The sequence below is a fragment of the Rathayibacter sp. PhB127 genome, assembly GCF_003751665.1.
In the GTDB taxonomy this organism is placed as follows: domain Bacteria; phylum Actinomycetota; class Actinomycetes; order Actinomycetales; family Microbacteriaceae; genus Rathayibacter; species Rathayibacter festucae.
Genome location: NZ_RKHW01000002.1, coordinates 338,363 through 453,705, shown reverse-complemented (window position 1 = coordinate 453,705; position 115,343 = coordinate 338,363). Strand labels below are relative to the sequence as shown.

The window sequence follows — 115,343 nt, the reverse complement described above, 5'->3', positions numbered from 1 at the left end:
AGGACGCCGACGACGAGCGCCACCGCGGCGGCGCAGAGCAGGGCGGCGGCGTCCGGCAGCACCCAGCGGGGGAGGCCCGCGGCGTCGAGCGGCGGCGCGGAGACGACCAGCGCGTGCAGCAGGACACCGCCCCACGGGCTGAGCGCGGCGATCACCCCGGCGACCGCGAGGCCGTCGACGGCCACCGCGCCGATCCGCTGCAGGGGCGTCGCGCCGCGCTCGCGCAGCCGCTCGATCTCCTCGCGGCGCGCCTCGGCGAGCAGCCCGGTGACGGCGCGGGCGCAGACGATCAGCACGACGGCCAGCAGCAGCGCGACGACCAGGGCCGCGGCGCGGGAGCCGGCGAGGCCGTCAGCCACGTCGTCGAGGGCGGCGGGCAGCTCGGTGTCGACGAACAGCGAGCCGTTCTGATGCGGGACGGCGCGGGCGATCTCGAGGTCCGCGTCCCCGGCGGCGGCGCGCAGCTCGGCGAGGCCCTCGACTCCGGTGCTCGGGAACTCCGGGCTCTCGACCGCCTCCAGCTGGGCGGCGACGAGGCCGGAGGCGTCCAGTCCGCCCGGCGCGGTGATCAGCGGACCGACGGCGTGGACGGGGTTGTAGAAGGAGCGGTTCGGCTCGGGGAAGTCCTGCGCGTCGCCCTGGGCGAGCAGCGGGTCGTTCTCCCAGTACGTCGCGGAGTCGCGCGACGCGGAGTAGAGGCCGTCGATCCGGAGGGGGGCTTCGTCGCCGAGGGTGATCGTGTCGCCGACGGTGAGACCCAGGGAGCGGGCGGCGATCTCGGGAAGGGCGACGCCGGGGGCGGCCGTCGGCCAGGCGCCCGCGGTGAGGACGGCGTCGGTGGCCGGGTCGTCGAGCTCGACGAGATAGGAGTAGACGCCCTCCGCGGTCGTCGCCCACTCGGAGCTCGCCCAGCCGCTGCTCGTCCAGGCGACGCCGCCGCCGTAGGCCTCGCGGGTCGCGGTGTCGGCGGCCGCCCGCGCATCCGCGACGGTGCCGCCCGGGCCGAGGACGCGGACGGTGACGTCGACCCGCTCCGAGCCGAGAGAGGTCAGCGCTCCGCTGACGCCGGCCTGCTCGGAGGAGCGGACGAGCAGGAGCGCGCCGCAGAGCACGGAGCCGGCGAGGACCGCGACGGCGAGGACGAGCGCGAAGAGCCGCGAGTGGCTCCGCCAGCGGCGCGCAGCGAGCGACCCCGCCCAGGCGGGCAGCGAGCCGGACGCGGTGACGACCGTGCACCTCCATCGGTGAAGCTGCGGACAGGACCGCGTGCCGAGTCTAGGGCGGCGGTTCGGCCGCGGGGGAGCGCGGGGCCCGTCGTTCTGCGGCGCCGAGCGCGGCGTGCGCCGGGGCGACCTCCGGCTCGCGGAACGCCGTCCGGCTCGCGGAATCGCGGGAGTTCGGCGTGCCGGGGGTGTTCTCGCGTGCCGGAGGTGTGCGGGTCGGAGCTTCGGCTCGCGGAACGGCCTCGGCCTCGTCGTTTCGCAGCGTTTCGGCGTGCCGGAGGTTCTTCTGCGTGCCGGAGGCGGCGGCCCGGAGGTCCGGCTCGCGGAACGGAGTCAGGCTCGCGGAATCGCGCGGATCCTGCGTGCCGGAGGTGCTTCCGCGTGCCGGAGGTGGGCGGTGGGCCGGGGAGCGGGGGAGCGGCGTTGGGCGGGATGGTAGGCGCTCGGCAGCGGGATGGCCAGCACCTCGCCAGCGGAGCGGGGGCGGACCGACGATGGAGGGGCAGGCGGGACGCGCACCGGCGCACGACCGGCGCGACGGCTCGCCCCATCAGCACCGCTCCGCATCACCGCGGGCACCGACGAGAGGACGGACGATGGGCTTCTGGGGACAGGACGACGACGAATCGCGCGGCACGCGCCCGATCGACGAGCCACTGGGCGAGCTGGAGCTCGTGCACGAGTTCACCGAGGGCCCGATGCCGACGGGTGTGAGCGTGTCGCACACCGGCCGGATCTTCGTGAACTTCCCGAAGTGGGGCGACGAGGTGCCGGCGACGGTCGTGGAGCTGCGGGACGGCGTCGCGGTGCCGTTCCCGGACGAGGCGTGGAACTCGCCCGACGGAGACGACGACGCGGAGGCGCTGGTCTCGGTGCAGAGCATCGTGGTCGATCCGGCCGACCGGCTGTGGATCCTGGACACGGGCAGCCCGCTGTTCCAGCCGACGAAGCGCGGCGGGCCGAAGCTCGTCTGCGTCGACCTGGCGACGGACACGGTCGAGAAGGTGATCGTCCTCGAGTCGGACGTCGCGCTGCCGACGACCTACCTGAACGACATCCGCTTCGATCTGCGGCGCGGGATCGCCTACATCACCGACTCCGCCGATTCGGGGCCGAACGGGATCATCGTCGTGGATCTCGAGTCCGGCACTGGCTGGCGCCGCCTGCACGAGCACCCCAGCACCAAGGCACTGACGCCGCCCGAGCTCGTGCCGATGGCCGAGGGGCGGGTGCTGATGAAGCGGCCGGCCGACGGTGACCCCGAGCCCGTGACGATGGGCGCGGACGGCATCGCGATCTCGGCCGACGGCGAGCGGCTCTGGTACTGCCCGCTCGCCTCGCGGCGCTGGTACAGCGTGGCGACCGACGCGCTCGTCGACCGCGGCGTCTCCGACGAGGACGTCGCCGCGACGGTCGTCGACGAGGGCGACAAGGGCGGCGGGGCGGACGGACTCGAGACGGACGACCGGGGTCGCTTCTACGCGACGAGCTACGAGAACAACGCGATCGTGCGCCGCCGCACCGACGGCACCATCGAGACCCTCGTGCACGACGAGCGCCTGCTCTGGCCCGACACGATGTCGCTCGCGACCGACGGGCACCTCTACGTCACCGCCAACCAGCTGCACCGGCAGGCCGACTACCAGGGCGGGACGGACCTGCGGACCTACCCGTACTCGCTGTTCCGCCTCGCCATCGACGCGGGGCCGGTGCTGCTGCGCTGAAGCGGCGATGCGTGCCGGTCGCGGAGTGGTCCGCGCCGGTCGGAACATGCTGGTCGAGCAGCCGTCCGCAGGACGGCGTATCGAGCGGCGTAGCCGCTTCGCGTCTCGGTGGTGAGCGAAAGGGACGCCGCTGCGCCGCGTCATGCTGGTCGAGTAGCCCCGCCAGGGGCGTATCGAGACCCGCCGTCACCAGCAGGGCGGGTCTGCAGACTCAGGTGCAGACGGTGGTGGATCTCGATACGCCCGCTCCGCGGGCTACTCGATCAGCAGGAGCCGTCAGGCGATGCCCGCCGCGCGGCGCACGAGCGCGGCGACCGTGGCACGGGTCGCGTCGTCGGCCGCGGTGAGCGCGTAGGCCGTCGGCCAGATCGTGCCGTCGTCGAGCTGCGCGCCGTCCTGGAAGCCGAGGGTCGAGTAGCGGGTGCCGAACTTCGCGCCCGGCTGGAAGAAGACGATCGCCTTGCCGTCGGCGCGCGCGTAGGCGGGGAAGCCGTACCAGGTCTTCGGCAGCAGCTCGGGGGCCTCGGCGGCCACGACCTCGTGCAGCATCTGCGCGATCGGACGCTCGACGTCCGTCATCGCGGCGATCGCCGCCTCCGCGTCGGCCTTCTCCGCGGCGGTCTTGTCGGCGCTCTTCTGGCGCTTCGCCTCCTCGCGCAGCTCGGCGGCGCGCTGCTTCATCGCGGCGCGCTCCTCTTTCGTGAAGCCGTCAGCCATGGGAGTCTCCTTCGCGCGGGCCCGGGCGGTCCGTCCGGGCTCATCGTGGCAGTCGGCGGCGATCGCGGCAACGGCGGAGACGGTCGTCCGCTCAGCAGCCGTGTCGGCGGCCGCCGGTAGCGTGGACGGATGCGCCTCCTCCTGATCCGCCACGGCCAGACCCCCTCCAACGTCGACGGCATCCTCGACACCCGCATCCCCGGCCCCGGGCTCACCGAGCTCGGCCGCAGCCAGGCCGCGGCCCTGCCGACGACGCTCGCCGACGAGCCGATCGGCGCGCTCTTCGTCTCGACCATGCGGCGCACGCACGAGACGGTCGCGCCCCTGGCCGCCGCGCTCGGGCTCGAGCCGGTCGAGCGCGCGGGCATCCGCGAGATCGCGGCCGCGGGCCTGGAGATGCGGGGCGACGAGGCCGCGGTCGAGGAGTACATGGGCACGGTGTTCCGCTGGGCGGGGGGCGAGACCTCGCTGAGGCTGGCGGGCGGCGAGACCGGCGACGAGTTCGCCGCCCGCTACGACGCGGTGGTGGCGGAGACGGAGGCGACCGGCCACGACGTCGTCGCGCTGGTCAGCCACGGCGCCGCCATCCGCTGCTGGGCCGGGATGCGCTCGCTCGACCTCGACGCGGACTTCATCGCCGACCACCTGCTCGACAACACCGGCGTCGTGATCCTCGAGGGCTCGGGCTCGGAGTGGTCGCTCGTCTCCTGGGAGGGCGAGCCGGTCAGCGGCGTCGGCGTCGCGGCCCCGTCGGGGCCGGCAGGCGAGACGATGGACTGACGGCGGGGCATCTCGATGCGCCCGCTGCGCGGGCTGCTCGATCAGCATGGGCGGTCCGCTGCGCGGGCCGCTCGAACATCCGGGCGCAAGCGGGCATCGGCGGGTAACGATCGGGCAACGGTGCGGAAACCCGCCCTGACCAGCACCGATGTCAGCCCATAGCCCGGCTCTGCATCGTTGTGGAGCGCCTTTCCGCAGGCCCGCCGTTTGTCCGCGCGGACACCCGCGGCTACGTTGGACGGCGGTCCTCGAGACCCCGATGAATCGGTCCGCGCTCGTGCGGCGTCCTCCCCGACGTGCCGCGAGCGTACGGTCAACGGGTGCGCGAGGCGGCCCCGTGGCCGCCTCCCGGACGAACCGGAATCGCCTCCGCGCCCCCTCCGCTCACCGCGGCGGGACGCCCGCGGAGGCTGGAGAGACGGCGTCCCCCGCACCCGACCCGGCACCACGAGATGAGAGTGCAGGGATGCGTCCCTGCGCGCCGACGGAGTGCACGTGCAGCAGAATCAGCAGGACATCAGCGAGCCCGGGAACGGAGCCGCCACCGCCACCCTCGAGCGGGAGGGCCCGGCCCTCGAGGCGAGGAACCTCTTCAAGGTCTTCGGCCGCCGCCCCGACGAGGTCGTGCGGCGGCTGCGCCAGGGCGCCGACCGCGCCGACCTCGCGGGCCAGGGCACCGCGGCGGTGATCGACTCGTCCTTCGAGGTGCGCCGCGGCGAGATCTTCGTCGTGATGGGGCTGTCCGGCTCCGGCAAGTCGACGCTCATCCGCATGCTCAACGGCCTGCAGGAGCCGACCGCGGGCGAGGTGCTGATCGAGGGCACCACGATCACCGGCGTCCCGGAGAAGGAGCTGCGCCGCATCCGCCGCTCCTCGATCTCGATGGTCTTCCAGCACTTCGCGCTGCTGCCGCACCGCACCGTGCTCGACAACGTGGCCTACCCGCTCGAGATCCAGGGCGTGCCGGCGGCCGAGCGCCGCGAGCGCGCGCTGCTCGCGGTCGAGCGGGCCGGCCTCGCCGGCTGGCACGAGAAGATGCCCGACGAGCTCTCCGGCGGCATGCGCCAGCGGGTCGGACTCGCCCGGGCGCTCGCCGCCGATACCGACATCGTGCTGATGGACGAGGCGTTCTCGGCGCTGGACCCGCTCATCCGCCGCGAGATGCAGGAGCAGCTGATCGAGCTGCAGCACGAGCTCGGCAAGACCATCGTCTTCATCACCCACGACCTCAACGAGGCCATGCTCCTCGGCGACCGGATCGCGGTCATGCGCGACGGCCGGATCGTGCAGATCGGCACCCCGGAGGAGATCCTCACCGACCCGGCGAACGACTACGTCGCCCAGTTCGTGCAGGACGTCGACCGCGCCCGCGTGCTCACCGCGTCCGCCGTGATGGAGCCGGCGCGCTCCGTCGTGACGCTCGCCGCCGGCCCCCGCGCCGCCCTGCGCACCATGCGCGACCAGCAGACCGCGGCGGCCTTCGTCGTCGGCGCCGGTCGCCGGCTGCTCGGCACCGTCCGCGACCGCGACGTGATCGAGCAGGTCCGCGCGGGCACCACCGACCTCTCGCTCGTCGTCACCGAGGCCGTCGTCAGCGTCGGCCCGGATACCGCGCTCAGCGAGATCATCGAGCCGGCCGTCGAGTCGGCGCTGCCGGTGGCCGTCGTCGACGAGGCGGGGCGGCTCCTCGGCGCGATCCCGCGCGTGACGCTGCTCGCGGCCCTCGGCAATCTCGGCCCGCAGACCGGCGGACTGCCGCTCGTCGAGCCGCCTGCGACCCTCCCCACGGAGATGGTCACCGCGACCCTGCACGCGACCGGCGGCCCCGTCGACGACGCCGTGCTCGCGAGCGAGGGGGGCGTGCGATGAACCCGGACCTCCGCCTCCCGCTCGGCGCCGCCGCCGAGAACCTCGTCGACCTGCTGACGCAGACCTTCCAGCCCGTCTTCGACCTGCTCCGCACGGTCTTCGGCGCCGCCTACACCGGCGTCGACTTCGTGCTGGCGACCCCGCCGTTCTGGGTCGTCATCGCCCTGATCGCGGTGCTCGCCTACGCCGCGCGCGGCTGGGTCTTCGGGCTCGGCTCCGCCGTCGGGCTCCTGCTGATCGCGAGCGTCGACCAGTGGGACAACGCGATGGACTCGCTCGCCCTCGTGCTCGTCGCCTCCGCCGTGGCGATCGCGCTGAGCGTGCCGCTGGGGATCCTCGCGGCCCGCAACCGGACCGCCTCGACGATCCTGCGCCCGGTCCTCGACTTCATGCAGACCATGCCGGCGTTCGTGTATCTCATTCCGGCGCTGATCCTCTTCCGCGTCGGTGTCGTGCCCGGCATCGTCGCGACGATCGTCTTCGCGATGGCGCCCGGCGTCCGGCTCACCGAGCTGGGCGTCCGCGGGGTCGACTCCGAGCTGGTCGAGGCGGGCGAGTCGTTCGGCTCGTCGAAGTGGCGCATCCTCCGCCAGATCCAGCTGCCGCTCGCGCTGCCGTCGATCCTGGCCGGCCTCAACCAGGTCATCATGCTGTCGCTCTCGATGGTCGTCATCGCGGGCATGGTCGGCGCGGGCGGTCTCGGCGGGGACGTCGTGGCCAGCATCGGCCGGATCGACGTGGCGCTCGGCTTCGAGGCCGGCATCGCGGTGGTGATCCTGGCGATCATCCTCGACCGGATGACGAGCGCCCTCGGCGCCCCGTCGCCGGCCCGCGTCGCCCGGGCGAGCAGCCGCAAGGCCGTCGTCGCGACCCGCACGGCCATCGCCGCGGTGTCGGTCGGCGTCGTCGCGTCGCTCGGCGCGTCGGCCGTCGCCGGACCGGCGACCACCGCGGCCGTCGACAACGGCGACCGCACCGACGTCACCCTCGCCGTCTTCCAGGGCTGGGACGAGGGCATCGCCGCGTCGCGGCTCTGGGGCGCGGTGCTCGAGGAGGAGGGCTACGACGTGACGCTGCAGAGCATCGACGTGGCGCCCGGTTTCTCGGGTCTCGCCAGCGGCGACTACGACCTGGCGCTGGACACCTGGCTGCCGATCACCCACGGCGACTACCTCGACGAGTACGGCGACCGGATCGTCGACCTCGGCGCCTGGAACGACGACGCGAAGCTCACCATCGCGGTGAACGAGGACGCGCCGATCGACACCCTCGAGGAGCTCGCGGCGAACCCCGAGGTGGTCGGGAACCGCCTCGTCGGCATCGAGCCCGGCTCGGGGCTGAACGGGATCACGACCGACGCGGTCATCCCCGGCTACGGCCTGGAGGGGATGGAATACCTCACCTCGTCCACGCCCGCGATGCTGCAGGAGCTCTCCAGCGCGACGGCGGCCGGCGAGAACATCGCGGTGACGCTGTGGCGGCCGCACTGGGCCTACGACGCCTTCCCGGTGAAGGACCTCGAGGACCCGAAGGGACTGCTCGGCGAGGCCGAGGGGATCCACGCCTTCGGCTCCGCGTCCTTCGACGGCGACTTCCCGACGCTGAGCAGCTGGCTGCGCGACTTCCGGATGGACTCGGACACGCTGTACTCGCTCGAGAACGCCCTGTTCAACGAGGGGGCCGACGACCAGGACGCGGCCCTCGAGTCGTGGCTGGCGGAGAACCGGGAGTACGTCGACGGTCTGACGAGCTGACGGCGGGATCTCGAGACGGGCGCTGCGCGCCCTACTCGATCAGCAGGGAACGGACCGCTGCGCGGGCCGCGCCCGCCGCAGGAGGGGGCGGACGCCCGATGCACGGCAGCCTTCTCATGCTGGTCGAGCAGCGCGCAGCGCGTATCGAGACCCACCCTCCGCCAGAACATCAGCTGAGAGCCGCCCTCATCGCTCATGGGCGATGAGACGGACTCTCAGCTGATGTTCTGCGCGCGGGTCAGGCGCGGGCCGCCGCGTACTGCTCGCGGATGACCGGGCGGTGGTCCGGTGTCGGCTCGGCGAGGGAGGTGACCTCCCAGGTCGGGCGCGCGCCGGTCAGCGCCCAGGCGGCCTGCACCGCGGCGCCGTCGGCGACGTACTCGCCCGGCGTCGGCACGACCACGGGCACGTCGAAGACCTGCGAGGCCGCCAGCTGCACGGCGCTGTTCTGCGCCGCTCCGCCGATCAGCAGGATGCGCCGGGCCTCGACGCCCTGCGCCCGCACGGCGTCCAGGCCGTCGGCGAGGCCGCAGAGCATGCCCTCGATCGCCGCGCGCGCCAGGTTCGGCCGCGTGGTCGACGCGATCGTCATCCCGTGCAGGCTCGCCGTCGCGTCGGGCAGGTTCGGCGTCCGCTCGCCCTCGAAGTAGGGCACGAGCACGAGACCGCCGGAGCCCGGCTCCGCCTCGAGCGCGAGCGCCGAGAAGGCGTCGAAGTCGCTGCCGAGCAGCCCGGCCGTCGAGGCCAGCACTCGCGCCGCGTTCAGCGTCGCGACCAGCGGCAGGAACCGCCCGCTCGCGTCCGCGAATCCGGCGACGGTCCCCGACGCGTCGCGCACCGGGTCGTCCGTCACCGCGAAGACGGTGCCGCTGGTGCCGATGCTGACCACGACGTCGCCGGGGCCCGCCCCGAGGCCGAGCGCCGCGCCGGCGTTGTCGCCCGCGCCGGGACCGACGACGAGACCGCTCTCGGTCGTGCCGGCCTGCTCCGACGGACCGAGCACCCGAGGGAGGAGCGCCCGGTGGCCGAGCGCGCGCTCGAGCAGGTCGAGGTCGTAGCCGTCGGCGCCCCAGTACGAGGTGCCGGAGGCGTCGGAGCGGTCGGTGGTCAGCGCGTCCAGCTGCGGCCCGCGCGCGGAGTCGGGGCCGTAGCCGAGCAGGCGCCAGGTCAGCCAGTCGTGCGGGAGCGCCACGGCCGCGACGCGCGCCGCGTTCTCCGGCTCGGCGTCGCGCAGCCAGCGCAGCTTGGTGGCGGTGAAGGAGGCGACCGGGACGGTGCCGGTGCGCTGGGCCCAGGCGTCGGCGCCGAGCTCCTCGATCAGCTCGCGGGCCGCGCCGGCGCTGCGGGTGTCGTTCCAGAGCAGCGCGGGCCGGATCACCTGCCCGTCGGCGTCGAGGACGACCATGCCGTGCTGCTGCCCGCCGACCGAGATCGCGGCGACGTCGTCGAGTCCGCCCGCGTCCGCGAGCGCGACCTGCAGCGCCTCCCACCAGGCGGCCGGGTCGACCTCGGTCCCGTCCGGGTGCGCGGCGCGCCCGGTGCGGACCACGGCTCCCGTGTCGAGGTCGCGGACGACCACTTTGCAGCTCTGGGTGGACGAGTCGATCCCTGCGACGAGCGTCATCGCCGTCTCCGTTCGTTGTGGCGGGTGCGGAGGCGCGGCCTCCGCTGAAGTCGGGGCGAGGTGGCGGTGCCACCGTCGAGCGGAAGGGCGGAGGCGGTGCCTCCGCGGAGGAGATGCGGGGGAGGGCCGGAGCCGTCACCCCGGCATGCGAGAACGGACGAGACCCCCTGCCGAGGCAGAGGATCCCGTCCATCTCAGGACGTCCCGCGGTGAACCGCGGGAGCGGCCGGGGTGGGTCAGCCGCGCGCGCCGAGCAGGTGCTCGGTCGCGAGCTGCTGCAGGCGGACGAAGCCGAAGCCCTTGCCGCCGAGGTACGCGTCGGTGTCGAACGACTCGTAGGACGCGCTGTCCGCGAGCAGGTCGTCGTACGACTCGCCCTCGTTCAGCGTCGGGGTCGACAGCTCGCCGACCTTCGACGCCGCGAGCGCCTCCTGCACCTCGGGGTCGGCGCGGAAGGCCGCCGCGCGCTCCTTGAGCAGCAGGTAGGTGCGCATGTTGGCCGCGGCCGAGTCCCAGACTCCGGTCTCGTCCTCGGTGCGCGAGGGCTTGTAGTCGAAGTGGCGCGGGCCGTCGTAGGCCGGGACGCCGCCGGGGCCGCCGTTCTCCAGGAGGTCGACGAGTGAGAACGCGTTGTGCAGGTCGCCGTGACCGAAGACGAGGTCCTGGTCGTACTTGATGCCGCGCTGACCGTTGAGGTCGATGTGGAAGAGCTTGCCGTGGTACAGCGCCTGGGCGATGCCGGCCGTGAAGTTCAGGCCCGCCATCTGCTCGTGGCCGACCTCGGGGTTCACGCCGACGAGCTCGGGGCGCTCGAGCGAGTCGATGAACGCGATCGCGTGGCCGAGGGTCGGCAGCAGGATGTCGCCGCGGGGCTCGTTGGGCTTGGGCTCGATCGCGAAGCGGATGTCGTAGCCCTTGTCGGTGACGTAGTCGCCGAGCAGGTTGACGGCCTCGCGGTAGCGCTCGAGGGCCGCGCGGATGTCCTTGGCCGAGTCGTACTCGGCGCCCTCGCGGCCGCCCCACATCACGAAGGTCTGCGCGCCGAGCTCGGCGGCGAGGTCGATGTTGCGGAGGACCTTGCGCAGCGCGAAGCGGCGCACGTCGCGGTCGTTCGAGGTGAAGCCGCCGTCCTTGAAGACCGGGGCGCTGAAGAGGTTGGTCGTCACCATCGGGACGATCAGGCCGGTGGACTCGAGCGCGCCCTTGAGGCGGTCGATCTCGGTCTGGCGCTCGGCGTCGGTCGAGCCGAACGCGAAGAGGTCGTCGTCGTGGAAGGTGAGGCCGTAGGCGCCGAGCTCGCTCAGCTTCTCGACCGCGTGCACGGTGTCGAGGGGCTTGCGGGTCGGGCCGCCGAACGGGTCCGTCCCGTTGTAGCCGATGGTCCAGAGGCCGAACGAGAACTTGTCGGCGCGGGTGGGGGTCAGGGACATTGATCCGAATCCTTTCCGGCGACGTCGCCGAATTGTTGTTGCGCCCAACATATCGATCGGCGGCGTGCGGCGCAACGGTCGTCGCGACGTGTCGCGTGGTGGTGCTCCTCGATCGACGCGACGTCTCGCGACGATATGTGGCGCGGCCCGACGAATTCCTTGCGGAAGCGTTTCGACTGTGCGTACAGTGCTCAGCAGCAACCCGGTCGAAGCGTTTCGAAGCACTGCTCTCCCGAGCAGGGCGGAGCGGCCGGGCACCGACGACGAGGTCCGGCAGGAGGAACGATGGCGAGCATCCACGACGTCGCCCGCGTGGCCGGAGTCTCGATCAGCACCGTCTCCTACGCCCTCTCCGGCAAGCGATCGATCGCCGCCTCCACCCGCCAGCGGGTCGACGAGGCCGTCCGGCAGCTGGGCTACCGGCCGCACGCCGGCGCCCGCATGCTCGCCGGAGCGCGGACCCACATCCTCGCCCTCTCGGCGCCGATGCGCGGCGAGCTGCACCTGCCCACCCACATGCGCTTCGTCACCGAGGTGCTCGAGCGGGCTCGCGAGTCCGACTACGACGTCCTCCTCCTCGTCACGGACGAGGCCTCCAGCGGCATCGCACGGGTCTCCTCCTCCTCGCTCGTCGACGGCGTCGTCCTGATGGGCGTCGACGACGAGGACGACCGCGCGGCCCTCATCCGCGCGGCCGGCGTCCCGGCGACCTTCATCGGCGTCCCGGCCGACGCGCACGACCTCGCCTGCGTCGACCTCGACTTCGCCGAGGCCGCCCGCCGCAGCGTCCGCCTGCTCGCCGAGCAGGGCCACCGCTCGATCGGCCTGATCGAGCACCCGCAGTCGTACACCGACCGCAACGCCGGCTTCGTCCGCCGCTTCGACGACGCCTTCGAGGCGGAGTGCGCGGCCCTCGGTCTCGCCCTGAGCGTCGAGCGCCCGCACATCGGCCGCGCGAGCGCGTCGGCGGCGGTCGACGCGCTGCTCACCGCCCCGGTCTCCGCCCTCGTGCTGCACTGCAACGAGCCGGTGGCGGAGGCGGCGATCGAGCGCCTCGTCGAGCGCGGCCTCTCGATCCCCGGCGACCTCTCGGTCCTCGCGGCCTGCGCGAGCTACGACGGCGCGGCGCTCCCGGTGCCGGTCAGCAGCATCCCCCTCCCGTTCGACGCGATGTGCCGCGCGGCCGTCGCCCGCACCCTCCAGCAGATCGACTCCGGCCGCACCACCGGCGTCGACCTCCTCCCGCCCCACTACGTCGATCGCGGCTCCGTCGCGCTCGCCGCGACCGGCACCCCGGTGCCGGCCGCTCCCTGACCCCTCCCCAGTCCTCTTCGCCTCCGCGCTCTCCACGTCGATCGTCGAAACGCTTCGACAGCTCGGCCGGTCTCAGAGAGCGCTCTTCGACTCGCACGATCCACCGCTCACAGCCCTCGTCCACAGCCCCGCGGCACCGTTTGAAGGAGAACTCCCGCTATGTCGCTTCGTCCCCGCACCGCCTTCCACCGCCCCTCCGCCGCCACCGTCGGCTCCCTGAGCCGCCGCGGCCTGATCGCCGGCGGTGTCGGCATCGGCGCGATGTTCGCGCTCGCCGCCTGCTCCGGAGGCGGCTCCGACGCCGGCTCCGACGCCCTAGCCACCGACGTCGACGGTGCCGGCCGCACCCTGACCATGTGGGACTTCGAGACCCCCGACAGCGACCGCGGCATCGCCTGGCTCGCCGCCCGCGACATCTTCACCAAGGAGACCGGCGCCGAGATCGCCTACGAGTTCAAGGCCTTCGAGCAGCTGCGCACCGGTGCCAGCCAGATCTTCAACTCCAACTCCGCGCCCGACGTCGTCGAGTACAACAAGGGCAACGCGACCAGCGGACTGCTCTCCAGCCAGGGCCTGCTCACCAACCTCGACGAGGCCGTCGAGTTCTACGGCTGGGACAAGCTGATCCCCGGCGCTCTGCAGACCACGGCCAAGTACGACGACAAGGGGATCATGGGCTCCGGCTCCTGGTACGGCATCCCCAACTACGGCGAGTTCACGTTCGTCTACTACAACAAGGACGTCTTCGCGGCGAACGGCCTCGAGGTCCCCACGACCTACGACGAGTTCACCGCCGTGCTCGACGCCTTCGTCGCCAAGGGCATCACGCCGCTCGCCGAGGCCGGCGCGGAGTACCCGCTGCAGCAGCTCTTCTACCAGCTCGCGCTGCTGAAGGCCGACCGCCAGTGGATCACCGACTACCAGACCTACACCGGCGAGGTCGACTTCGAGGACGCGGCCTGGAGCTACGCGGCCGACCAGCTGCAGACCTACGTGGACAAGGGCTACTTCTCCGCCGACGCCTCCGGGCTCAAGGCCGAGGACGCGGGCACCGCCTTCATCTCGGGCGAGTACCCGATCTTCTTCTCGGGCTCGTGGTGGTTCGGCCGCTTCAAGACCGAGATCACCGGCTTCGAGTGGGACACCTTCCTCTTCCCGGGCGCCGAGTTCACGATGGGCTCCGCCGGCAACCACTGGGTCATCCCCGAGACGGCGAAGAACAAGGACCTCGCCTACAAGTGGATCGACATCACGATGCGCCCCGAGATCCAGAACCTCATCGGCAACAACGGCGGCATCCCGCTGGTCGTCGACGAGACCGCGATCACCGACGAGAAGAGCAAGGCGCTGCTCTCGCAGTGGAAGACGGTCGTCGACGAGGACCAGCTCTCCTTCTACCCGGACTGGCCCACCGCCACCTTCTACGACGACCTCGTCGCCGCCTCGCAGGAGCTCATCAACGGCTCGGTCGACCCCAGCGGAATGCTGACGGAGCTCCAGGGCAAGTACGACGACGGAGTCGCGGACATCAAGTAACCGCAAGGTCGTCCCCTCCCGCGAGATGCCACTTGTGCACGCGACACGCCGTGAAAGCCGTGCACAAGTGGCATCTCGCGTCACCCCAGGCTCCGCCGCCCCCACACGACAGCACACGTTCAAGGAGTACCCATGACGACGACCGTTCCGCGTCGCGCGGAGAGCGCCCCGCCGCCTCCCACGGCGGAGAAGCCGCCCCGCGAGAAGCGCTCCGGCGGCTACTGGCTGTACCTGATCCCGGGCTTCGTGCTCTTCGTGTTCATCGTGCTGATCCCGCTGATCTGGAACATCTACATCAGCTTCACGTCGTGGCGCGGCATCAAGCCGCCGATCTTCATCGGCCTCGACAACTGGATCGAGCTGATGGGCGACGACCAGTTCTGGACGTCGTTCCTCAACTCCGTCTACATGATCATCGCGATGGTGATCGTGCCGACGATCCTCGGCCTCCTCCTCGCCGCGATCCTCTTCGATCTGGTCGGCAAGAAGTTCGGCGGCCGGATCGCCTCCTTCCTCCGCGCGACCTACTACCTCCCGCAGATCCTGCCGACGGTCATCGCCGCGATCGTGATCGGCTGGATCCTCCGCCCGGACAACGGCGCCCTGAACTCGATCCTCGAGGCGGTCGGCCTCGGCTCGCTCGCGCACGACTGGCTCGGCAAGCCCGACACCGCGATGCTCTCGATCATGGTCGTGATGATCTGGGTGCAGCTCGGCTACCCGGTCGTCATCTTCATGGCGGCGCTGCAGCGCGTGGACCCCGAGCTCTACGAGGCCGCGGAGCTCGACGGCGCGAACTGGTTCCAGCGCTTCCGCTGGATCACCATCTCGATCATCCGGCCCGAGGTCTTCGTCGTCACCCTCACCTGCACCATCGCGGCGCTCAAGGTCTTCGGCCCGATCTACGCACTGACCCGCGGCGGCCCGGGCGACTCGACCATCGTGCCGAGCTACTACTCCTACACCGAGTTCTTCCAGAAGCAGCAGGTGGGCTACGGCGCCACCATCGCGACCGCGCTGACCATCGTCATCGTGATCCTGGCCGTCCTCTTCATCCGCGCCCAGGAGCGCGTCGAGCGCAGCGAAGGAGCCCGCTGATGTCGGCCATCGAAGCCCTGCCGTTCACCCAGGCCGGAACCGACGACACCGATCTGACCACGCCGAAGAAGGCGCCCAAGGCCTCGAAGGGCGCGACCAAGCGCACCCTCGGCGACTGGGCGATCCTGGTCGTGGCCGTCGTGATCGGACTCGTCATCATCAGCCCGGTGCTGCTGATCCTGCTCAACTCGTTCAAGACCCCGGCCGAGTACTCGGTCGGCGGCCCGCTCGCCTTCCCGACCGGCCTCTCCTTCGACGGCCTCTCGACCTTCTGGGAGCGGGTGAACTTCCCGGAGAAGCTCGGCAACTCGATCCTGATCTCCGGCTCGGTCGCGATCCTCGCGGTCGCCCTCTCGGTGCTCAACGCCTACGCCATCGGCATCGGCCGGGTGAAGGGCCGGAGCTGGATCATCATCCTGTTCCTGCTGGCGAACATGCTGCCGCAGGAGGCCCTGCTCTACCCGCTGTACTACATGTTCAAGGCGGTCGGGATCTACGACAGCCAGCTCTCGGTGATCATCATCTTCACCGTGATCCAGTCGGCGTTCGGCACCTATCTGCTCTCCAGTGTCTACGGCACCTTCCCGAAGGAGATCCTCGAGGCCGCGGCACTCGACGGCGCCTCGAAGTGGCAGGTGCTCACCCGGGTGATCGTGCCGATCTCGCGGCCGACGCTCTCGGTGCTGATGATCTTCTTCTTCATCTGGACCTGGAACGAGTTCCTCATCCCGCTGGTCTTCCTGGTGAGCGACGCGACGCAGACCGTCCCGATCGCCATCTCCAGCCTCCAGGGCGACAAGATCATGGACGTCACGACGACCAGCGCGAGCGCCCTGCTGGGCCTGCTGCCGACGCTGATCTTCTTCCTGATCTTCCAGCGCACCCTGACCCGCGGCATCACCGCCGGCGCGGTCAAGTAGCCCCTTCTCACCGCGGCGCGGGTCCTTCCATCGGGGCCCGCGCCGCTGATCCCCTCGGCGCGCCCGACCGGGAATCGAAGCGCTTCGACCTCGCTCCCGGCATCGGCCTCCCCATCAGAAAGGCACCACCCCATGAAGTTCACCGACGGGTTCTGGCAGACGAGGGCCGGATTCACGCCCCTCTTCGCGCAGGAGGCGTACGACATCCGCTCCCACGGCACCTCGCTCGAGGTGATCGCCCCGACGAAGGTGATCCAGGGCCGCGGCGACGTGCTGAACCGGCCGACGCTGACCGTCACCGTGTCCTCGCCGGCCGAGGGCGTCGCGAAGATCCGGATCGAGCACTGGCGCGGCACCGCGACCCGCCGCGGCTTCGATCTGGTCGACGACGCGGTCGGCGAGGCGAGCCTCACCGAGACCGGCGGCGTGCTGCGCACCGGCGACCTCGAGGTCCGCGTCGCGCAGGGCGCGCCCTGGTCGCTCGAGTTCTGGGACACCGCGACGAACACCCGCCTCACCGGCTCCGGGCACAAGGCCGAGGGCTACCTCACCGGCCCGGACGGGAAGGCCTACCTGCACGAGCAGCTCGACCTCGGCGTCGGCGAGCTCGTCTACGGCCTCGGCGAGCGCTTCGGCCCGTTCGTGAAGAACGGCCAGACCGTCGACGTCTGGAACGCCGACGGCGGCACCTCCTCCGAGCAGGCCTACAAGAACGTCCCCTTCTACCTCTCCAGCCGCGGCTACGGCGTCCTCGTCAACGACCCGGGACTGGTCTCCTTCGAGATCGGCTCCGAGACGGTCGAGCGCGTGCAGTTCTCCGTCGGCGGCGAGGCGCTGGAGTACCTGGTGATCCAGGGCCCGACCAAGAAGGACGTGCTCCGCCGCTACACCGGGCTGGCCGGCCGCCCCGCGACCGTCCCCGCCTGGAGCTACGGCCTCTGGCTCACCACGAGCTTCACCACCAGCTACGACGAGGAGACGGTGAACTCCTTCATCGACGGCTTCGCCGAGCGCGAGCTGCCGCTGTCGGCCTTCCACTTCGACTGCTTCTGGATGCGCGAGTTCCAGTGGACCGACCTCGAGTGGGACCCGCGCACCTTCCCCGACCCGGAGGGGATCCTCACCCGCCTGCACGAGCGCGGCCTGCACACCTGCGTCTGGATCAACCCCTACATCGCCCAGGCCTCGGCGCTCTTCGAGGAGGGCCGCGAGAAGGGCTACCTGCTGCGCACCACCGCGGGCGACGTCTGGCAGTGGGACCTGTGGGTCGCCGGCATGGCGCTGATCGACTTCACGAACCCGGAGGCGACCCGCTGGTTCCAGGACAAGCTGCGGGTCCTCGTCCGCCAGGGCGTCGACTCGTTCAAGACCGACTTCGGCGAGCGCATCCCGTCCGAGGGCGTGGCCTGGCACGACGGCTCCGACCCCGAGGGCATGCACAACTGGTACACCCAGCTCTACAACCGCGCGGTGTTCGAGGTGCTGGAGGAGGAGCTGGGCGAGGGCCGCGCGGCGCTCTTCGCCCGCAGCGCCACCGTCGGCGGCCAGGCGCTGCCGGTGCACTGGGGCGGCGACAACACCTCCTCCTACGTCTCGATGGCCGAGACCCTGCGCGGCGGGCTCTCGCTCGCGCTCGGCGGCTTCGGCTTCTGGGCGCACGACATCGGCGGCTTCGAGGGCACGCCCGACCCGGGCGTCTTCAAGCGCTGGCTCGCCTTCGGCCTGCTCTCCTCGCACTCGCGGCTGCACGGCTCGTCCTCGGTGCGGGTGCCGTGGGCGTTCGACGAGGAGGCGGTCGACGTCACCCGGCTGTTCACCCGGCTGAAGCTCTCGCTGATGCCCTACCTCTACGCGGCGGGGGCGGAGGCGGCGCGCACCGGCACCCCGGTGATGCGGCCGATGACGCTCGAGTTCGAGGACGACCGCAACGCGGCGCACCTCGACACGCAGTACATGCTCGGGCACGACCTGCTGGTCGCGCCGGTGTTCACCCCCGATGGCTCGGTCGAGTTCTACCTGCCGCGCGGGCGCTGGACGAACTGGTGGACCGGCGAGAGCACGGACTCGGCGGGGGAGTGGCGCCGCGAGGTGCACGGCTTCGACTCGCTGCCGCTCTACGTCCGCGAGGGCGCGGTGATCCCGGTCGGTGCGCGCAGCGACGTCGCCGAGTACGACTACGTCGACGGGCTGGAGCTGCGGGTGTTCCCGGGGGCGGACGGCGAGACGGTCGTCCGGGTGCCGGCGCACGACTCCGGTGCGGAGACGGTGTTCACGGTGACCCGCTCGGGCGGCGACGTGAGCGTCGACGCGCCCGCCGGCAGCTGGACCTGGACCCGCGCGGGGTCCTGACCGCCGGGGTCCGCGCACAACATCAGCTGAGAGAGGGGTCCCTCCTCTGTGGAGGGAGGGACCCCCTTCTCAGCTGATGTTGTGCGGCCGGAAGCGCCCGCACCCGCGGATAGGCTGGCCACGGAGAGCAGAGGAGACCGCGGAATGGCCGAGAACGCGACGCGCGGCAACAACCTCGACCGGGTCCGCCGGCACAACCTGTCCGCGCTCCTCCGGCTCGTGCACCGCGGGGGCCCGCGCTCCCGCTCGCAGCTGACCCGTCTCACCGGGCTCAACCGCTCCACCATCGCCGCCCTCGTCGGCGAGCTGGTCGAGCTGGGCCTCGTGCGCGAGCTGCAGCCCGAGACCCTCAACCAGGTCGGCCGGCCGAGCCCGATCGTCGAGACGGACCCGCGGGTCGTCGCGATCGCGGTGAACCCGGAGATCGACGCCGTCACGGTCGCGATCGTCGGCCTCGACGCCGAGGTGCGCCGCCGCATCCGCCGCACCGCCGCCGTGCCGAGCGCCGAGGCCGCGGCGGCGCTCGCGGCCGGCGCCATCGCCGAGCTGGTCGCCGAGCTGCCGGCGGACGCCCGCACCGTCGGCATCGGCGTCGCCGTCCCCGGTCTCGTCCGCGACGCCGACGGCCTCGTCCGGGTCGGCCCGCACCTCGGCTGGACCGACGAGCCGTTCTCCCGGATGCTCGCCGAGGCGACCGGGCTGCCGGTGCTCTCGGCCAACGACGCGAACCTCGGCGCACTCGCCGAGAGCGTCCTCGGCGCGGGCCGCGAGGTGTCCCATCTCGTGTACCTCAACGGCGGCGCGAGCGGCGTCGGCGCCGGCGTGATCGTCGGCGGCACCCCGCTGCACGGGATCGACGGCTACGCGGGCGAGATCGGCCACACCCTCGTCAACAGCGCCGGCGTCGACTGCCACTGCGGCGCGGTCGGCTGCCTCGAGACCGAGGTCGGCCGGGCGGAGCTGCTGCGGGTGCTCGGACTCGACGAGAGCGCCGACGTGAGCGAGCGGCTCGAGGAGGCGCTCGCCGCCTCGAGCGATCCTGCGGTGCGCGCCGAGGTGGAGCGGCAGCTGGGGCACCTCGCCGTGGCGCTGCGCAACGTCGTCAACATCTTCAACCCGCAGCTGGTGGTGCTCGGCGGGTTCCTCGGCGCGCTCGTCGGTGTCGCGCCGGGCTTCCTCGAGGAGCGGCTGGGCCGCGGCGGGCCGTTCCGGGTGGCGCTCGACTCCGTGCGCATCGCCCGCACCGAGCTCGGCGCCGACCTGCTGATGCTCGGCGCGGCCGAGCTGGCCTTCGAGCGCCTGCTCGCCGATCCGCTCACCGCCGAGCTGCACTCGGCCGGCGGCGCGCGGCCGGCGGCCTGAGCCGCTCCCACCGCCCCCGCCCGATCGGGCCGTCGTCCGCCGCAGCCTCCCGCCGCTCCGTCGTCGCACACCCACCCGATGCGCACTCCCGCCGTCGGGCTCGGCCCCGACCCTTGCGCGACACCCGGTCGAATTGATTCGATAGTCGGGGAATGAATCCGGTCTCCCGTCGCTTGGCGGTAGAGGCGGTGCCCTTCCGCACGCCCCTCTCCCTCCTCCGCTCTGCGCTCCGCAGGAAGGCTCCGTGACCTCTCTCGCCCCGACCCCCACCGGCTCGATCCCCGTGCACCGGCACGCCGGCGACGCCCTGACCAACCGTCAGCGCCTCGTCTACGTGATCGTCCTCGGCGCGCTCACCGCGCTCGGCCCGTTCACGATCGACCTCTACCTCCCCGCGTTCCCCGCGCTGCAGAGCGAGCTGAACGTGTCGGAGGCGGCGGTGCAGCTGACCCTCACCGGCACGACCCTCGGCTTCGCGCTCGGGCAGCTGGTCGTCGGGCCGTGGAGCGACGTGGTCGGCCGCCGGCTGCCGATCCTGCTCGCGACCTCGCTGCACGTGCTGGCCTGCGTCGGCGCGGCGTTCGCCCCCGAGATCGTCTCGCTCGGCGTCTTCCGCTTCCTGATGGGAGCCGGCGCCGCAGCGGGCGGTGTCGTCGCGATGGCGATGGTCCGCGACCTGTTCGGCGGGCGTCCGCTGGTGAAGATGCTGTCGCGGCTCGCGCTGGTCTCGGGCCTCGCGCCCGTGCTCGCGCCGGTCATCGGCTCGCAGCTGCTGCTGGTGATGGACTGGCGCGGCATCTTCGTCTTCCTGGCCGCCTACGGCCTGCTGGTGATGCTGGCGGTCGCGCTGCTGATCGTCGAGACGCGCCCCCGGGTGGCGCGCGCCGACCGCGACTCCCGCTCGCTCGTGCAGCGCTACCGCGCCGTGCTCTCCGACCGGGTCTTCGTCGGCGTCGCGATCATCGGCGGCATGACCTTCGGCGGTCTGTTCACCTACCTCTCCAGCTCGTCGTTCCTCTTCCAGGGGCTCTACGGGCTGGACGCTCAGCAGTACGGGCTGCTCTTCGCGGTGAACTCGCTCGGCGTGGTCTCGGGCGTCCAGGCGTCCTCGTACCTCAGCCGCCGCGGCGTCGGCCCGCAGTGGATCCTCGCGATCACCACGGTCACGCTCTTCGTCACCGCCGGGCTGATCGCGCTCTTCGACGGCCTGGGCTTCGGCATCTGGGGCACCCTCGTGCCGCTCTGGTTCTTCATCGCCTCCTGCGGCTTCAGCTTCCCCTGCGTGCAGGTGCTCGGCCTGGTCAACCACGGCCGCGAGGCGGGCACCGCCGCGTCGCTGCTCGGCGCCGTGAACTTCGGCACCGCCGGCATCCTCTCGCCGATCTCCGGCCTCTTCGGCGCCGAGTCGGCCGTGCCGATGGCCGGCGTGATGATGGCCACCGCCGCCGTGTCGATCCTGGCGCTCTGGCTCGTCGTCCGCCCCCGCACGGTCCCGGCCCTGCAGGACTGACCCGCCGAGCCGGACCTCCGGCTCGCGGAACCGGCCCCGGCTCGCCGGATCCTCGGATTCGGGCGTGCCGGAGCGCGTTCCGCGTGCCGGAGATGCCACCGCATGACCTCCGGCTCGCGGAATCGACTCCGGCTCGCGGAAACGCCCTCTTCCGACGTGCCGGACGCGTTCTGGCGAGCCGGAGGTGCCCGCGGATGACCTGGGGCTCGTGGAATCGATTCCGGCTCGTAGAAACGCACCGATTCGACCTGCCGGACGCGTTTCAGCGTGCCGGAGGTGTCCGCGGCTGATCTCCGGCTCGTCGTCCCGGCTTCGGCTCGCGGAAACGCGCCGCTTCCACGTGCCGAACGTGGTTCCGCGAGCCGAACGCGTCCGCTCGGGATCTCCGGCTCGTGGAATCGGCTCCGGCTCGCGGAAGCGCACCGATCCGACGTGTTGGAGACGATTCCGCGTGCCGGAAGTGCTCGCGGCTGATCTCCGGCTCGTCGCTCCAGCTCCGGCTCGCTGGAACACACCGCTTCCACGTGCCCGACGCGATTCCGCGAGCCGGACATCACCGCCCCGCCCGCAAGCCCCAGCGCGCGAACGGCCGGCGACGGCATCATGTCCGGATGGATCCTCGCCACGACCCCCTGAAGACCGAGCCCGGCGTCGCGCAGCCCGATGCCGTGCAGCGTGAGCGCCTGCACCAGCGGGCCCCCTCGGACGACGTCGTCTCGAAGGTCCTCACCACGGAGGCCGCCCGGCACGTCTCGCGCCGCTGGCCGCTGATCTCCGCCTCGATCGCGCTGGCCGTGACGATCGTCCTCGCCGTGATCATCGCGTTCCGCCCCACCAGCGCGTTCTCGTTCGACGTCGAGTGGATGGACGAGGTCGTCGAGCACCGCTCGCCAGCCTGGGACGTCCCGGCGCTCATCATGAACACCGTCGGCGCCGGCATCGTCGGCACGGCGATCATCCCGGTCGCGATCATCATCGTGCTGCTGGTCTTCCGTCGGCGCTGGGCCGCCCTCTACTACGCGCTCGCCGCCCTCGTCAGCGTCGGCGCCACCCAGCTCGTGAAGGAGCTGGTCGGCCGCGCCCGCCCCGAGGACATGCTGGTCACCAGCGACTACGGCTCCTTCCCCTCCGGCCACACCGCGAACGCCTCGACCACCGCGATGGTGCTCGCCCTGGTCTTCCCGCTGCTCTGGGTCTGGATCGCCGGCTTCCTCTACACCGTCGCGATGATGGCCAGCCGCACCTACCTCGGCGCGCACTGGCTCACCGACACGATCGGCGGCCTCCTCCTCGGCCTCGCCGTCGCCCTGATCGTCTGGGCCCCCCTGGCCGGCCGCCTCCGCACCGAGTCCGAGCTCCCGCACCCGCCGATCTGGATACGCACCACGCACTGATCCCCGCCGCGAGATGCCACTTATGCGCGCGACACGCCGTGAAAAGTGCTCATAAGTGGCATCTCGCGGAGGGGGTCAGAACGCGCGCAGGCCGTCCAGCTCGTTGAAGGTGTAGACGTGCAGGCCGGCGAGGCGGTCGCCCGCGGCGGCTTCGAGCCGGCCGACGAACGCGGCGGGGTCGAAGCGGCGGCCGCGCAGCAGCCCGCCCGCGACCGACGAGCTCCGCTGGAGGAAGCCGAGCGACGACCCGACGCCGATCCGTGCGCCGAGCGAGAGCAGCCGTGCCCGCTCGACCGGCCCCGGCACTCCGGCCCACAGCTCCGCGTCGATCCCGTCCGCCCGCAGCCCGTCGGCGTAGCGGACCACCGCGTCCACGTCGAAGCACATCTGCGTGACGATCCCGCGGAGGTACGGCGCCCGCTCGCGCAGGTGCTTCGCGATGCTCTCGTCCGAGAGGTGCGGGTGCCCCTCGGGGTAGCCGGCGATGTCGACGGCCAGCTCGGGCCGCAGCTCGCGGGCGTCGCGGATGAGCTCGAGCGAGGTGGAGTAGCTGCCGGCGGCGCTCCTCGCATCGCCCGACACGACGAACGCCTCGTCGATCCCCGCGTCCCGCATCCGCCCGAGTGCGCGCTCCAGCGCCTCGCGACCCTCCACGTTCCGCGCCGCGAGGTGCGGCACGACCCGGAAGCCCCGGCCGGCCAGCTCCACCGCGGCGTCGATCGTCCGCGCCGTCCCGTGCTTCGGCAGGCTCGTCACGGTGAGCGTCACCGCGGCCGGATCGGGGAACGCCCGCTCCGCCTTCTCGCCGATGCCGTCCGACGGGATGATCTCGAAGCGCGCCCTGGTCACCCGCCCAGCCTCGCACGCGCCGGTGTCGGAGGGTCGCCCTACCCTGGAGGCGGTCGTCACCCGGCGGCCCGGGAGGGAGCCGTGTGTATCTCGAGGACGACCGCAGCGGAGGAGTCCGCCTCGTCACGAGCCCGACCGACCTCTCCTCCTGGTCGGCCTGCGAGTGGGCGGTGCTCCGGCGGCTCGACGCGACCCTCGGCCGCGCGCCCCGCGTCGTCGTCGAGGAGGACGCGATGCTGCAGCGCACCGCCGTGCTCGGCGACGCGCACGAGGTCGCCTTCCTCGCCAAGCTGAAGCGCACCCACGAGGTCCTCGAGTTCGCCCGCCCCGAGCGCGCGGACTACGCGAGGGCCGCCGACGAGGCCGTCGAGGCGATGCGCGCGGGCGTCGACGTGCTCTACCAGGCCACCTTCTACGACGGCACCTTCATCGGCTTCTCCGACTTCCTGCTCCGCACCGCGGACGGGGCCTACGAGGTCTACGACACCAAGCTCGCCCGGCACGCAAAGATCCCGGCGCTGCTGCAGCTCGCCGCGTACGCGGAGCAGATGGCGGCGCGGGGGATCCGTGTCGGCGAGAAGGTCCACCTCGTCCTCGGCGACGGCACGACCACCAGCCACGACCTCGCGACGATCGCCCCCGTGCAGCGGGCGCAGCGCGCCCGGCTGCGCGCCGTCCTGGAGGAGCACCTCGCCGCGACCGAGCCGGTGGCCTGGGGCGACCCGCGCGTCACCGCCTGCGGCCGCTGCGGCCTCTGCGCCCCCGAGGTGCAGGCCCACCGGGACCCGATCCTGGTCGCGGGCATGCGCCTCGACCAGCGCGCGAAGCTCGCCGCCGCCGGCATCACCACCCTCGACGCGCTCGCGGTGAGCGAGGGGCCGGTCCCCGGGATGAGCGCCGGCGCCGCGGAGACGCTGCGCGCCCAGGCCCGCCTGCAACTCGCCACCGAGGCCTCGGCCGACCACGTGCCTGTCGTCGAGGTCGTCGACGCCTCCGTGCTGACCGCCCTGCCCGCCCCCGACCCGGGCGATCTCTTCTTCGACTTCGAGGGCGACCCGCTGCACGCGGAGGACGGCCAGTGGGGCCTCGACTACCTCTTCGGCATGGTCGACCAGGACGAGGTCTTCACCGCGCTCTGGGCGCACGATCTGGCGGCCGAGCGCCGCGCCCTCGTCGACTTCCTCGCCCTCCTCCGCGAGCGGCGGGCGCGCTTCCCGCGGATGCACGTCTACCACTACGCCTCCTACGAGCGCAGCCATCTGCTCTCGCTCGCGCAGCGGCACGGCACGGGGGAGGAGGAGGTCGACGCGCTCCTGCGCGACGGCGTCCTCGTCGACCTCTACCCCGTCGTCCGCCGGGCGCTGCGCGTCGGCTCGCGCAGCTACTCGATCAAGAAGCTCGAGCCGCTCTACATGGGGGAGGAAGGGCGCGACGCCGAGGGAGTGACGAACGCGGCGGACAGCATCACCGAATACGTCGAGGCGCGGGCGCTGCTGCAGTCGGCCGATCGGGACGCCGCGTCGGCCGACGAGGACCCCGAGAGGGCCGAGGCCGACCGCCGCGAGGGCGAGCGCCGCCTCGCCGAGATCGGCGAGTACAACGCCTACGACTGCCGCTCCACTCTGCGCCTGCGCGACTGGCTGCGCTCGCTCGTCCCCGCCCGCGAGGAGGAGCCGCTCCCGCTCGTCGACGTCGATCTGCCCGTCCCGCGCGAGCCCGACCCGGTCGCCGTCGCCCTCCTCGCCGAGGTCGAGGGGATCGAGCCGCGCGAGCGCACCCCCGACCAGACCGCCCTCGCCCTCGCCGGCGCGGCGATCGACTACCACCGCCGCGAGGCGAAGACCTTCTGGCAGGAGCACTTCGACCGCCTGCGCCAGCCGCTCGACGACTGGGCCGACGCCCGCGACGTGGTCGTCGTCGAGCGGGTCGAGGTCGTCCGCGACTGGTCGACGCCGGCGCGGGCGCGCACCCTCTCCCGCGAGCTGCGGATCCTCGGCCGCCTCGCCCCGGGCAGCCGGCTCAGCATCGGCGCGAAGCCGTTCCTCGTCTACGACTCCCCGGCGCCGCCCGGGGCGCCCTCGCCCGGTCCGGGGATGCGCGGCGCCTCCGACCGCGCCGAGATTCTCGCCGCGTCCGACGACGGCGAGCGGATCGTCCTGCTGCTCAAGGAGGGCCTGCGGACGGGGGAGGACCCGCACGACGACGCCCCGATCGCCCTGGCGCCGGCGCCGCCGCCCCGGGCCGCGCCGCAGCCCGAGGCGATCGCGGAGTGGGGCGGCCAGGTGCTCGACGCCCTGCCCGCGCTGCTCGCCGACCCCGCCCTCGACGTGCTCCGGCGCGTGCCCCCGGCCGTCGTCGCGCCGGTCGAGGGCGACGACGTCATCGCCGCCGTCGTCGAGACCCTGCTCGGCCTCGAGCGCGCCACGCTCGCCGTCCAGGGCCCGCCCGGCACCGGTAAGACCTATGTCGGCTCGCACGTCATCGCCCGGCTCGTCACCGAGCACGGCTGGCGGGTCGGCGTCGTCGGGCAGTCCCACTCCGTCGTCGAGAACGTCCTGACCGCGGTCGTCGCGAAGGGCGTCGACCGCGCCCGGGTCGCGAAGGTGCCCAAGGCCGGCAGCTCCGCGGAGGCCCTCGCCGCCGTCGCCTGGACGCCGGTGAAGAACGGCGCCGCCCTCGCCGCGCTCGCCGAGGGCGGCGGCTGCGTCGTCGGCGGCACCGCCTGGACCTTCGCCAACGCGGGCAGCGTCCCGCGCCGCTCGCTCGACCTGCTGGTGATCGACGAGGCCGGCCAGTTCTCGCTCGCGCCGACCATCGCCTCCGCGATCGCCGCCGAGCGCGTGCTCCTCCTCGGCGACCCGCAGCAGCTCCCGCAGGTCAGTCAGGGCTCGCACCCCGAGCCGGTCGACGAGTCGGCGCTCGGCTGGCTCGCCGACGGCCACGACGTCCTGCCGCCCGCCTACGGCTACTTCCTCGCGCAGACCTACCGGATGCACCCCGCGCTCGCCGCCGCCGTGTCCGAGCTCTCCTACGAGGGCGCCCTCTCCTCCCGCGCCCCGGAGGTGCGCCGGCTCGACGGCGTCAGGCCCGGACTGCACGCGGTCCCGGTCGTGCACGCCGGCGACACCACCTCCTCCCCGGACGAGGCGCGCCGGGTCGTCGAGATCGCCCTCTCGATGGTCGGCCGCGCCTGGACCGACGAGCACGGCGAGCGCTCGCTCAGCGCCGCGGACGTCATCGTCGTCGCCCCGTACAACGCGCAGGGCGCGCTCCTCCGCGACGCCCTCGACGCGGCCGGGCTCGAGGAGACGCTGGTCGGCACGGTCGACCTCTTCCAGGGCCGGGAGGCGGTCGTCGCGATCGTGTCGCTCGCCGCCTCCTCCGGCGCCGACGTCCCGCGCGGCCTCGAGTTCCTGCTGCTGCCCAACCGGTTGAACGTCGCGATCTCGCGGGCGAAGTGGGCCGCCTACCTCGTGCACTCGCCGGCGCTCGCCGCCTCGCCGCCCACCTCGATGGCGGCGCTCGAGCGGCTCTCGCGCTTCATCCGCCTCCTCGAGATCGCGGAGGAGACGGCGCAGGAGTGACGGATTCCGTCGTGCAGATCCGCTCCACCTCCCGATTCCCGCGGTCCCGACCTTGAACCACGAGCGATTCCGTCGCTACGGTGGCTGCATGAGAATCCTCCTGGTCGGCGCCGGCGGCGTCGGCGACGCCTTCGCGAAGATCGCCGCTCGCCGCTCCTTCTTCGAGCAGATCATCGTCTGCGACTACGAGCTCGCCCGGGCCGAGCGGACCGTCGCCTGGATCCTCGAGCGGCACGGCGCCGACGGCGTCGAGAACCGCTTCGTCGCCGCGCGCATCGACGCCTCCGACGCCGAGAACGTCGAGACCGTCGCCCGCGCGCACGGCGCCACCCACGTGATGAACGCGGTCGAGCCGTCCTTCGTGCCGACGATCTTCGCGGGCGCCCTCGCCGCCGGCGCCGACTACGTCGACATGGCGATGAGCCTCTCCCGGCCGCACCCCGAGGAGCCGCACGCGAAGACCGGCCTGAAGCTCGGCGATGAGCAGTTCGCCGCCGCCCCCACGTGGGAATCCGCCGGCCGTCTCGCCCTGGTCGGCATGGGCGTCGAGCCCGGTCTCTCCGACGTCTTCGCCCGCTACGCCGCCGACCACCTGTTCGACGAGATCGACGAGTTGGGCGTCCGCGACGGCGCGAACCTCGTCGTCCGCGACGACTCCGGCGCCGAGATCTTCGCGCCCTCCTTCTCGATCTGGACGACCATCGAGGAGTGCCTGAACCCGCCGGTGATCTTCGAGAAGGACCGCGGCTGGTTCACGACGCCGCCGTTCTCCGAGCCGGAGGTGTTCGAGTTCCCCGAGGGGATCGGCCCCGTCGAGTGCGTCAACGTCGAGCACGAGGAGGTGCTGCTGATGCCGCGCTGGCTCGATGCGAAGCGGGTCACCTTCAAGTACGGCCTCGGCGCCGAGTTCATCGGCGTCCTCCGCACGCTCAACCTGCTCGGACTCGACCGCACCGAGCCGGTCCGGGTCCGCTCCGCCGACGGGCCGGTGCTGGTCTCGCCGCGCGACGTGGTCGCCGCGGGCCTGCCCGACCCGGCGAGCATCGGCCCGCGGATGACCGGCAAGACCTGCGCGGGCCTCTGGGTCTCCGGCGCCAAGGACGGCGAGCACCGCGAGGTGTACCTGTACCACGTCAGCGACAACGAGTGGACGATGGCCGAGTACGGCACCCAGTGCGTCGTCTGGCAGACCGCGCTCAACCCGGTGATCGCCCTCGAGCTGCTCGCGACGGGCGCCTGGTCCGGCTCCGGCGTACTCGGGCCGGAGGCGTTCGACGCCGAGCCGTTCCTCGAGCTGATGGCCCGCCCGCTCGACGAGGGCGGCTACGGCCAGCCGTGGCACGTCCGCGAGGACTGAGCGGGAGCGCGGTCGGCCGGGGCCGGGCGGGACGCCGGTCGATGCGGAGTGCGCGCGGATCCGGCCGGGCCGGGCCGGGCTCCGCCGGCGCCGCGACCCTAGGCTGAGGCCATGAGCAACGACGACGGGCTCGCCTCGGCGAGGGACGACGCACGCACGGCCCTCGAGGCCGCCCGACGACTGCAGGCCGAGGCTGCCGAGGCGCTGGCCCGCGCCGAGGCTGCTGCCGCGGCCCTCGAGGCGGTCGCCGGTCCGGAGGAGGCGGCCGCGCTCGTCGACGACGTGCGGCTGGTCGACGGCGGGCCGGGGGAGGGGCCCGCGCCCGCCGCAGTGCCCGCACCGGCCGAGGCGTCCGCGCCCGCTGCGGCACCTGCTCCCGAACCTGCTGCGGCATGCGCACCCGTACCGTCCGCCGCCCCCACGCCCGGACCGCTCGCCGAGTCCGCCGTCGACGTCGTCCGCGCCGGCTACGCCTTCACCGGCCCCGCCCTCGAGATCGGCGCCCTCGTCAACGGCGACGCCCGCGCCGACGTCCCCGTCCGCATCCCGCTCGGGATGCTCAACCGCCACGGCCTCGTCGTCGGCGCGACCGGCACCGGCAAGACCAAGACGCTCCAGGTCCTCGCCGAGCAGCTCTCCGCGCACGGCGTCCCCGTCTTCGCCGCCGACATCAAGGGCGACCTGTCCGGACTCGCGACCGCCGGCACCGCCGACGAGAAGCTGCTCGCCCGCACCCGCACCATCGGCCAGGACTGGACCCCCGAGGCCGCCCCCGCCGAGTACTTCGCGCTCGGCGGCGTCGGCACCGGCGTCCCGGTCCGCGCGACGGTCACCGGCTTCGGCGCCCTGCTGCTGGCGAAGGTCCTCGGCCTCAACCACACCCAGGAGTCGAGCCTCGGCCTGGTCTTCCACTACGCCGAGAGCGCCGGCCTGCCGCTCGTCGACCTCTCCGACCTGCGCGCCGTGCTCACCTACCTCGTCGGCGACGAGGGCAAGGCCGAGCTGGCCGAGCTCGGCGGGCTGTCCAAGGCCACTGCCGGCGTCATCCTGCGCGAGCTGATCGCCTTCGCCGACCAGGGCGCCGACGTCTTCTTCGGCGAGCCCGAGATCGACACGGCCGAGTTCCTGCGCCTCGCGCCCGACGGCCGCGGCGTGGTCAGCCTGCTCGAGGTCCCCGGAGTCGCGGACAAGCCCGCGCTGTTCTCGACGTTCCTGATGTGGCTGCTCGCCGACCTCTTCAACGACCTGCCCGAGGTCGGCGACCTCGACCGGCCCAAGCTGGTCTTCTTCTTCGACGAGGCGCACCTGCTCTTCCGCGACGCCTCGAAGGACTTCCTCGCCGCCATCACGCAGACCGTGCGGCTGATCCGCTCGAAGGGCGTCGGCATCGTCTTCGTGACGCAGACCCCGAAGGACGTGCCGAGCGACGTGCTCGCGCAGCTCGGCTCGCGGATCCAGCACCAGCTGCGCGCGCACACCCCCGACGACGCGAAGGCCCTGCGCGCCACGGTCTCGACCTACCCCGAGAGCGACTACGACCTCGGCGAGGTGCTGCAGGCGCTGCCGATCGGCGAGGCGATCGTGACGGTGATGAACGAGCGCGGCGCGCCGACCCCGGTCGCCTGGACCCGGCTCCGGGCACCGCGCGGCTCGATGGCGCCGACCCCCGAGGCCGAGCGGGAGGCGAGCGTCCAGCGCTCCCCGCTGCTCGCCCGCTACGGCACCCCGCTCGACCGCGACTCGGCTCGCGAGATCCTCACGCGCCGCCTCGACGCGGCCGCCGACGCCGAGGAGGCCTGCGCCGCCGCCGAGGAGCAGGCGGAGGAGGAGGCCCGCCGCGCGAAGGAGCAGGCCGCGGAGGCCGCCCGCAGCGCCAAGGAGCAGGCCGCCGACGACGCCCGCCGCGCCAAGGAGGACGCCCGCGCCGCCGCCCAGCGGGCCAAGGATCGCGCCGCCGCCGAGCGCCGCGCCGACCAGGCGGCCGAGCGCTCCCGCCGCCGCACCGCGCCCACCACCCGCTCCCGCTCCACCCGCCGCGACAAGACCGTCGTCGAGGAGGTCCTCGGCTCCTCGGTCGGGAAGACCTTGTTGCGCGAGGTCGTCCGAGGCATCTTCGGCACGGCCCGCCGCGGCCGCTGACACCACCGTCTGCGGCGTTGTCGTCAGTCGCGATACCGCCGGTATCGCTCCTTCCTCCGCCTTGCAGCCGGCGGCGTCAGCGCCCGCGGCCTGCGGGCGCTGACGGGGCGATCTGCGGCGTTGTCGTCGGGCCCGATACCGCCGGTATCGCTTCCTCCTCCGCCTTACAGCTCACCCCGTCAGCGCCCGCGGTGACTGCTGGGCCCTGCTGATATCTGCGGCGTTGTCGTCGGGCCCGATACCGCCGGTATCGCTTCCTCCTCCGCCTTGCAGCTCACCCCGTCAGCGCCCGCGGTGACTGCTGGGCCCTGCTGATATCTGCGGCGCGCGCCCCCTTCATGCTGATCGAGTAGCCCGCGCAGCGGGCGTATCGAGATCCACGTCACCAGCACTCCCGGTGCACGGCCGCTAACGCCGTCGTGTTAGCGTCGTTACTCGTGACCGAGAGCCCGACGACCCGCGACCGCATCCTCAGCGCGACGGCGGCGCTGCTCGCGGAGGGCGGCCGCGACGCCGTCTCGACGCGGGCGATCAGCTCGGCGGCCGGCGTCCAGGCGCCCACCATCTACCGCACCTTCGGCGACCTCCGCGGCCTGCTCGACTCCGTCGCCGCCGCGGGATTCGCCTCCGCCCAGGCCGAGTTCGACGCCGTCGACGCACCCGCCGACCCCGTCGACGCCCTCCGCGCCGCCTGGGACCACCACATCGCCTTCGGCCTCGCCGAGCCGCACCTCTACGCCCTGATGTTCACCGGGCGACCGGGGGAGGAGTCGGAGGCGGCCCGTCTCGCCCGCGGCGTCCTCGCCGCCCACGTCCGCGCCGTCGCGGAGGCCGGCCGCCTGACCGTCGAGGTCGAGCACGCCGCGCGCCTCCTGCAGTCCGCAGCCCTCGGCTGCACCCTCACCCTCGCGTCCACGCCGGACGACGAGCTCTCCGCCCGCTCCCGCGAGGCCGTCCTCGCCGCGATCACCACGGCGGAGGCGGGCCCGACCGACCCCGCCGCCCGCGCCTTCGCCGCCCACGCGGTCGCCCTGCGCACCGCGCTGCCCGGCGTCGCGGGCCTGACCGCCGCCGAGTCCGCCCTCCTCGACGAGTGGCTCCTGCGCCTCACCCGCTGACCAGCGCGCCGACTCGCCCGAGAAGGCTCGTTCTCCACCCCGGGAACGAGCCTTCTCGGGCGACTCGAAAGCCGTCTCGGGCGACTCGGCGGGGGAGGCGCGGTGCGCCGTCAAGCAGAGAACGGCGCCGCAGCTGGCGAGAGCGTGCGGCGCCGTTCGGCGGAGGATGGGGGATTCGAACCCCCGAGGGCTTGCACCCAACACGCTTTCCAAGCGTGCGCCATAGGCCACTAGGCGAATCCTCCTGGCGCGACCGTGGCCGCGACTCATCGATACTAGCCGGTGCCGGCGCCCTCCGCTGACCACGGCACCGCGACGGCCGTGCCCGCACCCCGCCGGCGTCGGTTAGACTGTCTCCCGGCTCCCCGCGTGGCGCCATCCAGGCCAACTCCCCCAGGGCGGAAACGCAGCAAGGGTAACCGGGCTCTGGCGGGTGCGCGGGGGGTCTTTCCTCTTAAGCGGCGCGAGCGCCTGTGCGCCGCCCACGGGGCGCCGCCGCCCTGCGGGCGCCCGGCTCCGGAACGCCGCAGGCTCATGGCTGCGCCGCACCGGCCCCCGCCGCCCTGCGCCCGGCCCCTGCATGCTGCGGGCCCGCTGCGACGTCACGAGTCCGTGGCGCCTGAGTCGGCCCGCCTCTCCTCCACAGCCCGCGGCTCCTGCACGCTCTCCCATCCGGGGCACCCGCCCAGCCTCCGTAGGGTGCCCGTCGCTAGGCTTGCGCCGATGGTTCAGAGCATCTACATCTCGTCCGCCGAAGGTCATTCGGGCAAGTCCACGGTCGCCCTCGGCGTCCTCGACCTGCTCAGCAGTCAGGTGCAGCGGGTCGGCGTCTTCCGCCCGATCGCCCGCTCCACCTCCGAGCGCGACTACGTGCTCGAGATGCTGCTCGGCCACTCCGACTCGGGTCTCGCCTACGACGACTGCATCGGCGTCACCTACGAGGACGTGCACGCCGACGGCGAGGCCGCCCTCTCCCGCATCGTCGAGCGCTACAAGGCCGTCGAGGCGCAGTGCGACACCGTCGTGATCCTCGGCTCCGACTACACCGACGTCGGCAGCCCGACGGAGCTCGGCTACAACGCGCGCATCGCGGCGAACCTCGGCGCTCCCGTCCTCCTCGTCCTCACAGGTCGCGACCCGTCCCGGAGCGAGCAGCTCGGCCAGGCACCCGCCCGCACGCCCGACGAGATGCGGCAGATCACCGAGCTCGCCGCGGTCGAGCTGCGCACCGCGCACGCGAGCCTCATCGGCGTCGTCGCCAACCGCGCCGATCCGGGCACCTCGGAGCAGGCCGTCGCCGCGATCCGCGAGGCCCTGCCCTCCGGCGCTCCGGTCTGGGCGATCCACGAGGACCCGTCCCTGGTCGCCCCGAGTGTCTCCCGCATCATCGACGCCGTGGACGGCGTCTTCGTCGCGGGCGACCCGGAGCTGCTCGGCCGCGAGGCCCTCGGCGTGGTCGTCGCCGGCATGTCGATGGTCAACGTGCTGCCGCGCCTGATGGAGGGCGGTGTCGTCATCGTCCCCGGCGACCGGCCCGAGGTCGTGCTCGCCGTGATCATGGCGCACGCCTCCGGCAACTTCCCGACGGTCTCCGCGATCATCCTCAACGGCGGCTTCGAGCTGCAGGAGCCGATCGTGCGCCTCATCGAGGGCGTCGACAACCGCCTGCCGATCGTGATGACCGAGCTCGGCACCTACGACACCGCGGTGCGCGTCACCGCCGCACGCGGCCGCCTCGCCGCCGACTCGCCGCGCAAGCGCGATACCTCCCTCGCCCTGTTCGCCGAGGCGATCGACCCGGTCGAGCTGCTCACCCTCCTCGACGTCGGCCGCTCCGAGGTCGTCACCCCGCTGATGTTCGAGTACGGCCTGATCGAGCGCGCCCGCATCGCCGACCGGCACATCGTGCTGCCCGAGGGCGGCGACGACCGCATCCTCCGCGCCGCCGCGACCGTGCTCAAGCGCGGCATCGCCCGCCTCACGATCCTCGGCGAGGAGGTCGAGGTCCGCTCCCGCGCCGCGAGCCTGGGCCTGGACATCGACGGCGCCCGCGTCCTCAGCGTCCTCGACCCGGAGCACCGCAACCGCTTCGCCGAGGAGTACGCCCGCATCCGCGCGCACAAGGGCATCACCTTCGACCACGCCTACGACACCGTCACCGACGTCTCCTACTTCGGCACGATGATGGTGCAGCTCGGCCTCGCCGACGGCATGGTCTCGGGAGCCGCGCACACCACCGCGCACACCATCCGCCCCGGCTTCGAGATCATCAAGACGAGCCCCGGCGTCTCCGTCGTCTCGAGCGTGTTCCTGATGGCGCTGGCCGACCGCGTCCTCGTCTACGGCGACTGCGCCGTGAACCCCGACCCGACCGAGGCGCAGCTGGCCGACATCGCGATCTCCTCCGCCGAGACGGCGCAGCAGTTCGGCATCGACCCGCGGATCGCGATGCTCTCCTACTCCACCGGCGAGAGCGGAGCGGGCGCCGACGTCGAGAAGGTCCGCGCCGCCACCGCGCTCGTCCGCGAGCGCCGCCCCGACCTGCTCGTCGAGGGCCCGATCCAGTACGACGCCGCCGCGGACGCGGCCGTCGCCGCCTCGAAGATGCCCGGCTCGCAGGTCGCCGGCCGCGCGACGGTGTTCATCTTCCCCGACCTCAACACGGGCAACAACACCTACAAGGCCGTGCAGCGCTCGGCCGGCGCCGTCGCGATCGGTCCTGTCCTGCAGGGCCTGCGGAAGCCGGTCAACGACCTCTCCCGCGGCGCCCTCGTGCAGGACATCGTCAACACCGTCGCGATCACCGCGATCCAGGCGGCGACCCAGGCCATCGTCCCGCCGACCTCCGCCATCCCCGTCGTGCGCTGAGGGCCACCCGCCCGAGCGCCCCGTCCGACCCCGAACCCCCAGGAGTCCCACCGTGTCCGTCGTCCTCGTCGTCAACAGCGGCTCGTCGTCCTTCAAGTACCAGCTCATCGAGATGACGACGGAGGAGACGCTCGCCAGCGGCCTCGTCGAGCGGATCGGCGAGGAGACCGGCCGCACCAAGCACAGCCACGACGGCGACACGGTCGAGTTCGAGACGCCGATCCCGGACCACACGGCCGGCTTCGACGCGATGATCCGCGCCTTCGCCGAGCACGGCCCGAGCCTCGACGAGTTCCCGCCGATCGCCGTCGGCCACCGCGTCGTGCACGGCGGCAAGCGCTTCTACGAGCCGACCGTCGTCACCGACCTCGTGAAGATCAACATCGAGGACCTCAGCGACCTCGCCCCGCTGCACAACCCCGCCAACCTCGAGGGCATCGAGGCCGCGCAGAAGGCGTTCCCGGACGTCCCGCACGTCGCCGTCTTCGACACCGCGTTCCACCACACCATCCCCGCGGCGGCCTCCACCTACGCGATCCCCGCCGAGCTCGCCGACAAGCACCGCATCCGCCGCTACGGCTTCCACGGCACCTCGCACAAGTTCGTCTCCGAGGCGGCCGCCGCGTTCCTCGGCCGCCGCCGCTCCGACCTCAAGACGATCGTCCTGCACCTCGGCAACGGCGCCTCCGCCTGCGCGATCGACGGCGGCGCCTCCGTCGAGACCTCGATGGGCATGACCCCGCTCGAGGGCCTCGTGATGGGCACCCGCTCCGGCGACCTCGACCCCGCCGTCGTCTTCCACCTCGCCCGCAAGGCCGGCCTCTCCACCGACGAGCTCGACACCGTGCTCAACCGCCGCAGCGGACTCCTCGGCCTCTCCGGCCGCGGCGACATGCGCGACGTGCAGGACGCGGCCGAAGCCGGCGACGAGACCGCCATCGCCGCACTCGAGGTCTACTACCACCGCCTCCGCCACTACGTCGGCGCCTACTACGCCCAGCTGGGCCGGGTCGACGCCATCGTCTTCACCGCCGGAGTCGGCGAGAACGTCCCCGCCGTCCGCGCCGGCGCCCTCCGCGGCCTCGAGGGCCTCGGCATCGAGCTCGACCCCGAGCGCAACACCGCCCGCGACCGCAGCCCCCGCCGCATCTCCACCGACGACTCCCGCGTCGCCGTCCTCGTCATCCCCACCAACGAGGAGCTGGAGATCGCTCGGCAGTCCTTGTCGGTCGTCTAGCAGCTTCGCTGCTAGACGATTCGCGGTCGGCTTGCACAGGTGGGAGCGTTCTGTGGAGCGGGTCGCGTCGGGCTGCCCTGAATCGCTGGCACGCGATTCCGGGTCGCGGCCCTCTGCCCTGCCCGTGCAAGCCCGGTGCGGCCGACGTCCTCGGTGGTCGCGTGAGCAACGGTGGGGCAGCGCTATCGCGCGAGCTGCTTCCGGCGACGGTGAACGTGCGAGCAGTGGAAGGGCCGCGCTGACGCGCGAGCTGCTTCCGGGGACTTCGCTGGTGGGCCTGCGAGCAGCGGTGGGGCCGCGCTGCGCGCGAGCTGCTGCCTTCCGCGGTCGCTGCCCCTGCATGCTGGTCGAGGAGCCGCGGGACGCGGCGTATCGAGACCCCGCGTCAGTCGGCGAGGCGGGCGTCGCCCGCGTAGACGTTGAAGCCGGCGCCGCGGCTGAAGCCGATGAGGGTGAGACCCGCGTCGCGGGCGAGGTCGACGGCGAGCGAGGACGGGGCGCCGACCGCCGCGAGGAGGGGGATGCCCGCCATCACGGCCTTCTGGACGAGTTCGAACGAGGCGCGGCCCGACACCTGCAGCAGCGTGCCGCGCAACGGCAGCCGTCCCTCGCGCAGGCCCCAGCCGACGACCTTGTCGACCGCGTTGTGCCGCCCCACGTCCTCCCGCAGGGCCAGCAGCGAGCCGTCGGCGTCGAAGAGGCCGGCCGCGTGCAGGCCGCCGGTCCGCTCGAACACGGCCTGCGCCTCCCGCAGCCGGTCCGGCAGTGACACGAGCAGCTCGGTCGACACCCGCAGCGGATCCTCCGCCACGCTCCACGCCGACTCCGTCGCGACCGCCTCGAGCGACGCCAGCCCGCACACCCCGCACGAGCTCGACGTGTACACCGAGCGCTCGCGGTCGAGCAGGATCTCCGCGCGGCCCCCGCGCACCGTCGCGTCGATCACGTTGTAGGTGTTCTCGCTCGGCCCCGCACCGCTCGCGCAGTAGCGCATCGCCGCGAGCTGCTCCGTCGAGGTGAGCACCCCCTCCGACACCAGGAAGCCGGCGACCAGGTCGAAGTCCTCCCCGGGCGTGCGCATGGTGACGCTGAAGCGCCGCCCACCCACGCGGATCTCGAGCGGCTCCTCGACGGCCAGCACGTCCTCGCGGCGGCGGGTCGGCTCCCCGGCGCGGACGGCGATCAGGCGGGTCCGGGCGACGGCACGGCTCATGGGGTCCTCCTCGACGCGGCTGGCGCACCGCCCGCGACCTGAGAGCCCGGACGGCCGGCGCTCATCCTCCCACCCGCTCCCCGACGTAGCATGCAGGAATGGTCGATGACGCCGAAGCCCGCGAGAACCCGATCGACGAGAGCGCCGTCACGGTCGGCGCCCCGAAGAGGCGGGCCGTCGGCATCCCCGGCGTCGCGCACGCGCTGCAGATCTCGCTCAAGCAGATGGGTCCGCTGCGCAGCGCCGAGACGCTCCTCCGGGTGAACCAGAAGACCGGCTTCGACTGCCCCGGCTGCGCGTGGCCCGAGGCCGACAAGCGGCACGTCGCGGAGTTCTGCGAGAACGGCGCGAAGGCGGTCGCCGAGGAGGCGACGCTGCGCACCGTCACGGCCGACTTCTTCGCCGCGCACTCGATGACCGAGCTCGAGGGCTGGGACGACTACCAGCTCGGCCAGCAGGGCCGCCTCACGGAGCCGATGCTCCTGGACGAGGGCGCGACGCACTACCGCCCGGTCGGCTGGGACGAGGCGCTCGACGTCGTCGCGGACGAGCTGCGCGCCTGCGCCGATCCCGACCAGGCGATCTTCTACACCTCGGGCCGCACCTCCAACGAGGCCGCGTTCGTCTACCAGCTGCTGGTGCGCGGCTTCGGCACCAACAATCTGCCGGACTGCTCGAACATGTGCCACGAGTCCAGCGGGTCCGCGCTGACCGAGACGATCGGCATCGGCAAGGGCTCGGTCAGCCTCCGCGACGTCGAGCGGGCGCCGCTGCTGATCGTCGCCGGCCAGAACCCGGGCACCAACCACCCGCGGATGCTCACCGCGCTCGAGCGGGCGAAGCGCGCGGGCGGCACGATCGTCGCGATCAACCCGCTGCCCGAGGCGGGCCTGCTGCGCTTCGAGAACCCGCAGACCGTGCGCGGCATGATCGGCGGCGGCACGGCGCTCGCCGACCACTTCCTCCAGGTGCGGCTGGGCGGCGACCAGGCGCTCTTCCAGGGCTTCGGCAAGGCGCTCCTCGACGCGGAGGAGGCGCGCGGCGGGGTCTTCGACCGCGCCTTCATCGCCGAGAGCACCGACGGCCTCGAGGGCTACCTCGACGAGATCCGCGGCACCGAGTGGTCCGAGATCGAGCGGGCGAGCGGGATCGACGAGGCCCGCATCCGCGAGATCGCCGAGCAGATCGCGGCGAGCGAGGGCACCATCGTCTGCTGGGCGATGGGCCTCACGCAGCACGCGCACTCCGTCGCGACCCTCAAGGACGTCGTGAACGTCCTGCTGCTGACCGGCAACATCGGCAAGCCGGGCGCGGGCGTCTGCCCGGTGCGCGGCCACTCGAACGTGCAGGGCGACCGCACGATGGGGATCTTCGAGCGGATGCCCGACTCCTTCCACGACGCGCTCGACCGCGAGTTCTCCTTCACCTCGCCGCGCGAGCACGGCACCGACACGGTCGCCGCGATCCGGGCGATGCGCGACGGGAAGGCCCGCGTCTTCATGGGCCTCGGCGGCAACTTCGCCCGGGCGACCCCGGACACCGCCGTGACCGAGGCCGCGATGCGCTCGCTCGCCCTCACGGTGCACGTCTCGACCAAGCTCAACCGCTCGCACGTCGTCACCGGCCGCCGCGCGCTGATCCTGCCGACCCTCGGCCGCACCGACTCCGACAAGCGCGCCACGGGGGAGCAGCGGGTCACCGTCGAGGACTCGATGAGCGCCGTGCACGCCTCCCGCGGGCGGCTCGCGCCGCCGAGTCCGGTCCTGCAGTCCGAGGTCGCCATCCTCACCGGCATCGCGGAGCGCCTGCTCGCCGATCGCCCGAACACGCCGGTCGTCGACTGGGCGGCGCTGCGCGAGGACTACCGCCTGATCCGCCGGCACATCGCCGCCGTCGTCCCCGGCTTCGAGGACTTCGAGCGCCGCGTGAACGAGCCGGGCGGCTTCGTGCTGCCCAACCCGCCGCGCGACGAGCGCCGCTTCGCCACCGCGACCGGCCTCGCCCGCTTCACCGCGAACCCGCTGCAGTACCCGAAGGTCCCGGAGGGGCGCCTGCTGCTGCAGACGCTGCGCTCGCACGACCAGTTCAACACCACGATCTACGGCAAGGACGACCGCTACCGCGGCATCCACGGCGGCCGTCGCGTCGTCTTCGTGCACGCCGACGACATCGCCGAGCAGGGCCTCGCCGACGGCGCGATGGTCGATCTGGTCTCGGAGTGGGAGGACGGCCTCGAGCGCCGGGCCCCGTCCTTCCGCGTCGTCGCGTACGACACTCCGCGCGGCTGCATCGCGGCCTACTACCCCGAGACGAACGTGCTCGTCCCGCTCGACTCCACCGCGGCCGTCAGCGGCACCCCCACCTCGAAGTCCGTCGTCGTCCGCCTGGAGCCGGCCGCCTGAGTGGCCGGCCGCTCATGCTGCGCGAGCGGCTGCGCTGCATGCTGGTCGAGTAGCCGCGCAGCGGCGTATCGAGACCCGCCCTTCCTAACGTTGGTGGATCTCGATACGCCCGCTGCGCGGGCTACTCGATCAGCATGAAGGCGGGCCACTCGCTACGGCCGCTGCGGAACTTGCTGGTCGAGTAGCCGCGGAGCGGTGTATCGAGACCCACCCCCGTCAGCCCTCGGGTCGTCGGAGTCCGCCCGCGCTCACCACGGCAGCCGCAGCAGCCGCACCCTCTCGCCGGCCCCGGCACCGCCCGCCGGAACGACGGCGACAGCCTCCGCCACCGTCAGCCCCGAGAGCATGTGCGAGCGGATCCCGTGCACCGCCCGCCAGACGCCGTCCGCCTCGACGACCGGCACGAGCACGGTCGACCCGTCGCGCCCCAGCGGCTCGCCCAGCACGCCCTGACGCAGCACCGGCGCGGCGGCCCCGCTCGCCGCATCGAGCGCCGGCGGCAGGAACGACAGCGCCGCGAGGAAGGCCGCGAGCGGGTTCCCGGGCAGCGCCAGCACCACCGCGCCCCCGGGCAGCGACGCGATCACCGTCGGATGCCCCGGCCGCATCGCGACCCCGTCGACGACGAGGGTCGCTTCCGCGATCCGGAGCGCCCGCCGCACCGCGTCCACCCGCGACCGCCCGGTCCCGCCCGTCGTGATCTGCAGCGGAGCCGTGCTCGCGAGCAGCGCTGCGGCGATCGCCTCATCGTCGTCGCCGAGCCGCCGCACCGATCCCACCGCACCCCCGCCGCGCGCGACGAGCGGCGGCAGCAGCGGCGTGAACGCGTCCCGGACGCGGCCAGCCCCCGGCATCCCCGCGGTGTCGACCTCGTCCCCGGTGAAGAGCAGATCGACCGTCACCGGCCGCCGCACGACGAGCTCGTCGAAGCCCGCGATCGCGAGCAGCGCCAGGTGCGCCGGCCGCAGCCGCACGCCGGAGTCGACGAGCGCGGTTCCGGCCGGGGCCTCGTCGCCCGCGCTGCGGATGTGCCGTCCGAGCGGCACCGGGTGCTCCGAGGAGAGCACGTCCCCGATCACCCGGCCGCGCTCGCTCGGAAGGACGCTCTCGCACCACTCCGGCACGACCCCGCCGGTGACGATCGGCTCGGCGCTGCCCGGTCCGAGGCGCCAGGGCGACGCCCCGCGGACGGCCCAGCCGTCCATCGCCGAGGAGTCGTAATGGGGGAGCGGTCGCGGTGCGAGCACGGAGCCCGCCGTGACGCAGCCCTCCGCCTCGAGCAGCGGGACCGTCGCGAGCGGCCCGGGAGCGGTCGCCGCGGCGATCCGCGCGCGAGCGCCGTCCCAGTCGATGTCGCTCATCCGTCCATTCTGGTCGCGCCCGCGGTGGGCCGGCGACGGCACCGGATCCGCGGACCCGGCGCCGTCGCGGTCACGGGCTCAGCCGAGGTACCCGTTCGGGTTCAGCACGAACTTCTTCGCGGCGCCCTTGTCGAAGTCGGCGTAGCCCTGCGGCGCCTCGTCCAGCGAGATGGCCGTGGCTTGCACCGCCTTCGCGATCTGCACCTTGTCGTGCAGGATCGCCATCATCAGCGAGCGGTTGTACTTCATCACCGGGCACTGGCCGGTCGTGAAGGACAGCGACTTCGCCCAGCCCAGCCCGAGGCGGATCGAGAGCGAGCCCTCCTGCGCGGCCTCGTCCACGCCGCCCGGGTCACCGGTGACGTAGAGCCCCGGGATGCCGAGCGCGCCGCCCGCCGCGGTGATCGACATCAGCGAGTTCAGCACGGTGGCCGGCGCCTCGGTGCCGGAGTCGGCCCCGTTGCCGTGCGCCTCGAAGCCCACGGCGTCCACGCCGCAGTCGACCTCCGGCACGCCGAGGATCTGCTCGATCTGCCCGGCCGGGTCGCCCTTGGAGACGTCGACGGTCTCGCAGCCGAACGAGCGCGCCTGCGCGAGCCGCTCCTCGTTGAGGTCCGCGACGATCACGACGGCCGCGCCGAGCAGCTGCGCACCGACGGCCGCGGCGAGTCCGACCGGGCCCGCCCCGGCGACGTAGACCGTCGAGCCGACGCCGACGCCCGCGGTGACCGCGCCGTGGAAGCCGGTCGGGAAGATGTCCGAGAGCATCGTGAGGTCGAGGATCTTCTCCAGCGCCTGGTCGCGGTCGGGGAAGACGAGCAGGTTCCAGTCCGCGTAGGGGACCATCACGTACTCGGCCTGGCCGCCGACCCAGCCGCCCATGTCGACGTAGCCGTAGGCGCTGCCCGGGCGGTCCGGGTTCACGTTCAGGCAGATGCCGGTCTTGCGCTCCTTGCAGTTGCGGCAGCGGCCGCAGGCGATGTTGAACGGCACCGAGACGATGTCGCCGACCTTGACGAACTCGACGTCCGGCCCCACCTCGACGACCTCGCCCGTGATCTCGTGCCCGAGGACCAGATCGGCGGGAGCGGTGGTGCGCCCGCGGACCATGTGCTGGTCCGAGCCGCAGATGTTGGTCGAGACGGTGCGGAGGATCGCGCCGTGCGGCAGCTTCCTGCCGATGTTCGCCGGGTTCACGCCCGGCCCGTCCTTCAGCTCGAAGGTCGGGTAGTCGATGTCGATGACCTCGACGACGCCGGGGCTCTTGTAGGCGACTGCTCTGTTGCCTGACATGCGGTTCTCCTTCACGGGATGCGACCGCGGTGCGTGAGCGCCCGCGGGAGCCGCGCCGCAGTCGTCCGGAGAAGGTCCGCGGCGTCGGGGCTCGAGCGAAACGTACGCCCGAAGCCTGGTGCCGGATCGGGGTGGAGGGAGTAGCGTCTCAGGATTCGTGCGTACGCATGCGGATCGCCTCGAGCGACGTCTGCACCGCCGCGTCGAGCGCCTCTCGGTCGCCGCCCTGCAGTCCCGCGGCGTAGCCGGCGAGGAACGTTGTCAGCGGAGCGGCCGGCCGCACCACGCCGTGCGCCGCGTCGCCGGCCAGGGAGAGCAGGGCGTCGCGCTCGACCGGAACATCGGCGAGGCCGAGGGCGGCGCTCAGCTCGTCCCACCAGGCGGCGAGCAGTGCGGCGGTGTCCTCGCGGGCGTCCGGGGCGGAGGAAGGGGTCGCGTTCGTGTCGTGGGTCACGCGTTCAGTCTGCGCCCGGTTCGGATCCTGCGCCCGGCGCGCTCTCCGCGCCCGGCACGGCGATGCCGTGGCGGCGGGCGTCGGCGCGGTCGTCGACGTCCGCGGTCGATCCGGCCGGCACCTCGACGAGCCGCACGGCCAGCCCCGCCAGGAGCGCGCGGACGGAGGCGCCGTCGACCGCGGGGAGCCCAGTCACGGCGGCGGTCAGTGCGGCTCGGCGGTGCAGACCGAGGAGGAGCTGCGCGCGTCCGTCCCCGTCGACGGCGAGCAGGGCGTCGGTCGCGGGATCGGCGGAGGCGGCGTCCGCCAGCAGTCGGTCGAGCGCGGGGGCCGGATCGACCAGGTCGGCCGCGAGCACGGCGATCCAGTCGGCCGCGTCGTCCCGCGCGAGCAGGGGCAGCGCCGCCGCGAGACCGGCGACCGGTCCGCCGAACGCAGGCCGCTCCTGGACGAGGAGCGCCGCTCCTATCCCGCCGCGGAGCTCCGGCGGTCCCGCGACCACGACGCGCCGGGCGCCGGCGACAGCGGTCAGCGCGTGCGCGAGAAGCGTCGAGCCGTCGTGCTCGAGCAGCGGCTTGGCCGCGCCGCCGAGGCGCTCGCCGCGTCCGCCGGCGAGGACGACGGCGTCGAACGGGGGAGTGCTGGGGCGGCCGGTCACGGCCTCGAGGCTACGGGAGGCGGCGGCTCCGGCGACCCGCGTCCGGTGTCGGAGGTCGCGGCTACTCTTGTCGGGTGGTAGCAGCCCTGTATCGCCGGTACCGGCCGGAGACGTTCGCCGAGATGATCGGCCAGTCCCAGGTGACCGATCCGCTCATGACGGCGCTACGCACCAATCGCGTCAATCACGCGTACCTCTTCAGCGGTCCGCGCGGCTGCGGCAAGACCACCTCGGCGCGCATCCTCGCCCGCTGCCTCAACTGCGCCCAGGGCCCGACGGACACTCCGTGCGGCGTCTGCGACAGCTGCGTCGAGCTCAGCCGCGACGGCCAGGGCTCGCTCGACGTGGTCGAGATCGACGCCGCGAGTCACAACGGTGTCGACGACGCGCGCGACCTGCGCGAGCGGGCGATCTTCGCCCCGGCCCGCGACCGCTTCAAGATCTTCATCCTCGACGAGGCGCACATGGTGACGCCGCAGGGCTTCAACGCGCTGCTCAAGATCGTCGAGGAGCCGCCGGAGCACGTGAAGTTCATCTTCGCGACGACCGAGCCCGACAAGGTCATCGGCACGATCCGCTCGCGCACGCACCACTACCCGTTCCGGCTCGTCCCGCCCGCGCAGATGCTCGACTACACGCAGGAGCTCTGCGAGCGCGAGAAGGTGAGTGTCGCCGCGGGCGTGCTCCCGCTGGTCGTGCGGGCCGGCGGCGGCTCGGTCCGCGACACCCTCTCCCTCCTCGACCAGCTGATGGCCGGCTCCGAGGACGAGACGGTCGAGTACGAGCGCGCGGTCGCCCTGCTCGGCTACACCCACGGCGCGCTGCTCGACGAGGTCGTCGACGCGCTCGCCGAGCACGACTCCGCCGAGGCGTTCGGCGCCGTCGACCGGGTCATCCAGACCGGTCAGGACCCGCGCCGCTTCGTCGAGGACCTGCTCGAGAAGCTCCGCGACCTCATCGTCGTCGCCGCTACCGGAGGCGCGGCCTCCGCGGTCCTGCGCGGCGTGTCCCAGGACGAGCTCGACCGGATGGCCGGCCAGTCGCGCGCGCTCGGCCTCGGCGAGCTCTCCCGCATCGCCGACATCGTGAACGACGCGCTCACCGAGATGACGGGCGCGACCTCGCCGCGGCTGCACCTCGAGCTGATGATCGCGCGCACGCTGGTGCACGGCTCCGGCGCGGCGGCCGCCCCGGCGTCCGTCGTGGTGCCGGCGCCGTCGCAGGCCGCCCCGGCGCCGATGCGGCCGTCCGCCGACCCGCGTGCCCCGGAGTCGCGCGCGCCCGAGTCCCGTGCCGCTTCCTCCCGCGCACCCGAGACCCGCGCACCCGAGTCGCGCATGCCCGAGCCGCACCTCCCCTCGCACGCCGCGACGCCGGAGTCGGTGCCGGAGTCGATCGCGGCGGCCCCACGCGTCGAGGCCCCGGTCGTCTCCGCGGCGTCCGCCGATGCAGGCTCCGGCGCGGCCTCGCGGTCATCCGCGCCCGACGCCGTCCCGGGTGCCGCCGCCGACTCGACCCCGGCCGACTCGACTCCCGCCGACTCGACTCCCGCCGACTCGAGGCAGGCCGACGCCGCGACTCCGAGCCCGGCCGCGCCCGCTCCGGCGCCCCACCCCTCCGCGGCGGACGAGCCCGGCGGCGTCACCCTGCAGCGGATGAAGGACAGCTGGCCCGAGATCCTCGAGGTCGTGCAGAAGGCCCGGATGACGGCCTGGCTCGTCGCCTACACCGCACAGGTGCGGGCGCTGAAGGACGACGTCCTCACGCTCTCCTTCCCGAGCCAGAACGACGTCGACTCGTTCAAGATGGCCGGCAGCGCCGGCCAGCCCGGCGTCAGCGAGCACCTGCGCCAGGCGATCCAGCAGGTCCTCGGCCTCCGGGTCAAGTACATCGCCCGTGTCGAGCCCCGCGCGACCGCGCCCGAGGCCGAGCGCGCCGCCGTCGAGGCGACCCCGACGCCCGCCGCCGAGCAGTCCGCCGCGCAGCAGCCCGCGGCATCGACCGCCCCCAGCGACCCCGACGAGTGGGCGACGGTCGCCATCCCGGCCGACCCGGCCCCCGCCGAGGTCGCCGCCGAGCCCGCGGTCGAGACGGTCGTCGCTCCCGAGCCGACCGACGTGCCGGTCCTCGCCCCGTCGCCGCGCTCCGCCCCGGTCGTCCCCGCGGAGGAGCCCCCGGTCCGCCCGGCCGCCGCGTCGGCCGGCCCCTCGGACGACGAGCCGCCGTTCGACGAGGAGCCGCCCGAGGAGGACATGCCGCCGGTCGAGCCGCCGATGCCCGACTCCTGGGCGACCGTCGCGCCCCCCGGCGAGCCGTCCGCGCCCCCGGCGCCCGTCGCTCCCGCGCCCGTCCGTGCCCGCGAGCGGCCCGAGCCGGCGCCCCGCCCGGTGACCCGCACCACCCGCTCGGCCACGGCCGACGGCCGCCAGCGCTACGGCGAGGCGGTGGTGCGCGAGATCCTCGGCGCCCAGTTCATCGAGGAGCAGCCGCACGTCCCGCGCGGTCCGCGGGTGACCGGCGCATGACCCTCGCCCCGCTCCTCGCTCCCGCTCTCCTCACCACTGAGTCCGCATCCCGAGAGGAGGCGACCGCATGTACGAAGGCATCGTCCAGGAGCTGATCGACGAGCTCGGCCGGCTCCCCGGCATCGGCCCGAAGTCGGCCCAGCGCATCGCGTTCCACATCCTGCAGACCGAGACCTTCGACGTGACGCGCCTCGCCGAGATCCTGCTGGAGCTGCGCAACCGCGTGCACTTCTGCGACATCTGCGGCAACGTCGCGGAGGAGGCCACCTGCGGCATCTGCCGCGACCCGCGCCGCAGCCGCGCCGTCATCTGCGTGGTCGAGGAGGCGAAGGACGTCCCCGCCATCGAGCGCACCCGCGAGTTCCGCGGTCTGTACCACGTGCTCGGCGGCGCGATCAGCCCGATCGACGGCATCGGCCCCGACCAGCTCCGGATCCGCCAGCTGCTGCAGCGCCTGGCCGACGGCGAGGTGCAGGAGGTCATCATCGCGACCGACCCCAACCTCGAGGGCGAGGCCACCGCGACCTACCTCTCCCGCATGCTCAGCACCCTCGGCATCCGCATCACCCGCCTCGCCTCCGGCCTCCCCGTCGGCGGCGACCTCGAGTACGCCGACGAGATCACCCTCGGCCGCGCCTTCGAGGGCCGCCGCCTCGTCGAGAACTGACCCGGTCGCACCCGCTCCGCCTGCACCCACCTCCGGCTCGCGGATTCACCTCCGGCTCGCGATTCCGGCCGATTCGGACGTGCCGAAGCGGTTTCCGCGTGCCGAACGTCCCCGGACCGAACCTCCGGCTCGTGGACTCACCTCCGGCTCGTGGTTCCGGTCGGTTCCGGCGTGCCGGGCCTGTTTCCGCGTGCCGGGCGTCTCCGGAGCGGGCCTCCGGCTCGTGGATTTACCTCCGGCTCGTGGTTTCGGTCGGTTCCGGCGTGCCGGGCCGGTTTCCGCGTGCCGGACGTCTCCGGAGCGGGCCTCCGGCTCGTGGATTCACCTCCGGCTCGTGGTTTCGGTCGGTTCCGGCGTGCCGGGCCGGTTTCCGCGTGCCGGACGTCTCCGGAGCGGGCCTCCGGCTCGTGGATTTACCTCCGGCTCGTGGTTTCGGTCGGTTCCGGCGTGCCGGGCCTGTTTCCGCGTGCCGGGCGTCTCCGGAGCGGGCCTCCGGCTCGTGGACTCACCTCCGGCTCGTGGTTTCGGTCGGTTCCGGCGTGCCGGGCCGGTTTCCGCGTGCCGGACGTCTCCGGAGCGGATCTCCGGCTCGCGGATTTACCTCCGGCTCGTGGTTCCGGTCCGTCCTGGCGTGCCGGGCCCGTTTTCGCGTGCCGGACGTCCCAGGATCGGGCCTCCGGCTCGCGGAACCACCCCCGGCTCGTCGAATCCGCCCGTTCCCGCGTGCCGGAGCCGGTTCCGCGTGCCGGGCGCGCCACGAAGGGCCCGGAGGACACCCGCACAGGCGCCGCCGCAACATGACCCCTCGCGCATGCGCCCGCCGGTAGACTCCTGCGTCGGGTCGCCACGGCCCGAGCCACTGACCCGGGAGTAGCGCGTGAGCCTGATCGTCCAGAAGTTCGGCGGGTCCTCCGTCGCCGACGCGGAGAGCATCAAGCGGGTCGCGAAGCGCATCGTCGCGACGAAGCAGGCGGGCAACGACGTGGTCGTCGCCGTCTCCGCGATGGGCGACACCACCGACGACCTGCTCGAGCTGGCGCACCAGGTCACGCCGATCCCCGCGCCGCGCGAGCTCGACATGCTGCTCTCCTCCGGCGAGCGGATCTCGATGGCGCTGCTCGCCATGGCGATCAAGAGCATGGGCTACGACGCCCGCTCCTTCACCGGCAGCCAGGCCGGCATGATCACCGACGCCCAGCACGGCGCCGCCCGCATCGTCGACATCACCCCGGTCCGCCTGCGCGCCGCGCTCGACGAGAACGCGGTCGTCATCGTCGCCGGCTTCCAGGGCTTCAACCGCGACACCAAGGACATCACCACCCTCGGCCGCGGCGGCTCGGACACCACCGCCGTCGCGCTCGCCGCGGGCCTCGGCGCCGACACCTGCGAGATCTACACCGACGTCGACGGCGTCTTCACCGCCGACCCGCGGGTGGTCAAGAAGGCCCGCAAGCTCGACCGCATCTCCAGCGAGGAGATGCTCGAGCTCGCCGCCGCCGGCGCGAAGGTCCTGCACATCCGCGCCGTCGAGTTCGCCCGCCGCCACGGCGTCACCCTGCACGTGCGCTCGTCGTTCAGCCCCAACGAGGGCACCATCGTCTACAACGCCGTGCCCGGCGAGGACGCCCCCGGAAGCACAGAGAAGAATGGACAGCCCGTGGAAGAGCCGATCATCGCCGGAGTGGCCGCCGATCTCAACGAGGCCAAGATCACCGTCGTCGGCGTGCCCGACATCCCGGGCAAGGCCGCGCAGATCTTCACGATCGTCGCGAAGACCGGCTCGAACATCGACATGATCGTGCAGAACGTCTCCGCCGCCGCGACCGGTCGCACCGACATCTCCTTCACGCTGCCCAAGGCCGACGGCCAGACCGTCCTCACGGCGCTCAACGCCGAGAAGGACGAGGTCGGCTTCGAGTCGCTGCAGTACGACGACCAGATCGCCAAGCTCGCCCTCGTCGGTGCCGGCATGCGCACCAACGCGGGCGTCTCGGCCAAGCTGTTCCGCTCGCTCTACGAGGCGGGGATCAACATCGAGATGATCTCCACGAGCGAGATCCGCATCTCGGTCGTGACCCGCGCCGACACGGTGAACGACGCCCTCCGCGTCGTGCACACCGCCTTCGGCCTCGACGCCGAGGACGAGGCCGTCGTCTACGCCGGCACCGGTCGCTGAGCGCCGTTCGCCCTCGCGATCCCGCCGATCGCACCTTCCGGCCCCGTCGACTCCGCCGTCGTTCGGTACCGTCTCCGGGGAGCCCGCCCCGGCCCTCCCGCCAGCACCCCTTCGTGCCGCTCCTCCCGCGAGCGGCCCACGGACGAAAGAGCCCAGCATGAGCAGCACCCCCCTCCACATCGGAGTCGTCGGCGCCACCGGCCAGGTCGGCACCGTCATGCGCCGCCTCCTCGAGGAGCGCGACTTCCCGATCGCGTCGATCCGCTTCTTCGCGACCGCCCGCTCGGCCGGCACGACCCTGCCGTTCCGCGGCGAGGACGTCGTCGTCGAGGACACCGAGACCGCAGACCCCTCGGGGCTCGACATCGCGCTCTTCTCGGCCGGAGCGACGGGGTCGCGTGCGCAGGCGCCGCGCTTCGCCGCCGCGGGCGCCGTCGTCATCGACAACTCCAGCGCCTGGCGGATGGACCCCGAGGTCCCGCTGGTCGTCAGCGAGGTGAACCCGCACGCGATCGAGCAGGCCGTGAAGGGCATCATCGCGAACCCGAACTGCACCACGATGGCCGCGATGCCGATCCTCAAGGTCCTCGACCAGGAGGCCGGGCTCACCCGCCTCATCGTCAGCACCTACCAGGCCGTCTCCGGCAGCGGGCTCGCCGGCGCGAACGAGCTGGCGGGCCAGGTCCGCGCGGCCGTCGCCGACGAGCACCTGCTCGACCTCGTGCACGACGGCTCGGCGGTCGCCTTCCCGGCGCCGGACAAGTACGTCGCGCCGATCGCCTTCGACGTCATCCCGTTCGCCGGCAGCCTCGTCGAGGACGGCCTGAACGAGACCGACGAGGAGAAGAAGCTCCGCAACGAGAGCCGCAAGATCCTCGAGCTGCCCGGCCTGCTGGTCTCCGGCACCTGCGTGCGCGTGCCGGTCTTCACCGGTCACTCGCTCTCGGTCAACGTCGAGTTCTCCGCGCCGCTCAGCCCCGAGCGCGCCCGCGAGCTGCTCGCCGACGCCCCCGGTGTCGCGCTGCGCGAGGTGCCGACGCCGCTCGAGGCCGCCGGCAGCGACCCGAGCTACGTCGGCCGCATCCGCGCCGACGAGGGAGCCCCCGAGGGCCGTGGCCTCGCCCTCTTCATCAGCAATGACAACCTCCGCAAGGGCGCGGCCCTCAACGCCGTTCAGATCGCCGAGCTGATCGCGGCCAAGCAGCCCGTCGCCTGACCCGGCGGATCTCGATACGCCCTCTGCGAGGGCTGCTCGATCAGCATGGTGCGCCCGCCTGCGCGCCGCGGCGGTTGCATGCTGGTCGAGTAGCCGCGCAGCGGCGTATCGAGACCCCCGTGTCCGACCAGCGGCCGCCGCCGCCGCCCGCCGACGGGAAAAGCCGTCAATTTGATGGGGGAGCGGGCCCCCGGCCCGCCTGCCGCCCGGCGCCCGACGGTAAACTCGACTCTCGTGAACTCCTCGGAACCGGTCGACGTCGCCCTCATCGGTGGGGGCATCATGAGTGCCACCCTCGGTGCACTCCTCACCAAGCTCCAGCCCGACTGGACCATCGCCGCCTACGAGCGCCTCGGCGACGTGGCGCAGGAGTCGTCGAACCCCTGGAACAACGCGGGCACGGGCCACGCCGCCCTCTGCGAGCTGAACTACATGCCCGAGGCGGCCGACGGCTCCGTCGACCCCGCCAAGGCGATCCAGATCAACGAGCAGTTCCAGATCTCGCGCCAGTTCTGGTCGAGCCTGGTCGAGGCCGGTGACATCCGCGAGCCCTCGAGCTTCATCAACTCCGCTCCGCACATGACCTTCGTGCACGGCGAGGCCAACGTCGAGTACCTCCGCAAGCGCTACGAGGCGCTGAAGGACCAGCCGCTCTTCGCCGGGATGGAGTTCACCGAGAGCACGAAGACCATCCACGAGTGGGCGCCGCTGCTGATGGAGCAGCGCCCCGCCGGTGGCGGACCCTACGCCGCGACGCGCATCCCCGCGGGCACGGACGTCGACTTCGGCGCGCTCACCCACCAGCTCTTCGACCACGTCGTCGCGCACGGCGGCACGCTCGACACCGGCCACGAGGTCACCGGCATCACCCGGCAGAAGGACGGCACCTGGCGCCTGGACCTCAAGCAGAAGGTCGGCGGCACGCCCAAGAAGGTCGTCGCCCGCTTCGTCTTCGTCGGCGCCGGCGGCGGGGCGCTGCACCTGCTGCAGAAGTCCGGCATCCCCGAGATCAAGGGCTTCGGCGGCTTCCCGATCTCGGGGCAGTTCCTCCGGACCGACAACCCGGCGATCGTCGCCCGGCACCAGGCGAAGGTCTACGGCAAGGCCGCCGTCGGCGCCCCGCCGATGTCGGTCCCGCACCTCGACACCCGCGTCGTGGACGGCCAGGCGTCGCTGCTGTTCGGCCCGTACGCCGGCTTCACCCCCAAGTTCCTCAAGCGCGGCTCCTGGCTCGACCTGCCGCTGTCGATCCGCCCGCACAACATCGGCCCGATGCTCGCGGTCGCCCGCGACAACCTCGACCTGATGAAGTACCTTCTCGGCGAGGTGCTGGCCGGTCGTGACAAGAAGATGAAGGCGCTGCGCGAGTTCCTGCCCACCGCCCGCTCCGAGGACTGGTACCTGATCACCGCCGGCCAGCGCGTCCAGGTGATGAAGAAGGACGAGAAGAAGGGCGGCGTGCTGCAGTTCGGCACCGAGGTCATCACCGGCGCGGACGGCACGATCGCCGGCCTGCTCGGCGCCTCGCCCGGCGCCTCGACGGCCGTCCCGATCATGCTCGACATCGTCAAGCGCTGCTTCCCCGACCGGATGAAGGCCTGGGAGCCGCGGATCCGCTCGCTCGTCCCCAGCTACGGCTCGACGCTCAACGACGCCCCGGAGACGGCCGAGCGCACCGTCGCCGCCACCTCGGAAGCGCTCGCGCTCCGCGCCTCGGTCTGAGCACCGAGGGCGCGCTCCGCGGGGTGCCCGTTGCACTGATCGGGTGATGATCACCTCGTCCGTCTGAGGGCATCCATGCTGATCGAGTAGCCCGCACAGCGGGCGCATCGAGATCCACCCCCGTCAGAAGACGGGTCTGCAGACCCGACCTGCTGAGGACGGCGGGTCTCGATACGCCCCTTCGGGGCTACTCGACCGGCATGACTCCACCCGAAGAGTTCGAACACATGTTCTAATGGACGCATGAGGTGGAGCGGACAGGCGATCGGCGCGGCCGACGAGGCCGCGCTCCCGGGCCTGGTCAAGCTCACCGAGCTGGTCCGCACCGTCCGCACCCCCGAGTTCGACGGGATCACCTTCTACGAGGTGCTCGCCAAGTCGGCGCTGAACCGGGTGCACTCCTCGTCGAAGATGCCGTTCGGCTGGACGATCAATCCGATGCGCGGCTGCACCCACGCCTGCACCTACTGCTTCGCCCGGCCCACCCACGAGTACCTCGAGTTCGACGGCGGGCGCGACTTCGACTCGCAGATCGTCGTCAAGGTGAACGTCGCCGAGGTGCTCACCCGGGAGCTCGCCCGGCCGAGCTGGGAGCGGCACCCCGTCGCGCTCGGCACCAACACCGACCCGTACCAGCGGGCGGAGGGCCGCTACCGGCTGATGCCCGGCATCATCGCCGCGCTGGCAGCCTCCGGCACCCCGATCTCGATCCTGACCAAGGGATCCCTGCTCCGGCGCGACCTGCCGCTGCTGCGCGAGGCGGCCGAGCACGTGCCCGTCGACCTCGGCGTCTCGATCGCCGTGTTCGACGAGGATCTGCAGCGCTCGATCGAGCCCGGAGCTCCGTCCGCCGCGGCCCGGCTGGCGACCGTCACGGCCGCCCGGGAGGCGGGCTTCGAGTGCTCGGTCTTCCTGATGCCGATCCTGCCGTTCCTCACCGACACCCGCGCCCACCTGGACGCCTCGCTCCGCGCCTGCCGCGAAGCGGGGGCGAGCACGATCATGTACTCCACCCTCTACCTCAAGCCCGGGGTCAAGGAGTGGTTCCTGCAGTGGCTCGCACAGGAGCACCCCGAGCTGCTCGACCGCTACCGCTCCCTCTACCCCGGGCGCTCCGCCTACGCGCCCGCCGAGTACCGCCGCTGGCTGTCCGCGCGCATCCGCCCGCTGATGCGCGACCACCGGCTGGAGGAGGGGGAGGCCGACCCGGCGACCGGCTCGATGCGCTCCTCCGCGCTCGGGCCGACCGCGCGCGGCGCCTCGGCGCTGCCCTCGCTCGGTGTGCTGCGGACCCTCGGCGGCGAGCACGGCCACCCGCAGGACGGCGACGAGCCGGCTCGGCACGCCGGTCTCCGCGGCGGCGGTCTGATCCTCCGCGAGCTGGGCGAGGACGGCGCCTCGATGCTGCCCGGCGTGGGCCAGCCGACGCTGTTCTGAGAGGCCCGCGGAGGCGATCCGGCCCCGCGGCTAGGATCGTCGCATGCTCCCTCGCCCCGGTGAGCCGACGACCGGCTCCTCCGCCCGGGCCGCAGAGTCCCGGTCCGTCGAGTCCCGGTCCGCCGAGACCCCTTCAGCCGACGGCGGCGCGCGACCGGTCCGGCTCGGCATCCTCGACGACCACGAGCTGCTCCTGGACAGCATGAGCAGCTGGATCGCCGCGAACGCCCCCGACTTCGAGCTCGTCGTCAGCGCCGGCACCTGGATGGAGCTGGTCACCAGCACGGTGTTCCCGACGCAGGTCGTCCTGATGGACTTCGAGCTGAGCGAGCCGATCTCGATCGAGGCGCGGATCCGCACCTGCCGTGCCGCGGGCGCGACCGTGATCGTCCTCGCCGAGCGCGAGGACGACGAGATCCGCGAGCGCTCGCTGCGGGCCGGCGCCGCCCGACACCTCACCAAGGCGCAGTCGATGCAGGACGTGATGGAGGCGGCGCGCTCGGCCATGGCGATGCGCTCGACAGTGGGGTCCGCCTCGCAGTGGCGCCCGCTGCCGATCGGGGTGGCCGCGCAGCAGCGTCCGCGGCTGAGTGCGGGGGAGCTCGAGGCGCTGCGCCACTACGTCGCCGGCGCCAGCACTCCCGAGGTCGCCGCGAGGATGAACGTGCAGTTCGAGACGGCGAAGACCTATCTGCGCCGCGTCCGGCAGAAGTACGCCAAGATCGGCCGCCCGGCCAGCCGGCGCGCCGACCTGATCCGGCGGGCGGCGGAGGACGGCCTCCTCGAGTGACCGGCACGACCGCCGACGGCACGACGACCACGACGACCACCACGACCACGACGACCGCGCCGGGCGCGGTCCGCGGGCACCGCCCGCCCACGAGCAGAGACAGGACCTGATGGCGAAGCTCTACTTCCGCTACGGCGCGATGAACAGCGGCAAGAGCACCTCGCTCCTGCAGGCCGCGCACAACTACGAGGAGCGCGGGCACCGGGTGCTGCTCGCGAAGCCGGCCGTCGACACCAAGGGCGACGAGCTCATCGTGTCCCGCCTCGGCGTGACCCGTCCGGTGGACATCCTGTTCGAGCCCGACGGCGATCCGGTCGCCGTCTTCTCCGCCGCGCGCGCCCGCGTGCTCGCCGAGACGGCCCGCGACGTCAGCGCACTGCTCGTCGACGAGGCGCAGTTCCTGCCCGAGTCGCACGTCGACGACCTGCTCCGGATCGCGATCCTCGAGAACGTCCCCGTCCTCGCCTACGGCATCCGGACCGACTTCCGGACCGCCGCGTTCCCCGGAAGCAGGCGGCTTCTCGAGATCGCGCACAGCCTCGAGGAGCTCAAGACGATCTGCCGCTGCGGGCGGAAGGCGATCTTCAACGGCCGGGTGGTCGACGGCCGATTCGTCTTCGACGGCGACCAGGTCGCCATCGACGGGGCCGAGGTCACCTACGAGTCGCTCTGCGGCTCGTGCTACCTGCAGGAGAGCCGCGGCCGGCTGCGCGGCTAGCAGTGTCGAGGTCCGCTCACCGGGTGTGACCCAGATGAAACAGGGAAGTGGGTAGCCTTGCGGGCGTGACATCACCGGAAACGCACGCAGGCCTTCCGACGCAGCACGCGAGACCGGGGGGTTCGATGGCTTCGCAGGACACTCCGCCGAAGCGCCGTCCGTCCTGGGAGCAGGACTACCGTCGGCGCCTCCTCGCCACCGATGTCGTCGCGATCCTCGTCTCGGTCTTCGGCACGCAGCTGTTCTGGTTCGATCTCAACCTCAACTCCGACGTGGGCTTCAACAACCCGGTCGACATCGCCGTCAGCTACACCTGGGTGTCCGTCGTGCTCTCGATCGGCTGGCTCCTCGCCCTGCAGGTCTTCGACACCCGCGACCGCCGCATCGTCGGCACCGGCTACGTGGAGTACCGGCGGATCGTCGACGCCTCCATCTGGCTGTTCGGCATCGTGGCGATCATCGCCTACCTCCTGCAGATCCTGCTGGCGCGTGGCTACATCATCACGGCGTTCCCCGCCGGGATCCTGCTGATCTGCGTCGGCCGCCTGATCTGGCGCTCCTGGCTGACCCGTCAGCGCAGGGCCGGCCGCTTCTCCAGCCAGGTCGTCCTGCTCGGCTCCCGCGCGAGCGTGCTGCACACCGCACGCGAGCTCCGGCGCGGCACCGAGGCCGGCTACAAGCTGGTCGGCGCGGTCTCCACCTCCGTCGGCGGCGCCGAGGCCCTCACGAGCGAGGCCGAGCTGGCGGGCCTCTCGCTGCACGGCTTCTCCGGGATCGACGGCGTGCGCGCCGTGATGGACGCGACCGGCGCCGACACCGTCGTCGTCACGAGCTCCGACGAGCTGGCCCCGCAGCGCATCCGCGAGCTCAGCTGGACGCTCGAGCCCGGCCGCGAGCACCTCGTCGTGGCGCCGAGCCTCACCGACATCGGCGGCCCGCGCATCCACACCCGGCCGGTCGCCGGCCTGCCGCTGATCCACGTCGAGACCCCGCGCTTCGACGGCCGCCAGCGCTTCGCGAAGCGGCTCTTCGACATCGCCGCGTCGACGATGCTGATCATCCTCAGCGCGCCCGTGCTGATCGTCGTCGCGGTGCTGGTGAAGACGACCAGCCCGGGCCCGATCCTGTTCCGCCAGGAGCGGATCGGGCTGAACGGCTCGACCTTCGAGATGCTGAAGTTCCGCTCGATGGTGGTCGACGCCGAGGCGCGGCTGGCCGAGCTCGCGGCCCAGCAGCGCGACGAGGGCAACAGCATCCTGTTCAAGATGGCCAAGGACCCCCGGGTCACCAAGGTCGGCACCGTCCTCCGCCGCTTCAGCCTCGACGAGCTGCCGCAGTTCCTCAACGTCTTCCGCGGCGACATGTCGCTGATCGGCCCCCGCCCGCCGCTGGCGCGCGAGGTGGAGCAGTACGAGGAGCACGTGCACCGCCGCTTCCTGATGAAGCCCGGCATCACCGGCCTCTGGCAGGTGAGCGGACGCTCCAACCTGTCGTGGGAGGACACCGTACGCCTCGACCTCTACTACGTCGAGAACTGGTCGATGACCGGCGACATCGTCATCCTCTTCAAGACTGCGCGCGCGGTCCTGGCGAGGGACGGGGCGTATTGAGCTCCTCCCTGCCGACGGGGGCCGGCCGGCCCGGTGACGAGCGGTCGGGGCCAGAGCGATCCGGACCGCGCAGCATGTCGCTGGTGGTCCTCGAGGTCCCGTTCCGCGTCGAGTTCGGGCCCGGGCTGTCCGACGAGGACGTCGCCCGCATCCGGAGCAGCTGGCGCTCCTGCGCCGCCGCCGACAGCGCCGACGCTCGCGTGATCTCGGCCGAGGTGTCGCTCCCCGGCTCGGTACCGCCGGGCGGCGTCCGGGTCGTCTCGCACTCCGTCGCGCAGCTCGAGGAGTCGCTCACGTCGACGCTCACGCTCGAGGCCATCGGTGAGCGCCGCAGCGACCTCCTGATGCTGCACGCCTGCGGCGTCGCCGCCGACGACGGCCGCGTGCTCGCGTTCGTGGCCGCTTCCGGCACCGGCAAGACGACCGCCTCGCGGGTGCTGGGGCAGCGCTTCGGCTACGTGACGGACGAGACGGTCGCCGTGACTCCCTCCGGCGCCGTGCTGCCCTATCCGAAGCCGCTGTCGGTGAAGCCCACGACCGGGAGCGCACCCAAGGCCCAGCTCTCGCCGGTCGACCTCGGTCTGCGCCCCGTTCCGGAGGCGCCGCTCGTGCTGGCCGGGATCGTCCTGCTCGAGCGCCGAGACGGCGTCGACGCTCCCCGACTCGAGCAGGTCGAGCCGACCGCGGCGATCGACGCCCTGGTGCCTCAGACCTCCTACCTCGCCGCCCGGCCGAGGGCGCTCTCCGCGCTGATCCGCACGATCACCTCGGTCGGTGGCGCGAAACGACTGGTCTACTCCGAGGCGGCCGACGTGCTCGATCTCGTCGACGGTCTGCTCGCCGCTCCGGCCGAGCCGGCGCCGGCGGTCTGGCAGGACGTCGGCGCGCTCCCGCTCGAGGCGGAGGACGCGGCCGCCGGCGGCTCCCTGCGCCGCGCGGACGTCGACGACGCGCTGGCGCTGCCCAGCGGCGAGCTGCTCGTCTTCCGCCAGAACACGGTGATCCGGCTCGCCGGGATCGGTCCGGTCCTCTGGCGCTCCGCCGCCGGCGGCGCCGATCTGCCCGACCTCGTCGCCGCGGTGCTGGCCGAGCTCGGCGGACCGCCGGAGGGGATCGACGCCTCGGCCGCGGTGTCCGCCGCCGTCGACGAGCTGCTCGGGCTCGGCGTGATGGCGAGAGCGACTCCGCTCCCGCCCACCCCGGAAGGGGTGCACGTCTGACGGTCCCCGAAACGGGGCCGATACACCGGCGTGCAATGATCTTGAAGCCCGTCTCCGGCAGTCGCCGATCGGTCCGGACCAGTGAAGGAACTTGACACTGTGGAACTTAGAGACGTCCTCCGACTTCTCCGCGATCACTGGATCGCCCTCGTCGCAGCCGTGCTCCTGGGCACCCTCGTCGCCTACGGCTGGTCGCTGACCCAGAAGCCGCGCTACGCCGCGGAGGCGCAGGGCCTCGTCTCGGCGGCCGTCGCGGACGCCGGGGGAGACCCGAGCCAGGCGATCTACCTGCGCCAGATCGCGGACTCCGTCGCGAAGTCGAGCACCCTCACCTACGTCCCGATCGCGAAGTCGCGGAACGTCGCCGAGATCGTCATCGGCAACCTCGGGCTCGACGTGACCGCCGAGTCGCTGATCACCGCCGTGCAGGTCACTCCCGACCCGGAGTCGCCGATCCTCAACGTCCGCGCGACGGCGTCCACCCCGGAGGGCGCCCGCACCCTCGCCGACGCCTGGATCGACGCGATCGCCGTCCGCATCCAGCAGGTGAACCAGGAGTCCGGCGCCGGCGACACCGTCAGCCTCTCCGGCGTCCAGTCCGCCGCTCTGCCGTCCTCCCCGGAGTTCCCGAACGTGCGCCTGGTGCTCGGCGTCGGCGCGCTGGCCGGCCTCGTGCTGGGCCTCGTCTACGCCTTCGTCCGCAACACCCTCGACCGCCGCATCCGCACCGCCGAGGTGGTCGAGCGGCTGTTCGACCTCCCGGTCGTCGGCACGCTCCCCGTCGACAAGCGCCTGAACGAGACCAACCGCATCGTGCCCGAGGCGGACACGACCGACTACGTGAAGTCCGACGGCAAGCACGCGCTCGCCGAGGCGCTGCGCGAGCTGCGCACGAACCTGCAGTTCATGAACGTCGACAGCCCGCCGCGGATCATCGTCGTGACCAGCCCGCTGCCCTCCGACGGCAAGTCGACCGTGACCGCGAACCTCGCGGTGACGCTCGCCGCCTCCGGCCAGCGCACGGTCGTCGTCGACGGCGACCTCCGGAAGCCCACCGTCGCGAAGTCCTTCGGCCTCGTCCCCGGCGTCGGCCTCACCGACCTGCTGATCGGCAAGGCGGAGCTGCAGGACGTGCTCCAGCCCTGGGGTCCCTCCGGCAACCTCTGGATCCTCGGCGCGGGCTCGATCCCGCCGAACCCGAGCGAGCTGCTCGGCTCGAACGGCATGGACATGCTCCTGCACGAGATCGCCCGCGAGGCCATCGTGCTCGTGGACGCCCCGCCGCTGCTGCCCGTGACCGACGGCGCGATCCTCACCGCCCGCACCGACGGCGCCCTCGTCGTCATCTCGGCCGGCCGGACGACGACCGACGAGCTCGGCAAGGCGATCCAGAACCTCGAGCGCGTCAGCGGCCACACCCTCGGCGTCATCCTCAACCGCGTTCCTCCGCGAGGCCAGGTCGGCCGCGGCTACGGCTACTACTACACGAGCTACTACGGCTCGCAGAAGTCGGGCGCGCGTCCGGAGGCGGCAGCCGCTCCGGTTCCTGCTCCGGCCCCCAGCGCGGTCTGAGCGGCCGCGGATGACGTTCCCGGGGGACGACGGCCTGCGGCGCGCCCGGCGCGGGTGGCGCCCCGGTGAAGCGGCCTCGGCGCCCGCCGCTCCGGTCTTCACCGTCCTCTCGGTCTGCACCGGCAACATCTGCCGCTCGCCGATGGCGGAGCAGCTCCTGCGCGCGCAGCTGGGCGACGTCACCGCGCCCAGCGGAGCGGCGCTCCTCGCCTTCCGCAGCGCGGGCGTGCAGACGCGGGACGGCTACCCGATGGAGCCGACCTCCGCGCGCCTGTCCGCCGAGCTCGGCGGCGACCCGTCCGGCCACCTCAGCGCGAAGCTCTCCGACGCCGTCGCGGGTGAAGCGGACCTGATGCTCGCGATGACGCGCGACCACCTGGTCGACGCGTCGCGACGCCACCCGCCGCTCCTGCTGCGCGGCTTTACCCTCCGTGAGTTCGCCCGCGTGCTCCCGTTCGTCGTCGCCGAGGTGCCGATTCCCGAGGTCGAGGACCCCGCCGCCCGACTGCGCGCGGTGGTGCGCCTCGCCGCCGCGAACCGCGGCCGGGCGCCCCGCGGAGACGGCGACGACATCGACGATCCGATCGGCCGCAGCGAGAGCACGCACGTCCGCGTCGCTCAGGAGATCGCCGCGGCCGTCCACGACATCTCCCGGGATCTGAGAGCATTGGCGCGGAGCTGACCTCGCGCGCGCCGCGCGGGATCCCTCCGCTCCACCCGTTCCTCCCTCCTGCAGTCGCCGACGCGACATCGACCCGCCTACGATTCGGAGAAATCCCGTGAAGCTTTCTGTCATTGGTTGCGGCTACCTCGGAGCCGTCCACGCCGCCGCGATGGCCGAGCTCGGCCACGACGTCATCGGCATCGACGTGGACCCCGCGAAGATCGAGGCGCTCTCCGCCGGCACCGCTCCGTTCTTCGAGCCCGGTCTGCCCGAGCTGCTCTCCTCGGGCGTGGCCTCCGGTCGTCTCCGGTTCTCGACGAACACGGCCGACGCCGCCGACGCCGCGGTGCACTTCATCGCGGTGGGAACGCCGCAGAAGAAGGGTGAGAACGCGGCCGACATGACCTACGTCGACGCCGCGATCGACGGCATCCTGCCGCTGCTGACGGCGGGCTCGCTCGTCGTGGGCAAGTCGACCGTCCCGGTCGGCACCGCCGCCCGCCTCGCCGAGCGGATCGCCGCCAGCGGCGCGACGCTCGCCTGGAACCCGGAGTTCCTCCGCGAGGGCTTCGCCGTCGAGGACACGATCAGCCCCGACCGCCTCGTCTACGGCGTGCCCGCCGGTGCGGCCGGCGAGGCCGCCAAGGCGACCCTCGACGAGGTCTACGCGACGGCTCTGGCCGCCGAGACCCCGCTCGTGGTCACCGACTACGCGACCGCGGAGCTCGTCAAGGTCTCGGCCAACGCCTTCCTCGCCACCAAGATCTCGTTCATCAACGCCATCGCCGAGATCGCCGAGGTCACCGGCGCCGACGTCACCCAGCTTGCCGACGCCATCGGCTACGACGTCCGCATCGGCCGCCGCTTCCTGAACGCCGGCATCGGCTTCGGCGGCGGCTGCCTGCCCAAGGACATCCGCGCCTTCTCCGCCCGCGCGGACGAGCTCGGCGTGGGCGACTCGGTCGCCTTCCTCAAGGAGGTCGACGCGATCAACCTGCGCCGCCGTCAGCGCGTGGTCGACCTCGTCACCGAGGGCCTCGGCGGCTCGGTCGAGGGCAAGAAGATCGCGGTGCTCGGGCTCGCGTTCAAGCCGGAGTCGGACGACGTCCGCGACTCGCCGTCGCTCGACGTGGCGACCCGCTTCCACGACCTCGGCGCCGACGTGGTCGCGACCGACCCCGAGGCGATCGAGAACGCCCGCCGCCGCTACCCCGACATCACCTACACGACCGACATCGACGAGGCCCTGCGCGGTGCCGACGCCGTCGTGGTCGTCACCGAGTGGAAGCAGTTCCGCGCGATCGACCCCGTCGCGGCGGGCGAGAAGGTGGCCGGGAAGCTCGTGGTCGACGGCCGCAACTGCCTCGACCAGGACGCCTGGCGCGCCGCCGGGTGGGAGTACCGCGGCCTCGGCCGCTGATCCTCGGCGACTGACGGCCGCCCGCTGGCCGGCGTCCGCTCCGTTCCACCCGGGGGATCGACCCCCGTCACGCCGGAGGGCGGCGGAGCGGGACACGTGCGCGAGCGCGGTCCCGCTCCGCCGCCCTCCGGCGTCGTCGTACCGGGAGTCGTCGGCGCAGGACGACGCCGAGGACCGCGCCGATCGCGGCGCCCGCGGTGTTCGCCAGCACGTCGTGCACGTCGGCGTGGCGCTGGGGCAGCAGCAGGAGCTGCACGGTCTCCACGGTGGCGCTCGTCGCCGCGCCGAGCAGGACGGCGAGCCACGCCCGGTGCCCGCGGAGGTGCAGCGCCGCGAGCAGTCCGAGCGGGACGAAGAGCAGCACGTTCGCCGTCGCCACGATGCCGCCGTAGCCGGGGAGCCCGAGGCCGTCGGCGCGGGGCTGTGCGAGGACCTGCTTCAGCTCGCCCGCGTGCCCGCCGTCGACCGGTGTCGGCCAGAAGACCACGGCGGCCAGGACGAGGGCGTAGGCGAGGGCGACGACGGCGGTGAGCCGGGTCGGGGGTCGAGGCATGGTGCTCGTCTCGGCGAGGGTCGCTGCGGCGACGGGAGGGAGCGCGTCAGCGGCGACGGCGAGAGCGCACCAGTCTTCCCGGCTGCGTCGGGCTCCGACCGCCTTGGCGCCGGAACATCGGCTCCCTGGCGCCGCGTGTCCGTCCGCACCGCGGAACGACGAAGCCCGGCCGGATCATCGATCCTGGCCGGGCTTCTCACCGGTCGGGGTAGCGGGATTCGAACCCACGACCTCCTCGTCCCGAACGAGGCGCGCTACCAAGCTGCGCCACACCCCGGTGGACTCTTCGCGGTGAACCGCTCACGAGCCTCGTCAATAGTAGCCGATTTCCGCGGCGGTGTCGGACACCGGTCGCGGCGCCTCGAGCCGGACCGCTCAGGCCACCGGCTCGAGCGTCAGCAGGCTGACCTCGGGTCGGCAGGCGAAGCGCACCGGCGCGTAGATCGAGGTGCCCACTCCCGCGGAGACGTTGAGGAAGGAGCTGTGCAGGCCGTTGTCCCAGGTGGAGAAGCCGGAGACCTTGTCGCGGGGGATGTCGCAGTTGGTCACCAGTGCGCCGAAGCCGGGCACGCAGACCTGGCCGCCGTGGGTGTGGCCCGCGAGGATCACCTCCGCCCCCCGCGCGACGAAGTCGTCCAGGACGCGCTGATAGGGCGCGTGCGCGACGCCGATGCTCACGCCGGCCGGCTCCTCGGCCGAGGCCCGCAGCTCGTCCACAGCGCCCGCCACGAGGTCGATCCGGTCCAGGCCGATGTGCGGGTCGTCGACGCCGAAGAGCTCGACGCGGGTGCCGCGGACGGTGAGGGCGTGCGCGGTGTTGTTGAGGTCCTGCCAGCCGAGCTCATCGGTGAAGAACCCGGTCAGTGCGGCGGTGTCGAGGTCGCTGGCGTTGCGCGCAGGGTTCTTCGACGGACCGCGGAAGTAGCGCAGCGGGTTCTTCACCCGGGGGCCGAAGTAGTCGTTGGAGCCGTGGACGAAGACGCCGGGCACGCCGGCGAAGGGCTCGAGGGCGCGGCGGATGCCCAGCACGCCGTCGCGGTGGCCGAGGTTGTCGCCGGTCCCCACGACGAGGTCGGGGGCCAGGGCGGTGAGCGAGCGCAGCCAGTCCTGCTTCTTCGTCTGCCACGGCGCCATGTGCAGGTCGGAGAAGTGCAGGATGCGGAGCGGCGCGGAGCCCGCGGGCAGGACGGGCACCGACTCGTGGCGGACCGTGAACATCGTCCGCTCGACGGCGATGCCCCAGACGGCGGCGGCGCTCCCGACGGCGGCGACGGCCGCGAGGGCCGTGGTGAGGGGGCGAGCGCTGCTGCGTCCGGTCATGGATCCTTCTCTCGTCGGGGCGGGGCCGCGGGAGCGGCCGCGTACAGTCTGCCCGACGCGGCCCGGGGGACCGCCCGGGTTCAGCCGCCCGGCGGCGGGGTGGACGGACCGGCGCTGATCTGCAGTGCGATCGCCGCGCCGCGGGCGAGTCGGGAGCCGGCCGGCGGGTTCGTCTGGGCGACGGAGCCGGCGGGCCGATCGGACGGCACCCGCGTCGGGTCGACCGAGACGACGAAACCGAGCTCGCGCAGGCGCGCAGTGGCGGCGGCGGGGTTCTGGCCGGTCACCTCCGGGACCGCCTGCTGCGGCGCGTCGACGAGCGACTGCTGGGGCGAGGGGAAGGCCGAGCCGCCGTACTTCTGATCGGCGACGCGCATGATCCGCGGCCAGATCTGGTGGCGCACCTGCCCGGCGTTGACCCGGTTGAGGCTGAAGCCGCGCATCGAGGTGAAGCCGCTGACGTTGCCGACCCAGGTCGCGGTGGCGACCTCGGTGCTGGCACCGACCATCCAGGTGTGGACCGCGTTGTCGGTGGTGCCGGTCTTGCCGATGTGCGGGACGCCGGTGCCGGTCGCGGAGGCGCGGCCGGTGCCGCCCGTCATCACCTGCTGCAGGGCGAAGTCGGCGGTCGCAGCGACCTCCTCCGACAGGCCCTGCGTGCAGGTGCTCGCCGGTGGGGCGACGTCGGCGCCGCCGCGGTCGACGATCCGGTCGATCGCGATCGGCGTGCAGACGGTGCCCTTGTTCGCGAAGCCGGCGAACGCGGTCGCCATGGTCAGCGGGGCGATCTCGTTGGTGCCCAGGATGGTCGGCGCGAACTTCTGCAGCTCGGTGCCGTCGGCGCGGTGCACACCCATCGCGAGCGCGGTGTTGCGGATGCCGCACAGGTCGAGCTGCTGCGCCATCGCGGCGAAGCCGGTGTTGATCGAGCCCTTGGTCGCATCGAGCGCGGAGTAGACGCCGCCGTTGCCGCCCTCGTCGTTCTTCGGGTCCCAGCTGTCGCCGTAGTAGGTGCCGTCCGGCTCGCAGCTGTCGCGGAAGGTCGTGTACGCGCGACGGGTGCCGTCGACGGTCTCGTTCAGGGCCCGGCCCTCCTGCAGCCATTCGGCGAGGGTGAAGACCTTGTAGGTCGAGCCGACCTGGAAGCCGCTGGAGCCGCCGTAGCCGAAGTCGGTGCTGTAGTTGACGCTGGTGTAGTTGGCACCGCTGACGTCGGGGTCGTTCGAGTAGTCCTTGTTCTGCGTCATCGCGAGGATGCGGCCGGTGCCGACCTCGACCGAGACGCTCGCGCTGCCGATGTTGACCCGGGCCATCGACTTCGGCACCCAGTCCTCGGTGGCGGCGACCGCGGCCTCCTGCAGATCGGAGTCGAGGGTCGTGTAGATCTGGTAGCCGCCGCGCTTGAAGGTCGCGTCGCGCTCGTCCTGGCTGGCACCGAAGGCGTCGTCGTTCTTGATCACCCAGGTCACGTAGTCGCAGAAGTAGGCCGCGATCCCGGCGGTCTGGCAGCCGGTGCTCGGCTCCGTGATCACGGGGACGACGGGCGTCGAGGCGGCCTCGCCGATCTGCTCGGGGGTGACCTTCGACTCGATCCCCATCCGGGTGAGGATGTAGTTGCGGCGGTTGAGCGTCTCGGGGTAGCCCTCCACCGCGAGGTTGGCCGGGTCGTCCGGGCGATCGAAGCGGAACTTCTCGGGGTTGTTCACGATGGCGATCAGCGCGGCCGACTGGGCGAGGGTGAGGTCGCGGGCACTGGTGTCGAAGTAGTACCGCGCTGCCGCCTCGATGCCGTAGACGGTGCCGCCGAAGAGCGCGATGTTGAGGTAGCCGAGCAGGATGTCGTTCTTCGGGTACTCCTTCTCGAGCCCGATCGAGAGGCGCATCTCGGCGACCTTGCGCTCGGCCGTGGTCTCGGTGGCCTCGCGGTAGGCGGCGTCGCGCTCGATCGGGTCGGAGAGCGCCTCCGCCTTCTGCACGAGCACGTTCTTGACGTACTGCTGGGTGATCGACGAGCCGCCCTGCACGTTGCCGCCGGAGGCGACCGTGGCCGCGGCGCGGATCGTGCCGAGCAGGTCGATACCGCCGTGCTCGTAGAAGCGCGGGTCCTCCGAGGCGACGACCGCGTCCTTGACGAAGGGGGAGATGTCGTCCCAGCCGACCTCCACGCGGTTCTGCGCGTAGAACGAGGCGAGGAGCACGTCCTGGCCGTCCGCGCCCTTCGCGTAGACGTCGCTCTTCTCGGCGAGCGTGCCGATCTCGAGGTAGCCCGGGAGGTTGTCGAACATGGTGACCGTGTTGTTCGCGGCCATCCCGCCGAGCGCGATCGCCGGAGTGACCGACGCCGCGACGAGGACTCCGGCGATGACGCTCATGGCGACGATCCCGATCAGTCCTCCGACCGCGGCGCCGATGGACGTGACGACCCTGTTCCCGACTGCCCCCGACATAGAATCAGCGTAACCGCCGCTCCTGACACCGGACGCGGCGCTCGACCCGCCGGCACCGACTCCTCCGGGTGCGGTGCGCCCGGCAACCGCACCCCTGCCTCACGAGGAGAGCCATGTCCGTCCCCCGCTGGGAATACATCACGACGCCGCTGATGATCCACAACACCACCGCGATCCTGAACACCTGGGGCTCCGAGGGGTGGGAGCTGGTCCAGATCGTCACCGGTCCCGAGGGCGGGCTCGTGGCGTACCTCAAGCGCCCGGTCGCCGAGGCCGGCGCGTGATCGCCGAGCGCCTGGCCGAGCTGGGCATCGAGCTCCCCGCGGTCGCGGTGCCGGCCGGCGCCTACATCCCGGCCGTGGTCGAGGGGAACCTGGTCTTCACGGCCGGGCAGATCCCGTTCGTCGACGGCGCCCTGCCCGCGACCGGCAAGGTCGGCGCGGGCGTCGAGCCCGAGGTCGCGAAGGACCTGGCCCGCGTCTGCGCCCTCAACGCGCTCGCGGCGATCGCCGACGTGATCGGCTCGCTCGACCGCGTGACCCGGATCGTCAAGGTGACCGGCTTCGTCGCCTCCGCCCCCGGCTTCAACGGCCAGCCCGGCGTCATCAACGGCGCCTCCGAGGTGCTCGGCGAGATCTTCGGCGAGGCGGGCAAGCACGCGCGCTCGGCCGTCGGCGTGGCGGAGCTCCCGCTCGACGCACCGGTCGAGGTCGAGCTGATCGTCGCCTTCGCCTGAACCGGGTCCCGGCTCGACGAAGGGCGCCGCTCTCCCCTCGGGAGGCGGCGCCCTTCGGCGTTCGGGGCTCGGTTCTCTGCGGCTCGGTCCTCGGCGGTCTAGTCCTCGGCGGCGACCGCGGAGGAGATGACGGACATCACCTGCGTGTCGGCCAGCGTGGTCGTGTCGCCGACGGCGCGGCCCTCGGCCACGTCGCGCAGGAGCCGGCGCATGATCTTGCCGGAGCGGGTCTTCGGCAGCTCCTGCACGATGAAGATGCGCTTCGGCCGGGCGATCGCGCCGATGTGCTCGGCGACGTGCGCCTTGAGCGTCGCCTCCAGCTCGTCGTGGCCGCTCGCGAGCGCCTCCGCCTGGCTCGCCTTGGCGATGACGAAGGCGACGACGGCCTGGCCGGTGGTCTCGTCCGCGGCGCCGACCACGGCCGCCTCCGCGACCACCGGGTGCGAGACGAGGGCCGACTCGATCTCGGCCGTCGACAGGCGGTGGCCGGAGATGTTCATCACGTCGTCGACGCGGCCGAGCAGCCACAGGTCGCCGTCCTCGTCGAGCCGGGCGCCGTCGCCGGCGAAGTAGCGGTCGCCGAACTTCGACCAGTAGGTCTCGACGTAGCGGTCCGGGTCTCCCCAGATGCCGCGCAGCATCGACGGCCAGGGCTCGGTGATGACCAGCAGCCCGCCGGAGCCCGCGCCGACCGGGGCGCCGGAGTCGTCGACGACGTCGATCGAGATCCCGGGGACGGGGACCTGCGCCGAGCCCGGCTTCAGGGTCGTGACGCCGGGCAGGGGCGAGACCATGATCGCGCCGGTCTCGGTCTGCCACCAGGTGTCGACGATCGGGGTGCGGCCGCCGCCGATGACGTCGCGGTACCAGATCCAGGCCTCGGGGTTGATCGGCTCGCCGACCGAGCCGAGCAGGCGGAGGCTGGTGAGGTCGAAGCGCTGCGGGATCTGCCGGCCGAGCTTCATGAAGGTGCGGATCGCCGTGGGAGCGGCGTACAGGATCGTGACGCCGTGCTTCTCGATGATCTCCCACCAGCGTCCGGCGTGCGGGGTGTCGGGCGTGCCCTCGTACATGACCTGGGTGGCGCCGTTCGCGAGCGGTCCGTAGACCACGTAGCTGTGCCCGGTGATCCAGCCGACGTCGGCGGTGCACCAGTAGACGTCGGTCTCGGGCTTGAGGTCGAAGACCGTGCGGTGGGTGTACGCGACCTGGGTGAGGTAGCCGCCGCTGGTGTGCAGGATGCCCTTCGGCTTCCCGGTCGTGCCGCTCGTGTAGAGGATGAACAGCGGCTGCTCGGCGGGGAACGGCCGTGCGACGTGGTCGGCGTCCACTGCGACGATCTCCTCGTGCCACCACAGGTCGCGGTCCGCGCTCCACTCGACGGTGTTGCCGCCGCGGCGGACGACGAGGACGTGCTCGACGCTCGACGCGCCGCCGTCCAGCGCCAGCGCCGCGTCGACCGCGGGCTTGAGCGGGAAGACCGAGCCCTTGCGCCAGCCGCCGTCGGCGGTGACGACGAGCTTCGCCTCGGCGTCGTCGATCCGCGCGCGCAGGCTCTCGGCGCTGAAGCCGCCGAAGACGACCGAGTGCACGGCGCCGAGCCGGGCGACCGCGAGCATCGCGATGACGGCCTCGGGGATCATCGGCAGGTAGATCGCGACGCGGTCGCCGGCCTGCACGCCCAGGCTCGTGAAGAGGTTGGCCGCCCGCTTCACCTCGGCGGTGAGCTCGGCGTAGGTGAGGTCGCGGCTGTCGCCGGGCTCGCCCTCCCAGTGGATCGCGATGCGGTCGCCGTGACCGGCCAGCACGTGCCGGTCGAGGCAGTTGTAGGCGACGTTGAGCTCGCCGTCGTCGAACCAGCGCGCGAAGGGCGGCTCGCTCCAGTCGAGGGTGCGCGTGAACGGCCGGTGCCAGTGCAGCAGCACGCGGCTGCGGTCGGCCCAGAAGGCGAGGCGGTCGGCGGCGGCCTGCTCCGCCTGCCCGGCGGTCGCGGCGGCGTCGGCGGCGAACTCGGCGGGCGGCGGGAAGCGGCGCGTCTCCTGCTGGAGGCTGTCGATGGCGCTCGAGCCTGCGGCCCCGGACGCGTCGAGGGGTGTGGACATCTGCGATTCGCTCCTTCGCGAGTGCGACGTGCGCCGGCCGGCGTGGTCGGTTCCGGACCACCGTAGCGTCCGGCTCACGGGTGGGGAGGGGACGACGCGAAGCTGACCGCCAGGCGGGGTTTCGTGAAGAGTCGGCTCAGAACGCGGATCCGACTTGGCGAAATCGCCTCCGTGCCCTAACGTTGCATACGGCCGAATGAACTTCGGCTCAGCGGCGCGAGTGATTCCCCCCAATCCAGCGCCGCCGAGGCGGCACCTGTTCCCCCCAATGGGTGCCGCCCCCTTCTCTTCCCTCCGCTGATCAAGCGTTCTGCTCCCCGGAGGATCCGCGAGGCCGCCGGCCGGCCGCATCCTCGGCCCGCGAGAACACGCTCGGCACGTCGGACCGGCCGGTTCCGGCGAGCCGGAGCTCGGATCGCGTGCCCGAGCTCCGGCTGCTGGACCTTCGGCTCGCGGAAACGCGCGGGCACGCCCGATCAGCCGGTTTCAGCGTGCCGGGGCTCGGGTCGCGTGCCCGAGCTTCGACCGGTGGACCTCCCGCTCGCGGAAACGCCTCCGGCACGCTGGATCGGCCGGTTCCCACGTGCCGGGGCGGGGATAGCGTGCCGGAGCTTCGGCTGCTGGACCTTCGGCTCGCGGAAACACCTCGGGCACGCCGGATCGGCCGGTTCCGGCGTGCCGGGGCTCGGATCGCGTGCCGGAGTTCGGAGCGGCGCACCGTCGGCTCGCGAGAACGCCTTCGGGCCGGAGCTGGTCGCTCCTCCCCAGGGGCGTCCCCGGCCCTGACGTCCACCGATGCGGTCTTCGGCGTGCCACCGGAGGGCGCGCGCTCCTAGCGTTCCCGGATGACCACTGGTTTCGTCCCGCTCGTTCCCGCCGCCTACCGCCCGGACGCACCTCGCCCGCCGGGTGAGGACGACGGCGGTGCACCGCGACCGGCGCCGGTCCGTCCGGCGGCGGCGGCGCTCGGCCTGCTCGCGCCGTTCGCGGCGGATCCGGCGGTGACCGACCTCTTCGTCAACGGGGATTCGGGCCTCTGGGTCGACCGGGGCGGAGGCGCAGTGCGAGAGCCGACCTGGACGCTCGACGCCGCGGGCGCCCGGCGACTCGCGGTGTCGCTGGTCGCGGCCGGCGGGCGGCACGTCGACGAGGCGAGCCCGTGCGTGGACGTGCGGCTGAAGCACGGCGTCCGCGTGCACGTGGTGCTGCCGCCGGTCGCGACGGCGGGGACGCTGATCTCGGTGCGCGTGCCGCGGGCCGATGCCTGGAGTCTCGACGAGCTGCACGCGGCGGGGATGCTCGACGACGCGGGCCGCGGCCTGCTGCGCCGGGCCGTCTCCGCGCGCTGGAACCTGCTCGTCACCGGAGCCGGCGGATCGGGCAAGACCACGCTCCTCGGCGCCCTCCTCGGCTGCGCGCCGCCGCACGAGCGCCTGGTCGTGATCGAGGACGTCGGCGAGCTGCGGCCCGCGCATCCGCAAGTCGTCTCGCTCGAGGCGCGCCAGCCGAACCTCGAGGGCGCGGGCGGCGTCGGTCTCGACCGTCTGGTCCGTGAGGCGCTGCGGATGCGGCCGGACCGGCTCGTCCTCGGCGAGTGCCGCGGCGTGGAGCTGCGCGATCTGCTGTCCGCACTGAACACCGGGCACGACGGCGGAGCGGGGACGCTGCACGCCAACTCGCTCGCCGACGTCCCCGCGCGGCTGGAGGCGCTCGGGTCGCTCGCCGGGATGGGGCCGGAGGCCGTCGCGCGGCAGACGGTCAGCGCGATCGACCTGGTGCTGCACCTCGAGCGACGGAGCGGCCGGCGCCGGCTCGCCGCGTCGGGCTGCTTCCGGCTCGATCACGCCGGGCGGCTCCGGATCGAGGAGGGCGCCGTGCCGCAGCGGGGCTCGCCGTGAAGCGCGGGGCGGGGGTCGACGAGGTCGCGGCCGTGGTGCACCGCCTCTCGGTGCTGCTCGCAGCGGGCGTCGCGCCGGCATCGGCGCTGGCGCACCTCGCGGCGTCGGACGACTCGGAGGCGGCGGGTGCCGCGCGACGTCGTCGGCTGCTGCGCGCGGTGGCGGTCGAGGCGGCGCGCGGCGGGGACGTGACGGCGGCGCTCCTGGCGGGCGTGCCCGCCTCCCGCCGAGAAGAGGGGCGGCGGGCGGGGGAGCGCGCCCCTCGCCGCAGGGAGAGCGCGGCACGGGGGTCGCGTGATCGCGGCGAGGAGACCGCCTGGGCGGCCCTGGCCGCCTGCTGGCGGGTCGCCGCGGACTCCGGGGCGCCGATCGCCGCGGCCCTCGGCGAGCTGGCCGAGTCCCTGCGGGAGCTGGGCCGGGCGCGGCGCGACATCGAGGTCGCCCTGGCGGGCCCGCTCGCGACGAGCCGGGTGGTCGGCGGGCTGCCGCTGGTGGCGCTCGGCTTCGGCACGCTGCTGGGCTTCGATGTGCTGGGTGTGCTGATCGGGACGGTGCCGGGACTCGTCTGCCTGGTGGGCGGGCTCGGGCTGATGCTCGGTGCCGTTGCGTGGACGCGCCGGCTCGTCCGCGGCGCCGGCCCGGGGGACCCGGCACCGGGGCTGGCGCTCGACCTGCTCGCGGTCGCGCTCGCGGGCGGGGGATCGATCGGGGGCGGGCGGGAGCGGGTGCTGGCGGCGCTCGCCGAGTGCGGGCTCGCGTCGGGGCCGCCCGCGCTGGCCGCGGCGGAGCCTGTGCTCGCGCTCTCGAGCGCGGCAGGGGTGCCCGCGGGCCGGCTGCTGCGCAGCGAGGCGGCACTGGCGCGGGTGCGGGCCGCGTCCGAGGCGCGGGAGCGGGCGGCGAGGCTCGGCGTGACGCTGCTCCTGCCGCTCGGAGTCTGCGTGCTGCCAGCGTTCCTCCTGCTGGGCGTGGCTCCGATGATGATCTCGGTGCTGCTGTCGACGTTCGCGGGGCAGCGGTGAGCGGTCCCGCGGGAGCTCTCCACAGGCCGCTCCTCTCTCCTCTTGTCCACCGTTCGCGAGCTCCCCACCCCGACCTGCTCCGGGCTCGGCGATCCTCGAGTGGGGGCAGTGACGACGAACGGAGCGAGCGGATGAACGGCAGCCGGAGCAGTGGTGCGGGGACGATCGGACGAGTGACGGGCGGTGCCGGGCGGGAGCGCTTCCCGCAGCCCGCGTGGGAGGCGGGGCCGCTGAGCGGTTGGCGCGACGAGGAGGGCTCGGCCACGGCCGAGTACGCGATCGCGACGATGGCGGCGGTCGGCTTCGCGGGTCTGCTGGTGGTGATCCTCAAGGGCGACGAGGTGCGCGGGATCCTCACGGACCTGGTCACCCGGGCGCTCACCTCGGGGGGATGAGCGGTGCGGTGCCCGGGTGGTGCCCGCGCGGCGACGAGATCGGAGGAGGCCGGGATGCGGACCGGCGACGGTCGTCGAGGCGAGGACGGCTCCGCGACGGCCGAGCTGGCGGTCGTTCTGCCGGCGGTGGTGGTCGTGCTGGCGCTCTGCCTCGGCTCGGTGGCGGCCTCGGCGCAGTACGTCCGGCTGGTCGACGCCGCAGCGGACGCCGCCCGGTCGCTGGCCCGGGGGGACGATCCCGGGGCGCCCATCGCGCGGGTCGATGCGGGAGCGAGCGTCGCGACCTCCGCGGACGGCGGGCTCGTCTGCGTGGACGTCGCCGCGCGGCTCCGGCCGCTGCCGGCGCTGGAGCTGCCGGTCTCGGTCCGCTCCTGCGCGCTGGGCGGAGGGCGGTGATCCCCCGGCCGGAGCCGGACCGCGCAGGGGAGGACGGCTCGGCGGCGGTCGCCGCGGTCGGCGTCGTCGCGGGGACGATCCTCGTGACCGCGGCCGTGCTCGCCGGATGCGGGGGAGTCGCGGGGCACCAGCGGGCCGTCGCCTCGGCGGATGCGGCGGCGCTCGCCGCGGCGGACGTGGCCTCCGGGCTGCTGCCGGGCGAGCCGTGCGGGGAGGCCGAGCGCGTCGCGAGGGCGATGCGGGCGGCAGTCGCGGGCTGCGCGGTGGAAGGAGGAGTGGCGACCGTCGAGGTCGTCGTGTCCGTCGGGCCGCTCGCGCTCCCCGCCCGGTCGCGCGCCGGGCCGCCGCCGTGACGCTCCTCCCGCGACGGGGCGCGCCGACAACGGCTCCCGCCGCGCCCGGGGCGCAGCAGCAGCGCTCCCGAGCTCGACCGGGATGCCGGCGAGAGGCCGGTTGGTCCGATCGCCCCGGTGGGACCGGGGCTCAGTCGGCGCTGACCCGCAGGTAGCGGTAGGCCGCTGCGGTGGGCAGCGCGCCGGCTCCCTCGTCGTGCTCGAGCGCGCCGGCGAGGAGATAGAGGTAGCGGGTGCCCTCGCGGGCGGCCGGGATCTCGAGGCGGCCCGCCGGGGCCGTCGCCTCGCCGTAGGAGCGGCGGAGCGTCTTGCCCTCGAGCGGCCCGTCGAGGAACTTGGCGGTGTAGGCGGAGGTGGTCGGAGCGGAGGTGGTGTGCGTCGTTGCCATGCCCCTCATCATGCGCCGATCGCTGCGATCCGTCACCGGGTGCGGTCCTCCCGATTCGGCGGATTCCCGGGCGGCGGCCGGAGTGCTCCCAGCCCGCGGCGAGCGGACGACGGCGAGGGACGCCCGGAGTCAGTGTGTATGGTGTGCCTGTCGGGCGCCCCGAAGCCGACGCGAACGGATCGTCGTTCCTCCTGCGGACGCCGTGCACCGCCTCCCCGCCGAAGGGGACCCGTCGGACTCGCTGAGCGTCCGATCCGACAGCATCAATCGAGGAGAACTGTGTCCGGGACGAAGAAGCTGGTGATCGTCGAGTCGCCGGCGAAGGCCAAGACCATCGCCCAGTACCTGGGCGAGGGCTACGAGGTGCTCGCCTCCGTCGGGCACATCCGCGACCTCATCGAGCCGAAGAACCTGCCGCCCGAGCTCAAGAAGGGCGGGCTGGGCAAGTTCTCCGTCGACGTCGACAACGGCTTCGAGCCCTACTACGTCGTCTCCGATCAGAAGAAGAAGACGGTCGCCGACCTCAAGCGCGCGCTCAAGAACGCCGACGAGCTCTTCCTCGCGACGGATGAGGACCGCGAGGGCGAGGCCATCGCGTGGCACCTCCTCGAGGAGCTCAAGCCCAAGGTCCCCGTGAAGCGGATGGTCTTCCACGAGATCACCAAGGACGCGATCCAGACGGCCCGCGACAACACGCGCGACATCGACACCTCCCTCGTCGACGCGCAGGAGACCCGCCGCATCCTCGACCGCCTCTACGGCTACGAGATCTCGCCGGTCCTCTGGCGCAAGGTCGGGCCCGGCCTCTCCGCCGGCCGCGTGCAGTCCGCCGCCACGCGCCTCGTCGTGGACCGCGAGCGCGAGCGCCTCGCCTTCGTCTCCGCCTCCTACTGGGACCTCGCCACGGTCCTCGCCCCCGAGGCCGACGCCTCGGCGGCGTTCGACGCACGCCTGGCGCGCCTGGACGGCAAGCGGATCGGCAGCGGCCGCGACTTCGACGACCGCGGTCAGCTGAAGGGGGACGTCACCGTCCTCGACGAGGCCTCCGCCGGCGCCCTCGCCGACGCGCTGCGCGACCCGAAGACGCTCGTCCGCGTCTCGAATCTCGAGTCCAAGCCCTACTCGCGCCGCCCCGCCGCCCCGTTCACCACCTCGACGCTCCAGCAGGAGGCGGCGCGCAAGCTCCGCTTCTCGGCGCGCCAGACGATGAGCGTCGCGCAGTCGCTCTACGAGAACGGCTTCATCACCTACATGAGGACCGACTCGCCGAACCTCTCGCAGCAGGCGCTGAACGCCGCCCGCTCGCAGGCGGCCTCGCTCTACGGAGCCGAGACGGTCCCCGAGAAGCCCCGCCTCTACTCCGGCAAGAACAAGAGCGCGCAGGAGGCGCACGAGGCGATCCGCCCCGCGGGCGAGACCTTCCGCACCCCGGACCAGCTCGCCGGCACCCTCCGCGGGAACGACCACCGTCTCTACGACCTGATCTGGAAGCGCACCGTCGCCTCGCAGATGGCCGACGCCAAGGGCTCGACCGCGACGGTCACCCTGCTCGCCAACCCGGCCGGCGACACCGAGCGCACCGCCGAGTTCACCGCCTCGGGAACGGTCATCACCTTCCGCGGCTTCCTGCTCGCCTACGAGGAGGGCCGCGACGAGGAGCGCCACGGCGCCCGCGACGAGAAGGACGCCAAGCTGCCCGTGCTCGAGGTCGGCCAGAGCCTCGTCGTCGCCGAGGTCGAGGCCAAGGGCCACGAGACCTCGCCGCCCCCGCGCTACACGGAGGCGAGCCTCGTCAAGTCGCTCGAAGAGCTGGGGATCGGGCGCCCCTCGACCTACGCCTCGATCATCACGACGATCGTCGACCGCGGCTACGTCACGCCGCGCGGCACGGCGCTCGTGCCCAACTGGATCGCCTTCTCGGTGGTGCGCCTGCTCGAGGAGTTCTTCTCCGACCTCGTCGAGTACGACTTCACCGCCGCGATGGAGGGCGACCTCGACCGCATCGCCGGCGGCGAGGAGGACCGGGTCGACTGGCTGAACCGCTTCTACTTCGGCGGCGGCGACCAGCCGGGCCTGCGCCACGTCGTCGACAACCTCGGCGAGATCGATGCGAAGAGCATCAACTCGGTCCGGATCACCGACGACATCACCCTGCGCATCGGCAAGTACGGGCCCTACCTCGAGGTCGCCCAGGAGGAGGGACAGGAGACGCCGCGCCGCGTCAACCTGCCGCTCGAGCTGGCCCCGGACGAGCTCACGCCCGCGAAGGCGCAGGAGCTCGTCGACGCTCCTGTGCAGACCGACCGCGTGCTGGGCAGCAACCCGGACTCGGGCAAGACCGTCGTGGTCAAGGACGGCCGCTTCGGCCCGTACGTGACCGAGGTCGACCCCGAGCCCGAGACCACCGCGGACCCCGCCACCGGTGAGGTCGTCGAGCCCGTCTCCGCTCCTGCTGCGAAGCGCGGCGCGAAGAAGGCGGCCGCGGTCAAGCCGCGCACCTCCTCCCTCTTCAAGTCGATGGACGTCGCGACCGTCGACCTCGCCACCGCTCTGCGCCTGCTCGACCTGCCGCGCACCGTCGGCGAGGACCCGGAGTCGGGTGAGCCGATCACCGCGCAGAACGGCCGCTACGGCCCGTACCTGAAGAAGGGGACGGACAGCCGCTCGCTCACCAGCGAGGACCAGATCTTCGAGGTCGACCTGCCGACCGCGCTCGAGGTGTTCGCCCAGCCCAAGTACGGCGCCAAGCGCGCCACGAGCGCCCTCGCGGAGTTCGAGGCCGACCCGGTCAGCGGCAAGCCGATCCGGATCCGCGACGGCCGCTTCGGCGCCTACGTGACCGACGGCGAGACCAACGTCACGATCCCCAAGGGCCAGCCGATCGAGGAGATCGACTTCGAGCAGGCGGTGCAGATGCTCGCCGACAAGCGGGCGAAGGGTCCGGCGCCCAAGAAGGCCCCGGCCAAGCGCGCCCCGGCCAAGAAGCCCGCCGCGAAGACGACGGCGGCCAAGGCGACGGCGACGAAGACCACCGCCGCGAAGACCACCGCCGCGAAGACCACCGCCGCGAAGACCACGGCGGCGAAGGCGACCACGCCCAAGACGACGGCGGCCAAGACCACGGCGGCCAAGACCACGGCGGCCAAGACCACGGCGGCGAAGACGACGGCGGCGAAGACGACGGCCGCCAAGACGACGGCGGCCAAGACCACCGCCGCGAAGAAGCCGGCCACCACCCGCGCCCGCAGCACTGCGGCGAAGGCGACGGGCTCGACGGAGTCGTGACCGGGCTGTTCGTCACCCTCGAGGGCGGGGACGGCGCGGGCAAGACCACGCAGGCCCGGCTGCTCGAGGAGTGGCTGGGCTCGCGCGGTGAGACCGTGCGGCGCACCCGGGAGCCGGGCGGCACCGAGGTGGGCGTGCAGATCCGCGAGATCGTGCTGCACCACCGCGGCGAGATCGATCCGCGGGCCGAGGCGCTCCTCTACGCCGCCGACCGCGCGCAGCACATCGGCACCTTCGTCCGGCCCGCGCTCGAGCGGGGCGAGGTCGTCGTCCAGGACCGCTACATCGACTCCTCCGTCGCGTACCAGGGCGCCGGCCGGGTGCTGGACGCCGCGGAGGTCCGCTCCCTCTCGGAGTGGGCGACCCGCGACCTCCGCCCCGACCTCACCGTCCTGCTCGACCTCGATCCCGCCGTCGCCCGCACCCGGCTGGACGCCGCGCGCACCCGCTACGACCGGCTCGAGGCGGAGAAGGCCGAGTTCCACGGCCGCGTCCGGCAGGCCTTCCTCGACCTCGCCGCGGGCGACCCGGAGCGCTTCCTCGTCCTGGACGCGAGCCGCCCCGTCGAGGAGCTCGCCGCCGCGGTCCGCGCCCGCATCGAGCCCCTGCTCGGCGCCGGACCCCGCGACGCCCGGCCCGCTGTCGGACCTCGCGGTTAGCCTGGATCCGTGACCGTCTGGAGCCAGCTCGTCGGCCAGGAGCACGCCATCGGCGCCCTGCGCGACGCCTCGACCCCCCGCGACGAGAGGGGGCACGAGTCGACCTCGATGACCCACTCCTGGCTGATCACCGGGCCGCCCGGCTCCGGCCGCTCCAACCTCGCCTACGCGTTCGCCTCCGCGCTGCTCTGCCGCCGCGGCGGCTGCGGCGAGTGCCCGGACTGCGCGCAGGTCGCCGCGCGCTCGCACCCCGACCTCGCGGTCCTCGCCACCGAGCGTGTCATCATCTCGATCGAGGAGGTGCGCCGCCTCGTCTCGTCCTCGCAGTACTCGCCGTCGGTCTCGCGCTACCGGGTGATGGTCATCGAGGACGCCGACCGGATGAGCGAGCGCACCTCGAACGTCCTGCTGAAGGCGCTCGAGGAGCCGCCCGAGCGCACCGTCTGGATCCTCTGCGCGCCCAGCGAGGCGGACCTTTTGCCGACGATCCGCTCGCGGGTGCGCTCGGTGCGCCTGCGCGTCCCCAGCGTCGAGGACGTCGCCGGCCTGCTCGAGCGCCGCGACGGCGTCGACGCGGAGACGGCGGAGCGCGCCGCCCGCCAGGCCCAGAGCCACATCGGCATGGCGCACCGGCTCGCGACCGATGCGAACGCCCGCGAGCGGCGCGAGGAGACCCTGCGCATCGCCCTGAGCCTGCGCGGGGTGTCCGACGCGGTGCTCGGCGCCGCGCGGATGATCGAGGTCGCCACCGAGGACGCGAAGGCCTACACGCTCGAGCGCGACGAGGTCGAGCGCCAGCAGGCGCTGCGCTCGCTCGGCGTCGAGCCCGGCGGCACGATCCCCGCCCAGCTCCGCTCGCAGCTGCGCACCCTCGAGGAGGACCAGAAGCGCCGGGCGACGCGCAGCCTCCGCGACGGCCTCGACCGCATCCTCGTCGACCTGCTCTCGCTCTACCGCGACGTCGTGCGCCTCCAGCTCGGCGCCCCCGGCGGCGTGATCAACGAGGAGGTGCGGAGCGAGATGACGGCACTCGCCTCGGCCACCGCCCCCGAGCGCACGCTCGCGGTGCTCGACGCCGTGGCGGAGGCCCGGCAGCGCATCGACGCGAACGTCTCGCCCGTCCTCGCCCTCGAGGCGATGCTCGTGGTCGCCGCGCGGCGCCCGGTGGCCGCGTGAGGCGCCCGGGTCGCTGGTCGGCGCTCGCCGCGGTCGGCGCCGCGGTCGCGCTGCTCTCCGGCTGCTTCGCTCCCGGACCCTCGCCCGAGCGTACCTCCACCCCCGCCGCGCAGGCCGTCGACGCCGATCTCGAGCAGTTCTACGGCCAGGTCCTGGTCTGGGACGACTGCGGCGAGGGCATGCAGTGCACCGACGCGACGGTGCCGCTCGACTGGGACGCTCCGGCCGGCGAGACCGCCTCGATCGCGCTGGTCCGCCACCCGGCGACGGGCGGGGACGCGATCGGCTCCCTCCTGGTCAACCCGGGCGGGCCCGGCGGCTCCGGGGTCGACCTCATCCGCGACAGCCTGGACTTCGCCGTGGACGACGAGCTCGCCGCCCGCTTCGACGTGGTCGGCTTCGACCCGCGCGGCGTCGGCGCCTCGACCGCGGTGTCCTGCCTCGACGCCGCCGGACTCGACTCCTACCTCTACGACATCGTCCCGGGCGAGCGCGGCAGCGACGAGTGGATCGCCGCCCAGCGCACCGCCTCGGCCGCCTTCGCCGCCGCCTGCGAGGAGCGCAGCGGCGCACTGCTGCCCGAGGTCGGCACCACCAGCGCGGCCCGCGATCTCGACGTGCTGCGGGCGGCGCTCGGCGACGAGTCGTTGCACTACCTCGGCTACTCCTACGGCACCTTCCTCGGCGCCACCTACGCCGGCCTCTTCCCCGATCGCGTCGGCCGGCTCGTGCTCGACGGCGCGATCGACCCGGCCGCGACCTCGCTCGACGTCGTCCGCGAGCAGGCGATCGGCTTCGAGAGCGCCCTGCGCGCGTATCTCACCGCCTGCCTCGGCGGCGAGGGCTGCCCCTTCACCGGCACGGTCGACGAGGCGATGGCGCAGGTCGCCGCGATGCTGGAGCGGGTCGACGCCTCGCCGATCCGCGCCCAGGACGGTCGGCAGCTCGGCTCGAGCACGCTGCTCACCGCGATCGTCTACCCGCTCTACTCCGCCTCCTCCTGGGGCGGGCTGAGCGAGATGCTGACGGACGTGCGCCAGGGCGGCGCGGAGATCGCCTTCCAGTACGCGGACGCCTACAACGGCCGGACGGCCGACGGCGACTACAGCGACAACGCGACCGAGGCCTTCCTCGCGATCAACTGCGTCGACTACGCCTACGACGCCGAGACGGAGTCGATGCGGGCGGACGCCGCGGAGCTCGAGGCGGCGGCGCCGACGCTCGGCCGCTACCTCGCCTACGGCGACATCCTCTGCGGCGAGTGGCCGGCCGCCTTCGAGGGCTCGCGGGCGCCGATCACGGCGGAGGGCTCGGGCCCGATCCTCGTCGTCGGCACCACCAACGACCCGGCGACGCCCTACGTCTGGGCGCAGGCGCTGGCGGAGGAGCTGTCCGACGGGCACCTCGTGACCTTCGACGGCGAGGGCCACACGGCCTACAACAAGTCGAACTCGTGCGTGAACGACGCGGTCGACGCGTACCTGCTCAAGGGCGTCGTCCCCGAGGAGGACCCGCAGTGCTGACCGAGCAGGAGCGCCGCGGCGCGCCGGAGCAGCCGGGACTCCGGGAGCGCAAGCGCCTCGCGACCCGGCGCGCGATCGAGACCGCCGTGCTGCGGCTCGCGAGCGAGCGCGGGCCGGACCGCGTCACGATCGAGGACGTCTCGCGGACGGCCGACGTCTCCACGCGCACCTTCTTCAACTACTTCGCCTCGAAGGAGGACGCGCTGGTCGGCGGCCTCCCGGTGATCTCCGACGAGACGGCCGCCGCGTTCCTCGCGGGCGACGCGCCGCTCCTCGTCGATCTGCAGGCGGTCTTCGTCGCGGCGGCGGAGGTCCCGGGGGAGGAGGACCGCGAGCTGCACCTGCTGCGGCGCAGCCTCTTCCGCGAGCACCCGCAGCTCGTCGGCCTCAAGATCGCCGGCATGCGGGAGTTCGAGCTCGCGATCGAGGATCTGGTCGCCGAGCGCCTCACCCGCGGCGGGACGGACGCCGAGGCGGTGCGCAGCCGGGCCCGGATGCTCACCCTGCTCGGCCTCGCCGCCATGCGGCACGCCTGGGCCGGCTGGGTCGACCACGACGGTCGCGACGCGCTCCCGGGACTCATCGTGCACTCGTTCGAGGAGCTGCGCGGCGCGGTCGCCGAGTAGCCGGCGGGCCCCGCGCCTCGATTCACGCCCCGGCCCGCGAGCAGGCTATGCTGTGTAATCGTGTCCGGGGCCAGCGCCTCGCGAGCACGCCGCCTTAGCTCAGTCGGTAGAGCGTCTCACTCGTAATGAGAAGGTCGTCGGTTCGATTCCGACAGGCGGCTCCGCATTCCTTCCCGTGGTGCAGCCGTACGTGCAGCCGACGCCTCGGATCCCTCGAACGGATCCCTCGCCCCCAGGCCCCGTCGATCCCGTCCGGCTACCCTGGTTCGGATGACCGACACCCCGCCCCGCCGCCGACCGCGCGCCCTCGTGGCCGCCGCAGCCGTCGTCGCCGTGCTGCTGGGCGTCGGAGCCTTCGGCGCCGGGACGGCGATCGGCCGCACGGCGACTCCCGCCGCGGCGCCCACCGCCTCGGCACCCGCCGCCGCGACGACGACGGCCACAGCGACGCCGACGCCGACCGCCCGGCCCGCCGGCACCGAGACCGCCGAGGCGCTGCGCACCTGCTCCGTCGCCGAGCTCGCGGCGGACCCGCGCCTCGGCTCGATGCAGGCGCGGGTCGTCGATGCGGCGACCGGCGAGGTGCTCTTCGACCGCGGCGGCACGACCGCCTCGCGCACCGCCTCCGCCCTGAAGATCCTCACCGCCGCCAGCGCGCTCGCCGTCCTCGGCCCGGACACCCGGATCGCCACGACCGTGGTCGCGGGCGACGCTCCCGGCAGCGTCGTGCTGGTCGGCGGGGGAGACCTCACGCTGAGCCGGCTGCCGAGTGGTCAGGAGTCGGTCTACGCCGGCGCCGCGCACCTCGACGACCTCGCCGCGCAGGTCGAGGCTGCCTGGGACGCCGACCCGGCGACCGCGGGCACCAGGATCTCCTCGGTCGTGCTCGACGCCTCGCTCTACTCCGGCGACACCTGGCAGCCGAGCTGGAACCGCAAGGAGCAGACCGACGGCTACATGCCCGAGATCACCGCGCTGCAGGTCGACGGCGACCGGGCCGACCCGACCGCCTCCACCTCCCGCCGGGGCGACGACCCGGTCGGTCGCGCGGGCGAGGCCTTCGCCGGCGAGCTGTCCGGCTCGCCGACGGTGAGCACCGGCACCGCCCCGGCGGGCGCGCGAGTGCTCGGCACCGTCGAGTCCGCCCCGGTGAGCACCCTCGTGCAGCAGATGCTGCTCGTCTCGGACAACGCGATCGCCGAGATGCTCGCGCGGCTGGTCGCGATCCGGACGGGCTCCGGCAACGACTTCGGCGCCGAGCAGGCGGGCGTCCTCCAGGGCCTCGCCGGCTACGGAGTGGACACGGCCGGTATCACGATCGTCGACGGCTCGGGACTCAGCGACGACAACGCGGTGGCACCGGCGTACTTCACGAGCCTGCTGCGGAAGATTCAGGCCAGGGAGGGGCAGCTCGGCGTCCTCCTCGACGGCCTCCCGGTCTCGGGGCGCACCGGCTCGCTCTCCTACGCCGACCGCTTCGCCGGCGACAACGCGGTGGCCGACGGCGCCGTCCGCGCGAAGACCGGCTGGATCGACACCGGCTACACGCTCGCCGGCGTCGTCGACGCCCAGGACGGCACCGCGCTCACCTTCGCCGTCTACGCGCTCGGCGACGTCTCCGACTCGGCGAAGACCGCCATCGACACGCTCGTCACCGGCGTCTACCGCTGCGGCGGCGCGCTCTCCGACTCCTGACCTCCCACCCGCACCGCTCCCGCTCCCGTTCCGAGAGGACCACCATGACCACGGCACTCCTGATCGTCGACGTGCAGAACGACTTCACCGAGGGGGGCGCGCTCGCCGTCGCCGGCGGCACGCGTGTCGCCGAGGCGATCACCGCGCACCTGGCCGCGAGCGCCGGCCGCTACACGACGGTGCTCGCCTCGCGCGACTGGCACGACGGCGCCTCCGACAACGGCGGGCACTTCGCCGCCGAGCCCGACTATCTCGACACCTGGCCGGTGCACTGCGTCGCGGGGACGGCCGGTGCGGAGTACCACCCGGCGCTCGCGGTGGACGCGGTCGACGTGCACATCCGCAAGGGCCAGGGTCGGCCGTCCTACTCGGCCTTCGAGGGGACGGCGGACGACGGGGCGCCGGTTCCGGCGCTGCTCGAGCGCCTGGGCGTCACCGAGCTCGACGTCGTGGGGCTCGCCACCGACCACTGCGTGCGGGCCTCGGCCCTCGATGCGCGCGCGGCCGGCCTGGAGGTGCGCGTGCTCTCCGACCTCGTCGCCGGGGTCTCGCCCGAGGCGAGCGCCGCCGCGCTGCGCGAGCTGACCGAGGCGGGTGTGCGCGTCGAGGCCTCCTCCACCGTGCTTCCCTCCTCCACAGGGGCCGGTCCGTCCACAGGGGCGACGAACTCCTGAGGTGCGTCCGGGGGCGGTCGTAGACTGAGAAGCATCGTCGTGCGGGGTCCGCGCGACTCGATCCGCACAGGAAGAGTGTTCTCGTGAGTGATTCCGTCGTTCGAAGCGCCGCCGAGGCGGCCCTGCTCGCCCGCGTCCCGTCGCAGCTGCTCATCGGCGGCGCCTGGGTCGACGGCTCGGGCGGCGGCACGATCGATGTCGAGGATCCGGCCACCGGCGAGGTGATCCGCACCATCGCCGACGCGACTCCGGAGGACGGCCTGCGGGCGCTCGACGCCGCCGTCGAGGCGGGGCCGGCCTGGGCCGCGACCGCGCCCCGGAAGCGTGCGGAGATCCTCCGCCGCGCGTTCGACCTGCTGCAGGAGCGCAAGGACGACTTCGCCCTGCTGATGACGCTGGAGATGGGCAAGCCGTTCGCCGAGGCGCTCGGCGAGGTCGCCTACGGGGGCGAGTTCCTCCGCTGGTTCAGCGAGGAGGCGGTGCGCATCTCGGGCCGCTACGGCGTGAACCCGGAGGGCACGGGGCGGATGATCGTCTCGCAGCACCCGATCGGCCCGTGCTACCTGATCACCCCGTGGAACTTCCCGCTCGCGATGGCGACCCGCAAGATCGCCCCGGCCCTCGCCGCCGGCTGCACCGTCGTGGTGAAGCCCGCCGAGCTGACGCCGCTGACGACGCTCGCCTTCGCGGCCCTGCTCGCCGAGGCGGGGGTGCCGGACGGCGTCGTCAACGTCGTCACCACCTCTTCGGCCGGAGCGGTGTCGGCGCCGATCCTGTCGGATCCGCGGCTGCGCAAGCTCTCCTTCACCGGCTCGACGCCCGTCGGCCGGACGTTGCTGCAGCAGGCCGCCGAGGGCGTGCTGCGCACCTCGATGGAGCTCGGCGGGAACGCGCCGTTCGTGGTCTTCGAGGACGCCGATCTCGACCGCGCGGTCGAGGGCGCGATGCTGGCGAAGTTCCGCAACATCGGCCAGGCCTGCACCGCCGCCAACCGCTTCTTCGTGCACGAGTCGATCGCTGAGGAGTTCGCAGCCCGCGTCACGGAGCGCGTCCGCGCGCTGACCGTCGGCCGCGGCACCGAGGCGGGCATCACGATCGGTCCGCTGATCGACGACCGCGCGGTCGAGAAGGCGGCCTCGCTGGTTCAGGACGCTGTCGAGCGCGGCGCCGAGGTCCGCGTCGGCGGGCACGGCATCGACGGAGCGGGGCACTTCTACGAGCCGACGGTGCTCGCGGGGGTCGCGGCCGGCAGCGAGATCCTGCGCACCGAGATCTTCGGCCCGGTCCTCGCGATCGTGCCGTTCAGCGACGAGGACGAGGCGGTCGCCCTCGCCAACGACACCGAGTTCGGGCTGGTCTCGTACGTCTTCACCCGCGACCTCGCCCGCGGGCAGCGGATGATCGAGCGGCTCGCCACCGGGATGATGGGTCTGAACGTCGGCGTCGTCTCGAACGCCGCGGCGCCCTTCGGCGGCGTCAAGCAGTCGGGGCTCGGCCGCGAGGGCGGGCTCGAGGGCATCCACGAGTACCTCAGCACCAAGTACACGCTCACCCCCGACCCGTTCGCCTGATCCGTGGAGCTGATCGAGATCCGCTCGCTCGGGGACCCGCGGCTGCGCGACTACGCGCATGCCACGGACGTCGCGCTGAAGAACGCCCGCGGCCCGCACGGGCTCTACCTCGCGGAGTCGGCGCTGGTGCTCGAGCGGGCGCTCGCCGCCGGGCATCGGCCGCGCTCGGTGCTCTCGCTCGGCGGCTCGGTCGAGGAGGCCGAACGGCTGCTCGGCGACCGCGACGTGCCGGTGTTCACCGGGCCCGGCGAGCTGCTGGCCGAGCTGACCGGCTACACGCTGCACCGCGGCCTGATCGCCGCGCTGGACCGGCCGGTGCTGGCCGACCCCGCGGAGCTGCTCGCCGGCGCGCGCCGCGTGGTCGTGCTCGAGAACGTGGTCGACCCGACCAACGTCGGCGCGATCTTCCGCTCGGTCGGCGCGATCGGCGCCGACGCCGTGCTGGTGACCCCGCGCTGCTCCGACCCCTTCTACCGCCGGGCGATCCGCGTCAGCATGGGCACGGTGCTCCAGGTGCCGTGGACGCGCGTGGGTGACTGGCCGAGCACGCGCGCGCTGCTGCACGAGGCCGGCTTCACCATCGCCGCGATGGCGCTCACGCCGGACGCGGTGCCGCTGCGCGAGTTCGCGGCAGCCGCCCCGGAGCGGGTCGCGCTCGTGCTCGGCACCGAGGGGGAGGGGCTCACCGCGGAGGCACTGGCCGCCGCGGACGTCGCGGTGCAGATCCCGATGCGGCACGGGATCGACTCGCTGAACGTCGCGGCGGCGAGCGCGGTGGCGATGTGGGCGCTCGCGGCGCTCTGACCCCCCGTCAGGGCCGCGGCCCGTCGTTCCGCGCACCCCGGACGCCCCGGTCCGAGCGCCTGCGCTACGCTCGCCACGAACCCGGCCGGCACCGCTCCTCCGGCGCCGTGCCGCCCTCCGCCGCCATCCACTCCCGAGGTCGTCCATGTCCGAGCGCTCCCGGCTCCGCGCCGCCCGCCTGCCGTCGGCCGTCGCGGCCGTGCTGCTGCTGGCCCCGCTCGCGGGCTGCGCGCTGGACCCGGCCGAGGTGCCCGACTCCGGTGCCACGCCCGCGCGGACGATCCGCGCGACCGAGCCGACGCCCGTCGCGACCGGAGCGGTGACCGAGGGTGATGAGGTCTCCCAGCTGATCACCCGGTGCCTCGCGCGCTACGGCCTGAACGAGCGGCCCGCCGCCCCGGACGGCTCCCTGAGCGAGTCGGAGTGGCTGGCCGCGCAGGAGGCGATCACCGACTACGACCGCACCCTCACCGACTGCTCCGCCGAGGCGCTCTCCACCGACGCGCCCGCCCCGACGATCGCCCCCTGATGCGCGTCGAGGGCTGCGCGGCGCTGGTCTCCGGGGGAGCCTCGGGTCTCGGAGCCGCGACGGCGCGGGCCCTCGCCGAGGCAGGAGCGCGCGTCGTCGTCCTCGATCTGCCGACGGCGCTCGACAGCGCCGACCTGCCGGAGTCGATTCTGCGGATCCCGGGCGACGTCCTCGACGCCGACGCCGTCCAGCGGGCCGTGACGGCCGCCGAGGGGCTGCGGATCGCGGTGACCTGCGCCGGCGTCGCCACGCCGGGCCGGCTCCTCGGCCGTGACGGGCCGCTGGCGCTCGACGCCTTCGAGCGGGTCCTCCGGATCAACACCGTCGGCACGCTGAACGTCCTGCGGCTCGCGGCGGCCGCGATCGCCGAGGGCGAGCCGGTCGAGGGGGAGCGCGGGGTCCTGATCACCACGGCGTCGATCGCGGCCTTCGAGGGGCAGATCGGGCAGGCGGCCTACGCCGCCTCGAAGGGCGCCGTGGCCGCGCTGACCTTGCCGCTGGCGCGCGAGCTGGCGTCCGCGCTGATCCGCGTCGTCTCGATCGCGCCCGGCACCTTCGACACCCCGCTGCTCGCCGGGCTGCCGGAGGCGGCGCGCGCCGCCCTCGGCGAGGCGGTGCCGCACCCGGCCCGGCTCGGCCGGCCGTCGGAGTTCGCCGCGCTCGTGCGCCACGTCATCGAGAACCCGATGCTCAACGGCGAGGTGATCCGCCTGGACGGCGCGCTGCGGATGCCGCCGCGCTGACCGGGCTGCGGGCCGCGCTCAGACCAGCAGCTGGTGCTTGGCCAGGTCGCGGTAGAGCGGCGTCGTCTCGACGAGCTCGGAGTGCGTGCCGATCCCGACGACCTCGCCCTTCTGCAGCACCACGATCTGGTCGGAGTCGACGACCGTCGAGAGGCGGTGCGCGATGACGAGCAGCGTCCGGTTCTCGGCCACGGCGTCGATCGCGAGCCGCAGTCGCTGCTCGTTGAGCCCGTCCAGGCTCGAGGTGGACTCGTCGAGCAGCAGGATCGGCGGGGCCGCGAGGAGCGCGCGCCCGATGGCGAGGCGCTGGCGCTCGCCGCCCGAGAGCATGACGCCGCTCTCGCCGACGGGGGCGTTCAGGCCGAGCGGGTTGCGCTCGAGCACGTCGGTGAGGTTCACGGCCTCGAGCACCCGCAGGCAGTCCTCGTCGGAGGCGTCGGGGCGGCCGAGCACGAGGTTCTCGCGGAGGGTGCCGGCGAGCACCGGCGCGTCCTGCTCGACGTAGCCGATCTGGGCGCGGAGGGCGTCGCGGTCGATGGCGGTGATGTCGACGCCGCCGAGCCGGACGACGCCGGCCTCGGGGTCGTAGAAGCGCTCGATCAGCGCGAGGATCGTGCTCTTGCCGGCGCCGGACGGGCCGACCAGGGCGGTGCGCTTGCCGCGCGGGACGGTGAACGAGACGCCGCGCAGGACGGTGCGGTCGCGGGCGTCCTCGTCGGCGTCGAGGGCCTTCTCGTCGTAGGAGAAGACGACGTCGTCGAAGGCGATCGCGGAGTCCGCGACGCCCGGGCCGAGGCCGCCGCCGTCGCGCTCGCCGTCGCCCTCGATCGGCAGGTCGATGATCTCCTGGATCCGCCCGAGCGCGCCGAGCGCCGAGTTGACCGAGGTGATCGCGCCGATGAAGTTGCCCAGCGGCATCACCATCATGAAGAGGAAGAGGATGAACGACACCAGCTGCGCGATGTCGATCGCGCCGGAGGCGACGCGGTAGCCGCCGACGCCGAGCACGGCGAGGAAGGCGACTTGCATCGCGATGCCGGCCACCGGGACGACGAGCGCCGAGATGTGCGCGACGCGGATGCCGAGGCGGTAGGCCTCGGTCGCGTGCGTGTCGACGACGGCGATCTCGCGATCGGTCGCGCCGGCGGCGCGGATGGTGCGGACGGCGCTGATCGCGCGCTCGACGGCGGCGGCGAGGTCGCCGACCTTCTCCTGGGCCTTCCGGCTGGCGACGCGGATGCCGCGCCCGAGGGTCAGCGCCGCACCGAGGGCGACGGCGACGACGACCACGATGATCAGCAGCAGTACCCAGTCGATGATCGCCATGGCGACGATCGCGCCGACGAAGAGCAGCGAGCCGGCGATCGAGTCGACGAGGCCCTGGGTGAGCACGGCGCGCAGCAGCGTGGAGTCGGAGCCGACGCGGGAGACGAGGTCGCCGGTGCGGCGGGCGTCGAACTCGCGGATCGGCAGGCGGAGCAGCCGCGCGACGAGGCGGCGGCGGCTGGAGAGGACGATGCCCTCACCGGTGCGCTGGAGGAGGTAGTGCGCGAAGCCGGAGATGAGGCCGGAGGCGACCACGAGGACGAGGAGCGCCCAGACCAGCGGGCCGAGGTCGAGGCCGTCCTGCACGCGGGTGATGACCTGGCCGACGACGAGCGGCTGGGCGAGGCTGGCGGCGGCGCCGAAGAGGCTGAGGACCACCACGACGGAGAGGATGCCGCGGTGCTCGAGCAGGTAGGGGACGAGCTGCGCGAAGGAGGCGCGGGGTCCGTCGTCCTTGCCGCGGCGGGGGCGCCGTCCGCCGCGCGTGCTCTCCGTGGTGCTGCTCATCGCTCGTTCGTCCTCGCTCACGCCTTGCCGTACTTCTTGTGGACCGCCGTCCATCTTGCCCCTTCGTGGCTGCGAACCGGCCCTCGATCGGGACGGGAAGCCGTGGTGATCGAGTGGCCCGCGGAGCGGGCGCATCGAGATCCACCGGCGTCAGAACGCGAGTCCGCAGAACCGCCCTCTTGGGGACGGTGGGTCTCGATACGCCCCTGCGGGGCTACTCGACCAGCATGAAGGGTCGAACGGCATGAAGGGGTCGACCGGCATGAAGAGTCGACCGGGATAAAGGGCCGACCGGCATGAAGGGTCGACCGGCATGAAGGTCGGCCGGCATGAAGGGTCGACCGGCATGAAGGGCCGGCGCCGCTTCCTTTCGCACGGGCCCGGAGACAGGTCCGGCCCGCCGGGGGAACCGACGGGCCGGACGTGCAGGGCAGGAGCGTCCTACGACACGTTGTCGTGGTACGCCGTGTGCTGGGTCTCCTTCGAGAGCAGCAGCGCGATCAGCGTCAGCACCGCCGCGCCGCTGAGGTAGAGGCCCACCAGCAGCGTGCTGCCGCCGGCCGACTGCCAGAGCGCCACCGCGATGATCGGCGCGAGCGCCGCTCCGAGGATCGACGCCAGGTTGTACGACATCGCCGAGCCGGTGTAGCGGACGTTGGTCGGGAACAGCTCGGGCAGGACGGCGCCCATCGGGCCGAAGGTGAGGCCCATCAGCGTGAAGCCGAGGATCAGCACCGCCATCACACCGGCGAAGCCGCCGCTGAACAGCGGGACGAAGAGCAGGCCGAAGACGAGGATCGCCGAGGTGACGACGAGCAGCGTGCGACGACGGCCGAACTTCTCGGCCAGCGGGCCGGAGACGAGCGTGAAGATCCCGAAGAAGACGACGCCGACGATCAGCATGATCAGGAAGTCGTTGCGGCTGTAGCCGAGGCCCGGGGTCGCCGCGTCGGAGGGCGTGGTGCCGTAGGTCAGCGTGAACGTGGTCATCAGGTAGAAGAGCACGTAGGTCGCCAGCATGATGAACGTGCCGAGGATGAGCGGGCGCCAGCTGGTCTTGAAGACGCGGGCGAGCGGCAGCTTGGCCACCTCGCCGTTGTCGACGACCTTCTGGAACGCGGGGGTCTCGACGAGCTTGAGGCGCACGTAGAGGCCGACGATCACCAGCACGGCGCTCGCGAGGAACGGCACGCGCCAGCCCCAGGCGGCGAAGGTCTCGTCGCTCATGGTGCTCGCGAGCACGAGGAAGAGCACGTTCGCGACGATGAAGCCGATCGGGGCGCCGAGCTGGGGGAAGGTGCCGTAGATGGCGCGCTTGTTCGCGGGGGCGTTCTCGGTCGCGAGGAGGGCGGCGCCGGACCACTCGCCGCCCAGGCCGAGGCCCTGGCAGAAGCGCATCACGACGAGCAGGAACGGAGCGAGGAACTCCCAGCCCGGCGTGAGGGCGGTCGGCAGGCAGCCGATCAGGAAGGTCGCGATGCCCATCGTGAGCAGCGAGGCGACGAGGGTCCCCTTGCGGCCGACGCGGTCGCCGAAGTGGCCGAAGATGATCGACCCGATCGGGCGGGCGATGAAGGCGACGCCGAAGACCGCGAAGGAGGCGAGGAGGGCGACCGCCGGGTCCTCGTTGACGAAGAAGAGCGAGGGGAAGACCAGGACGGCGGCCGTCGCGTAGGCGTAGAAGTCGTAGAACTCGATCGAGGTGCCGATGAGGCTCGCCAGGATGACCCGGCCCCGGGAGTTCTGCGGGGCGGCGGCGGGAGCGTCGGCTGCGGTACGGGAAGAAGACATGGAAGAGGGCTGCTCCGGTGGAGGGGTCTCCCGGTGCCGGCGGGGGCGGCGTCGATCGGGCGCTGCGGGCCGCGGGGGCCGAGGGGGAGGAAGGGTAGGGCCGCTCGTGACGACCCGCCCACTTTACTCCGGGTCTTCTCAGCAAGAGCGCCTCTCCGCGAAGTGCGCCGACGCCCCCGACAAGGGGGGCGTCGGCGCTCGGGGTCGCGTCTAGCCGCGCAGCTCGCGGAGGACGAGCGCGGTCGCGATCGCCGCCTCCGCCGCCTCGCGGCCCTTGTCCTCCTTCGAGCCGGGCAGGCCGGCGCGGTCGATGCCCTGCTGCTCGGTGTCGAGGGTGAGCACGCCGAAGCCGACCGGCTTGCCGGTCTGGATCGAGACGTTCGTCAGGCCCGAGGTCGCCGCGTCCGAGACGTACTCGAAGTGCGGGGTGCCGCCGCGGATGATGACGCCGAGGGCGACCACCGCGTCGGCGCCGGCCTCGAGGGCGGCCTTCGCGGCCACCGGCAGCTCGAACGAGCCCGGGACGCGCACGAGCGACCAGGAGGCGCCGGACTCGTCGAGCGCGGCCTTCGCGCCGGCGATCAGCCCGTCGCTGATCTGCTGGTGCCAGGTCCCCGCGACGACGACGACGCGGAGGCCGCTCCCGTCGACGGTGGAGGTGGTGGGGGCGCCGCTACCGGCCATGGCTTACTCCTTCGGTGTCGCGCCGGAGGGTCCGGCGTCGAGGGGGTCGAGTCCGACGAGGGGGTCGAGATCGCTGAAGTGGCCCATCCGGTCGCGCTTGGTCGCGAGGTAGCCCTGGTTGAAGGCGCCGACGCCGGCCACCAGCGGCACGCGCTCGGACACGGTGATGCCGCGGTCGGTGAGCTGGCGCACCTTCTCCGGGTTGTTGGTGAGCAGGCGGACGTCGGTGACGCCGAGGTCCTCGAGGATGCCGACGGCGGCGCCGTAGTCGCGGGCGTCGGCGGGCAGGCCGAGGGCGAGGTTGGCGTCGAGGGTGTCGAGCCCGTCCTCCTGGAGGCGGTAGGCGCGGAGCTTGTTGATCAGGCCGATGCCGCGGCCCTCGTGCCCGCGGAGGTAGATCACGACGCCGCCGTCGCGCTGGATCGTGTCGAGTGCGGCGTCGAGCTGCGGGCCGCACTCGCACTTCAGCGAGCCGAAGGCCTCGCCGGTGAGGCACTCGGAGTGCACCCGCACGAGCGTGCCGTGGCCGTCGCCGATCCCGCCGGCCACGACGGCGACGTGGTCGGCGCCGGTCTGGCGGTCGCGGTAGGCGCGCAGCTGGAACGGCCCGTGCGTGGTGGGCACGGTCGTCTCCACCTCGAAGATCACCCGCGGGGTGTCCCGGGCGGGCTCCACGCTCGAGGCGTCGAGCTCGGCGTGGTGCTCCTCGAGGTAGGCGATCAGGGCGGCCACCGTGGTGACCGGCACGCCCTCGCGCTCGCCGAGGGCGATCAGGCCGGGGAGGCGCATCATCTCGCCGTCCTCCGCCACGATCTCCGAGATGGCGCCGACGGGCTCGAGCCCGGCGAGCTTCATCAGGTCGACGGCGGCCTCCGTGTGGCCGTCGCGCTCGCGCACGCCCCCCTCGACGGCGCGGAGCGGCAGGATGTGGCCGGGCCGGTGCAGTCGCGCCGGGGTCGCCTCCGGGTCGGCCAGCACGCGGAGCGTGTGCGCGCGGTCGGAGGCGCTGATGCCGGTGGAGAGGCGGTCGGCGGCGTCGACCGAGATCGTGTACGCGGTGCCGCGCGGGTCCTCGTTGTCGACGACCATCAGCGGCAGCTCCAGGCGGTCGGCGATCTCGTTCGTCATCGGCGCGCAGATGAAGCCGGAGGAGTGGCGCACCATCCAGGCGATCGTCTCCTGGCTCGCGAGCTGGGCCGAGACGATGACGTCGCCCTCGTTCTCGCGGCCCTCGTCGTCGGCGACGATGATCGGCCGGCCGGCGCGGAGGGCCGCGACGGCCTCGGGGATCGTGGCGAGGCTCATGCTCGGCCTCCTTCGTCGGCGGCGGACCGCAGCGCGAGCATCCGCTCGACGTGGCGGGCGAGGATGTCGGTCTCGATGTTGACGCGGTCGCCGACGGCGCGGGTGCCGAGGGTGGTGGCGGCGAGGGTCTCGGGGATGAGCGAGACCTCGAACCACTGCTCCGGCTCGGTGGCGGGGCTGATCGCCGAGACCGTCAGCGAGACGCCGTCGACCGCGATCGAGCCCTTGTCGGTGACCAGGGGAGCGGCCGCGGCCGGGAGGGAGAAGCGCAGCACGCGCCAGGCGTCGCCGGGCGTGACCGCGAGCAGCGTCGCGGTGCCGTCGATGTGGCCCTGGACGATGTGGCCGCCGAGGCGGTCGCCGACCAGCGCCGCGCGCTCCAGGTTGACGGGGTCGCCGACCGCGACGCCGTCGAGCGTGGACATCCGCAGGGTCTGCGCCATCACATCGGCGGTGAAGCCGTCGTCCGACTGGTCGACCACGGTCAGGCAGACGCCCGAGACCGCGATGGAGTCGCCGTGGCGTGCGCCCTCGACGGCCAGCGGGCCGCGCACGGTCAGGCGGATCGCGTCGGTCCCTGACGAGACGGCCGTGACGACGCCGACCTCCTCGATGATTCCGGTGAACATCAGGACTCCTTCTGCAGGGCGGGCTGCCGGTGGGCGGGGGAGCCCGGCCGGGCGGTGACGAGGAGGTCGCCGCCGAGGACCTCCACGGAGCGGAGGTCGAGGCGGTGCGCGCTGGCGATGCTCTCGACGCCCAGGTCGTCGAGGGCGAGCCGCGGGCCGCCGAGCAGTGCCGGGGCGAGGTAGACGAGGAACTCGTCGACGAGACCGTCGGCGACGAGGGCGGAGGCCAGAATCGGGCCGCCCTCGACGTAGACGTGGCGGATCTCGGCGTCGTAGAGGCGGTCGAGGACCGCCGCGAGGTCGTGCGTGCGCTCGAGGACCGGGGGGCGCGGGTGATCGAGGACGCGGGCGCCGACGGGGACGCCGCGCTCGCCGACGACGACGGGCAGCGGCTGCTCGGCGAGGAGCTCGCCGGCGTCGCCGCGGGCGGTGAGGCTCGGGTCGTCGGCGAGGACCGTGCCGGTGCCGACGAGGATCGCGTCCGCCGCGGCGCGCTGCTCGTGCACGCGCTGCCGGGCCGCGGCGCCGGTGATCCAGCGGCTGCTGCCGTCGGCGGCGGCGGTGCGGCCGTCGAGCGTGGACGCCCACTTGAGGGTCACCCAGGGGCGGCGGCGGCGGGTCGCGGCGAGCCAGATGTGCAGGAACTCCTCCGCCTCCTCGGCGAGGACGCCCTCGATCACCTCGACGCCGGCCGCGCGCAGGGTGTCGCCGCCGCCGGCCGAGCGGTCACCGGGGTCGCCGACGGCGTAGACCACGCGGGCGACGCCGGCGTCGATCAGGGCCCGGCTGCAGGGGCCGGTGCGACCCGTGTGGTTGCAGGGCTCGAGGGAGACGACGGCGGTGGCGCCGGTCGCGGCGCCGGGGGCGAGGGCGGAGAGGGCGTCGACCTCGGCGTGCGCGGTGCCGGCGCCGTGGTGCCAGCCCTCGGCGAGCACGGTGCCGTCCGGCGCGAGCAGCACGCAGCCGACGCGCGGGTTCACGCCGCGCGCGGGGCCGCGCTCGGCGAGGGCCAGCGCCCTGCGCATCGCGTGCTCGAAGTCGATCGTCATTCCCGGTTCCGTTCGTCGCCGAACTCCGGGGTGCGAGCGGCGGTGCGCGGGCACCGTCGTTCAGCGCCGCGCTCGCGCGCGACGCTCGTGCTGCCTCCCATCCGGACTTTCACCGTCGGTCCCGGAATTCCACCAGGTCAACCGCCTCCCACCGAAGTGGTCAGCGGCTCGCGGACTGTCACCGCCGGTTCGGACTCTCACCGACCCCGGAGCACGTTGTATCCCCGCCAGCCTACTCACCACGGCTGGGAGCGGGGTCTCGCAGCGTCATGCTCGCCGGCGGCGGGGTCTCGATACGCGCTTCGCGCTCCTCGGCCAGCATGCAAGGGCGGTGGCGGCGTCGTGCTCGCCGGCAGACGGGGCCGGCCGCCGTCTTGCATGGGCGGCTCGCTCATGCTGATCGAGCAGCCCTCGGAGAGGGTGTATCGAGATCCACCGTCGTCCGGAGGGTGGGTCTCGATACGCGCTGCGCGCTACTCGACCAGCATGCTGCCGCCGAACGGGTCAGGACTGGTCGGCGGCGGCGACGTGCTCGGCGTGGGCGCCGTGCTCGTCGTAGTGGTCGCCGTGCAGGGCGTGGCGGTGGGTGCCGTGCGCGTAGTCGACGTGGTCGTCGTGCTGAACGGTGGTGTGGCCGCAGCCGTCGCCGTGCTGGTGCTCGGTGAGGTCGTGCTCGGCGTGGAGGTCGGTGCTGCTCATGGTGCTGCCTTTCGAGGAACGCGGCCACCGGTCGGCGGCCAGGACCAGTGGACCAGATCCATAAACGCATCGCAATACATTCGGGTAATCGAGAGTGATGATCATCCGCAGCAGCGGGCTACCCTCGAGGCGATGGACGAGGACAGGTACGGGCAGGACGTGCTCGCCGGGAACTGGCGGGCGAAGAACACGGTCGAGGTCGCGGTGATCGAGGCCGAGCGCGATCTCGTGGTCGAGGAGGTCGCCTCCGGATTCGTCGGCGCCGTCGTCGGCGTGGAGCTGCGGATGGTGAAGCTGGAGGACCGCTTCGGCAAGGTCCGCGTCTTCCCGATCGGCCCCGGCTTCCTGATCGACGGCAAGCCGGTGTCGCTCAAGGCGCCCGGCCTCAAGCGCGACGCGAACCTCGGCCGGGCGCGCTCCGCCTCCGGCTCCTTCCACGTCGCGGACGCGAAGGCGCGCGTCGCGCTGCCGAGCCGCATCTACGTCGAGGGCCGCCACGACGCCGAGCTGGTGGAGAAGGTCTGGGGTCACGACCTGCGGATCGAGGGCGTCGTCGTCGAGTACATCGAGGGCGTCGACAACCTCGACGAGCTGGTCCGCGCCTTCGCCCCCGGGCCCGGACGGCGGATCGGCGTGCTCGTCGACCACCTCGTGCGCGGATCGAAGGAGTCGCGGATCGCCGACGCGGTCGCCGCCGGCCCGCACGGCGCGCACGTCCTCGTGGTCGGGCACCCCTTCGTCGACGTCTGGCAGGCGGTCAAGCCGGCCCGCGTCGGCCTCGAGCGCTGGCCCGACGTCCCGCGCGCGATCGAGTGGAAGAAGGGCATCTGCCAGGCGCTCGGCTGGCCGCACGACGAGCAGGCCGACATCGCGCGCGCCTGGCAGCGCATCCTCGGGCAGGTCCGGACCTTCAAGGACCTGGAGCCCGCGCTGCTCGGCCGGGTCGAGCAGCTGATCGACTTCGTGACGGAGCCGGCATGACCCGCCGCGCCGGGCTCGGCCTGGCGGTGGACGTCCTCCTCGTCGCGGTCTTCGTGCTGATCGGGCGGCGGACGCACGACGGCGACTCGGTGCTCGAGGGCTTCCTCGTGACGCTCTGGCCCTTCCTCGCGGCGCTGCTGCTGGGCTGGGTGATCGCGCGCGCCTGGCGGACGCCGGATCGCATCCTCGTCTCCGGCCTCGTGGTCTGGGTCGTGACGGTGGCCGGCGGGATGCTGCTGCGGGTGCTCTCGGGGCAGGGCGTGCAGCTGAGCTTCGTGGTCGTCGCGACGATCGTGCTCGGAGTGTTCCTGCTCGGGCGCCGCGCGCTCAGCCGGCGGATCGGGCGACGGCGCGCATAGGACCGGCGGTGCGCCTCAGCCGAGGATCCGCACGCCGAAGTGCTCGGCGAACAGCGGCAGCATCAGGCTGAGCTGCAGCTCCGTGAGCGCGACGCCGCGGAGCCCGTCGAGACCGCCGAGCACGTGCAGCTCGGCGCCGCGCAGGTCGAGGTCCTGGATCTTCGCGCCGGGCAGCTCGAGCGAGCGGACGTCGCAGTCGGTGAAGGCCACTCGCGAACCGGTGGCCCCGCCGAGGTCGAGCTCGTCGATCGTGCAGCGCTCGAAGAGGACGTCGCGCAGGGTCGCTCCGCGCAGGTTCACGTAGCCGAGCTTGCAGTCGGAGATCCGGACCTGCTCGAAGGTGCTCTCGTAGAGCTCGGCCGAGCCCAGCCGGGAGGACGCGAGCTCGATCGAGCGCCAGCGGCTGCGGGGCGCGGACAGCCCCGGCACGTCCAGCCGCTCGAGCCGCGATTCCACGAGGGAGGCGGCCCGCAGCTGCGCCCGCTCGAGGACCACGCCGTCGAGCACGCACTCACTGAAGGACGCGGCCGTCAGGTCCGCTCCGGTGAGGTCGACGCCGTCGAAGCGGAGGCCCTCCGCGTGCTCGCGGGCGCCGGTGTCGCCGGCGTAGCCCTCCGCGAGGCCGTCGAGGAGGAGCGGATCGAAACGGGGAGCGGGGAGGGCGGCGCGCACCCGGCGAGCCTACGCGGCGAGCACCTGCGCACCGCCCACCGGCGAGCCTCTGCGCGCGAGCAGGCCCGTGCGGTGAGAGCATGACCGCATGCCCCGACTCCTCGCCGTCTGCCGTGTCGACCGCCTGCTCCCGGACCCGGGCCTGGTCGGCGTGACCGCCATCGACAAGCGCCCCGTCGAGGGGCCGGTCGTCATCCGCGATCTCGGCGTCTACGCCGACGTGCAGGCCGACCGCGCGCACCACGGCGGCGAGGCGAAGGCGCTCTACGCCTACGCCCGCGAGGACGCCGAGTGGTGGGCGGAGCGGCTCGGCTACGAGATGCCCCCCGGACGGTTCGGCGAGAACCTGCGCGTCGAGGGGCTCGATCTCACCGGCGCCGTGATCGGCGAGCGGTGGCGGATCGGCGAGAAGGTCGAGGTCGAGGTGACGATGCCGCGGACGCCGTGCGCGACCTTCCAGCGCGTGCTCGGCGAGCCGCACTGGGTCAAGCGCTTCGCCGACGAGGGGCGCACCGGCGCCTACCTGCGGGTCCTGCACCGGGGGAGCATCGAGGCCGGCGACGCGATCGAGCTGCTCTCGCGCCCGGAGCGCGCCGTGCCGCTGCGCCGCTGGTTCGTCGAGCGCCGCGCCGACGACGCGCAGACCCTCCTCGACGCCGAGGCCGCGGGCGAGCTGCGCCTCGCCGCCGACCTGCGCCCGTACGTCGAGCGCGCACTCGCCTGACCCGCGGACTGCTGAACCGGCCCCAGCTTGCTGATCGCCCAGCCCATTGCTCGCGTCGATCCGGCACGAACGGTCGTCTCCGGATGCGCGAGGGGACCGTTCGTGACGGATCGACTGGCGCGGTCGGGGTGTGGAGAACAGGCGGGTCTGTGAAGAGCGGTTCTCAGGGGTCCGCGTGCGGCACGGTGGCGGGATGCCGCAGCCGTCCCGTCTTCCCTCCGAGCTCCTCGGGCGGCCGTTCACCGTCGCCGAGGCCGCTCGCGTCGGTCTCGCCCGGGGTCGCCTGCGCAGCGGCGATCTGACGGCGCCGTTCCACGGCGTGCGGGTCGAGGGCGTCGATCCGGACCTCGAGATCCGCGCGCGGGCGCTCCTCGCCCTGCTCGGGCCGGGAGCGGTCCTCAGCCATCTGACCGCGGCGAGGCTCTGGCCGCTGGAGCTCCCGCGCGCCCTGCCGGGTGAGCCGCTGCATGTCAGCGTGCGCGCGCCGGCTCGGGCGGCACGGCGTCCGGGAGTGGCCGGGCACGCGGTCTCCGATGCGCGGGTACGGCGCGTCGTCCGGCACGGCTTGCCGATGACCGACGGGGCGTCGCTCTTCTGCCATCTGGGCACGCTGCTCGAGCTCGACGATCTCGTGGCGGTGGGCGACGCGCTCGTGCGGACGCCGCACCGCGGAGACTCGGAGGATCCGCGCCCCTGGGTGCCGCTGGGGGAGCTCCGCGAGCGAGTGGCGTGGTTCTGCGGGCGCGGGGCGGCGCGGCTGCGCGAGGCGATCGCGCTGGTGCGCGACGGCGCCGAGTCGCGGCCGGAGTCCCGTTTCCGGCTCGCGTCGGTGCGGGCAGGACTGCCGGAGCCGCAGCTCCAGGTGGCGCTGTTCACGTCGGTGGGTGTCTTCGTCGGGCGGCCCGACGGCTGGTACGAGCGGGAGCGGGTGTCCTGGGAGTACGAGGGCGACGGACACCGCACGAGCAACCGCCGGTTCGCGCGCGACGTCGGCCGCTACGACGACTTCCTCGCGATCGGTGTGCACCCGGTGCGCATCGTCGCGGCCGAGTTCCTGCCGCACCCCGAGCGCTCGGTCGAGCGGCTACGCCGGGCCCTCGCGGATCGAGCGCGACCGTGAGCGCGGGTCCCGATACGCCGCTGCGCGGCTGCTCGACCGGCATCGGCATGGTGATCGAGCAGCCCTCGGAGAGGGCGTATCGAGATCCACCGGTGTCCGGGTGGGTGGGTCTCGATACGCCGCTGCGCGGCTACTCGACCAGCAGGGTGCGGCCGCTGCGGAGGCACTGGACCAGCAGGGAGGGGGCCTGGCGCAGGAAACTCCGGGAGGATGGGGGGATGACTGCGACGCTGCTCGAACGGATGCCGACGCCCGACGCCGACGGGCGCGTCGACGACGACGCGGTGTACCTGGCGTTCACGGAGTGGGCCGAGGCGCGGGGGCTGCCGCTGTACCCGGCGCAGGACGAGTCGATGATCGAGATCTCGTCGGGGGCGAATCTGATCCTGTCGACGCCGACCGGCACCGGGAAGTCGCTGGTCGCGATCGGGGCGCACGCCGCCGCGCTGGCGAACGGCCGGCGCAGCTACTACACCGCGCCGATCAAGGCGCTCGTCTCGGAGAAGTTCTTCGCGCTGGTCGACGTCTTCGGCGCCGCGAACGTCGGCATGGTGACCGGCGACTCCTCGGTGAACCCGGACGCGCCGATCATCTGCTGCACCGCCGAGATCCTCGCCAACCTGGCACTCCGGCACGGCGCCGAGACCGACGTCGACCAGGTCGTGATGGACGAGTTCCACTTCTACGCCGACCCGTCCCGCGGCTGGGCCTGGCAGGTACCGCTGCTGACGCTGCCGCACGTGCAGTTCGTGCTGATGTCGGCGACGCTGGGCGATGTGACGGCGCTCGCAGCGGACCTCACCCGGCGCACGGGGCGCGAGACCGCGACGGTCACCGGCGTCGAGCGGCCGGTGCCGCTGCACTTCTTCTACGAGATCGCGCCGATCCACGACTCGATCGAGGAGCTGCTCTCGACGAACCAGGCGCCGGTCTACATCGTGCACTTCTCCCAGGCCGCCGCGCTCGAGCGCGCGCAGGCGCTGACCAGCGCGAACATCGCCACCCGCGAGCACCGCGACCGCATCGCCGAGGTGATCGGCGGCTTCCGCTTCACGACCGCGTTCGGCAAGACCCTCTCGCGCCTGCTCCGGCTCGGGATCGGCGTGCACCACGCGGGCATGCTGCCCAAGTACCGCCGCCTGGTCGAGCAGCTGGCCCAGCAGGGCATGCTGCGGGTGATCTGCGGGACGGACACCCTCGGCGTCGGCATCAACGTGCCGATCCGGACGGTCCTGCTCAGCGCGCTGACCAAGTACGACGGCGTGAAGAGCCGCCAGCTCTCGGCGCGCGAGTTCCACCAGATCGCCGGGCGGGCCGGCCGCGCGGGCTACGACACCGCGGGCACCGTGGTGGTGCAGGCGCCCGAGCACGAGTCGGAGAATCGTAAGGCGCTCGACAAGATGGGCGACGACCCGAAGAAGCGGCGCAAATGGGTCGGCAAGCGCGCGCCGCAGGGCTTCGTCAGCTGGGGCGAGCCGAGCTTCCGCAAGCTCGTCGACGCCGAGCCCGAGACGCTCACCTCGCACATGACGATCACCTCCGCGATGCTGCTCAACGTGATCGCGCGCGGCGGCGATGTCTTCGCGAACGTGCACGCGCTGATCTTCGACAACCACGAGCCGTGGAAGCGGCAGCTGCAGCTGGCCCGCCGGGCGCTGGGCATCTACCGCACGCTCCGCACCGCGGAGGTCGTCGAGCAGATCGTCGACGCCGATGGCGTGGTCCGCATCCGGCTGACCGTCGATCTGCAGCCGAACTTCGCGCTCAACCAGCCGCTCTCGCCGTTCGCGCTCGCCGTGTTCGACGTGCTCGACCCGGAGTCGCCGACCTTCGCGCTGGACGTGATCTCGGTGCTCGAGGCCACGCTCGACGACCCGCGGCAGATCCTCGGCGCCCAGCAGTTCCAGGCCAGGGGCGACGCGGTCGCCGCGATGAAGGCGGACGGCATCGAGTACGAGGAGCGGATGGAGCTGCTCGAGAGCGTCACGCACCCCAAGCCGCTCCAGGAGCTGCTCGAGGCGACCTTCGAGACCTACACCGCCGTGCAGCCGTGGGTGCGCGACTTCGAGCTCTCGCCCAAGTCGGTCGTGCGCGACATGTACGAGCGCGCGATGTCGTTCGGCGAGTACTGCGCGTTCTACAAGCTCTCCCGCTCGGAGGGCCTGGTGCTGCGCTACCTCTCCGACGCGTTCCGGGCCGCCCGGCAGACCATCCCGGACGAGATCAAGAACGAGGAGCTGCACGATCTGATCGAGTGGCTCGGCGAGCTGGTGCGCCAGGTCGACTCCTCGCTGGTCGACGAGTGGGAGGAGCTGGTCAACCCGGCCCTGCACGCCGCCGACCAGGCGATCGTGCCGCCCGCGCCGCGCCGACTGACAGCGAACCAGCGCGCCTTCCGGGTGCTGGTGCGCAACGAGCTGTTCCGGCGGGTCACGCTCGCGGCGCTGGACGACCACGAGGCGCTCGGCGAGCTGGACGCGGCGGCCGGCTTCGACGCCGACGCCTGGGGAGAGGCGCTCGACGACTACTACGACGAGCACGACTCGATCGGGATCGGGCCGGACGCCCGCGGTCCGAAGATGCTGCTCGTCACCGAGACGCCGACCGAGTGGCGGGTGCGGCAGATCCTGGACGATCCGGCCGGTGATCACGACTGGGGGATCTCCGCCACGGTCGATCTCGCGGAGTCGGACGAGGCGGGTGCGGCGGTCGTGCGGGTCACCGCGGTCGGGCGGCTCGACGGGGCGAGCTGACGGCGCGAATCGGCGGCCGACGCGTGATCGAACACCGCGAGCCACCACCGCGCACCGACGCCGCGCGCCGCACGTCGCGTTTTCCGCGACACATCGAGCCCGCATACTGGTTCGCGTGGCAACGGGATCAGGGGACGCGCTCGTCGCGCGCGAGCGGCTCGCCTGGATCGACACGACCCGCGGCCTCGGCGTCCTCGCGGTCGTCCTCTTCCACGTCCTGATCTGGAGCTTCGCCACCGTCGCGGATCCCGGATCCTCGATCGCCGCGCTCTGGGACCAGGTCGGCGGCTCGCTCGGGCGCATCCGGATGCCGATCCTCTTCGCGCTGGCGGGGCTCCTCGCGCAGTCCGGCCTGCTGCGCGGCTGGCGTCGCGGCTCCGCGCGGGTGCGGCTCGTCTCGAACTACTACCTCTACGCGGTGTGGGTCGTGCTCTACGCGGTGTTCTTCGCCCTGCTCGCGCGCCCGGACTTCCCGCACTCGATCGACTCGCTCGACCGCGTCCTGCTGCAGTTCGTCTTCCCGACGACCACGCTCTGGTTCCTCTTCGCGCTCGCGCTCTACCCGCTCGTGCTGGTGCTGCTGCGGGCGCTGCGGGTGCCGTGGTGGGGGATCCTGCTGCTCGGCACCGCCGCCTGGTTCCTGGCGACGAACCTGCGGGTGATCCTCTTCGGCGACGCGCTGCTGGCCAACTTCGTCTTCTTCGCGCTCGGCGTCCTCGGGGCGGAGCAGCTGCGCCGCTTCTCGCGGCCGGGCGTGCTGGTGCTGCTCGTGCCGCTCGGGGTGTTCCTGGTAGCGGTCGTGGGCGGGCGTGTCGTCGACGGGGCGGCCGGGCAGATCGCGGGCTTCGTGGTGAGCGCGAGCGCGATTCCGCTCGCCGTGGCCTGCGCGGCTCTGCTCTGCCGCTGGGCGCCGGCGGCGCGGGTCGGCTCGGCGATCGGGCGGCGGACGCTGCCGATCTACCTGCTGCAGGTGCCGCTGCTCGGGCTGTGGTCGCTCGTCGCGAACCCGGACGCCGCCTGGCTGACGGGGCTGCTCGAGAAGCCGGTCGCGGCGCTGCTCTACCCGCTGGTGCTCACGGCGGCGATCGTCGCGCTGTCGCTCGGGATCCGCCGGGTGCTGGCGCTGATCCCGGGGGATCCGCTCTTCACGGTGCCGGCGCCGCTCGTCGCGCTGACGCGACCGGCGCGGGCCGGGCGGCACGCGGGCTGAGCGCCGGAAGCCGCGCGCTCGGGCGCCCGGCCGGCGAGGCGGTCGGACGCTCAGCCGGTCGGATGCTCAGCCGGTCAGGCCCAGATCTGGGCCAGGTATTCGCTCGTCACCTGCGGGCTGCGCTCGTGCACGTCGTCGGCGCTCCACTCGAGGATCGACTCGTCGATGATCCACTCGCCCTCCTTCGGTGCCGCGCCGCTGGTCTCGTAGCCGGCGGTCGAGTTCGTCACCGACGCCCAGGTCGCGGCGCCCATCGGCCCGATGAAGGTGCTGTCGAGCGCGGAGCAGCCGAACTCGACGCCGGGGCCGTTGGAGGCGCCGAAGCTGCCGTCCTGGTCGGCCTCGTCCGGCACCGGGAAGACCCGCTTCACGACGTCCGCTCCGACGACCAGGCAGTGCTGGTAGCGCACGTTCTCGGCCGAGCCGATCTGGAACGCGGTGTTCGTCGAGGCGAAGTCGATGCAGTCGATGCTCGTGATGTCGCCGTAGTAGTTGCCGCCCTGGCCGGAGAACTGCACGGTGTCGGTGTGCGCGCCCGAGCCCTTCTCCTTGTACGCCGGGGCGGTGTAGCAGCCGATCCGGAAGATGTGGCGGAGGCCGCCCGCACCGTCGGTGGGGGTGCGCATGCTCGAGACGTCCTCGTCGCGGAGCTGGGCGTCCGGGACGACCACCTCGACGAGCTCGACGTTCTCGGTGAAGTCGGTGCCGTCGACGCCGTAGACGTTGTAGGCGTTGGTGGTGATCCGCGCGAAGGCCGAGCTGCTGCAGCCGGAGGCGAGGAAGGCGCCGTTGGTGACGATGCCGACGAGCGCGACGTTGTAGACGCGGAGCAGGCGCCAGGAGTTGGCGGTGGTCACCGTGCCCCAGCCGTCGCGCGGGTAGACGAGGACGCGGGTGTCGCGATCGAGCGTGCCGATGTCCTGCATCATCGGGGACGAGCTCGAGCCGGCGCCGCCGCCGGGCAGCTCGCCCGGTGCGACGAGGATGCGGACGGTGTCGGCGGGGCCCGCGGTGTCGAGCGCCGTGGTGATCGCCTCGCTGATCGCCGACCAGGAGCACTCCACCTCGACCTCGAGGTCGACGTCGCCGGTGAACCACGGGGTCCGCGAGGGCCAGTGGGTGCCGTTCGGGCCGAAGGAGGGCGTCGGAGTCGGGACGCCGGCCAGCAGGTCGAGCTCGGCGGCCGGGGTGCCCGGCTCGCCGGAGACGCCGGGCTGGTCGGGCTGCAGGGCGCGGTAGGCGGCGTAGCCGCCGCCGCCGAGGGCGACGAGGCCGAGGCCGGCGCCGACCGCGCCGAGCACGACGGCTCGGCGGGAGGGCCGCTTCGGCGGGAGCTCGTGGAACTGCGACGCGTCGAAGGGAGGCTGCGCGGAGGAGGGCGAGGAGGAGTCGGCCAAGGGTGTCCAAACCGTCAGTGGGCGGTGCCGGAGGCGGCACGCCTCGGGTCCGGCGCGCCACGCTGTGCCGTGAGCGCAGCCGTCGGGACGTCGGCGCGCTCGTCACGCACCCTAGCAGCCGGGGTCGACGAGACTCCTGGGAGGGGGGTGGCGGGTGCTGTCGGGGTGGGTCTCGATACGCCGCTGCGCGGCTACTCGACCAGCATGCAAGCGGCGACGCGGCCGGCATGGAGGGAGTCATGGTGATCGAGTAGCCCGCGGAGCGGGCGTATCGAGATCCACACCTGCGTCAGGACGGGAGTCTGCAGACCTGCCCTGCTGAGGACGGTGGGTCTCGATACGTCGCTGCGCGGCTGCTCGACCAGCGTGGAGGCGGGCGACCGGGGGTCAGCGGCCGCGGGACTCGCGCTTGCGCATCTGGGCGGCGATGTCCGCCTCGGTGATCTCCTTCTTCGCCGGGCCCCAGAGGGCGGCGGCCTGGCTGGCCACGCCGATGCCGATGCCGAGCATCGGCCAGATCGGCCAGAAGTAGCCGTCGGCGCCGGTCGCGAACCAGACGCCGGTGGTGATCGCGGAGACGCTCGCCCAGCCGCCGACCGAGCCGGCGAAGTCGCGGCGGCGCTTGAGGTCCTTGACGGCCTGCGCCCGCTCGATGTCCTCGGGGCGGGCGAACTCGACCTCCGCCGGCGTCTCGGCGCCGTTCTCGGCGGGCGGCTGCGCTGCGGAGCTCCGCTCGACCCCGGTCGCCGCCGGCTGATCGCGCCGGGCCGACGGGTCCGGGGACCCCCAGACGTTGTCGCTCATGACACCCCTCCGCTCGTTCCGCCCAGCCTACGCAGGCGGGCGGTCGAGGGCACGGCCCGCCTCAGGGGAGCTCGGGTTGGCAGTGGGGGCACCACCAGGTGCGCCGCTGCTCCGGGTCGTCGCGGACCTCGGCGCGGACGAGGACCGTGGTGCCGCAGCGCAGGCACGGCCGGCCGGCGCGGCCCGCGACCCAGTGCCGCTCGCCGCGGCGGGTGTCGCCGGTGGTGGTCTGGAACATCCCGGGCACCGTGACGGACGCGCGCAGGCCCCGGGCGGCGGTGGCGACCAGGGCGCGGACGTCGACGGTGCCGACGGGCCGCCAGGGGAAGAGCCCGCGGAGGAAGCAGACCTCGTTGGCCCAGAGGTTGCCGAGGCCCGCCATCAGGCGCTGATCGAGCAGGGCAGCGACGACCGGCCGCTCCGGTGTGCGGGAGAGGCGGGCGACGGCCTCCTCCGCGCTCCAGTCGGCGCGGAGCGGATCCGGCCCGAGGTGGCCGACCGCGCGCGCCTCGTCGCGGGTCGGCAGCAGCTCGACGACGGGGAGGTCGACGCCCCAGAGGGTGACCCCGTCGTCGAGCCGGAGCCGGACGCGGACGTCCTTCTGCACGGCCCGCGGGACGGCGCGACCGGGCGAGGTGACCGTCCACGAGCCCTGCATCCGCAGGTGCGTGTGCAGGGTCAGGTCACCGGAGAAGCGGGTGAGCAGGTGCTTGCCGTGGGTGTCGTGCTCGAGGATCCGCAGGCCCTCGAGCGAGCTGCCGGCCGCGTCACCCGAGCGCAGCTCGCCGTCCGCCACGCTGCGGCCGTCCGCTGACCGCCTCAGACGGGCGGCGAGACGGTGGACGCTGTCTCCCTCGGGCATGCTCCGCACTCTAGGAGCCGGACCCGGACGACGTCAGGGGTGGCGCGACGAGGGCGGGCCGGCTTCTCAGCGGACCCGCCCCGGCGGTCGGTCGTGCGCGGTGCTCTAGCGGGCGCTGTACGCCTGCTGGTACGTCCGCTCCGTGCCGTCCTTCGCGGTGACCTCGATCGTCGCGGTACCGGCCTTGATCGGGCGGAGCACCGTGAGGTAGGAGGTCGTGAACGACTGGCCCGGCTTCACCGAGCTCTTCGTCCGCGTGCCGTAGGGCGTCGAGATCTCGATCGCGACCGCCTCCGGGCCGTTGTTGACAGCCGTGACCGTCAGCGTGCGGAGCACGGCGAGGCGCGTGGTCTTCGCGCTGGTCGCGACGTCGATCACGGTCGCCGGCGCGGTCTCGGGCAGGTCCAGGCCGACGACGACCGGGTCGTGGTCGCTGGAGCGGTAGGCCGAGGTGTCGTAGAAGATCGTCGCGTTGTAGTCGTAGCGGCTGTACTCCAGCGCCACCGACTCCCCGCTGTTGATGTTCCAGGTGTCGACACCGGTCACGGTCGCGTCGGCCGCCGGGGAGGCGAAGACGTGGTCGAGCGAGCCGACCGCGCCGTCGAAGGAGTAGGAGTACTTCCCGTCCTTCGCGCCCTGGTCGATGTAGCCCGCGTCGCGCAGGACCTGGATCGGGTCCTCCTGCGAGTAGGCGTTGAAGTCGCCGAGCAGGTAGACGAGGTCCGTCGCCTTCTCGGTCTTCAGGCGGTCGGCGAACGCGACGAGCGCGGTGGCCTGGTTGACGCGGGAGGCGTTCGAGGCGCCCTGGCCGTCGCCCTGATCGGCGTCGACTCCGGAGCCGGAGCCCTTCGACTTGAAGTGGTTCACGATCGCGACGAACTCGCTGGCGCTGTCGCCGATCAGGCGGAACTCCTGGGCGAGGGGCTTGCGGGCGTTGGAGAAGGCGACGCCGTCGTTCAGGATGACGGACTCGCCGACCGGCTCGATGACGGCCTTCTTGTAGATGAACGCGGTGCGGATGACGTCCTCGTCCGCGAGCGCGGGGAGGGCGGCGGGCGAGGGCACGTACGCCCACAGCTCCGAGCCGGCGGCGGTGTTGAGCGCGGCGGTCAGCGTGGCGAGGGCCTCGTCGCGCGGCTTGCCGAACTTGGCCGAGTTCTCGATCTCCTCGAGCGAGACGACGCCGGCGCCGAGGCTGTTGATCGCGGTGACGATCTTGGCCTGCTGGCGCTCGAGGTCGTCCGCGTTCGCGGCGCCGCGGGCGTCGCAGCCGCTGTTGACCGTGACGGGGTCGCCGTCGCGGTCGGTGTAGAAGGTGCAGCCGGTGATCGAGTCACCCGTGGTGGAGAAGTAGTTGAGCACGTTGAAGGACGCGATCGAGAGGTCGCCGCCGACGGCCTCGGGGGCCGCCTCGCGGGTGTTCGCGAAGGTCGCGGGCTGCACGGTCGCGGCGTTCTCGACGGTCAGCTGCGTCGTCGGCTGGAAGGACCAGCCGCCGTTGCGGTAGTCGAGGACGACCGGGGTCGTGAAGGTCGCCGGGGCGCCCACGCGGATCGGCTCGGCCGGGGTGAGGTAGGGCAGCGGGATCGCCTTGTTCGCGGCGGCGCCGAGGAAATTGATCGAGGCGCCGTCGTCGAGCACGATCGCGCGCGCGGCGTTGTCGGCGACGACCGCGGCCAGCTCCGGCGTTCCGGGGCGGGCGACCTCGGTCGGGGTCAGCAGCGGCGAGTCGCCGGCGGCGAGGCCGACGGAGCCGAAGCTGTTGAGGTCGAAGGTGTCGGTCACGGTGAACGCGCCCTGCGGGGCGATCAGCATGCTCTCGAGCGTCTCGCGCTCCTCGACGGTGCGGGGGAGGCCGACGGCGGCCGGGACCGGCGCGGCGACGGGGGTGCCGAGCTTCTCGACGGTCGCGGCCGAGGTCGGGGTGAGCTCGGTGAGGCCGTTGAACTCGCTGACGGCGCCGGTGATGCGCAGGCTGTCGCCGATCGCGACCGCGCCGACCGAGGCGGAGGAGTAGACGAAGACGGCGTCGGAGGCGGTGCGGCCGGTGGTCTGCGCGCCGGTGCCGGCGGTCTGGATCACGTAGCCGCTGTAGCCGCCGGTGGCGTAGCGCGCGGTGACGACGCCGGTGGTGGTGACGGTCTGCCCGACGAGCGGGGACGCGGCTCCGGTGCCCTGGATCTCGGCGATCGAGACGGTCGGCGCGGTGGTGGGCGGCGCCGTCGGCGGAGTGGTCGGCGGGGCGGTCGGCGTCGCGGTGGGGGTCGGCGTCCCGGTCGGCGCGGGCGTCGGCTCCGGGGTGGCGCCGCCGCCGGCGGACTCGGGGGTCATCGCGCCGACGGTGAAGTCGGCGGCGTTGGAGTCGGTGTCGCCGGTCGCGGTGTCGGCGCGGGCGATCGACTCGGTCAGCGTCGGCGCGGTGGCGGCCGCCGACTCGAAGGTGTTGGAGGTGCCGTAGCCGAGCAGGTCGAGGACCGCGTCGGGCTGCTCGGCGGTGCCGGTCGGCGGGGCGACGAGGGTCGCGGTGCCCTCGACCAGGAAGAGCGTGCCGCCCGCGGCCGCGATGTTGAGGCCGTTCGCGGTCTGGTCGGCGGCGGGGAGCGGCGCGCCGTTGCTGCCGTTGCTCGCACCGGCGATCAGGAAGTGGCCCTCGGCGGGAACGGTGCCGGTGAGCGCGACGGTCGTCGTCGGGTTCGCCGTGCCAGTGGCCGAGCGGTACTGCAGCGAGAGGCCCGAGAGCGCGACGTCGGCGCCGGTCGGGTTGTAGAGCTCGACGAAGCGGTTGCTGTAGGTCGCGCCGGCCGAGCCGCCGCGGGCGAAGACCTCGCTGATGACCAGCTCGTCCCCGCTCGGAGCGGCGGTGGCGGGCGCAGCGACCAGCGGCGAGGCGACGAGGGCCAGGCCGGCGAGGGCCGCGAGCGCGAGGCCTCTCCGGGGAGCGCGGGCGCGGGGCCTCTGCGCGGGGAGTTCGGGGGAGTCGGGCATGGTGGTCCTCTCGATCGCCGCTCCGGAGAGCGGTGGTGCGTCACCGCACGGCGACGGCGACCCTTCGCCCCTGAAAGGGGCACAGTGAGCCACGCTATGCAGTGCGGGTGCCCGGCCTGTGAACCGGACGTTTCATGAACGTAAACTCACCCACCGACATCGGGGCCGCGGTTCCGTCTTCGCGGCCTCCGTCCGGGAACGCGCGCCATGATCGGGGGATGATCTCCTTCGAACTGGCCAGGGCGCTGCGCACCGCGGGGCTGCGCTGGGCACCGGTCACCGGCGACCGCTTCCGCATCGAGCGCGAGGGGTTCGACGGCGACGTCTTCACCGTGAGCGACATGACCATCGAGCCGCACGAGTACGAGACCGGCACCGTGCTCGGCTTCAACGGCACGACCGAGTGGGCGCTCGACTCCGTCGCGCTCGACGACTCGCTCTGGCTGCCGCGCGAGGACCAGCTGCGCGAACTGCTCCGCGGCACGTTCCGCTCGCTGCGCCGCGTCGCGGACGGCGGGCCGGTGCGCTTCGCCGTGACCGTCGAGCTCGCCGGCGAGCAGCGCGACTTCGAGGACGAGATCGCCGAGAACGCCTACGCGGAGGCGCTGCTCGCGCTGGTCAGCTCGGTCGCGGTCGACCTCGACGACGTGGACGAGCTCGCCTGAGCCGATCCTCCGGGCCGGAGGGGGTCAGGACGCCGCCTTCTCCTCCTCCGCTTCGGCCGTCGAGGCCGCCTTCTTCGCCGCGGGCTTCTTCTTCGGAGTGATCTTCTCCGGAGCGGCCTTCTCGTCGTCGGTCTTCGCGGCGCTCTTCTTCGCCGGCGTCTTCTTGGCGGTGGTCTTCTTCGGCGCCGAGTCCTCGTCGGCGGAGGAGTCCTCGTCCGCCTTCTTCCTCGTCGCCCGCTTCTTCGCCGGAGCCTTCTCCTCGGGGTCCGCGGACGCCCCCGCCTTCGCCCCGCGGCTGCGCTCGACCGAGCGCTTCAGCGCCTCCATCAGGTCGAGCACCTCGCCGCCGCCCTCCTCCTCGGGCTTCTCGCCGAAGGTGGCGGAGGTGTCGAGGGCGTCGCCCTGCTCGATCTTCGCGTCGATGAGGGTGCGCAGCTCGGCCTGGTAGGAGTCCTGGAACTTCGACGCGTCGAAGTCCTCCGAGTAGGAGTCGACCAGGTGCGAGGACATCTCCAGCTCGCGGGCGGCGATCCGGGTGGTGCCCTCGAGCGACGGGAACTCGACCTCGCGCACCTCGTCGGCCCAGAGCAGCGTCTGCAGCATCAGCAGCTTGCCGCGCACCCGCAGCGCCGCGAGCCGGGTCTTCTGCCGGAGCGCGAACTCGACGATGGCGGTGCGGTCCGTCTCCTCGAGGGTGCGGCGCAGCAGCACGTAGGCTTTGGGGGAGGAGGAGTCCGGCTCGAGGATGTAGGCGCGGTCGAACATGATCGGGTCGACCTGCTCGCTCGGCACGAACTGCACGACGTCGATCTCGCGGTCGCGCTCCTCCGGCAGCGCCTTCAGCTCGTCCTTGGTCAGCACGACCGTGCGCTCGCCGTCGTCGTAGGCCTTGTCGATGTGATCGAAGGTCACGACCTCGCCGCAGATCTCGCACTTGCGCTGGTAGCGGATCCGGCCGCCGTCCTTGTCGTGCACCTGGTGCAGGGGGACGTCGTGGTCCTCGGTCGCGCTGTAGATCTTCACCGGCACGTTGACCAGGCCGAAGGTGATCGCGCCCTTCCAGATGGCTCGCATGGCCCCAGTGAACACCGTGCGCCGCCGCGGCGGGAAGCCCCGCCCCTCCCGCGAGATGCCACTTGTGCACGCGACACGCCGTGGAATCGGGTCACATGTGGCATCTCGCGGCCGGGGACAGAGGGGGGCACTCGACGTCCTTTCGGGCGGCGGGTGTCGAATGGACGGCGATGACTGACGAGAACCGGCCCGCCGACAGGCTCCGCGCCGCCCTGACCGCCCCCGACGCGTCGTCCCGGCTGCAGGCGGCGATGACCGCCGGCACCCGGCCCGCTGACGAGTACGCCCCGGTGCTCGTGGCCCGCTGCGCCGTCGAGCCCGACTTCGGCGTGCGCGAGATGCTCACCTGGGCGCTCACCCGGCACGATCCGGCGGTCACCGTCGACCTGCTGCTGCCCGAGCTCGAGTCCGAGACGCCGCAGGCCCGCAGCCAGGCGCTGCACACGCTGTCGAAGGTGGGCGATCCGCGCGCGTTCCGGGCGATCACGCCCGCGCTGCTGCACGACGAGCACCCCGCGGTCGCGCACGCGGCCTGGCGCACCGCCGCCCGGCTCGCCCCGGAGCCCGAGCGGCCGGCCCTCGCCCGGCAGCTCGCGGAGCACCTCGGCGAGCGCGACCGCCCGGACCAGCGCGCCCTCACCCGCGCGCTGCTGATGCTCGGCGACGCCGCGGGCCCCGTCCTCGAGGCCGCCGCGCGCTCGGAGGAGGACCCCCGCCGCTTCCACGCCCTCGCGACCCTCCGCCTCCTCGCCGACCCGGACGAGGACGTCGAGGAGGCCTTCGCCCGCGCCCGCCGTTCCTGACGCGGGCCCGACCGCCCGGAAGCGGACGCAGGGAACGCGTGAGGCGTCCCGTTCCCGTCGAGGCGTCCAGCAGCAGCGGGACTCCTCGACGGGGACGGGACGCCTCGGGCGTCCGGGTCGGCTCAGCCGATCGGGGTCGGGTTCACGGGGTCCGGCGGAACGGGCAGCGAGCCGTTGATGCGGTTCTGCGCCTGGCACTGGCTCGTGCAGTTGGTCGCTCCCTGCGAGAGCTCGACGGCGTCCTCGCCGAGCACCCCGCCGAGGCGGCCACCCGGGGCGACGGTCCACTTCGTGACCGTGCCGCTCTGGAAGGTCTTCGTGGCGACCTGCGGGCTGTCCTTGCCGAGCAGCATCGAGTGGTAGCCCGTCGCGCTCTGGGCCGGGGTCACTGCGTCGACTCCGCTGCCGAAGTTGATCTTGCCGGTGAAGCTGTTGACGAAGTAGAACAGCCCGGGGCCGAGTGTGTGCACGAGCTCGACGTTCCCGGCGAACTCGGGCTCCATCTGGAAGATGCCGCCCTGCGCGCCGTCCTTCGCCTGCACCTTGAGCTTGCCGGCCGCGGTCCGGAGGATCACCACCAGGGTGTCGTCCTTCACCTCCAGCGAGTCGAGCCGCGCGCCCGCGAGCTGCGCCGCGGTGAGCGTCGGCACCTTGGACGCGAAGACCACCGTCGGCGAGGTGACCATCCGCTGCGTGTCGGGGGCGCCGGTGAGCGTGTAGTCGTAGACGCCCAGCGTCGACACGCGGAGGTCGAAGCGGTTGTTGACGCCGCGCACGGCGATGGTCCCGGCGACGGCGACGTCCTTGAGCTTCACGTCCTTGCCGGCGGCCGGGTCGTAGGTGGTGCCGTTCACGGTGACGGAGTAGTCGCCTCCGACGGACGAGGTCTTGGCCTGCGCGGGCGAGGCCGCGAGGCCGGTGAGGAGCAGCGCGATCGCGGCGATCGCCGCAGTGCGGGCGGTTCTGCTGAGGGGGGACATCGTGGCCTTCCTGTCGACCGGCGCTGGGCCGGTGCGGGGTAGGAGGCAACCCTCGCCCGCGCCGCGCCGCGCGGCAATCGGACCTTGGTACTAGTACCCGGGCAGGTGGTCGCGCACCCACAGCGCGGCGCTCGTGCGATCGCGCACGCCGATGCGCGTGAAGGCGTGCCCGACGTGCACCTTGACCGTCCGCTCCGCGATCCCGAGCTCTCGCGCGATCTCCTTGTTCGCTCGGCCGGAGGCGATCAGCCGCAGCACCTGCTCCTCGCGAGTGCTGAGGGCGGGCAGGGCGGCGCCGGCACCGCCCGGCAGCAGAGCCCGGGCCGCCCGCGGATCCAGCGGGGCGTGCCCCGCCGCCGCCGAGCGGACCGCGTCGAGCACCACGGCGGGGTCGGCGTCCTTGAGCTGGTATCCCTGGGCGCCCGCCCGCAGCGCGGCGAGGACGCGGCCCCGGTCGTCGAACGAGGTCAGGACCACGACGCGGACCGCCGGGTGCAGGGCGAGCATCCGCGCGGTCGCCTCGATGCCGTCCATGCCCGGCATCGACAGGTCCATCAGGACGACGTCGGGCGCGGACTCCGCCGCCGATCCGAGCGCCTCCTCGCCGCTGCCCGCCTGCCCGACGAGCAGCAGGTCCGGCGCGCTCGAGATCAGCGCGGCGAGGCCCGCGCGGACGAGCGGATGATCGTCGACGATCAGGACGCGGATCACGGCGCCGGCTCCAGTCGCCAGTGCGTCCCCCGGCCTGGAGCGGTCAGGAGGCGCAGCTCGGCGCCGCGCTCGCGGGCGAGATCGCGCAGAATGCTCAGCCCGAGGTGTCCCGCTTCCGGATGCGCGAGCGCCGTCGCCGCGTCGAAGCCGCACCCGTCGTCGACGACGTCGAGCGCGACCGAGCGGCCCGTGCGATCGCCTGCGCGCCGCAGCCGGACGAGGACGCTCCGCGCGCCGGAGTGCTTGACCGCGTTCGTCAGCGCCTCGTGCGCGACCCGGTAGAGGAGCCGCTCGTCGTCCGCGGTCAGGCCGGTGCGCGGCGGCGCCTCGACCACCACGTCCAGTCCGCGCGCGCGGGTCGTGACGGCGAGATCCTCCAGAGCTGCCGCGAGCCCCGCGTCGGCGAGGCTCGGCGGGTAGATGTCGACGAGCAGCGACCGCAGTCCGCCGAGGCCGGTGCGGACGGTCGCGGCGACCTCGCGGAGATCCGCGGCGAGGGCGGGATCGCCGTCCGCCTCGGCCCGCTCCGCCCGCCCGTGCACGGCGAAGGAGGCGGCGACGAGGTCCTGCACGGCACCGTCGTGGACGGTCGCCGCGATCCGCCGGCGCTCGTCCGCCGAGGCGTCGAGGGCGCGCTGCAGCAGTGCCTCGCGACTCCGCCGCGACCGACCGATCAGCGCGAGCAGGCGCGCGAGCACCGGCAGCAGCACGAGCACCAGCAGCACCGTGCTCGCGATCGAGATGACGGCGAAGCTGCGCCAGAGCTCGCCGCTGCGCTCGACGACCTCGTCGTAGCGGAAGTAGCTCTCGAACAGGAGCGGAGTCCCCGACGGCGTCCGCACGGTCCGGTAGGCCTCGAGGAGGCGTCCGCTGTCGCGCTCGTACACGTTCTCCGGGGCCTGCAGGTCGGAGACCTCGGCGTGCACAGCGACGTCGGCGAAGGCCTCCAGATCGTCCTCGTCCAGGGTGAAGGTCCGCCCCTCCAGGCGCCGGTCGTCGGAGTAGAGGATGCGGCCCGAGCGGTCCCAGAGCTTCACGCGCACCAGGGAGTCGTCGAGCACGTGCGCCCGGACCTCGCGGTCGACGAGCTCCAGCGCCGCCGGGTCGCCGGTGAGCACGGCGTCCGCGAGAGCCGGCTCGACGATCACCTCCGCGAGGAGATCGGCGGTGTCGGAGGCGTCGGCGACGGCCTCGGACTCCGCGAGCGTCCGCGCAGCCTGGACGTCGAGGGCGCTGATGCCGAGGATCAGGAGCAGGGCGACGGCGATCACGCCGGCGAACACGCGCCGCGGCCGGACGGCGGGCTCGCCGGTCCGCTCGCCCGCGGCCACGACGACGATCCAGGAAGGCTCCATCGCTCGCGAGGCTATCAACGACATCCGTCGTTCAGTGCGAGCGGTCCGGGTCGGCGGCGGCCCGCCGCGAACGAGCGAGGCGTCCCGCCCCCGTCGAGGCGTCCTGCCGGAGCGGGACGCGTCGACCGGAGCGGGACGCCTCGGGTGGTGCGGTGGCTATGCGCCGATGAGCACGCCGCGGTCGGCGAGGTACTCGCGGATCAGGCGCTCAGCGCTCGCCCGGTCGGTGATGCCGTAGCGGTCGATGATCTGCTGCACGTAGGGACGCGCGATCGCCTCGGTGATGCCGAGCTCGGCCGCGATCTCGCGCGGCGAGAGGCCGGCGGCGATCAGTCCGAGGACCTGCTCCTTGGTGGGGAGCACGAACGGCGGGGTGGTGGGCTCCGGCTCCGGCGTGGTCGGGTCCTTCTCGGCGTCGATCGCGGAGGTGTCCTCGGCGAACGAGGCGGTCACGAAGGCGATCGCCTTCGAGGTGATGCCGAGCGCCTCCTGGTTGATGTTCGCCAGGTCGTCGCCGGCCGAGTGGTAGTTCGGGTCGTGCGCGATGCCGACCGTGCCGCCGAAGAGCGCGGCCTCCTCCTCGGTCTTGATGTCGTCCGCTCCGGTGAACAGGCCCGAGGCCGGGATTCCGGCGGAGATGAAGCCGTCGTAGTCGCTGCGGCCGTCGAACGCCGTGTCGATCCAGGGCTGGTCGATCGAGTCGAAGTAGTCCGTGAACGCCTTCTCAGTGGCGATGGAGCCCGCGGGCACCTCGACCGGTGCCTCGAAGGTGGACTCGTTCGCGTCGTAGACCGAGACGACGTAGTTCGGCGAGGCGACCATGTCGAAGTTCAGGTAGGTCGCGATGTCGCCGGCCTCCTCCTCCGAGAGCGAGTCGACGTAGGTGTACGAGCCGACGAGCCCGACCTCCTCGGCGCCCCACCAGGCGAAGCGCACGGCGTTGGTGGTCTCGCCCGCGTCCGCGAGCTGGACGGCGGTCTCGAGGAGCGTGGCCGATCCCGAGCCGTTGTCGTTGATGCCGGGACCCTCGGGCACGCCGTCGAGGTGCGCGCCGAGCATGACCACGTTGTCGTGGTCGCCGCCGGGCGTCTCGGTGATGATGTTGAAGGTGTCGGTGTCGGTGGTCGTCTGCTCGAGGACGAGCGTCGCCGTGCTGGGCAGTGCGGCGATCAGCGACTGGCCCTCCTCGAGCGTCACGCCGACCGACGGGATGTAGCTGGCGTCGGGCGCGCCGAGCGTGCCGTTGAGCGCCTCGCCGGGAACGTTGTTGTAGATGATCACGGCCGAGGCCCCGGCGGCACCGGCGGCGGCCGACTTCTCCGAGAAGCTGCAGGTGCCGCGGCTGACCAGGGCGACCTTGCCGGTCGCATCGAGTCCGGCCCAGGCGTCGGCGTCGCAGCCCAGCGGGTCGACCGGCTGGATCAGCTCGCCCGTGACGCCGCCCTCGGGGGTGGAGGGGGTGAACGACATCGGGATGCCCTCGACCGCGGGGGTCGTGGTCAGCGAGAACTCGTCGATCGTCTGGGTGGTGGTGGTGAAGTCCTGGCGCTCGGTGGTGTAGCCGGCGGCCTTCAGCACGGCCTCGACGTACTGGCCGCTCTGCTCGTAGCCCTCGGTACCGATCGCGCGGTTGCCGTCGTTGGCGTCCGCGATCGCCTGGAAGGCCTCGAGGTGGTTCATGATGCCGTCGACGGTCACCGCATCGGCGAAGTCGACGGGCTCGACGGCGTTCGCCGCGGGAGCGAAGGCGAAGCCGGCGACCAGCGCGCCGGCGCCGATCATCGCGGCCGAGCCGAGGAGTGGACGCCGACGTCGTGCGCCGGAGGTGTCTTCAGTGGTGGTAGCCACAGGTGGTCCCTTTCGTCGAGGGCAGCGGCCGTCGGACCGACGGCCTCCGTCGCCCTCGCTGTGCTGAGAAGCGGCGGTGCCCTCTGCGAGCGTATTCACAGGTCGCGCGAGAATGACACCCCTTCGCGGCACTTGTCACCCGGTGGAAACACGGGCGGCCGGCCGCGGCCGGAGCGCGTCTCAGGCCGTCGCGTCGCTCTCGGCCCACTCTCGGAGCATCGCGATCGTCTCCGCGGGCCGGTCGCGGTGCGGGCTGTGACCGGCTCCGGAGACCACCGCGTAGC

General features: G+C 73.0%; 91 protein-coding genes, 3 tRNA genes, 1 other RNA gene and 1 riboswitch (2 of these 96 running past the window's edge). Of the genes, 60 read left to right on the top strand and 35 right to left on the bottom strand.

What is annotated here, in order from left to right; translation table 11 throughout:
* Window positions 1-1,112: the start of an ABC transporter permease gene (locus EDF22_RS12525; protein WP_123705237.1), read on the bottom strand. It extends 1,918 nt beyond the left edge of the window; the window shows 1,112 of its 3,030 coding nt (coding positions 1-1,112); the start codon lies at window positions 1,110-1,112; the stop codon falls past the left edge of the window.
* Window positions 1,113-1,819: 707 nt separating this feature from the next.
* Between EDF22_RS12525 and EDF22_RS12515 the strand changes: the two genes are divergently transcribed.
* Complete coding sequence (locus tag EDF22_RS12515; protein WP_123705236.1) at window positions 1,820-2,947, top strand: L-dopachrome tautomerase-related protein; 1,128 nt, start codon at window positions 1,820-1,822, stop codon at window positions 2,945-2,947.
* Between the two features lie 276 nt (window positions 2,948-3,223).
* Here EDF22_RS12515 and EDF22_RS12510 read toward each other — a convergent pair whose 3' ends face one another.
* On the bottom strand, window positions 3,224-3,664 hold the full coding sequence (locus EDF22_RS12510; protein WP_123705235.1) for a hypothetical protein: 441 nt from the start codon (window positions 3,662-3,664) through the stop codon (window positions 3,224-3,226).
* A gap of 129 nt (window positions 3,665-3,793) precedes the next feature.
* Between EDF22_RS12510 and EDF22_RS12505 the strand changes: the two genes are divergently transcribed.
* The 3 genes from EDF22_RS12505 (at window position 3,794) to EDF22_RS12495 (ending at window position 8,067) form a co-directional block, all read left to right on the top strand.
* Window positions 3,794-4,444, top strand: coding sequence for a histidine phosphatase family protein (locus EDF22_RS12505; protein WP_123705234.1), 651 nt, complete (start codon window positions 3,794-3,796; stop codon window positions 4,442-4,444).
* 516 nt (window positions 4,445-4,960) lie between these two features.
* Window positions 4,961-6,313, top strand: coding sequence for a glycine betaine/L-proline ABC transporter ATP-binding protein (locus EDF22_RS12500; protein ID WP_260300748.1), 1,353 nt, complete (start codon window positions 4,961-4,963; stop codon window positions 6,311-6,313).
* Window positions 6,310-8,067, top strand: coding sequence for an ABC transporter permease/substrate binding protein (locus EDF22_RS12495; RefSeq protein ID WP_123705233.1), 1,758 nt, complete (start codon window positions 6,310-6,312; stop codon window positions 8,065-8,067). The genes EDF22_RS12500 and EDF22_RS12495 overlap by 4 nt, the downstream gene beginning before the upstream one ends.
* 238 nt (window positions 8,068-8,305) lie before the next feature.
* Here EDF22_RS12495 and xylB read toward each other — a convergent pair whose 3' ends face one another.
* On the bottom strand, window positions 8,306-9,691 hold the full coding sequence (gene xylB, locus EDF22_RS12490) for a xylulokinase (protein WP_123705232.1): 1,386 nt from the start codon (window positions 9,689-9,691) through the stop codon (window positions 8,306-8,308).
* 236 nt (window positions 9,692-9,927) lie between these two features.
* Window positions 9,928-11,121 (bottom strand): xylose isomerase, encoded by a 1,194-nt coding sequence (xylA, locus tag EDF22_RS12485; protein WP_123705231.1) that lies wholly within the window; start codon window positions 11,119-11,121, stop codon window positions 9,928-9,930.
* A 285-nt stretch (window positions 11,122-11,406) separates the two neighbouring features.
* On the opposite strand from xylA, the gene EDF22_RS12480 reads away from it, so the two are divergent.
* The 8 genes from EDF22_RS12480 to EDF22_RS12445 all read left to right on the top strand — a co-directional run bounded on the left by EDF22_RS12480 (window position 11,407) and on the right by EDF22_RS12445 (window position 22,604).
* On the top strand, window positions 11,407-12,435 hold the full coding sequence (locus EDF22_RS12480) for a LacI family DNA-binding transcriptional regulator (RefSeq protein ID WP_185038900.1): 1,029 nt from the start codon (window positions 11,407-11,409) through the stop codon (window positions 12,433-12,435).
* A gap of 159 nt (window positions 12,436-12,594) precedes the next feature.
* Window positions 12,595-13,971: an ABC transporter substrate-binding protein gene (locus EDF22_RS12475; RefSeq protein WP_243582285.1), complete on the top strand. Its 1,377-nt coding sequence runs from the start codon at window positions 12,595-12,597 to the stop codon at window positions 13,969-13,971.
* Window positions 13,972-14,103: 132 nt separating this feature from the next.
* Window positions 14,104-15,069 carry a carbohydrate ABC transporter permease gene (locus EDF22_RS12470; protein ID WP_123447720.1) on the top strand — a complete coding sequence of 322 codons (966 nt, stop codon included), beginning with the start codon at window positions 14,104-14,106 and terminating at the stop codon, window positions 15,067-15,069.
* Entirely contained in the window at window positions 15,069-15,989 is a 921-nt protein-coding gene (locus EDF22_RS12465; RefSeq protein ID WP_123447719.1) for a carbohydrate ABC transporter permease, read from the top strand. The genes EDF22_RS12470 and EDF22_RS12465 overlap by 1 nt, the downstream gene beginning before the upstream one ends.
* A 132-nt stretch (window positions 15,990-16,121) precedes the next feature.
* Window positions 16,122-18,338 (top strand): alpha-xylosidase, encoded by a 2,217-nt coding sequence (gene yicI, locus EDF22_RS12460; protein WP_123705229.1) that lies wholly within the window; start codon window positions 16,122-16,124, stop codon window positions 18,336-18,338.
* 144 nt (window positions 18,339-18,482) lie between these two features.
* Window positions 18,483-19,700, top strand: a complete 1,218-nt coding sequence (locus tag EDF22_RS12455) for an ROK family transcriptional regulator (protein ID WP_123705228.1) — start codon at window positions 18,483-18,485, stop codon at window positions 19,698-19,700.
* Between the two features lie 244 nt (window positions 19,701-19,944).
* The gene (locus EDF22_RS12450; RefSeq protein ID WP_185038898.1) at window positions 19,945-21,210 is read left to right on the top strand and encodes a multidrug effflux MFS transporter; all 1,266 of its coding nucleotides are present in this window, start codon (window positions 19,945-19,947) and stop codon (window positions 21,208-21,210) included.
* A gap of 611 nt (window positions 21,211-21,821) precedes the next feature.
* Window positions 21,822-22,604 carry a phosphatase PAP2 family protein gene (locus EDF22_RS12445; RefSeq protein WP_123705227.1) on the top strand — a complete coding sequence of 261 codons (783 nt, stop codon included), beginning with the start codon at window positions 21,822-21,824 and terminating at the stop codon, window positions 22,602-22,604.
* Window positions 22,605-22,679: 75 nt separating this feature from the next.
* Here the strand turns inward: EDF22_RS12445 and EDF22_RS12440 are convergent, their stop codons facing one another.
* Entirely contained in the window at window positions 22,680-23,453 is a 774-nt protein-coding gene (locus tag EDF22_RS12440) for a methylenetetrahydrofolate reductase (RefSeq protein WP_185038896.1), read from the bottom strand.
* A gap of 83 nt (window positions 23,454-23,536) precedes the next feature.
* Between EDF22_RS12440 and EDF22_RS12435 the strand changes: the two genes are divergently transcribed.
* The 4 genes from EDF22_RS12435 to EDF22_RS12420 all read left to right on the top strand — a co-directional run bounded on the left by EDF22_RS12435 (window position 23,537) and on the right by EDF22_RS12420 (window position 31,651).
* Window positions 23,537-27,037, top strand: a complete 3,501-nt coding sequence (locus tag EDF22_RS12435) for a bifunctional RecB family nuclease/DEAD/DEAH box helicase (RefSeq protein ID WP_123705225.1) — start codon at window positions 23,537-23,539, stop codon at window positions 27,035-27,037.
* Window positions 27,038-27,125: 88 nt separating this feature from the next.
* A complete protein-coding gene (locus tag EDF22_RS12430; RefSeq protein WP_123705224.1) occupies window positions 27,126-28,394 on the top strand; it encodes a saccharopine dehydrogenase family protein in 1,269 nt (422 codons plus the stop codon).
* A 111-nt stretch (window positions 28,395-28,505) separates the two neighbouring features.
* Complete coding sequence (locus EDF22_RS12425; RefSeq protein ID WP_123705223.1) at window positions 28,506-30,533, top strand: helicase HerA-like domain-containing protein; 2,028 nt, start codon at window positions 28,506-28,508, stop codon at window positions 30,531-30,533.
* A 437-nt stretch (window positions 30,534-30,970) separates the two neighbouring features.
* Window positions 30,971-31,651: a TetR/AcrR family transcriptional regulator gene (locus tag EDF22_RS12420; protein WP_123705222.1), complete on the top strand. Its 681-nt coding sequence runs from the start codon at window positions 30,971-30,973 to the stop codon at window positions 31,649-31,651.
* 160 nt (window positions 31,652-31,811) lie between these two features.
* Here the strand turns inward: EDF22_RS12420 and EDF22_RS12415 are convergent.
* A tRNA-Ser gene (locus EDF22_RS12415) sits at window positions 31,812-31,896 on the bottom strand.
* 111 nt (window positions 31,897-32,007) lie between these two features.
* On the opposite strand from EDF22_RS12415, the gene ffs reads away from it, so the two are divergent.
* The 3 genes from ffs (at window position 32,008) to EDF22_RS12400 (ending at window position 35,756) form a co-directional block, all read left to right on the top strand.
* An RNA gene (gene ffs, locus EDF22_RS12410) (signal recognition particle sRNA small type) lies at window positions 32,008-32,104 on the top strand.
* A 270-nt stretch (window positions 32,105-32,374) separates the two neighbouring features.
* Entirely contained in the window at window positions 32,375-34,519 is a 2,145-nt protein-coding gene (gene pta / locus EDF22_RS12405; RefSeq protein WP_123447710.1) for a phosphate acetyltransferase, read from the top strand.
* A gap of 52 nt (window positions 34,520-34,571) precedes the next feature.
* Window positions 34,572-35,756: an acetate/propionate family kinase gene (locus EDF22_RS12400; protein ID WP_123705221.1), complete on the top strand. Its 1,185-nt coding sequence runs from the start codon at window positions 34,572-34,574 to the stop codon at window positions 35,754-35,756.
* A gap of 385 nt (window positions 35,757-36,141) precedes the next feature.
* Here the strand turns inward: EDF22_RS12400 and fdhD are convergent, their stop codons facing one another.
* Window positions 36,142-36,969, bottom strand: a complete 828-nt coding sequence (fdhD, locus tag EDF22_RS12395) for a formate dehydrogenase accessory sulfurtransferase FdhD (protein ID WP_123705220.1) — start codon at window positions 36,967-36,969, stop codon at window positions 36,142-36,144.
* Window positions 36,970-37,067: 98 nt separating this feature from the next.
* Between fdhD and EDF22_RS12390 the strand changes: the two genes are divergently transcribed.
* Window positions 37,068-39,371 carry an FdhF/YdeP family oxidoreductase gene (locus tag EDF22_RS12390; RefSeq protein ID WP_123705219.1) on the top strand — a complete coding sequence of 768 codons (2,304 nt, stop codon included), beginning with the start codon at window positions 37,068-37,070 and terminating at the stop codon, window positions 39,369-39,371.
* 248 nt (window positions 39,372-39,619) lie between these two features.
* Here EDF22_RS12390 and EDF22_RS12385 read toward each other — a convergent pair whose 3' ends face one another.
* The 4 genes from EDF22_RS12385 to EDF22_RS12370 all read right to left on the bottom strand — a co-directional run bounded on the left by EDF22_RS12385 (window position 39,620) and on the right by EDF22_RS12370 (window position 43,137).
* Window positions 39,620-40,732, bottom strand: coding sequence for a molybdopterin molybdotransferase MoeA (locus EDF22_RS12385; RefSeq protein WP_123705218.1), 1,113 nt, complete (start codon window positions 40,730-40,732; stop codon window positions 39,620-39,622).
* Between the two features lie 78 nt (window positions 40,733-40,810).
* Entirely contained in the window at window positions 40,811-42,025 is a 1,215-nt protein-coding gene (gene fdhA / locus EDF22_RS12380; protein WP_123705217.1) for a formaldehyde dehydrogenase, glutathione-independent, read from the bottom strand.
* A gap of 148 nt (window positions 42,026-42,173) precedes the next feature.
* Complete coding sequence (locus EDF22_RS20840; protein WP_185038894.1) at window positions 42,174-42,479, bottom strand: DUF6457 domain-containing protein; 306 nt, start codon at window positions 42,477-42,479, stop codon at window positions 42,174-42,176.
* A gap of 4 nt (window positions 42,480-42,483) precedes the next feature.
* Window positions 42,484-43,137, bottom strand: coding sequence for a molybdenum cofactor guanylyltransferase (locus tag EDF22_RS12370; protein ID WP_123705216.1), 654 nt, complete (start codon window positions 43,135-43,137; stop codon window positions 42,484-42,486).
* Window positions 43,138-43,211: 74 nt separating this feature from the next.
* Here EDF22_RS12370 and EDF22_RS12365 point away from each other — a divergent pair, with 74 nt between their 5' ends.
* The 13 genes from EDF22_RS12365 (at window position 43,212) to EDF22_RS12305 (ending at window position 60,874) form a co-directional block, all read left to right on the top strand.
* Complete coding sequence (locus EDF22_RS12365; protein ID WP_123705215.1) at window positions 43,212-45,662, top strand: DNA polymerase III subunit gamma and tau; 2,451 nt, start codon at window positions 43,212-43,214, stop codon at window positions 45,660-45,662.
* A gap of 67 nt (window positions 45,663-45,729) precedes the next feature.
* Window positions 45,730-46,329, top strand: coding sequence for a recombination mediator RecR (gene recR / locus EDF22_RS12360; protein ID WP_123447702.1), 600 nt, complete (start codon window positions 45,730-45,732; stop codon window positions 46,327-46,329).
* A gap of 877 nt (window positions 46,330-47,206) precedes the next feature.
* On the top strand, window positions 47,207-48,505 hold the full coding sequence (locus tag EDF22_RS12355) for an aspartate kinase (protein WP_123447701.1): 1,299 nt from the start codon (window positions 47,207-47,209) through the stop codon (window positions 48,503-48,505).
* A 157-nt stretch (window positions 48,506-48,662) separates the two neighbouring features.
* On the top strand, window positions 48,663-49,721 hold the full coding sequence (locus EDF22_RS12350; protein ID WP_123705214.1) for an aspartate-semialdehyde dehydrogenase: 1,059 nt from the start codon (window positions 48,663-48,665) through the stop codon (window positions 49,719-49,721).
* Window positions 49,722-49,895: 174 nt separating this feature from the next.
* Entirely contained in the window at window positions 49,896-51,443 is a 1,548-nt protein-coding gene (locus EDF22_RS12345) for a malate:quinone oxidoreductase (protein WP_123705213.1), read from the top strand.
* Between the two features lie 243 nt (window positions 51,444-51,686).
* Complete coding sequence (locus EDF22_RS12340; RefSeq protein WP_123705212.1) at window positions 51,687-52,880, top strand: Rv2578c family radical SAM protein; 1,194 nt, start codon at window positions 51,687-51,689, stop codon at window positions 52,878-52,880.
* Window positions 52,881-52,923: 43 nt separating this feature from the next.
* Window positions 52,924-53,670: a response regulator transcription factor gene (locus EDF22_RS12335; RefSeq protein ID WP_123705211.1), complete on the top strand. Its 747-nt coding sequence runs from the start codon at window positions 52,924-52,926 to the stop codon at window positions 53,668-53,670.
* Window positions 53,671-53,779: 109 nt separating this feature from the next.
* Complete coding sequence (locus tag EDF22_RS12330; protein WP_123447696.1) at window positions 53,780-54,388, top strand: thymidine kinase; 609 nt, start codon at window positions 53,780-53,782, stop codon at window positions 54,386-54,388.
* A gap of 125 nt (window positions 54,389-54,513) precedes the next feature.
* On the top strand, window positions 54,514-55,998 hold the full coding sequence (locus EDF22_RS12325) for a sugar transferase (RefSeq protein ID WP_123705210.1): 1,485 nt from the start codon (window positions 54,514-54,516) through the stop codon (window positions 55,996-55,998).
* Between the two features lie 83 nt (window positions 55,999-56,081).
* Window positions 56,082-57,218 carry a hypothetical protein gene (locus EDF22_RS12320; RefSeq protein ID WP_148059182.1) on the top strand — a complete coding sequence of 379 codons (1,137 nt, stop codon included), beginning with the start codon at window positions 56,082-56,084 and terminating at the stop codon, window positions 57,216-57,218.
* A gap of 99 nt (window positions 57,219-57,317) precedes the next feature.
* Complete coding sequence (locus EDF22_RS12315; protein ID WP_185038891.1) at window positions 57,318-58,790, top strand: polysaccharide biosynthesis tyrosine autokinase; 1,473 nt, start codon at window positions 57,318-57,320, stop codon at window positions 58,788-58,790.
* A 10-nt stretch (window positions 58,791-58,800) separates the two neighbouring features.
* The gene (locus EDF22_RS12310; protein ID WP_123705207.1) at window positions 58,801-59,472 is read left to right on the top strand and encodes a low molecular weight phosphatase family protein; all 672 of its coding nucleotides are present in this window, start codon (window positions 58,801-58,803) and stop codon (window positions 59,470-59,472) included.
* Between the two features lie 97 nt (window positions 59,473-59,569).
* Window positions 59,570-60,874 (top strand): UDP-glucose/GDP-mannose dehydrogenase family protein, encoded by a 1,305-nt coding sequence (locus EDF22_RS12305; protein ID WP_123705206.1) that lies wholly within the window; start codon window positions 59,570-59,572, stop codon window positions 60,872-60,874.
* A 67-nt stretch (window positions 60,875-60,941) separates the two neighbouring features.
* On the opposite strand, the gene EDF22_RS12300 is transcribed toward EDF22_RS12305, so the two are convergent.
* From EDF22_RS12300 to EDF22_RS12285, 4 genes are all read right to left on the bottom strand, one after another.
* Window positions 60,942-61,427, bottom strand: a complete 486-nt coding sequence (locus EDF22_RS12300; protein WP_123705205.1) for a VanZ family protein — start codon at window positions 61,425-61,427, stop codon at window positions 60,942-60,944.
* Between the two features lie 203 nt (window positions 61,428-61,630).
* Window positions 61,631-61,704 (bottom strand) — tRNA-Pro (locus EDF22_RS12295).
* Window positions 61,705-61,802: 98 nt separating this feature from the next.
* Window positions 61,803-62,747, bottom strand: coding sequence for a metallophosphoesterase (locus EDF22_RS12290; RefSeq protein WP_123705204.1), 945 nt, complete (start codon window positions 62,745-62,747; stop codon window positions 61,803-61,805).
* An 80-nt stretch (window positions 62,748-62,827) separates the two neighbouring features.
* A complete protein-coding gene (locus tag EDF22_RS12285; protein ID WP_123705203.1) occupies window positions 62,828-65,194 on the bottom strand; it encodes a transglycosylase domain-containing protein in 2,367 nt (788 codons plus the stop codon).
* Window positions 65,195-65,307: 113 nt separating this feature from the next.
* Here EDF22_RS12285 and EDF22_RS20835 point away from each other — a divergent pair, with 113 nt between their 5' ends.
* Both EDF22_RS20835 and EDF22_RS12280 read left to right on the top strand, forming a co-directional pair.
* Window positions 65,308-65,478 carry a hypothetical protein gene (locus tag EDF22_RS20835; RefSeq protein ID WP_164861113.1) on the top strand — a complete coding sequence of 57 codons (171 nt, stop codon included), beginning with the start codon at window positions 65,308-65,310 and terminating at the stop codon, window positions 65,476-65,478.
* On the top strand, window positions 65,475-65,930 hold the full coding sequence (locus tag EDF22_RS12280; RefSeq protein WP_221180922.1) for a RidA family protein: 456 nt from the start codon (window positions 65,475-65,477) through the stop codon (window positions 65,928-65,930). Before EDF22_RS20835 ends, EDF22_RS12280 begins: the two co-directional genes overlap by 4 nt.
* A 98-nt stretch (window positions 65,931-66,028) precedes the next feature.
* On the opposite strand, the gene acs is transcribed toward EDF22_RS12280, so the two are convergent.
* Window positions 66,029-68,032, bottom strand: a complete 2,004-nt coding sequence (gene acs, locus EDF22_RS12275; protein WP_123705202.1) for an acetate--CoA ligase — start codon at window positions 68,030-68,032, stop codon at window positions 66,029-66,031.
* 845 nt (window positions 68,033-68,877) lie between these two features.
* On the opposite strand from acs, the gene EDF22_RS12270 reads away from it, so the two are divergent.
* From EDF22_RS12270 to EDF22_RS12250, 5 genes are all read left to right on the top strand, one after another.
* The gene (locus EDF22_RS12270; RefSeq protein ID WP_123705201.1) at window positions 68,878-69,930 is read left to right on the top strand and encodes a TadA family conjugal transfer-associated ATPase; all 1,053 of its coding nucleotides are present in this window, start codon (window positions 68,878-68,880) and stop codon (window positions 69,928-69,930) included.
* A complete protein-coding gene (locus EDF22_RS12265) occupies window positions 69,927-70,949 on the top strand; it encodes a type II secretion system F family protein (protein WP_123705200.1) in 1,023 nt (340 codons plus the stop codon). The genes EDF22_RS12270 and EDF22_RS12265 overlap by 4 nt, the downstream gene beginning before the upstream one ends.
* 131 nt (window positions 70,950-71,080) lie before the next feature.
* On the top strand, window positions 71,081-71,344 hold the full coding sequence (locus tag EDF22_RS12260) for a DUF4244 domain-containing protein (RefSeq protein ID WP_123705199.1): 264 nt from the start codon (window positions 71,081-71,083) through the stop codon (window positions 71,342-71,344).
* A 54-nt stretch (window positions 71,345-71,398) separates the two neighbouring features.
* Window positions 71,399-71,740 carry a TadE family type IV pilus minor pilin gene (locus EDF22_RS12255; RefSeq protein WP_123705198.1) on the top strand — a complete coding sequence of 114 codons (342 nt, stop codon included), beginning with the start codon at window positions 71,399-71,401 and terminating at the stop codon, window positions 71,738-71,740.
* Window positions 71,737-72,093, top strand: coding sequence for an Rv3654c family TadE-like protein (locus tag EDF22_RS12250; RefSeq protein ID WP_260303441.1), 357 nt, complete (start codon window positions 71,737-71,739; stop codon window positions 72,091-72,093). Before EDF22_RS12255 ends, EDF22_RS12250 begins: the two co-directional genes overlap by 4 nt.
* Window positions 72,094-72,223: 130 nt before the next feature.
* Here the strand turns inward: EDF22_RS12250 and EDF22_RS12245 are convergent, their stop codons facing one another.
* The gene (locus EDF22_RS12245) at window positions 72,224-72,481 is read right to left on the bottom strand and encodes a hypothetical protein (RefSeq protein WP_123447682.1); all 258 of its coding nucleotides are present in this window, start codon (window positions 72,479-72,481) and stop codon (window positions 72,224-72,226) included.
* A 279-nt stretch (window positions 72,482-72,760) separates the two neighbouring features.
* Here EDF22_RS12245 and topA point away from each other — a divergent pair, with 279 nt between their 5' ends.
* The 12 genes from topA to EDF22_RS12185 all read left to right on the top strand — a co-directional run bounded on the left by topA (window position 72,761) and on the right by EDF22_RS12185 (window position 85,766).
* Window positions 72,761-75,766, top strand: a complete 3,006-nt coding sequence (gene topA / locus EDF22_RS12240; protein WP_123705197.1) for a type I DNA topoisomerase — start codon at window positions 72,761-72,763, stop codon at window positions 75,764-75,766.
* Window positions 75,763-76,425, top strand: coding sequence for a dTMP kinase (gene tmk / locus EDF22_RS12235; RefSeq protein WP_123705196.1), 663 nt, complete (start codon window positions 75,763-75,765; stop codon window positions 76,423-76,425). Before topA ends, tmk begins: the two co-directional genes overlap by 4 nt.
* 9 nt (window positions 76,426-76,434) lie before the next feature.
* The gene (locus tag EDF22_RS12230) at window positions 76,435-77,601 is read left to right on the top strand and encodes a DNA polymerase III subunit delta' (RefSeq protein ID WP_123705195.1); all 1,167 of its coding nucleotides are present in this window, start codon (window positions 76,435-76,437) and stop codon (window positions 77,599-77,601) included.
* Window positions 77,598-79,124, top strand: a complete 1,527-nt coding sequence (locus EDF22_RS12225; protein WP_185038889.1) for an alpha/beta hydrolase — start codon at window positions 77,598-77,600, stop codon at window positions 79,122-79,124. The genes EDF22_RS12230 and EDF22_RS12225 overlap by 4 nt, the downstream gene beginning before the upstream one ends.
* On the top strand, window positions 79,118-79,750 hold the full coding sequence (locus tag EDF22_RS12220; RefSeq protein WP_185038886.1) for a TetR/AcrR family transcriptional regulator: 633 nt from the start codon (window positions 79,118-79,120) through the stop codon (window positions 79,748-79,750). The genes EDF22_RS12225 and EDF22_RS12220 overlap by 7 nt, the downstream gene beginning before the upstream one ends.
* 88 nt (window positions 79,751-79,838) lie before the next feature.
* Window positions 79,839-79,911, top strand: a tRNA-Thr gene (locus tag EDF22_RS12215).
* Window positions 79,912-80,020: 109 nt separating this feature from the next.
* Window positions 80,021-81,445, top strand: coding sequence for a D-alanyl-D-alanine carboxypeptidase/D-alanyl-D-alanine-endopeptidase (gene dacB / locus EDF22_RS12210; RefSeq protein ID WP_123705194.1), 1,425 nt, complete (start codon window positions 80,021-80,023; stop codon window positions 81,443-81,445).
* 44 nt (window positions 81,446-81,489) lie between these two features.
* Complete coding sequence (locus EDF22_RS12205) at window positions 81,490-82,119, top strand: isochorismatase family protein (protein WP_123705193.1); 630 nt, start codon at window positions 81,490-81,492, stop codon at window positions 82,117-82,119.
* An 83-nt stretch (window positions 82,120-82,202) separates the two neighbouring features.
* Window positions 82,203-83,690 carry an NAD-dependent succinate-semialdehyde dehydrogenase gene (locus EDF22_RS12200; RefSeq protein WP_123705192.1) on the top strand — a complete coding sequence of 496 codons (1,488 nt, stop codon included), beginning with the start codon at window positions 82,203-82,205 and terminating at the stop codon, window positions 83,688-83,690.
* 3 nt (window positions 83,691-83,693) lie between these two features.
* Window positions 83,694-84,494, top strand: a complete 801-nt coding sequence (locus EDF22_RS12195) for an RNA methyltransferase (protein WP_123705191.1) — start codon at window positions 83,694-83,696, stop codon at window positions 84,492-84,494.
* Between the two features lie 145 nt (window positions 84,495-84,639).
* Window positions 84,640-85,023, top strand: a complete 384-nt coding sequence (locus EDF22_RS12190) for a hypothetical protein (protein ID WP_123705190.1) — start codon at window positions 84,640-84,642, stop codon at window positions 85,021-85,023.
* A complete protein-coding gene (locus tag EDF22_RS12185; RefSeq protein ID WP_123705189.1) occupies window positions 85,023-85,766 on the top strand; it encodes an SDR family NAD(P)-dependent oxidoreductase in 744 nt (247 codons plus the stop codon). The genes EDF22_RS12190 and EDF22_RS12185 overlap by 1 nt, the downstream gene beginning before the upstream one ends.
* Window positions 85,767-85,784: 18 nt before the next feature.
* Here the strand turns inward: EDF22_RS12185 and EDF22_RS12180 are convergent, their stop codons facing one another.
* From EDF22_RS12180 to EDF22_RS12150, 7 genes are all read right to left on the bottom strand, one after another.
* Complete coding sequence (locus EDF22_RS12180; RefSeq protein WP_123705188.1) at window positions 85,785-87,599, bottom strand: ABC transporter ATP-binding protein; 1,815 nt, start codon at window positions 87,597-87,599, stop codon at window positions 85,785-85,787.
* A 441-nt stretch (window positions 87,600-88,040) separates the two neighbouring features.
* Window positions 88,041-89,390 (bottom strand): MFS transporter, encoded by a 1,350-nt coding sequence (locus tag EDF22_RS12175; protein ID WP_123705187.1) that lies wholly within the window; start codon window positions 89,388-89,390, stop codon window positions 88,041-88,043.
* Between the two features lie 210 nt (window positions 89,391-89,600).
* Window positions 89,601-90,074 (bottom strand): 6,7-dimethyl-8-ribityllumazine synthase, encoded by a 474-nt coding sequence (gene ribH, locus EDF22_RS12170; protein WP_123705186.1) that lies wholly within the window; start codon window positions 90,072-90,074, stop codon window positions 89,601-89,603.
* Window positions 90,075-90,077: 3 nt separating this feature from the next.
* Window positions 90,078-91,379 (bottom strand): GTP cyclohydrolase II, encoded by a 1,302-nt coding sequence (gene ribA, locus EDF22_RS12165; protein ID WP_123705185.1) that lies wholly within the window; start codon window positions 91,377-91,379, stop codon window positions 90,078-90,080.
* Window positions 91,376-92,008, bottom strand: coding sequence for a riboflavin synthase (locus EDF22_RS12160; protein WP_123705184.1), 633 nt, complete (start codon window positions 92,006-92,008; stop codon window positions 91,376-91,378). The genes ribA and EDF22_RS12160 overlap by 4 nt, the downstream gene beginning before the upstream one ends.
* On the bottom strand, window positions 92,008-93,057 hold the full coding sequence (ribD, locus tag EDF22_RS12155) for a bifunctional diaminohydroxyphosphoribosylaminopyrimidine deaminase/5-amino-6-(5-phosphoribosylamino)uracil reductase RibD (RefSeq protein WP_260303440.1): 1,050 nt from the start codon (window positions 93,055-93,057) through the stop codon (window positions 92,008-92,010). Before ribD ends, EDF22_RS12160 begins: the two co-directional genes overlap by 1 nt.
* A gap of 84 nt (window positions 93,058-93,141) precedes the next feature.
* A riboswitch (FMN riboswitch) is annotated at window positions 93,142-93,275 on the bottom strand.
* Between the two features lie 286 nt (window positions 93,276-93,561).
* Window positions 93,562-93,756 carry a zinc transporter permease gene (locus EDF22_RS12150; RefSeq protein WP_123447667.1) on the bottom strand — a complete coding sequence of 65 codons (195 nt, stop codon included), beginning with the start codon at window positions 93,754-93,756 and terminating at the stop codon, window positions 93,562-93,564.
* Window positions 93,757-93,888: 132 nt separating this feature from the next.
* On the opposite strand from EDF22_RS12150, the gene EDF22_RS12145 reads away from it, so the two are divergent.
* Window positions 93,889-94,737 carry a DUF3097 domain-containing protein gene (locus EDF22_RS12145; RefSeq protein WP_123705183.1) on the top strand — a complete coding sequence of 283 codons (849 nt, stop codon included), beginning with the start codon at window positions 93,889-93,891 and terminating at the stop codon, window positions 94,735-94,737.
* A complete protein-coding gene (locus EDF22_RS12140) occupies window positions 94,734-95,096 on the top strand; it encodes a DUF3054 domain-containing protein (RefSeq protein ID WP_123705182.1) in 363 nt (120 codons plus the stop codon). The genes EDF22_RS12145 and EDF22_RS12140 overlap by 4 nt, the downstream gene beginning before the upstream one ends.
* 15 nt (window positions 95,097-95,111) lie before the next feature.
* Here EDF22_RS12140 and EDF22_RS12135 read toward each other — a convergent pair whose 3' ends face one another.
* Window positions 95,112-95,768: a pentapeptide repeat-containing protein gene (locus tag EDF22_RS12135; protein ID WP_123705181.1), complete on the bottom strand. Its 657-nt coding sequence runs from the start codon at window positions 95,766-95,768 to the stop codon at window positions 95,112-95,114.
* An 88-nt stretch (window positions 95,769-95,856) separates the two neighbouring features.
* On the opposite strand from EDF22_RS12135, the gene EDF22_RS12130 reads away from it, so the two are divergent.
* The 4 genes from EDF22_RS12130 to EDF22_RS12115 all read left to right on the top strand — a co-directional run bounded on the left by EDF22_RS12130 (window position 95,857) and on the right by EDF22_RS12115 (window position 101,575).
* Window positions 95,857-96,492 carry an MOSC domain-containing protein gene (locus tag EDF22_RS12130; RefSeq protein WP_123705180.1) on the top strand — a complete coding sequence of 212 codons (636 nt, stop codon included), beginning with the start codon at window positions 95,857-95,859 and terminating at the stop codon, window positions 96,490-96,492.
* A 193-nt stretch (window positions 96,493-96,685) separates the two neighbouring features.
* Entirely contained in the window at window positions 96,686-97,612 is a 927-nt protein-coding gene (locus EDF22_RS12125; protein ID WP_123705179.1) for a hypothetical protein, read from the top strand.
* 218 nt (window positions 97,613-97,830) lie between these two features.
* Entirely contained in the window at window positions 97,831-100,365 is a 2,535-nt protein-coding gene (locus tag EDF22_RS12120; RefSeq protein ID WP_123705178.1) for an RNA helicase, read from the top strand.
* Window positions 100,366-100,480: 115 nt separating this feature from the next.
* Window positions 100,481-101,575 (top strand): acyltransferase, encoded by a 1,095-nt coding sequence (locus EDF22_RS12115; RefSeq protein ID WP_185020294.1) that lies wholly within the window; start codon window positions 100,481-100,483, stop codon window positions 101,573-101,575.
* 74 nt (window positions 101,576-101,649) lie between these two features.
* Here the strand turns inward: EDF22_RS12115 and EDF22_RS12110 are convergent, their stop codons facing one another.
* The 4 genes from EDF22_RS12110 to EDF22_RS12095 form a co-directional block, all read right to left on the bottom strand.
* Window positions 101,650-102,972: a hypothetical protein gene (locus EDF22_RS12110; RefSeq protein WP_123705176.1), complete on the bottom strand. Its 1,323-nt coding sequence runs from the start codon at window positions 102,970-102,972 to the stop codon at window positions 101,650-101,652.
* A gap of 387 nt (window positions 102,973-103,359) precedes the next feature.
* Window positions 103,360-103,776, bottom strand: a complete 417-nt coding sequence (locus EDF22_RS12105; protein ID WP_123705175.1) for a 2TM domain-containing protein — start codon at window positions 103,774-103,776, stop codon at window positions 103,360-103,362.
* A gap of 61 nt (window positions 103,777-103,837) precedes the next feature.
* Entirely contained in the window at window positions 103,838-104,638 is an 801-nt protein-coding gene (locus tag EDF22_RS12100) for an Fpg/Nei family DNA glycosylase (RefSeq protein ID WP_123705174.1), read from the bottom strand.
* 105 nt (window positions 104,639-104,743) lie between these two features.
* Complete coding sequence (locus EDF22_RS12095) at window positions 104,744-107,623, bottom strand: ExeM/NucH family extracellular endonuclease (RefSeq protein ID WP_123705173.1); 2,880 nt, start codon at window positions 107,621-107,623, stop codon at window positions 104,744-104,746.
* A 218-nt stretch (window positions 107,624-107,841) separates the two neighbouring features.
* Between EDF22_RS12095 and EDF22_RS12090 the strand changes: the two genes are divergently transcribed.
* The gene (locus EDF22_RS12090) at window positions 107,842-108,288 is read left to right on the top strand and encodes a hypothetical protein (protein WP_123705172.1); all 447 of its coding nucleotides are present in this window, start codon (window positions 107,842-107,844) and stop codon (window positions 108,286-108,288) included.
* Window positions 108,289-108,312: 24 nt separating this feature from the next.
* Here EDF22_RS12090 and EDF22_RS12085 read toward each other — a convergent pair whose 3' ends face one another.
* Window positions 108,313-109,362: a Ku protein gene (locus EDF22_RS12085; protein ID WP_123705171.1), complete on the bottom strand. Its 1,050-nt coding sequence runs from the start codon at window positions 109,360-109,362 to the stop codon at window positions 108,313-108,315.
* 170 nt (window positions 109,363-109,532) lie between these two features.
* Here EDF22_RS12085 and EDF22_RS12080 point away from each other — a divergent pair, with 170 nt between their 5' ends.
* Window positions 109,533-110,165 (top strand): HEAT repeat domain-containing protein, encoded by a 633-nt coding sequence (locus tag EDF22_RS12080; protein ID WP_123705170.1) that lies wholly within the window; start codon window positions 109,533-109,535, stop codon window positions 110,163-110,165.
* A 122-nt stretch (window positions 110,166-110,287) separates the two neighbouring features.
* On the opposite strand, the gene EDF22_RS12075 is transcribed toward EDF22_RS12080, so the two are convergent.
* From EDF22_RS12075 to EDF22_RS12055, 5 genes are all read right to left on the bottom strand, one after another.
* Window positions 110,288-111,145 carry a hypothetical protein gene (locus tag EDF22_RS12075; protein WP_123705169.1) on the bottom strand — a complete coding sequence of 286 codons (858 nt, stop codon included), beginning with the start codon at window positions 111,143-111,145 and terminating at the stop codon, window positions 110,288-110,290.
* A 90-nt stretch (window positions 111,146-111,235) separates the two neighbouring features.
* Window positions 111,236-111,856 carry a response regulator transcription factor gene (locus EDF22_RS12070; RefSeq protein WP_123705168.1) on the bottom strand — a complete coding sequence of 207 codons (621 nt, stop codon included), beginning with the start codon at window positions 111,854-111,856 and terminating at the stop codon, window positions 111,236-111,238.
* Window positions 111,853-113,211: an ATP-binding protein gene (locus EDF22_RS12065; RefSeq protein WP_123705167.1), complete on the bottom strand. Its 1,359-nt coding sequence runs from the start codon at window positions 113,209-113,211 to the stop codon at window positions 111,853-111,855. Before EDF22_RS12065 ends, EDF22_RS12070 begins: the two co-directional genes overlap by 4 nt.
* A 156-nt stretch (window positions 113,212-113,367) precedes the next feature.
* Window positions 113,368-115,059 (bottom strand): M28 family peptidase, encoded by a 1,692-nt coding sequence (locus EDF22_RS12060; RefSeq protein WP_260303439.1) that lies wholly within the window; start codon window positions 115,057-115,059, stop codon window positions 113,368-113,370.
* Between the two features lie 180 nt (window positions 115,060-115,239).
* Window positions 115,240-115,343, bottom strand: the end of a protein-coding gene (locus EDF22_RS12055) for an alpha/beta fold hydrolase (RefSeq protein WP_123705165.1). 634 nt of this gene lie beyond the right edge of the window; 104 of the gene's 738 nt are visible here — the last part of the coding sequence; the start codon falls outside the window, past its right edge — the gene reads right to left on this strand; its stop codon occupies window positions 115,240-115,242.

What these genes read in the sequence shown, in the direction of transcription:
- EDF22_RS12515 (WP_123705236.1), top strand. Translation starts at nt 1,820, where the DNA reads ATGGGCTTCTGGGGACAGGACGACGACGAATCGCGCGGCACGCGCCCG.
- EDF22_RS12510 (WP_123705235.1), bottom strand. Translation starts at nt 3,664, where the DNA reads ATGGCTGACGGCTTCACGAAAGAGGAGCGCGCCGCGATGAAGCAGCGC.
- EDF22_RS12505 (WP_123705234.1), top strand. Translation starts at nt 3,794, where the DNA reads ATGCGCCTCCTCCTGATCCGCCACGGCCAGACCCCCTCCAACGTCGAC.
- EDF22_RS12495 (WP_123705233.1), top strand. Translation starts at nt 6,310, where the DNA reads ATGAACCCGGACCTCCGCCTCCCGCTCGGCGCCGCCGCCGAGAACCTC.
- xylB (WP_123705232.1), bottom strand. Translation starts at nt 9,691, where the DNA reads ATGACGCTCGTCGCAGGGATCGACTCGTCCACCCAGAGCTGCAAAGTG.
- xylA (WP_123705231.1), bottom strand. Translation starts at nt 11,121, where the DNA reads ATGTCCCTGACCCCCACCCGCGCCGACAAGTTCTCGTTCGGCCTCTGG.
- EDF22_RS12480 (WP_185038900.1), top strand. Translation starts at nt 11,407, where the DNA reads ATGGCGAGCATCCACGACGTCGCCCGCGTGGCCGGAGTCTCGATCAGC.
- EDF22_RS12475 (WP_243582285.1), top strand. Translation starts at nt 12,595, where the DNA reads ATGTCGCTTCGTCCCCGCACCGCCTTCCACCGCCCCTCCGCCGCCACC.
- EDF22_RS12470 (WP_123447720.1), top strand. Translation starts at nt 14,104, where the DNA reads ATGACGACGACCGTTCCGCGTCGCGCGGAGAGCGCCCCGCCGCCTCCC.
- EDF22_RS12465 (WP_123447719.1), top strand. Translation starts at nt 15,069, where the DNA reads ATGTCGGCCATCGAAGCCCTGCCGTTCACCCAGGCCGGAACCGACGAC.
- yicI (WP_123705229.1), top strand. Translation starts at nt 16,122, where the DNA reads ATGAAGTTCACCGACGGGTTCTGGCAGACGAGGGCCGGATTCACGCCC.
- EDF22_RS12455 (WP_123705228.1), top strand. Translation starts at nt 18,483, where the DNA reads ATGGCCGAGAACGCGACGCGCGGCAACAACCTCGACCGGGTCCGCCGG.
- EDF22_RS12445 (WP_123705227.1), top strand. Translation starts at nt 21,822, where the DNA reads ATGGATCCTCGCCACGACCCCCTGAAGACCGAGCCCGGCGTCGCGCAG.
- EDF22_RS12430 (WP_123705224.1), top strand. Translation starts at nt 27,126, where the DNA reads ATGAGAATCCTCCTGGTCGGCGCCGGCGGCGTCGGCGACGCCTTCGCG.
- EDF22_RS12425 (WP_123705223.1), top strand. Translation starts at nt 28,506, where the DNA reads ATGAGCAACGACGACGGGCTCGCCTCGGCGAGGGACGACGCACGCACG.
- pta (WP_123447710.1), top strand. Translation starts at nt 32,375, where the DNA reads ATGGTTCAGAGCATCTACATCTCGTCCGCCGAAGGTCATTCGGGCAAG.
- fdhD (WP_123705220.1), bottom strand. Translation starts at nt 36,969, where the DNA reads ATGAGCCGTGCCGTCGCCCGGACCCGCCTGATCGCCGTCCGCGCCGGG.
- EDF22_RS12390 (WP_123705219.1), top strand. Translation starts at nt 37,068, where the DNA reads ATGGTCGATGACGCCGAAGCCCGCGAGAACCCGATCGACGAGAGCGCC.
- EDF22_RS12385 (WP_123705218.1), bottom strand. Translation starts at nt 40,732, where the DNA reads ATGAGCGACATCGACTGGGACGGCGCTCGCGCGCGGATCGCCGCGGCG.
- fdhA (WP_123705217.1), bottom strand. Translation starts at nt 42,025, where the DNA reads ATGTCAGGCAACAGAGCAGTCGCCTACAAGAGCCCCGGCGTCGTCGAG.
- recR (WP_123447702.1), top strand. Translation starts at nt 45,730, where the DNA reads ATGTACGAAGGCATCGTCCAGGAGCTGATCGACGAGCTCGGCCGGCTC.
- EDF22_RS12350 (WP_123705214.1), top strand. Translation starts at nt 48,663, where the DNA reads ATGAGCAGCACCCCCCTCCACATCGGAGTCGTCGGCGCCACCGGCCAG.
- EDF22_RS12345 (WP_123705213.1), top strand. Translation starts at nt 49,896, where the DNA reads ATGGGGGAGCGGGCCCCCGGCCCGCCTGCCGCCCGGCGCCCGACGGTA.
- EDF22_RS12340 (WP_123705212.1), top strand. Translation starts at nt 51,687, where the DNA reads ATGAGGTGGAGCGGACAGGCGATCGGCGCGGCCGACGAGGCCGCGCTC.
- EDF22_RS12335 (WP_123705211.1), top strand. Translation starts at nt 52,924, where the DNA reads ATGCTCCCTCGCCCCGGTGAGCCGACGACCGGCTCCTCCGCCCGGGCC.
- EDF22_RS12330 (WP_123447696.1), top strand. Translation starts at nt 53,780, where the DNA reads ATGGCGAAGCTCTACTTCCGCTACGGCGCGATGAACAGCGGCAAGAGC.
- EDF22_RS12325 (WP_123705210.1), top strand. Translation starts at nt 54,514, where the DNA reads ATGGCTTCGCAGGACACTCCGCCGAAGCGCCGTCCGTCCTGGGAGCAG.
- EDF22_RS12310 (WP_123705207.1), top strand. Translation starts at nt 58,801, where the DNA reads ATGACGTTCCCGGGGGACGACGGCCTGCGGCGCGCCCGGCGCGGGTGG.
- EDF22_RS12300 (WP_123705205.1), bottom strand. Translation starts at nt 61,427, where the DNA reads ATGCCTCGACCCCCGACCCGGCTCACCGCCGTCGTCGCCCTCGCCTAC.
- EDF22_RS12290 (WP_123705204.1), bottom strand. Translation starts at nt 62,747, where the DNA reads ATGACCGGACGCAGCAGCGCTCGCCCCCTCACCACGGCCCTCGCGGCC.
- EDF22_RS12285 (WP_123705203.1), bottom strand. Translation starts at nt 65,194, where the DNA reads ATGTCGGGGGCAGTCGGGAACAGGGTCGTCACGTCCATCGGCGCCGCG.
- EDF22_RS20835 (WP_164861113.1), top strand. Translation starts at nt 65,308, where the DNA reads ATGTCCGTCCCCCGCTGGGAATACATCACGACGCCGCTGATGATCCAC.
- acs (WP_123705202.1), bottom strand. Translation starts at nt 68,032, where the DNA reads ATGTCCACACCCCTCGACGCGTCCGGGGCCGCAGGCTCGAGCGCCATC.
- EDF22_RS12270 (WP_123705201.1), top strand. Translation starts at nt 68,878, where the DNA reads ATGACCACTGGTTTCGTCCCGCTCGTTCCCGCCGCCTACCGCCCGGAC.
- EDF22_RS12260 (WP_123705199.1), top strand. Translation starts at nt 71,081, where the DNA reads ATGAACGGCAGCCGGAGCAGTGGTGCGGGGACGATCGGACGAGTGACG.
- EDF22_RS12255 (WP_123705198.1), top strand. Translation starts at nt 71,399, where the DNA reads ATGCGGACCGGCGACGGTCGTCGAGGCGAGGACGGCTCCGCGACGGCC.
- EDF22_RS12245 (WP_123447682.1), bottom strand. Translation starts at nt 72,481, where the DNA reads ATGGCAACGACGCACACCACCTCCGCTCCGACCACCTCCGCCTACACC.
- dacB (WP_123705194.1), top strand. Translation starts at nt 80,021, where the DNA reads ATGACCGACACCCCGCCCCGCCGCCGACCGCGCGCCCTCGTGGCCGCC.
- EDF22_RS12205 (WP_123705193.1), top strand. Translation starts at nt 81,490, where the DNA reads ATGACCACGGCACTCCTGATCGTCGACGTGCAGAACGACTTCACCGAG.
- EDF22_RS12190 (WP_123705190.1), top strand. Translation starts at nt 84,640, where the DNA reads ATGTCCGAGCGCTCCCGGCTCCGCGCCGCCCGCCTGCCGTCGGCCGTC.
- EDF22_RS12185 (WP_123705189.1), top strand. Translation starts at nt 85,023, where the DNA reads ATGCGCGTCGAGGGCTGCGCGGCGCTGGTCTCCGGGGGAGCCTCGGGT.
- EDF22_RS12180 (WP_123705188.1), bottom strand. Translation starts at nt 87,599, where the DNA reads ATGAGCAGCACCACGGAGAGCACGCGCGGCGGACGGCGCCCCCGCCGC.
- EDF22_RS12175 (WP_123705187.1), bottom strand. Translation starts at nt 89,390, where the DNA reads ATGTCTTCTTCCCGTACCGCAGCCGACGCTCCCGCCGCCGCCCCGCAG.
- ribH (WP_123705186.1), bottom strand. Translation starts at nt 90,074, where the DNA reads ATGGCCGGTAGCGGCGCCCCCACCACCTCCACCGTCGACGGGAGCGGC.
- ribA (WP_123705185.1), bottom strand. Translation starts at nt 91,379, where the DNA reads ATGAGCCTCGCCACGATCCCCGAGGCCGTCGCGGCCCTCCGCGCCGGC.
- EDF22_RS12160 (WP_123705184.1), bottom strand. Translation starts at nt 92,008, where the DNA reads ATGTTCACCGGAATCATCGAGGAGGTCGGCGTCGTCACGGCCGTCTCG.
- ribD (WP_260303440.1), bottom strand. Translation starts at nt 93,057, where the DNA reads ATGACGATCGACTTCGAGCACGCGATGCGCAGGGCGCTGGCCCTCGCC.
- EDF22_RS12150 (WP_123447667.1), bottom strand. Translation starts at nt 93,756, where the DNA reads ATGAGCAGCACCGACCTCCACGCCGAGCACGACCTCACCGAGCACCAG.
- EDF22_RS12145 (WP_123705183.1), top strand. Translation starts at nt 93,889, where the DNA reads ATGGACGAGGACAGGTACGGGCAGGACGTGCTCGCCGGGAACTGGCGG.
- EDF22_RS12140 (WP_123705182.1), top strand. Translation starts at nt 94,734, where the DNA reads ATGACCCGCCGCGCCGGGCTCGGCCTGGCGGTGGACGTCCTCCTCGTC.
- EDF22_RS12130 (WP_123705180.1), top strand. Translation starts at nt 95,857, where the DNA reads ATGCCCCGACTCCTCGCCGTCTGCCGTGTCGACCGCCTGCTCCCGGAC.
- EDF22_RS12125 (WP_123705179.1), top strand. Translation starts at nt 96,686, where the DNA reads ATGCCGCAGCCGTCCCGTCTTCCCTCCGAGCTCCTCGGGCGGCCGTTC.
- EDF22_RS12120 (WP_123705178.1), top strand. Translation starts at nt 97,831, where the DNA reads ATGACTGCGACGCTGCTCGAACGGATGCCGACGCCCGACGCCGACGGG.
- EDF22_RS12105 (WP_123705175.1), bottom strand. Translation starts at nt 103,776, where the DNA reads ATGAGCGACAACGTCTGGGGGTCCCCGGACCCGTCGGCCCGGCGCGAT.
- EDF22_RS12100 (WP_123705174.1), bottom strand. Translation starts at nt 104,638, where the DNA reads ATGCCCGAGGGAGACAGCGTCCACCGTCTCGCCGCCCGTCTGAGGCGG.
- EDF22_RS12095 (WP_123705173.1), bottom strand. Translation starts at nt 107,623, where the DNA reads ATGCCCGACTCCCCCGAACTCCCCGCGCAGAGGCCCCGCGCCCGCGCT.
- EDF22_RS12090 (WP_123705172.1), top strand. Translation starts at nt 107,842, where the DNA reads ATGATCTCCTTCGAACTGGCCAGGGCGCTGCGCACCGCGGGGCTGCGC.
- EDF22_RS12085 (WP_123705171.1), bottom strand. Translation starts at nt 109,362, where the DNA reads ATGCGAGCCATCTGGAAGGGCGCGATCACCTTCGGCCTGGTCAACGTG.
- EDF22_RS12080 (WP_123705170.1), top strand. Translation starts at nt 109,533, where the DNA reads ATGACTGACGAGAACCGGCCCGCCGACAGGCTCCGCGCCGCCCTGACC.
- EDF22_RS12075 (WP_123705169.1), bottom strand. Translation starts at nt 111,145, where the DNA reads ATGTCCCCCCTCAGCAGAACCGCCCGCACTGCGGCGATCGCCGCGATC.
- EDF22_RS12065 (WP_123705167.1), bottom strand. Translation starts at nt 113,211, where the DNA reads ATGGAGCCTTCCTGGATCGTCGTCGTGGCCGCGGGCGAGCGGACCGGC.